Source organism: Microvirga pakistanensis (genome assembly GCF_004458765.1).
Taxonomy (GTDB): Bacteria; Pseudomonadota; Alphaproteobacteria; order Rhizobiales; family Beijerinckiaceae; genus Microvirga; species Microvirga pakistanensis.
On record NZ_SPJX01000187.1, the window covers coordinates 114588 to 229930 of the forward strand.

General features: G+C 59.6%; 96 protein-coding genes, 2 tRNA genes and 5 pseudogenes (2 of these 103 cut by a window edge). 51 read left to right on the plus strand and 52 right to left on the minus strand.

The annotated features are described in order from the left end of the window. The 3 genes from E4K09_RS30165 to E4K09_RS29020 all read right to left on the minus strand — a co-directional run. Positions 1 to 870: the 5' portion of an IS630 family transposase gene (locus E4K09_RS30165; RefSeq protein WP_244610470.1), read on the minus strand. It extends 798 nt beyond the left edge of the window; the window shows 870 of its 1668 coding nt (coding positions 1-870); its start codon is at positions 868 to 870; the stop codon falls past the left edge of the window. 227 nt (positions 871 to 1097) lie between these two features. After that, positions 1098 to 1886 carry a substrate-binding domain-containing protein gene (locus tag E4K09_RS12335; RefSeq protein WP_134497376.1) on the minus strand — a complete coding sequence of 263 codons (789 nt, stop codon included), beginning with the start codon at positions 1884 to 1886 and terminating at the stop codon, positions 1098 to 1100. 38 nt (positions 1887 to 1924) lie between these two features. Next, the gene (locus E4K09_RS29020; RefSeq protein WP_166802280.1) at positions 1925 to 2203 is read right to left on the minus strand and encodes a hypothetical protein; all 279 of its coding nucleotides are present in this window, start codon (positions 2201 to 2203) and stop codon (positions 1925 to 1927) included. A 107-nt stretch (positions 2204 to 2310) separates the two neighbouring features. Between E4K09_RS29020 and E4K09_RS12345 the strand changes: the two genes are divergently transcribed. Beyond that, positions 2311 to 3039 carry a gamma-glutamylcyclotransferase gene (locus E4K09_RS12345; protein ID WP_134497380.1) on the plus strand — a complete coding sequence of 243 codons (729 nt, stop codon included), beginning with the start codon at positions 2311 to 2313 and terminating at the stop codon, positions 3037 to 3039. 37 nt (positions 3040 to 3076) lie between these two features. On the opposite strand, the gene E4K09_RS12350 is transcribed toward E4K09_RS12345, so the two are convergent. Continuing rightward, positions 3077 to 3165 (minus strand) — tRNA-Tyr (locus tag E4K09_RS12350). A gap of 1495 nt (positions 3166 to 4660) precedes the next feature. Here E4K09_RS12350 and E4K09_RS29770 point away from each other — a divergent pair. From E4K09_RS29770 to E4K09_RS12375, 6 genes are all read left to right on the plus strand, one after another. Continuing rightward, positions 4661 to 4900, plus strand: a complete 240-nt coding sequence (locus E4K09_RS29770) for a hypothetical protein (RefSeq protein WP_166802281.1) — start codon at positions 4661 to 4663, stop codon at positions 4898 to 4900. Positions 4901 to 4911: 11 nt separating this feature from the next. Further along, a complete protein-coding gene (locus E4K09_RS12355; RefSeq protein ID WP_134497382.1) occupies positions 4912 to 5286 on the plus strand; it encodes a hypothetical protein in 375 nt (124 codons plus the stop codon). Positions 5287 to 5522: 236 nt separating this feature from the next. Continuing rightward, positions 5523 to 6197: a helix-turn-helix domain-containing protein gene (locus tag E4K09_RS12360; protein ID WP_134497384.1), complete on the plus strand. Its 675-nt coding sequence runs from the start codon at positions 5523 to 5525 to the stop codon at positions 6195 to 6197. Between the two features lie 784 nt (positions 6198 to 6981). Continuing rightward, entirely contained in the window at positions 6982 to 9198 is a 2217-nt protein-coding gene (locus E4K09_RS12365) for a CHASE2 domain-containing protein (RefSeq protein WP_166802282.1), read from the plus strand. 173 nt (positions 9199 to 9371) lie between these two features. Beyond that, a complete protein-coding gene (locus E4K09_RS12370) occupies positions 9372 to 10715 on the plus strand; it encodes a tetratricopeptide repeat protein (protein WP_134497388.1) in 1344 nt (447 codons plus the stop codon). 172 nt (positions 10716 to 10887) lie between these two features. Further along, positions 10888 to 13086 carry a FecR family protein gene (locus E4K09_RS12375; protein WP_244610471.1) on the plus strand — a complete coding sequence of 733 codons (2199 nt, stop codon included), beginning with the start codon at positions 10888 to 10890 and terminating at the stop codon, positions 13084 to 13086. 292 nt (positions 13087 to 13378) lie between these two features. Here the strand turns inward: E4K09_RS12375 and E4K09_RS12380 are convergent. Next, positions 13379 to 13467, minus strand: a tRNA-Tyr gene (locus E4K09_RS12380). A 1059-nt stretch (positions 13468 to 14526) separates the two neighbouring features. Here E4K09_RS12380 and E4K09_RS12385 point away from each other — a divergent pair. Next, on the plus strand, positions 14527 to 15738 hold the full coding sequence (locus E4K09_RS12385; RefSeq protein WP_134497392.1) for a DUF4199 domain-containing protein: 1212 nt from the start codon (positions 14527 to 14529) through the stop codon (positions 15736 to 15738). A gap of 54 nt (positions 15739 to 15792) precedes the next feature. Here E4K09_RS12385 and E4K09_RS12390 read toward each other — a convergent pair whose 3' ends face one another. Continuing rightward, entirely contained in the window at positions 15793 to 16176 is a 384-nt protein-coding gene (locus E4K09_RS12390) for a hypothetical protein (protein ID WP_134497394.1), read from the minus strand. A gap of 143 nt (positions 16177 to 16319) precedes the next feature. After that, positions 16320 to 17258, minus strand: a complete 939-nt coding sequence (locus E4K09_RS12395; RefSeq protein ID WP_134497396.1) for a hypothetical protein — start codon at positions 17256 to 17258, stop codon at positions 16320 to 16322. Between the two features lie 204 nt (positions 17259 to 17462). Between E4K09_RS12395 and E4K09_RS12400 the strand changes: the two genes are divergently transcribed. Next, positions 17463 to 18230 carry an IS5 family transposase gene (locus tag E4K09_RS12400; RefSeq protein WP_134497398.1) on the plus strand — a complete coding sequence of 256 codons (768 nt, stop codon included), beginning with the start codon at positions 17463 to 17465 and terminating at the stop codon, positions 18228 to 18230. A 70-nt stretch (positions 18231 to 18300) separates the two neighbouring features. After that, positions 18301 to 18444, plus strand: a pseudogene (locus E4K09_RS31045) (pentapeptide repeat-containing protein); the annotation flags it as partial. Positions 18445 to 18455: 11 nt separating this feature from the next. On the opposite strand, the gene E4K09_RS12410 reads toward E4K09_RS31045, so the two are convergent. Next, a complete protein-coding gene (locus E4K09_RS12410; protein WP_134497402.1) occupies positions 18456 to 19127 on the minus strand; it encodes an outer membrane beta-barrel protein in 672 nt (223 codons plus the stop codon). A gap of 867 nt (positions 19128 to 19994) precedes the next feature. Then, positions 19995 to 20138 (minus strand): annotated as a pseudogene (locus E4K09_RS12415) (transposase); the annotation flags it as partial. Between the two features lie 40 nt (positions 20139 to 20178). Between E4K09_RS12415 and E4K09_RS12420 the strand changes: the two are divergent. Then, positions 20179 to 20703 (plus strand): annotated as a pseudogene (locus E4K09_RS12420) (IS66 family transposase); the annotation flags it as partial. A gap of 141 nt (positions 20704 to 20844) precedes the next feature. On the opposite strand, the gene E4K09_RS12425 reads toward E4K09_RS12420, so the two are convergent. The 14 genes from E4K09_RS12425 to E4K09_RS12490 all read right to left on the minus strand — a co-directional run bounded on the left by E4K09_RS12425 (position 20845) and on the right by E4K09_RS12490 (position 36908). Then, the gene (locus E4K09_RS12425; protein ID WP_134497404.1) at positions 20845 to 21186 is read right to left on the minus strand and encodes a COG3415 family protein; all 342 of its coding nucleotides are present in this window, start codon (positions 21184 to 21186) and stop codon (positions 20845 to 20847) included. 115 nt (positions 21187 to 21301) lie between these two features. Beyond that, entirely contained in the window at positions 21302 to 22438 is a 1137-nt protein-coding gene (locus tag E4K09_RS12430) for a capsular polysaccharide export protein, LipB/KpsS family (RefSeq protein ID WP_244610473.1), read from the minus strand. Between the two features lie 314 nt (positions 22439 to 22752). Continuing rightward, positions 22753 to 24084 carry an FkbM family methyltransferase gene (locus tag E4K09_RS30660; protein ID WP_134497406.1) on the minus strand — a complete coding sequence of 444 codons (1332 nt, stop codon included), beginning with the start codon at positions 24082 to 24084 and terminating at the stop codon, positions 22753 to 22755. 4 nt (positions 24085 to 24088) lie between these two features. Further along, positions 24089 to 25027: a glycosyltransferase family 2 protein gene (locus E4K09_RS12440; RefSeq protein WP_166802283.1), complete on the minus strand. Its 939-nt coding sequence runs from the start codon at positions 25025 to 25027 to the stop codon at positions 24089 to 24091. Then, complete coding sequence (locus tag E4K09_RS12445; protein WP_166802284.1) at positions 25020 to 26228, minus strand: glycosyltransferase family 29 protein; 1209 nt, start codon at positions 26226 to 26228, stop codon at positions 25020 to 25022. The genes E4K09_RS12440 and E4K09_RS12445 overlap by 8 nt, the downstream gene beginning before the upstream one ends. A 520-nt stretch (positions 26229 to 26748) precedes the next feature. Next, positions 26749 to 27408 (minus strand): ABC transporter ATP-binding protein, encoded by a 660-nt coding sequence (locus E4K09_RS12450; protein ID WP_134497412.1) that lies wholly within the window; start codon positions 27406 to 27408, stop codon positions 26749 to 26751. Then, positions 27405 to 28178: an ABC transporter permease gene (locus E4K09_RS12455; RefSeq protein WP_134497414.1), complete on the minus strand. Its 774-nt coding sequence runs from the start codon at positions 28176 to 28178 to the stop codon at positions 27405 to 27407. The genes E4K09_RS12450 and E4K09_RS12455 overlap by 4 nt, the downstream gene beginning before the upstream one ends. A 6-nt stretch (positions 28179 to 28184) precedes the next feature. Continuing rightward, positions 28185 to 29381: a KpsE/RkpR family capsule polysaccharide export protein gene (locus E4K09_RS12460; RefSeq protein ID WP_134497416.1), complete on the minus strand. Its 1197-nt coding sequence runs from the start codon at positions 29379 to 29381 to the stop codon at positions 28185 to 28187. After that, positions 29368 to 31413 (minus strand): capsular polysaccharide biosynthesis protein, encoded by a 2046-nt coding sequence (locus E4K09_RS12465; protein ID WP_134497418.1) that lies wholly within the window; start codon positions 31411 to 31413, stop codon positions 29368 to 29370. The genes E4K09_RS12460 and E4K09_RS12465 overlap by 14 nt, the downstream gene beginning before the upstream one ends. 373 nt (positions 31414 to 31786) lie before the next feature. Beyond that, positions 31787 to 32971, minus strand: a complete 1185-nt coding sequence (locus E4K09_RS12470; RefSeq protein WP_134497420.1) for a polysaccharide biosynthesis/export family protein — start codon at positions 32969 to 32971, stop codon at positions 31787 to 31789. Further along, entirely contained in the window at positions 32965 to 34416 is a 1452-nt protein-coding gene (locus E4K09_RS12475) for a capsular polysaccharide export protein, LipB/KpsS family (protein WP_166802285.1), read from the minus strand. Before E4K09_RS12475 ends, E4K09_RS12470 begins: the two co-directional genes overlap by 7 nt. A gap of 219 nt (positions 34417 to 34635) precedes the next feature. Continuing rightward, positions 34636 to 35049: a helix-turn-helix domain-containing protein gene (locus E4K09_RS12480; protein ID WP_134497424.1), complete on the minus strand. Its 414-nt coding sequence runs from the start codon at positions 35047 to 35049 to the stop codon at positions 34636 to 34638. A 288-nt stretch (positions 35050 to 35337) separates the two neighbouring features. Beyond that, positions 35338 to 36027 carry a GntR family transcriptional regulator gene (locus E4K09_RS12485; RefSeq protein ID WP_134497426.1) on the minus strand — a complete coding sequence of 230 codons (690 nt, stop codon included), beginning with the start codon at positions 36025 to 36027 and terminating at the stop codon, positions 35338 to 35340. Next, positions 36024 to 36908 carry a dihydrodipicolinate synthase family protein gene (locus E4K09_RS12490; protein ID WP_166802313.1) on the minus strand — a complete coding sequence of 295 codons (885 nt, stop codon included), beginning with the start codon at positions 36906 to 36908 and terminating at the stop codon, positions 36024 to 36026. Before E4K09_RS12490 ends, E4K09_RS12485 begins: the two co-directional genes overlap by 4 nt. A gap of 517 nt (positions 36909 to 37425) precedes the next feature. On the opposite strand from E4K09_RS12490, the gene E4K09_RS12495 reads away from it, so the two are divergent. The 7 genes from E4K09_RS12495 to E4K09_RS12525 all read left to right on the plus strand — a co-directional run bounded on the left by E4K09_RS12495 (position 37426) and on the right by E4K09_RS12525 (position 46291). Further along, positions 37426 to 38484 (plus strand): sialidase family protein, encoded by a 1059-nt coding sequence (locus E4K09_RS12495; RefSeq protein ID WP_134497430.1) that lies wholly within the window; start codon positions 37426 to 37428, stop codon positions 38482 to 38484. Positions 38485 to 38564: 80 nt separating this feature from the next. After that, positions 38565 to 39533, plus strand: a complete 969-nt coding sequence (locus E4K09_RS12500; RefSeq protein WP_134497432.1) for a tripartite tricarboxylate transporter substrate binding protein — start codon at positions 38565 to 38567, stop codon at positions 39531 to 39533. An 81-nt stretch (positions 39534 to 39614) separates the two neighbouring features. Beyond that, positions 39615 to 40076: a tripartite tricarboxylate transporter TctB family protein gene (locus tag E4K09_RS12505; protein ID WP_134497434.1), complete on the plus strand. Its 462-nt coding sequence runs from the start codon at positions 39615 to 39617 to the stop codon at positions 40074 to 40076. A 22-nt stretch (positions 40077 to 40098) separates the two neighbouring features. Further along, complete coding sequence (locus E4K09_RS12510; protein ID WP_134497436.1) at positions 40099 to 41655, plus strand: tripartite tricarboxylate transporter permease; 1557 nt, start codon at positions 40099 to 40101, stop codon at positions 41653 to 41655. A gap of 182 nt (positions 41656 to 41837) precedes the next feature. Then, a complete protein-coding gene (locus E4K09_RS12515; protein WP_134497438.1) occupies positions 41838 to 42092 on the plus strand; it encodes a hypothetical protein in 255 nt (84 codons plus the stop codon). 167 nt (positions 42093 to 42259) lie between these two features. Beyond that, positions 42260 to 44263: an acyltransferase family protein gene (locus tag E4K09_RS12520; protein WP_134497440.1), complete on the plus strand. Its 2004-nt coding sequence runs from the start codon at positions 42260 to 42262 to the stop codon at positions 44261 to 44263. Positions 44264 to 44815: 552 nt separating this feature from the next. Further along, positions 44816 to 46291, plus strand: a complete 1476-nt coding sequence (locus tag E4K09_RS12525; protein ID WP_134497442.1) for a phosphomannomutase — start codon at positions 44816 to 44818, stop codon at positions 46289 to 46291. Between the two features lie 170 nt (positions 46292 to 46461). Here E4K09_RS12525 and E4K09_RS12530 read toward each other — a convergent pair whose 3' ends face one another. Both E4K09_RS12530 and E4K09_RS12535 read right to left on the minus strand, forming a co-directional pair. After that, entirely contained in the window at positions 46462 to 47433 is a 972-nt protein-coding gene (locus tag E4K09_RS12530; RefSeq protein ID WP_134497444.1) for a M10 family metallopeptidase C-terminal domain-containing protein, read from the minus strand. A 622-nt stretch (positions 47434 to 48055) separates the two neighbouring features. After that, the gene (locus E4K09_RS12535; RefSeq protein ID WP_134497446.1) at positions 48056 to 48952 is read right to left on the minus strand and encodes a glycosyltransferase family 2 protein; all 897 of its coding nucleotides are present in this window, start codon (positions 48950 to 48952) and stop codon (positions 48056 to 48058) included. A 298-nt stretch (positions 48953 to 49250) separates the two neighbouring features. Here E4K09_RS12535 and E4K09_RS12540 point away from each other — a divergent pair, with 298 nt between their 5' ends. The 10 genes from E4K09_RS12540 (at position 49251) to E4K09_RS12585 (ending at position 62730) form a co-directional block, all read left to right on the plus strand. Next, positions 49251 to 50243 (plus strand): glycosyltransferase domain-containing protein, encoded by a 993-nt coding sequence (locus E4K09_RS12540; protein WP_134497448.1) that lies wholly within the window; start codon positions 49251 to 49253, stop codon positions 50241 to 50243. A 391-nt stretch (positions 50244 to 50634) separates the two neighbouring features. Then, positions 50635 to 51942 carry a nucleotide sugar dehydrogenase gene (locus E4K09_RS12545; protein WP_134497450.1) on the plus strand — a complete coding sequence of 436 codons (1308 nt, stop codon included), beginning with the start codon at positions 50635 to 50637 and terminating at the stop codon, positions 51940 to 51942. A gap of 158 nt (positions 51943 to 52100) precedes the next feature. Further along, positions 52101 to 52904, plus strand: coding sequence for an ABC transporter permease (locus E4K09_RS12550; protein ID WP_134497452.1), 804 nt, complete (start codon positions 52101 to 52103; stop codon positions 52902 to 52904). Between the two features lie 9 nt (positions 52905 to 52913). After that, positions 52914 to 53669 carry an ABC transporter ATP-binding protein gene (locus E4K09_RS12555; RefSeq protein ID WP_134497454.1) on the plus strand — a complete coding sequence of 252 codons (756 nt, stop codon included), beginning with the start codon at positions 52914 to 52916 and terminating at the stop codon, positions 53667 to 53669. Positions 53670 to 53704: 35 nt separating this feature from the next. Beyond that, the gene (locus tag E4K09_RS12560) at positions 53705 to 56914 is read left to right on the plus strand and encodes a glycosyltransferase domain-containing protein (RefSeq protein ID WP_134497456.1); all 3210 of its coding nucleotides are present in this window, start codon (positions 53705 to 53707) and stop codon (positions 56912 to 56914) included. A 13-nt stretch (positions 56915 to 56927) separates the two neighbouring features. Beyond that, on the plus strand, positions 56928 to 57989 hold the full coding sequence (rfbB, locus tag E4K09_RS12565; protein WP_134497458.1) for a dTDP-glucose 4,6-dehydratase: 1062 nt from the start codon (positions 56928 to 56930) through the stop codon (positions 57987 to 57989). Positions 57990 to 58002: 13 nt separating this feature from the next. After that, positions 58003 to 58560, plus strand: a complete 558-nt coding sequence (gene rfbC / locus E4K09_RS12570) for a dTDP-4-dehydrorhamnose 3,5-epimerase (RefSeq protein WP_134497460.1) — start codon at positions 58003 to 58005, stop codon at positions 58558 to 58560. Positions 58561 to 58577: 17 nt separating this feature from the next. Continuing rightward, entirely contained in the window at positions 58578 to 59483 is a 906-nt protein-coding gene (rfbD, locus tag E4K09_RS12575) for a dTDP-4-dehydrorhamnose reductase (RefSeq protein ID WP_134497462.1), read from the plus strand. Between the two features lies 1 nt (position 59484). Next, entirely contained in the window at positions 59485 to 60357 is an 873-nt protein-coding gene (rfbA, locus tag E4K09_RS12580) for a glucose-1-phosphate thymidylyltransferase RfbA (protein ID WP_134497464.1), read from the plus strand. Positions 60358 to 61188: 831 nt separating this feature from the next. Beyond that, positions 61189 to 62730, plus strand: coding sequence for a glycosyltransferase family A protein (locus tag E4K09_RS12585; RefSeq protein ID WP_134497466.1), 1542 nt, complete (start codon positions 61189 to 61191; stop codon positions 62728 to 62730). An 88-nt stretch (positions 62731 to 62818) separates the two neighbouring features. Here the strand turns inward: E4K09_RS12585 and E4K09_RS12590 are convergent, their stop codons facing one another. The 4 genes from E4K09_RS12590 to E4K09_RS30665 form a co-directional block, all read right to left on the minus strand. Continuing rightward, positions 62819 to 63028, minus strand: coding sequence for a hypothetical protein (locus tag E4K09_RS12590; protein ID WP_134497468.1), 210 nt, complete (start codon positions 63026 to 63028; stop codon positions 62819 to 62821). Between the two features lie 72 nt (positions 63029 to 63100). After that, positions 63101 to 64978 (minus strand): glycosyltransferase, encoded by a 1878-nt coding sequence (locus E4K09_RS12595; protein ID WP_134497470.1) that lies wholly within the window; start codon positions 64976 to 64978, stop codon positions 63101 to 63103. Positions 64979 to 65158: 180 nt separating this feature from the next. Further along, on the minus strand, positions 65159 to 66139 hold the full coding sequence (locus tag E4K09_RS12600; protein ID WP_134497472.1) for a class I SAM-dependent methyltransferase: 981 nt from the start codon (positions 66137 to 66139) through the stop codon (positions 65159 to 65161). Positions 66140 to 67023: 884 nt separating this feature from the next. Beyond that, positions 67024 to 67146, minus strand: coding sequence for a hypothetical protein (locus E4K09_RS30665; RefSeq protein WP_280177457.1), 123 nt, complete (start codon positions 67144 to 67146; stop codon positions 67024 to 67026). Here E4K09_RS30665 and tauA point away from each other — a divergent pair. The 4 genes and pseudogenes from tauA to E4K09_RS12620 all read left to right on the plus strand — a co-directional run. Then, positions 67145 to 68107, plus strand: coding sequence for a taurine ABC transporter substrate-binding protein (tauA, locus tag E4K09_RS12605; protein ID WP_244610474.1), 963 nt, complete (start codon positions 67145 to 67147; stop codon positions 68105 to 68107). The two genes, E4K09_RS30665 and tauA, sit on opposite strands and share 2 nt — an antisense overlap. 49 nt (positions 68108 to 68156) lie before the next feature. Then, the gene (gene tauB, locus E4K09_RS12610) at positions 68157 to 68957 is read left to right on the plus strand and encodes a taurine ABC transporter ATP-binding subunit (RefSeq protein WP_134497990.1); all 801 of its coding nucleotides are present in this window, start codon (positions 68157 to 68159) and stop codon (positions 68955 to 68957) included. 1 nt (position 68958) lies between these two features. After that, positions 68959 to 69843, plus strand: coding sequence for an ABC transporter permease subunit (locus tag E4K09_RS12615; protein WP_134497476.1), 885 nt, complete (start codon positions 68959 to 68961; stop codon positions 69841 to 69843). Positions 69844 to 69976: 133 nt separating this feature from the next. Next, a pseudogene (locus E4K09_RS12620) lies at positions 69977 to 70264 on the plus strand (integrase core domain-containing protein); the annotation flags it as partial. Positions 70265 to 70360: 96 nt separating this feature from the next. On the opposite strand, the gene E4K09_RS12625 reads toward E4K09_RS12620, so the two are convergent. Further along, complete coding sequence (locus E4K09_RS12625) at positions 70361 to 71206, minus strand: ATP-grasp fold amidoligase family protein (RefSeq protein WP_134497480.1); 846 nt, start codon at positions 71204 to 71206, stop codon at positions 70361 to 70363. A 306-nt stretch (positions 71207 to 71512) separates the two neighbouring features. Between E4K09_RS12625 and E4K09_RS12630 the strand changes: the two genes are divergently transcribed. After that, positions 71513 to 73489: an acyltransferase family protein gene (locus E4K09_RS12630; RefSeq protein WP_134497482.1), complete on the plus strand. Its 1977-nt coding sequence runs from the start codon at positions 71513 to 71515 to the stop codon at positions 73487 to 73489. 143 nt (positions 73490 to 73632) lie between these two features. On the opposite strand, the gene E4K09_RS30180 is transcribed toward E4K09_RS12630, so the two are convergent. Continuing rightward, positions 73633 to 73839: a peptidoglycan-binding domain-containing protein gene (locus E4K09_RS30180; protein ID WP_244610485.1), complete on the minus strand. Its 207-nt coding sequence runs from the start codon at positions 73837 to 73839 to the stop codon at positions 73633 to 73635. 177 nt (positions 73840 to 74016) lie between these two features. Here E4K09_RS30180 and E4K09_RS30185 point away from each other — a divergent pair, with 177 nt between their 5' ends. Next, the gene (locus E4K09_RS30185) at positions 74017 to 74214 is read left to right on the plus strand and encodes a hypothetical protein (protein WP_244610491.1); all 198 of its coding nucleotides are present in this window, start codon (positions 74017 to 74019) and stop codon (positions 74212 to 74214) included. A 427-nt stretch (positions 74215 to 74641) separates the two neighbouring features. Next, positions 74642 to 75016, plus strand: a pseudogene (locus E4K09_RS12640) (cupin domain-containing protein); the annotation flags it as partial. Between the two features lie 152 nt (positions 75017 to 75168). On the opposite strand, the gene E4K09_RS12645 reads toward E4K09_RS12640, so the two are convergent. Continuing rightward, positions 75169 to 76047 carry an aldose 1-epimerase family protein gene (locus tag E4K09_RS12645; protein WP_134497488.1) on the minus strand — a complete coding sequence of 293 codons (879 nt, stop codon included), beginning with the start codon at positions 76045 to 76047 and terminating at the stop codon, positions 75169 to 75171. Positions 76048 to 76206: 159 nt separating this feature from the next. Between E4K09_RS12645 and E4K09_RS12650 the strand changes: the two genes are divergently transcribed. Then, a complete protein-coding gene (locus E4K09_RS12650) occupies positions 76207 to 77154 on the plus strand; it encodes an NAD(P)/FAD-dependent oxidoreductase (RefSeq protein WP_134497490.1) in 948 nt (315 codons plus the stop codon). Positions 77155 to 77205: 51 nt separating this feature from the next. Here the strand turns inward: E4K09_RS12650 and E4K09_RS12655 are convergent, their stop codons facing one another. Then, the gene (locus tag E4K09_RS12655; protein WP_134497492.1) at positions 77206 to 78225 is read right to left on the minus strand and encodes an alpha/beta hydrolase; all 1020 of its coding nucleotides are present in this window, start codon (positions 78223 to 78225) and stop codon (positions 77206 to 77208) included. 164 nt (positions 78226 to 78389) lie between these two features. Here E4K09_RS12655 and E4K09_RS12660 point away from each other — a divergent pair, with 164 nt between their 5' ends. Continuing rightward, positions 78390 to 79718: a solute carrier family 23 protein gene (locus E4K09_RS12660; protein WP_134497494.1), complete on the plus strand. Its 1329-nt coding sequence runs from the start codon at positions 78390 to 78392 to the stop codon at positions 79716 to 79718. Between the two features lie 109 nt (positions 79719 to 79827). Continuing rightward, positions 79828 to 80688, plus strand: a complete 861-nt coding sequence (locus E4K09_RS12665; RefSeq protein ID WP_134497496.1) for an SDR family oxidoreductase — start codon at positions 79828 to 79830, stop codon at positions 80686 to 80688. Between the two features lie 55 nt (positions 80689 to 80743). Here E4K09_RS12665 and E4K09_RS12670 read toward each other — a convergent pair whose 3' ends face one another. Further along, positions 80744 to 80947, minus strand: a complete 204-nt coding sequence (locus tag E4K09_RS12670) for a hypothetical protein (protein ID WP_134497498.1) — start codon at positions 80945 to 80947, stop codon at positions 80744 to 80746. 198 nt (positions 80948 to 81145) lie between these two features. Between E4K09_RS12670 and E4K09_RS12675 the strand changes: the two genes are divergently transcribed. Beyond that, entirely contained in the window at positions 81146 to 81319 is a 174-nt protein-coding gene (locus E4K09_RS12675; protein ID WP_009494036.1) for a DUF1328 domain-containing protein, read from the plus strand. A gap of 96 nt (positions 81320 to 81415) precedes the next feature. On the opposite strand, the gene E4K09_RS12680 is transcribed toward E4K09_RS12675, so the two are convergent. Together E4K09_RS12680 and E4K09_RS12685 are read right to left on the minus strand one after the other, a co-directional pair. Further along, complete coding sequence (locus E4K09_RS12680; RefSeq protein WP_134497500.1) at positions 81416 to 81955, minus strand: sigma-70 family RNA polymerase sigma factor; 540 nt, start codon at positions 81953 to 81955, stop codon at positions 81416 to 81418. After that, the gene (locus E4K09_RS12685; RefSeq protein ID WP_166802288.1) at positions 81952 to 82167 is read right to left on the minus strand and encodes a NepR family anti-sigma factor; all 216 of its coding nucleotides are present in this window, start codon (positions 82165 to 82167) and stop codon (positions 81952 to 81954) included. The genes E4K09_RS12680 and E4K09_RS12685 overlap by 4 nt, the downstream gene beginning before the upstream one ends. 186 nt (positions 82168 to 82353) lie before the next feature. On the opposite strand from E4K09_RS12685, the gene E4K09_RS12690 reads away from it, so the two are divergent. The 5 genes from E4K09_RS12690 (at position 82354) to E4K09_RS12710 (ending at position 86057) form a co-directional block, all read left to right on the plus strand. Further along, on the plus strand, positions 82354 to 83160 hold the full coding sequence (locus E4K09_RS12690; RefSeq protein ID WP_134497502.1) for a response regulator: 807 nt from the start codon (positions 82354 to 82356) through the stop codon (positions 83158 to 83160). A 290-nt stretch (positions 83161 to 83450) separates the two neighbouring features. Beyond that, positions 83451 to 83963: a hypothetical protein gene (locus tag E4K09_RS12695; RefSeq protein WP_134497504.1), complete on the plus strand. Its 513-nt coding sequence runs from the start codon at positions 83451 to 83453 to the stop codon at positions 83961 to 83963. A gap of 251 nt (positions 83964 to 84214) precedes the next feature. Further along, positions 84215 to 84964 (plus strand): PRC-barrel domain-containing protein, encoded by a 750-nt coding sequence (locus E4K09_RS12700; RefSeq protein WP_166802289.1) that lies wholly within the window; start codon positions 84215 to 84217, stop codon positions 84962 to 84964. 274 nt (positions 84965 to 85238) lie between these two features. Further along, positions 85239 to 85475, plus strand: a complete 237-nt coding sequence (locus E4K09_RS12705; protein ID WP_134497508.1) for a hypothetical protein — start codon at positions 85239 to 85241, stop codon at positions 85473 to 85475. A gap of 36 nt (positions 85476 to 85511) precedes the next feature. Next, complete coding sequence (locus E4K09_RS12710; RefSeq protein WP_134497510.1) at positions 85512 to 86057, plus strand: hypothetical protein; 546 nt, start codon at positions 85512 to 85514, stop codon at positions 86055 to 86057. 72 nt (positions 86058 to 86129) lie between these two features. Here the strand turns inward: E4K09_RS12710 and E4K09_RS12715 are convergent, their stop codons facing one another. Continuing rightward, the gene (locus E4K09_RS12715; RefSeq protein WP_091129372.1) at positions 86130 to 86324 is read right to left on the minus strand and encodes a con-10 family general stress protein; all 195 of its coding nucleotides are present in this window, start codon (positions 86322 to 86324) and stop codon (positions 86130 to 86132) included. Positions 86325 to 86894: 570 nt separating this feature from the next. Here E4K09_RS12715 and E4K09_RS12720 point away from each other — a divergent pair. After that, on the plus strand, positions 86895 to 87317 hold the full coding sequence (locus E4K09_RS12720) for an HIT family protein (RefSeq protein ID WP_134497512.1): 423 nt from the start codon (positions 86895 to 86897) through the stop codon (positions 87315 to 87317). A gap of 41 nt (positions 87318 to 87358) precedes the next feature. On the opposite strand, the gene glpK is transcribed toward E4K09_RS12720, so the two are convergent. The 3 genes from glpK to E4K09_RS12735 are packed head-to-tail and all read right to left on the minus strand — an operon-like array spanning position 87359 to position 91686. Beyond that, positions 87359 to 88855 carry a glycerol kinase GlpK gene (gene glpK / locus E4K09_RS12725; protein WP_134497514.1) on the minus strand — a complete coding sequence of 499 codons (1497 nt, stop codon included), beginning with the start codon at positions 88853 to 88855 and terminating at the stop codon, positions 87359 to 87361. Positions 88856 to 88876: 21 nt separating this feature from the next. Then, a complete protein-coding gene (locus E4K09_RS12730; protein WP_134497516.1) occupies positions 88877 to 90427 on the minus strand; it encodes a glycerol-3-phosphate dehydrogenase in 1551 nt (516 codons plus the stop codon). Between the two features lie 26 nt (positions 90428 to 90453). Next, positions 90454 to 91686 (minus strand): MFS transporter, encoded by a 1233-nt coding sequence (locus E4K09_RS12735; RefSeq protein ID WP_134497518.1) that lies wholly within the window; start codon positions 91684 to 91686, stop codon positions 90454 to 90456. A gap of 295 nt (positions 91687 to 91981) precedes the next feature. Here E4K09_RS12735 and E4K09_RS12740 point away from each other — a divergent pair, with 295 nt between their 5' ends. Next, complete coding sequence (locus E4K09_RS12740; RefSeq protein WP_134497520.1) at positions 91982 to 93451, plus strand: DEAD/DEAH box helicase; 1470 nt, start codon at positions 91982 to 91984, stop codon at positions 93449 to 93451. 190 nt (positions 93452 to 93641) lie between these two features. Here E4K09_RS12740 and E4K09_RS12745 read toward each other — a convergent pair whose 3' ends face one another. From E4K09_RS12745 to E4K09_RS12780, 8 genes are read right to left on the minus strand one after another with little or no spacing between them, the layout of a single operon-like run. Beyond that, a complete protein-coding gene (locus E4K09_RS12745) occupies positions 93642 to 94805 on the minus strand; it encodes an ABC transporter permease (RefSeq protein WP_134497522.1) in 1164 nt (387 codons plus the stop codon). Further along, complete coding sequence (locus E4K09_RS12750) at positions 94802 to 95821, minus strand: ABC transporter permease (protein ID WP_134497524.1); 1020 nt, start codon at positions 95819 to 95821, stop codon at positions 94802 to 94804. Before E4K09_RS12750 ends, E4K09_RS12745 begins: the two co-directional genes overlap by 4 nt. After that, a complete protein-coding gene (locus tag E4K09_RS12755) occupies positions 95818 to 97725 on the minus strand; it encodes an ABC transporter substrate-binding protein (RefSeq protein WP_134497526.1) in 1908 nt (635 codons plus the stop codon). Before E4K09_RS12755 ends, E4K09_RS12750 begins: the two co-directional genes overlap by 4 nt. After that, the gene (locus E4K09_RS12760) at positions 97725 to 99590 is read right to left on the minus strand and encodes an ABC transporter ATP-binding protein (RefSeq protein ID WP_134497994.1); all 1866 of its coding nucleotides are present in this window, start codon (positions 99588 to 99590) and stop codon (positions 97725 to 97727) included. The genes E4K09_RS12755 and E4K09_RS12760 overlap by 1 nt, the downstream gene beginning before the upstream one ends. Before the next feature lie 32 nt (positions 99591 to 99622). Continuing rightward, positions 99623 to 101548 (minus strand): glycosyltransferase, encoded by a 1926-nt coding sequence (locus E4K09_RS12765; protein ID WP_134497528.1) that lies wholly within the window; start codon positions 101546 to 101548, stop codon positions 99623 to 99625. Continuing rightward, a complete protein-coding gene (locus E4K09_RS12770) occupies positions 101536 to 102678 on the minus strand; it encodes a glycosyltransferase family 4 protein (protein WP_244610476.1) in 1143 nt (380 codons plus the stop codon). The genes E4K09_RS12765 and E4K09_RS12770 overlap by 13 nt, the downstream gene beginning before the upstream one ends. After that, complete coding sequence (locus tag E4K09_RS12775; protein WP_134497530.1) at positions 102675 to 103946, minus strand: glycosyltransferase family 4 protein; 1272 nt, start codon at positions 103944 to 103946, stop codon at positions 102675 to 102677. Before E4K09_RS12775 ends, E4K09_RS12770 begins: the two co-directional genes overlap by 4 nt. Before the next feature lie 9 nt (positions 103947 to 103955). Continuing rightward, complete coding sequence (locus tag E4K09_RS12780) at positions 103956 to 105275, minus strand: glycosyltransferase family protein (protein ID WP_244610477.1); 1320 nt, start codon at positions 105273 to 105275, stop codon at positions 103956 to 103958. Positions 105276 to 105500: 225 nt separating this feature from the next. On the opposite strand from E4K09_RS12780, the gene E4K09_RS12785 reads away from it, so the two are divergent. The 3 genes from E4K09_RS12785 to E4K09_RS12795 all read left to right on the plus strand — a co-directional run bounded on the left by E4K09_RS12785 (position 105501) and on the right by E4K09_RS12795 (position 109801). Next, complete coding sequence (locus E4K09_RS12785; RefSeq protein WP_244610478.1) at positions 105501 to 108101, plus strand: ABC transporter transmembrane domain-containing protein; 2601 nt, start codon at positions 105501 to 105503, stop codon at positions 108099 to 108101. Beyond that, a complete protein-coding gene (locus tag E4K09_RS12790) occupies positions 108098 to 108544 on the plus strand; it encodes a Crp/Fnr family transcriptional regulator (RefSeq protein ID WP_134497534.1) in 447 nt (148 codons plus the stop codon). Before E4K09_RS12785 ends, E4K09_RS12790 begins: the two co-directional genes overlap by 4 nt. 171 nt (positions 108545 to 108715) lie before the next feature. Next, positions 108716 to 109801: a transglycosylase SLT domain-containing protein gene (locus E4K09_RS12795; RefSeq protein ID WP_166802290.1), complete on the plus strand. Its 1086-nt coding sequence runs from the start codon at positions 108716 to 108718 to the stop codon at positions 109799 to 109801. Here the strand turns inward: E4K09_RS12795 and E4K09_RS12800 are convergent, their stop codons facing one another. Together E4K09_RS12800 and E4K09_RS12805 are read right to left on the minus strand one after the other, a co-directional pair. Continuing rightward, a complete protein-coding gene (locus E4K09_RS12800) occupies positions 109802 to 110038 on the minus strand; it encodes an Lrp/AsnC ligand binding domain-containing protein (protein WP_009494007.1) in 237 nt (78 codons plus the stop codon). 95 nt (positions 110039 to 110133) lie between these two features. Next, positions 110134 to 111438: a UDP-glucose dehydrogenase family protein gene (locus tag E4K09_RS12805; RefSeq protein ID WP_134497538.1), complete on the minus strand. Its 1305-nt coding sequence runs from the start codon at positions 111436 to 111438 to the stop codon at positions 110134 to 110136. A gap of 159 nt (positions 111439 to 111597) precedes the next feature. Between E4K09_RS12805 and E4K09_RS12810 the strand changes: the two genes are divergently transcribed. After that, entirely contained in the window at positions 111598 to 112605 is a 1008-nt protein-coding gene (locus E4K09_RS12810; protein ID WP_134497540.1) for an asparaginase, read from the plus strand. Positions 112606 to 112821: 216 nt separating this feature from the next. On the opposite strand, the gene meaB is transcribed toward E4K09_RS12810, so the two are convergent. Further along, positions 112822 to 113808, minus strand: a complete 987-nt coding sequence (meaB, locus tag E4K09_RS12815) for a methylmalonyl Co-A mutase-associated GTPase MeaB (RefSeq protein WP_134497542.1) — start codon at positions 113806 to 113808, stop codon at positions 112822 to 112824. Positions 113809 to 113840: 32 nt separating this feature from the next. After that, the gene (locus E4K09_RS12820; protein ID WP_134497544.1) at positions 113841 to 114596 is read right to left on the minus strand and encodes a DUF3750 domain-containing protein; all 756 of its coding nucleotides are present in this window, start codon (positions 114594 to 114596) and stop codon (positions 113841 to 113843) included. A gap of 177 nt (positions 114597 to 114773) precedes the next feature. On the opposite strand from E4K09_RS12820, the gene E4K09_RS12825 reads away from it, so the two are divergent. Then, positions 114774 to 115343: the 5' portion of an alpha/beta hydrolase gene (locus E4K09_RS12825; RefSeq protein WP_134497545.1), read on the plus strand. 408 nt of this gene lie beyond the right edge of the window; only the first 570 of its 978 coding nucleotides appear in the window; the start codon lies at positions 114774 to 114776; its stop codon lies off the right edge, out of view.

Here is a 115343-nt window from a genome sequence, read left to right on the forward strand (position 1 = left end):
CAGGGTCCAGGCCGTCCGATGGATGCCGTAGGTGAGCGGCGGCTCATGGAGGATGGTGAAGATCAGGCTCTTCAGGGCATCGCTGTTGATCTTCTTGCGGGTTGGGGCTCGGGGTGCAAACAGGGCTGCGGCTCCGCCCCTCTCATAGGCTTGGCAGTAGCCGCGATAGGTCTTCGTCTCGATGCCGAGAAAGGCGCAGATTGCCGTCGATGGCCAGCCGCGTAAGCTGCCGAGGATCACCAGCGACCGGTTGCGCGTGTGGCGGTTACCGTCATGAAGCCGCTCCAGCAGCCCGTCGAGGTCCGGTACCTCGCCCAGTTCGCACCGCAGGGCGGGGGCCGGCATCTTGTGTTGGAGAAGTTCACGCAGCCACGTGAAAACCGCTTGCCTCGTCAACTCCTTGGGAGTCTTGCAGCCTCTGGACGATATGAGGCTCTGCCGTTCGTTGTCTCGACACCGCTTGGCTACCCGCATCAAAAGGTCGACGGCGGACTTCCTATCCAAGGGTCCGATTTGATCGTAGGTGGCTTCCCACAGCATGCGATCCGTCGGCTTCAGTGACCTGATGTAGTTGCGGACGGTGTCGTACCCTCCCGTGAAGCCCTGCTGGCGAATAGACCTGTAGACCTCACGGCAGGATAGCATCGGTGGCTCTGCGCCCAACACCATATCCCGGACTGTCTGCAGGTAGGGTCCGAGTTTCGGAAAGACCTGTTCTCGTGGACCGTAGGCCACCGGCTGCTTCTCGCGCAGCATCTTCCGGACCATATTCATGCTGACGCCGGTCTCACGGGCGACCTGGCTCCGCGAGACTCCTTCGACCAGAACCCGGTATCGGATCCGTGCCCACTGCTCAGGATCGCTGAACATGAGGTGACCTCACGCGCGGCGGTGCTCTTCAGATCTCAACTGTAACAGGGTCCAAGCAGAATGTGAATCGTGGCTCGGCCGGGCGACTGCGCCCGTTCCGCCAGTACCAAGCTCACGCGGGATGATGAAAGGCTAGCCAAGAGCCAAGGGCGCCCAGTAATTCTGAGAATTACGCACGCTCGTGAAGTCCAGATTCAACCAAGACGGCGGGCTTCGGGCACCGCGTCTCATCCGCGACGCGTGATTGGATCCAGTCCGGTTGATTTCACGGTCTCAGCAGCGTCCGCCGATGACAGGAAGCGGATCAGCTCCGCGGCTGCCTCCGGCTGCTGCGCGCTCGCCAGCACCCCGGCCGAGAACACCGTCACCTGCTGCACTTCGGGCGGAAGCGGGCCGACCAGCTCGGCTCCGGGGATGCCGAGGATCTCACTGATCTGCTGGAAGCCGATCTCCGCCTCGCCTCGAGCAACCACCGCCGCCACGCGCTCGCTCAGGATGCGCCGGCTTTTCGGCGCCACCTCCGCCTCAATGCCGAGCCGCTTGTAGAGCTCGGTCGACACGTAAACCCCACTTGCGCTGGCCGAGTAGGCAATCGACGGCGCAGCCAAGAGGGTCCGGCGCAGGGCGTCCACTGTCGAAACGTCTGGTTTGGGAGCGCCAGCCCGCACTGCGAGCCCGATGCGGGACTCGGCCAGATCGACGCGGCTGTCCGGACGAACCACCCCACGGGCGGTGAACTCATCGAGCGCCGAACGCGCGAGGATGATGATGTCGGTTGGCTCGCTGCGAGCAAGGCGCTGGGGGATGGCATCCGGCGCGTTGCCCATTGATGCCCCGTAGGCGCTGACGACCTTCTTGCCGGTCATCTGCTCGAAGCGGGGAGCCAGTTTGTTGTAGGCAGCCGTGAAGCCGCCCGAGCAGATCACCCGGATTTCGGTGGCCTGCGCCCACGAGAGCCGGGGCGCCAGCGGCGCCAGCAGGCCTGTCAGAACGGCGCGACGGGTCAGCATCAGCATGACGTCCTCCCGAGTTCCCCGCGCCCTGGTTTCCGACCTTACACCCTCTTGCGCTGCGCCGCGAGAGAGTCTGACCGCCGGACGAACCGGACCTTCTGTACCATAACGCTGCTTCTGCGAATTACGTGGCTCGTGCGAGCAATCAGGCGCATGATCGGCAGACCATGCCAGGCGTACAGCAAGACCGCGAAGACCTTGCTCAGGCGGATCAGCATATCGCCGAGAGCGAGCACCGTTCGGCCAGCCAGATCCGTATCATCGAGGGGATGATCCAGAGTGGCCACAATATCGCCCTCGCCGAGGAGTGCCTTTGTCACCTACAGCAGGATCTCGAACAGTGGCGTACGCGTCGACAGCTCATCCTCGCGCGATGGGGTCAAGGATGACCTGCCTGCTTGTTCGGGTCCTTTGATGGAGCAGGGTCATGCCTTCAGCTAAGCGGCAGATGGCGCTTACGGCAGAGTTGGTCGCCAGCGTGAGGCGCGCGGTCGAGGACGCCGGACCCAGCCCCGGTGCGGTCTACCTGACGGATGCGGACTACGACGCCATCATTCGGGACCTGCTCGCCGAGGCTCCGGCGGGCGATCTCTGGCTGTTTGGCTACGGATCGCTCCTGTGGAAGCCCGGGTTTGAGTATGCCGAGCGCCGGATGGCCACTGTTCAGGGCTGGCATCGCTCCTTCTGCCTCAGGATTGCCCGCTTTCGCGCCACCCGCGACCAGAATGGGCTGATGATGGTGCTGGACCGGGGCGGACAGTGTCAGGGCATGATCTTCCGCGTCCCCGCGGATCAGGCGCCAACTGTCCTCAACGGGCTGTTTCGCCGTGAGCTGGTGGTGAACCCACCAGCCACCCCGCCGCGTTGGCTCACGGCGCAGACCGCGGATGGCCCCGTTCAGGCCCTGGGGTTTGTGATCGACCGCCGCAGCCCCTTCTATGCGGGTAGGCTCCCTCTGGAGGAGGTCGCAGATGTCCTTTCGAAGGCCGCAGGGCACTGGGGATCCTGCGCCGAGTATCTCCAGAATACGGTTGCGCATCTGGAGGAGTTGGGCATCCGGGACCGCAATCTCTGGCGCTTGCAAGCCTTGGTCGCCGAGCGGATCCAAGCCGCTACTTCCCCTCCCGAATCGACTACAACATCGCCCGTTGAATAAAGGCGCCTCCGCGAATTACACGGTCTGAAAGGGACGGTGGTGGGGAGGGTTAGGACTCGAACCTACGTAGGCTTGAAAAGCCAGCGGATTTACCATCCACCCCCTTTGCCGCTCGGGCACCTCCCCAATTGATCTCCACCGATCAAAGTCCAAGGCTCTGATCTTGAGCTACTGCATGATAGGCGAGATATGGCGACGATAGCTGGCTCTTTCGAAGTGCGACGTATCTCTTCCTGACTAGGAGCAGGGCTGACACGCAGAAGGCTTCAGGGACGCGTTGCCCAAGGCCCTCATTGGTGGAGTGAAGAATATCCACGGTGTTATCGGTGGTACGGTGAGAGCCGCAGCTGACTAGTCGCAATCGTCATAGTGCCAGCTAAAGTTTGGGCCGTAGTCCATCTGTTGGCCCATCCAGCCATTAGCCAAGAAGCTGCCGAACAGCCGCTTGACTGAAACCAGGGGGATACCTGCTAGCTTCGCACTTGATTGAAGCAAGTGGGTCATGGCGAGACCTCTGTAGATGGTGTCCCCAGCCGTTTCAGCCTCTGCCTAGAGGGCTAAACTTGCAAACTGGCCTTTGAGCTACTCCGGGCGGACGGCCCATTCAGAGTCTCCGAAGACGCTTTTGCCAGCCAGAGAGCGCCTTAGGTGGTTTCTCGACAGGTTGAGCGCCATCGGCTCCGCTGCTCTGAATACGCTCGGAACACTCCAAAACCTGTTCGGTAAACGGCGGTTCGCAAGTTTGCTCGTGACGGCAAGTAAAGGCGCCCTAACCGAGGGGTCGCTGCCGACCTCCGGCTAGGGCGCCCGGGCCTTGGATGAAGAGATTTGGGGGCTTTCAGCCAAGGCATCTGCAACCCGAGGAAACAGACGCCGCAGATGCAAGACTTGGCCGCTCAACCGTGGCTATTTTATGGACCAATTAATCGATGTTAGGCCCGGGCGTGCGAGACGGTTGCTGCGCTGAAACGCTAACAGCCCCAAAGCAGATCGAGGCGGTCCATCCGCGCCCGACTGCCTTGGGGAAGAGTGCTGATCCTCGCTGCTGCATCAGCGGATCAGCTCGGGCACGGTCGCCGAGGGATGTCATCGGAACGGTGCGATTCGCCCGATGCCCTCGCCGCACCGGCCGTGACGAAATTCGCGAAGGACGCGCTCATCAAGCCCGTGAGGAGGCTGCCCAGGCATGAGGCAGCTGAAACCGCTCATCGCGAGGATGAGGTGCTTGGCAACGAAAGAAAGCTCCGGAGTCCCGGATGTGGCCGTCGGCTCTCGTCCGGGCATCGAATGCCCTTTGATGAGGTGGAAGATAAATCCGCTTCTAGCATCGCAGTTCGTAAAGCTGAGCTCATGGATGAAAAATTGATTCTCTGAAATTTCATGTATTTGTTTCTAACAAATTGCGAATCGCAGCGTATTTAGGTAGAATTACTCTATTAGATGTCGAAGTAAAAACGCTTGTGCACTAGAATAAGTGGTCGTTGTGCGTAGAGAGCCTTTGGTGAAGTGCATGTTTGCGGAGTGCGATGTCGTTGCTGTTCGTTCCGGATGCTCCCTCATGCAGGAGGGGAGGGCCTTTCCTATGACAAACGCCTCTCACCAGAATGGCCCGAGACCAGTGATGGTGGTTGTATCGGGCTCAACGACCGGCAATGCGCCTTTGACCGTAGCCTCCCTCGGGATCCGGCTGCATGTGATCCCCACCGACGGGGATCTTTGGCGCAAATTCGTCCACGGCCTCAGAGCCTGCGAGGCCGTGCCGGCAGAATGTGAGCCCCTGTTGCGCCAGGTTCTCGATCAACTCGCCAAGACCCGCGATCCTGAGGATTGCCGGCGATCCCCTCGGCCCTCCGTCACGTGATCGGGGATGCCATGCCCTTCATCGCCACCAATGACGTGGGAACGACGATGCGCCGCAAGCTGACGCCCCACCAGCGGCTCAAAGTGTGGGAGAAGACCGGCGGTGTGTGCGTGCTGTGCGAGTGTGCGATTGATGCCGTGCGCGAGCGCTGGATTGTGGAGCACCTGAGGGCGCTGGAATTGGGCGGTGATGATGACTTTGGGAACATGGGCCCGGCGCATGAAATCTGCGCCCGTGACAAGACCCGGGACGATCATCGCCGCGCCGCGCATGCCAAGCGCCAGAAGATCCGGCATCTCGGCGCGGAAGCCTCAAAGAGGCCGTTGCCGTGTGGGCGAAACAGCCCTTGGAAGCGGACACTCTCAGGGCAAATTGTGCCACGGTAGGAGGGGCGGGGCACACGGAGATCGATCATGGGCCACGTGGCAGATCCCATGACAGGCAGCGATCGCTGCGCGCCACCAGGGGCGTGGGCGGCTCAATTTGAAAGCACCTCAAGCCCCGACGCCCGTTTTCCAACCTCAGCTGCCCGCCCAGAGATAAAAAAGGCCCTTCCGCACCACTCTCAAGGCCCGGTACATCAGGGTGCATGATGATGTGCGGATGGGACGGAAGGGTGGCTATGAGAAAGCTCACAGAAGAAACCTGGAACGAGATTGCGCAGCAATACGCAGACGGGATCGCCGTCCGTGCGATCGCCAGGACGTTTAACGTGTCATGGGCCGCGATTATGCGTCGGGCCCAGGCATCAGGCTGGGCGCGCGGCCGTGCGGGCGACCGACGCAGCCACGCGAGCCAGTCGGCGCAGGATCGGTTCTCAGGGTCACCGCAGACAGCAGGAGTGGACGAGGTGGAGACTGTCGATCCACGGACGGCCCTGCTCCAGCGGCACCGGGCTGCTTGGGCCCAGATTGACATACTGTGGGACGACGCCTTCCACATTCTCCGAGGAGAAAAACCCACCTTGCTGGAGGATATGGCGTTTGACAGCTTGGAGGATCGTGAGGCGACGGCGGCGAAATTGATGAACATCGCCAAAATGGCAACCAAAGGCCTGATGGTGGCGCAGGAAGGCGAGCGGCGAGCCTACGGGTTTGACTACAAACAGCAGCAAGAGGCCGCTGTCGAGGATGAAGCCACAGCCCGTCGTCGGAAGGAATTGGAAGACTCCCTCATGAGGATGGGCGACAAGTTGCGCAGCATAGTCGCGGCCTTTCAGGCGGCGGAGACACCTCTCCCGGAGGAGGCGCAACAATCAAAGGGCTGCCCCGAGTCGGGCACCGGCGGCGGAGGCTAGTACCGATTGATTGCGCTGCACGGAAGTGCCGGCCCGGTTTGCGATTCTGCCTCAGTGCTGGACTGTGACGTCTACCTGCACATGGCTCGTGCGCAACTGGCGCTTGGCCAAGAACTGTGAGGGGTTGCCGGCCACCATTGAGACGTGGATCTATCTCGTGATGTGCCGCCTCACAACGAAAAGATTGGCCCATGCAGCAGCTTAATTTCCAGATACCTTCCCGTCCGCTGTAGGAATTGGCATTGTGCTTTCTCCTATGATCGGGGCTGAGGGAGCTGCTGGTGGGTGCAGGCTCCGGAACCGCCCGTGCCGACGGCGCTGGTCCCGTGATCAGCGTCGGCCCCGCCGCCGGCGCTTGCCGTTCGAGACAACCGGCGTCGGTTGCGCCTTCCACCAGCGTGCCGCGTGACGTCAGTTGACGCTCCTGCCCTCCAGACTGCTCGTCCGCGGTTCCAGAAGTGGATTTCAACTCCTGAGAACTGAAGGCCGCCCGACAATCCTGCCGACTCAAACACGCAGAATGGGTCGAGAGACGGGACCGAGCCATCAGCGGTAGAACAGGTCATCCGTCTGGGCGTACGTGGTGAGTTTGAGTTCTCTTACAACCAGAGATAGTAAGAGTAAGTAATCCTAAGGAGACACAGTCAACCTGTTGACCCCTCGCATTGCGTAGCGGCAAAGTCGATGCCTGACGTTGCTGAGTCCTTCCACAACCTCGGTCAAAGCTATGGCGAGTGCCCCGGCTACCCTCTGCAAGACGGTGCTTGTCAGCGCATGTACCATCATGCTGATGATGACCTTGAAGATCGTTGACCTGGGTCCGGTTGCAGCGCTTCGGAATTTTACGTTCGACACCTTTCAGCGCCTTGAGCCTCGTCAATACAGAGACACGCCCGTTCGGGTGGTCGACATTGATGATCAGGCCTTGATGGAATTAGGCCAATGGCCATGGCCTCGCACGAAAGTTGCTGCCCTGCTGGAACGTTTAGCCGAGTTAGGGGCTGCGACCGTTGTGCTGGACATGATCTTCGCTGAGCCTGACCGAACCTCCCCGTCTCTGATTGCAGAGGTGCTCGAAGCCGGAAACCCGGAGGCCACGGGCCAAGTCCGAGACATGTTGATGCGTCTTCCGGATCACGATGAAGTCTTTGCCGAGGCTCTCCGGAAGATGCCTGTTGTTCTGGGTTTCGCAGCCCTCGAACAGACCCGCGTGGAGCGTCCTGCTGTAAAGTCAGGCTACGCGATCGCCGGTACTCATCCCAGGGAGATCCTCAAACCTTTCAGAGGTGCCGTTCGTAACCTGGATACCCTTGAACAGGCGGCCGGTGGCGTAGGGGGAATTAGTCTCGGTCAAGACAGCGCCTCTGAGATCGTGCGTCAGCTCCCCATGCTCTTTTCGGATGGGGACGGGCTTTACCCGGGGCTCACGCTTGAGGCTCTGCGGGTCGCTCAAGGAGCAGCATCAGTGGTCATCCGCAGTACCGGGGCAAGTCGGGAGCAGGGGGGAGGACAGCCGGCACTGGTGGATCTGCGGGTTGGTCAGTTCCCTGTCCCATTGACGCCTCAGGGTGAACTCTTCCTGTATTATGATCGCAATCGATCGGATCGCATTATCTCGGTGCGGGATCTTTTTAATAGGAGCCACGAGGAGACCACCCGGGCACGGGTCGAGGGCCATATCGTCTTCGTGGGGACGTCGGCCGCTGGACTTCTTGATCGGCGCATTACAGCCCTTGGGGAAACAGTCGCGGGCGTTACCATTCATGCGCAGGCAGCGGAGCAAATTCTAACGCAGGACTTTCTCTGGCGACCCGATTGGGCGTCAGGAGCGGAAACAGTCGCAACTCTTCTCTCGGGAGTCATTGTGGCGTTTCTGCTAACCAGGCTCGGGGCCCGCTATGCCGCTCTTGTGATCGCCGGCGTTGCCGCTTGTCTTCTGGCCGCAGCATGGCTTGTATTCTCCGAATTCCGGTTGCTGCTTGATCCAGTCTACCCGACGCTTAGTGCCCTCATCGTGTATTTCGCACTGACAGCCCTGTTCTATCTCACAACGGACCGTGACCGCCGATTCATTCGGCAGGCTTTTGGTCGTTATCTGGCGCCGGAACTTCTGCACAAGCTGGAAGCTGCGCCGGATACACTCCGGCTAGGTGGTGAGATCCGTCTGATGACAATCCTGTTTCTGGATATTCGGGGGTTCACGGCGATTTCCGAGCGGCTATCGCCCGAAGCCCTCGTTAACTTTTTGAATGCCCTGTTTTCCCCCCTAACCGATGCCATTCAGCGGGAGCAAGGCGTTGTTGATAAATACATCGGTGACTCGGTCATGGCATTCTGGAACGCGCCAGTCGACGTTCCGGATCACGCAGCGCGGGCCTGTGCCGCTGCCCTTAGGATGCGGGACATTGTCGACCAACTTAACAGGAATGATGCCTTTGGGTTGCAGGCTGCTGGGCTTAACGATTGGAGGGTCCAGGTTGGGATCGGCCTCAACACGGGGGCCGCGTGTGTTGGCAACATGGGTTCCGAGGCTCGGTTCAACTACTCGACGGTCGGAGACGCCGTGAACATTGCCGCGCGCATTGAGGGGGAGTGTAAGAGGGTAGGTGCCCCCATCTTAGTGTCAGAGGCAACCATTCAGGCTGCTCCGGGATTTGCGGTCTTGGAAGCGGGGGCCATGACCCTGAAGGGTAAATCGGAGCCGGTAAAGCTCTTTGCTCTTGTTGGTGATCGCCAGCATGCGTCAAGCGCAGACTTTCAGCACTTGACCCAGGATCACCGTCAGATGCTCGATGCGATTGCCGCAGGCGACGAGAAAAAAGCGCTTGAACATCTGCTGGCATGCCGGAGGCGCGGTGGTCCTGCACTCGTTGGCTTCTACAGCAGCTTCATTGACCGTCTCCGAACTTCATCTGTCACTGAGATGAATCCAGTTCTGATCTCCTCGAACCGAGGTGAAGACGACGGGTTGTCTGACACGGCTCTTGCGAGGATCGTTTGAGTTTTGAGGTTCTGCTCAAGACACGGATGCAGCTTCTGATGGCATCATACTTTATTGCCGCTGGCGCTGTCTCAACCCGGGCGCTTTGCGACTGAAGATTGACTTCTTGCAACTTGACCAAAGGGAATACTTTCAGGTTAAAGTAGCAAAATTGTGCGGGCAGGGGGGCACCCGTGGGACTGGCGACTCGTCTATTTGGATCTGGGGTTGCATTCGCGCTCGCGATCCTCAGTTTTATCTCTGCTGGACAAGCGCAGAGCGGGGTCGGTGTCCAACGCCACGACCGTGAGGCCCTGTTTCAGCGCATTCTTGCGAATCCCGCCGATCTCGATGCGAACTTTCGGTTTGCGGAGATGGCCACTGCGGCGGGTGACTATGAGGCTGCCATCGGCGCTCTTGAGCGCATGATTTTCTACAATCCCAATCTTCCTCGTGTTCGCCTCGAGCTTGGCATTCTCTACTTCCGTCTGGGCTCCTATGCGATGGCACGGTCCTACTTCGAGTCGGCTGTTGCCGGTCCCGATGTCCCATCGGAGGTGACGCTGCGGGTTGACGCGTTCCTGGCGGAGATCGACCGCAGGCTCAGGACGGTGCAATGGTCCGGGTTCGCGCAGGTCGGTCTGCGGCACCAAACCAACGCAAGCGCCGGACCCAGTAATCCGCTCGTTCGCGCGTTGGGCCAAGATGCCATTCTTGACCGACGTTTTGTTCAGCGCCCTGATTGGAATGCCTTTGCGCAGGGCGCCGTACGTCACATCTATGATTTCGAAAACCAACGTGGCGATGTGTGGGAAACGCTCTTCTCCACCTACCATGCCCGGCAGTTCACCATCGAGCGCCTCAATACCAATATTGTTGATCTCCAAACTGGGCCACGATTGGCCCTTGCGCCCGACAGCCTCCCTGGCGCTTATGTGCGTCCTTACCTGCTCGGCAGCTTCGTCTGGCTCGGTGACGCCCCCTATCTTGGCAGCATCGGAGCCGGGGTTGGTCTCGGCAGCACCATCGGCCTGGTGCAGGTTGAGCCCTTCGTCGAAGTCCGCCGGCGCGAGTTCCGCAACTCCCCCACCTACAGGACGGCCGATGAACAGAGCGGTACCGTCTGGTCCGCCGGTGCTGTGTTAGGGAGTCCGCTTTATGGCCCTCTGCGATGGCAGGGTCGCATTGCGGTCTCCTCGAATGACACCAGCGACAGGTACGGCTACTATGGCTACGGGCAGGTCGCGGCCGATGTCGCCTTCCCGGTTGATTTCGCGGGCCCGTGGGGCAACGGACCATGGACGTTCGTGCCATACATCGGCTTCTCGCAATTCCGGTATGATGAGCCCAACCAGATCATCGATCCGTCGGTGAAGAGGTACGACCGCGAATGGCGGGTCGGCGCCGGATTGGATATGCCCGTCTACCAGAACATCGGCTTGGGTGTGCAGGTTACTTACAGCACGGTGGCCTCCAATCTTCCCAACTTTCGCACGCGCAATTTTGCGATCTCGTTCGGACCGACCCTGCGGTTTTGAGGCTTTCATGGCACGCTCCCATACGCTTCTCCCGTTTTCTGTGGCCGCCGCACTCGCCCTTGGAGTGTCGCACGCGCAAGCGGAGACCGTCGGCACGGCCGGGGCCGTCAACCCGACATCGGTTGGGGTCGCCCCGGCCGGGCCAACCCGGGTCATCGAAATCGGCGCTCAGGTGGTGCACCGCGAGCGTATCCGCACGAGCGACAAGGGTTCTGTTCAGTTGGTGTTTGTCGATAAGACATCCCTCAACATTGGGCCGAACAGCGACCTGATCATCGATGAATTCGTCTATGATCCCAGATCCAGCACCGGGAGAATGGCCGCGACGCTCACGAAAGGGGCGCTGCGCTTTGTCGGCGGCGGAACCAGTCACACGGGGGGCGCCACGGTGGTGACGCCGGCCGCTACCATTGGTATTCGAGGCGGTGTTGCATCGATCGCGCACGGGAGGGAGACGGGGACGCTGGCCGTCAATCATTTTGGAACGACGACCGTTGCGACCTCTGCCGGAACGCAGGTGATCCGACGTCCCGATTTCGCGGTGACGGTGAAACCGAATGGCGAGGCGCTTGCGCCTGTCCGGGTGAAAGCGGGTGATCTTGCCGGTCTGACCCGTCAGCTCACGAGTGCGCCTGGACAATCCGGAGGGGCGCTCCAGCGGCCGACCGATGGTCAGGCTGTGCGGCTCGGTCTTGGCGCAACGACGGCCGCTCTCCAGCCTCCGTCAACGACGAGTGTTCAGGGGCAAACAACAGCGTCATCGGCTGTTCGGCCAAGTCCCGCCGCTCAGGTCGTCCAGCAGGCCCAGGTCAGCCAGATCGTGCAGCAAGGGTCGCAGGTCCAGGCGACGCAGACCTTGGTTCAGAGCCAGCCACCCCGGCCGCCGGTCCAGCCGGAGCCACCCCCGCCATCTCCTCCGGTGCCGCCCAGTCGGTTCTACGCTCTTGATATGTCCATTGATCCAAGCCTTGGATCAGGAGCGCCTTATCTCCCGGCAGGCTTTGCCGCACCCGGAACCTTCTATAATTCGCCCATTCTGGGCTATGGCCTGGGCGGCCGCAATGCGGATGGAACACCCAACCGATTTTCCCGCTTCATGCAGGCCGGCCTGAATATCACGGGTCAGGGTGCCTCACAGGTCTCGACGATTTATGTCATGACGGGCTCTGCTGACAGTACCAGCTTCGACCGCTTCGATGGTGGATTCACCGCGACCACCCGACGCGAATCCACTGTCTCGGCTGGCCGCGCGAATGGGAATGTCACCGGTCTTGGGTCAAACGTTACGTTTGATGCGGATTACACACCGATTGCCGTTCGAGCCAACCAGGATTCTTATGACGATGCGACAGGCCGTCCTGTTCCGCAGACCGCCTTCTACTTTCCGGGGGGCGGCGTTCCCGGTACCGAGTATACCTACCGCCAAACGGCTACCCATGCAGAGCTGCCAAGCGGGCTTGGCACCAATCACCCGGAGACCGCTCTGACTGGATATGGTGCAGGGCTGATGCGAACCTTCTCCCGCAATACCAATGCCTCGATCGGCCCATCGTTTCAGTTCCTGGGCGGGCTCGGCATCGTTCTCCGGCGTGATGATCGCTTCGGGGCCCAGATGGTCGGCGGGAATGTGGGACCGTCCGGTGAAGTCCCCGGTGCGGTCGACACAGCCCACTTGCAATTTGGCTACCAGGGTTCCGGAACCATCGGCAGCCGCGGGGTCTACATCGACTACGACAATTTTGCCGGGCGGGAGAGCCGCACAAGGGGACTTGTCCCGCTGTCGACGGTGAATGAGCAGGCCGTGAGTGGGCACAGGTCCTTGTTTGTCACGGCGCAAACGGTTAACGCACGGGCGTCATTTCCGGGGGTGAACTTCTGTCAATGCGAGTACACGCGGTGGGGCTTCTGGTCCTCAGAAACCAATCGTGGTGTCTCAGGCGATGTCCTCCAGGATATTCTCCACTTGGGCACATGGGTTGCCGGTCGGCCGACTGATGCGGTCAGCATGCCGGTGACCGGAAGTGCAACATACAACGGCCATGTCATCGCATCGATCAAGTCGGGCGGGAGTGAGTATGTGGCAGCCGGGAATATGGGCACCGCTGTGAATTTTGGCACCCGGACGGGGTCCGTCAGCATCTCCAATCTGGATGGTCGCAATTACAGCGGTGGCATCGCCCTCAACAGCAACGCGTTTGGCGGCACGCTCAATGGCACTGGCGCGGGGGGAGTGACGATGAACGTTGTGGGCCAGTTTTACAACGGGCCGCGAGGGCCGGCGCGTGAGATCGGCGGGAGCGTCTTGATCAACGGGGGCACGGCCTATCAGGGGATTGGGACCTTTGCGGGGGCCGGGACATTCGCCCGATAGGAGATTGTGCTGGACTTCTCACACTTCCCGGGTTCGGCAGCAAACGCCACCTGAACTGCGGCTACGGTCATGGCGCGTCGGTGCTGGAGGTCGTGGACGTGGTCAAACGGGTGTCCAGGGTCGATTTCAAGGTTGAATGCAAGGTAAACACTCCGTAGCGGACGCAGGGCGGTTTCGTACTGCGGGTTCTGGCGAATTACGCGGCTTTCTTTTCCGCGTGCCCAAAGAGCGGTCTGTTGGAATGGACGCTGATTGGTCCCGGTGCGCTGTAACAGACGTGCCGCCAGGATGATGGTGGGGAGGGTTAGGACTCGAACCTACGTAGGCTTGAAAAGCCAGCGGATTTACCATCCACCCCCTTTGCCGCTCGGGCACCTCCCCAAGATCGCACCTTGACTATAGACGAGGCGTGGCAACGGTGGCTGGATCTTTCGAAGTGCGACGTATCTCTTCCTGGCTAGGAGCAGGGCTGACACGCAGAAGCTTCAGGGACGCGTTGCCCAGGACCTTCATTGGTGGAGTAAAGAGTACCCGCGGTGTTATCGGTAGTAACGTGAGAGCCGCATCTGACTAGTCGCAATCGTCATAGTGCCAGCTAAAGCTCAGGGCATGGTCTATCTGTTGGCCCAGCCAGCCTCTTGCCAAGAAGCTGCCGAACAGCCGTTTGACTGAAACCAGGGGGATACCTGCTAGCTTCGCACTCGATTGAAGCAAGTGGGTCATGGCGAGACCTCTGTCGATGATATCCCCAGCCGTTTCAGCCTCTGCCGAGAGAGCTGAACTTGCAAACGAGCCTTTGAGCTACTCCGGATGACGACCCATTCAGAGTCGCCGAAGACGCTTGTGCCCGCCGGAGAGCGCCTTAGGTGGTTCTCGACAGGCGAGCATCATCGGTTTCGCTGCTCTGAATACGCTCCGAACACTTCAAAACCCGTTTAAACCGCGTTCCGCGAAATCTACTCGTGAAAGCAAGTAAAAACGCCCTAACCGAGGGGGCGCTGCCGACCTCCGGCTAGGGCCTGTTAGCACTTGAGGTCATTGCGCCCAACGGCAGCTAACGCCAAGTCTAAATATATCCGAGCTTGGTAAGGATATAGCCGTAGATCGGCACCATCGGCGCTAGATGGCCGGCGATGGCAATCACACCTTCTGTGAAGGTCTCGTATTTCAATCCCGAGCTGGAAGCGGCTTGAGGCGATTAGCTGCCCAAGAACTCAGGGACATGGCTCGGTCGACTGGTTGGGCCGCTCTGTCTGAGCGAGCATCCAAGCTCGAGGCGGAAGCTAATGAAATCGCCCCGCGGCGGACATTCTAGGATAGGCCGCACAAGAATCTGTCAGAACCGCCAAGAACGAAGGTTTAACCCAACATGCAAATAAAAGAGGTTTAGTTTCTATTCAGGATTGTGTGGGAACAGTAAGATATGTTTGGAGTCTAAACATGGCATCGAAGAACTACAAGAGGGAAAATCTCGTTATTCGAGATAACCCTGTCGATTTCGTCTCAATTCCTGGGATCGTAGGCAACGCGACCGATAAATCGTTCATCGAGACTTGGAACGAATACACCGGGATGACGTCGGACCATCGGATCACTTGTACGATCGACGGGAGACACCGCGTAAGCCAAACCACATACACGCACAACTTCGTACCACGGGCCAAGTTGGTAACACAGTTCCAGGTAGTCTTCACTTCGCCAGAAGGCATGAAGTCGATGATTTGCTTTGAGAACGGATTTCTTGCTGGTGACGAGGTCATGCTGACGTTTGCAAATCGTGATGCGACCGAAAATCCAATTGCGGTCTGTAACGTCACCCGTGGAATTATCTATGAAGCTAGCCGCTCACGGGAAAAGGTCCCCCATTACACCGGAATAAATTGGGCCGAGCGGATTGGTGAGCGTAATGCCGATCATTTGCCCGTCTTGTCTCTAGCTGGGATCGCCTTGGTATTCTGGGCCCTTCGATACTTTAGGCTGCTCAGCTTTGATGACGCTTTGGGCCTTGGGTTGATCTCAGGGGGTATCGTCCTCGCGATTTGGTGGCTGTTCATTGCATTCTACAGGCAAGGGGAGAGGAAGTTCGCTCAGTCGATCATTGCACATGCCATGACCTTCTCCGATACGGGGTATGTCCCTCAGGCGCCTGATCCCACCGGTAAGGAAGCCGAGAAGCCAAGAAAAAGCCTTGGCCTGACCGCTGCGGGTTCTCCACTCGACATGTACGTGAGCGATCCGAAACCCTTCTGGATGAAGGTCGCCGGTCTTTTAGGAGCCGAAGCAATCCCTCCTTACAAGTCCAGAGAATGGCAGATTGCCTATCGAGACGGGAAGATCAGGGTTGAGCCCTCCAAGACCTTCGATATGTCAAAGGTGATGTACTACGAGCAGCGGCTATTCACGCCGGACGAGATCAAGCAGATCAGCCTCGCCAATTCCAAGGCAGCAAACTCTCTTCCTCCTGAAGAGAAAAAGTGGCGTATCAGGTGGGGCAAGGCAAAGGATGACTATCACAACAAGTCGACTGCACCGGTGCTGCCTGAGGAACTACTCAAGCGGGTCCAAGCGGCGATCAAGCTGTCCGCCGAGCGGAAATCTCGCGAGGAAGAACATGCCCGCGGGCAAGCTGAAAGGAGCGGGACGGCCGCGTAAGGACGGATCCAAACTACTCCTGAGAACTGCCGATGCACGATTTCATGCTCCCTATCAGCCTTGGCCTCCTGTGACGCTCGCCGTCATGAATGACGGGGCTTCTCGGGCGTGCAGCATTATTAACCTCGTGTAATAGCGCAGCCACATGGTCGGGCCATTCCGTAACAGGAACCAGTCAAGGACGACCCATGCGATTATCAGCATGGTGATCGTAGCGACCACGGCACCCCAGCGCGGAAGGAACGCAAAAGCAGCCGAGATCGGGAACATCAGGACAAGCCCCATGATCGTGATTGTCAGACAGAAGTTGAAAACGGGATAGTCCCGATTTCCGATGGCGTGAAAGAGAAAGTGGATGCCTCCGAGGACAGCAGCAACGATCAGTAGGCGGAAGCCTACTTCGGGGGCGTTGTTCGGTGGCCGATAGATAACAAACACGATGGAGGTTCCTGAAGGCATAGGAGCCTTGCGATGCTCACGCGTTCTCCCGGACGCTCACGACACGATTGATGGAGTACCTGAAGACGCAAGTTGCACATAGGTTCTTTACGAGAAATAGCGTACTTCGTTCGTAAGGGATTTCAATAATCTCCTAGTGCTTCGAACCTGAGTACAGAGTGCCGGCTCGCACTCGTCACGTCCTGGACCTCACAGGAATTACGATCTCGCTTGGGCGCTGGTCCCTTCAGGGTGATCGTCCAAGTGTCGTAGGTTCCCTGAACATGATAGGAGGCGGGCTGGCACCCTTTCTTGAAGACATAGGCTGTTCCTTCCACGACACCGCGGACAGCCTCATTAGGCTTCGCCAGATTGCGGAAGGTGCCCTTGAAAAGAAGGGTGCCGGGCGTGACGGTGCCGGCGATCGACTTCTTCGGGTCTTCGTACCGGATCTCGCCAATCTCGTCGTTAACCCTAACCAGCGATCCGTTGTGGTCGTAGGTCATGCCGCCGAAGATTTCGGGATCAAAGCGCGCGGGACGTACCGCCCACGCAGATTTGCCTGGGTGGGCGTCCTCACCGCACAGAACCTTCCAGTTCTGGTCAAGGGCGTAGGCATTTGTCGCTCTCGCGACGGGCTCAATCTCGCCCTTGTCGTCTTGCCACTTGGTGATGTTTTTGTCACCGAAGGCTTCTGCTGGTGTGTAAAGGCCCGCGAATTTGTAGTTGCCGCCGATCGCGGGCCGCATCGTGCCGGCGATACAGTCGGCCGAGGCGCGAAAGGGCTGGCCGTACTGCTTCCTCATGTCGGTCATGCAGTCCTTCATGTATGAGTCAGTCACCTCATGGGCGAGGCCTTCGCACGAGGCTTGCATTTCGGATTCAGGCACAAAGCCTTCGGCGATTGCTTGGGCTGTCCCTTTCCCGGTCAGCTTTTCAATTTTCACCGTAGGGGCCATGGATGCGAGGAAGAATTCCTCGGCGTAGGCAGGAGCGACGAGCAATGCCGCCGCAATCAATGCGGGCCAGCGCAGGATCTTCACTTTGAGGCTCCGGATGATGGTGTTCAGCGATGTTGTCATGTCTCAATAGTGCCCGTTTGGCAACGCCATTGTTGGTGACATTTCCCCTAGCTGGGTGGGCACGGACAATCTCCGGACTTCGCCGTCATCCCGGTTTGAGAAATCCCTACTTATCGGACATTGCCACAGGAGACCTACGGCCTGTTATGCCTTGAACCCTTTGCACCTGGAGGCGTTTTGCTCGTCCTGATCTGAGGAGGAGCCATGCTGACGGACGCACAATGGGCGATGCTGAAGCCTTTGGTGGAACAGTGCCGTCCGAAGGGCAAGGCCCCACCGCGGGATCTGCGTCGGACAGTGGATGCCATTCTCTGGCGGCATGAGAATGGTGCTAAGTGGCGGGCGATCCCCGCTGAACTGGGTCCATGGTGGCGGGCCGCTCAGACCTTCATCCGCTGGGCTCGCCTGGGTGTCTGGGAGCGTCTGCTCAACCTGGTGCAGGAGCGCGGGATCCAGCTTGGAATGACCTGCCTCGACGGCACCAGCGTGCGCGCATCAGAAGGCCGCGGGAGCGCATCGAAAAGGGGCTCTCAAGCTCAACGAGACGATCGTGAAGCACTTGGTCGCTCTCGTGGCGGCTATGGCACCAAGGCTTGCGTGATCGCCGACGGTCTCGGACGCGCGATCGCGCTTCGCCTTGCACCAGGTCAGGCGCACGAGCTGCCTGACGCCATTCCGCTGCTCGACTCTCTGCCGGGTGTGCCCAGCTGGGTAGTAGCGGATCGCGGGTATTCCAGTCACAGCTTCCGCGAGCACATCTGGAGCCTCGGTGCGAGGCCGGCGATCCCGGCCAAGTCCAATGAGGCACCGGTCGCCTGTCCGGACTGGATCTATACCAACCGAAATGTTGTCGAGCGGCTCTGGGCCAGATTGAAAGAGTGGCGAGCTGTTGCAACGCGCTACGAGAAGACGGCCTCGTCCTTCATGGGCGTGCTCTGCCTCGCCGCAGCAATCGACTGGCTCAAGAACTAACAGGCCGTAGCACTCCTTATTAATCTACCGATGCTGATCTCACTGACGTGAGTCTCAGAAGGCAAACCTCCGCTTTAGCGATCTAAAGATGGCGGATCTCAGCGGAGCAAACCTCAGCAGCAAGCGACTCCCTGAAGCAGACCTTCGTGAAGCGGACCCTGATCTTTGCAAAACAAAAGGCCCGGGAGAACCCGGGCCTTTCACGTATCGCTGAAGCGAACGATCTTAGAACGTGTTGAACTTGAAGTTCAGACCAGCGCGGAGGACGTGGAAGTTGGTCTCGTCCTCGACGGTGTAGTCGAAGGCAGGGTTTGCCGGATCGACAGCGGTGTAGCTCTCCGAGCCAAGATCGACATACAGGTACTCAGCCTTCACGGTCAGGTTGTTGGTGATGGCGTACTCAGCGCCTGCACCAAGCGTCCAACCCCAGCGGGTATCGGAGTTCGAACCGGCGAAAGAAGCCAGTTCGGTCGGAATGTCGAACGTCGTGGCGCTCTCAACCTCACCGAACGCCAGACCGCCGGTCGCGTACACCAGCAGGCGTTCAGCCGGCGTGAAGCCGAGACGCGCACGCAGGGTGCCGAACCAGCGAACTTCCTGCGAAACCGTCAGCTCGTCGCCGGTCGCCACATCGAGAGCCGAGAAGGCATCGTCGAAGTCGATGTAGTTGATGTCAGCCTCAACACCGACAACAGCAGCGCCGAACTGGTAGTTGAAGCCGATCTGCGCGCCGCCCGTGAACACGGCGTCGTCCGAGCTGATGCCATCAACGTCGATCGCGCCGAAGAAAGCCGGCGTCTCGGAGCTGAGGGTCAGATCGCTGTCGTTCCAAGCCGCGCCAGCGTTCACACCGGCGTAGAAGCCGGCCCAGGTGAAGACCGGAACGGGAGCGATGATGACAGCCGATGCATGACAATCTCGCCGAGATCGCTGATCAAGCTCTGTGCTGGGAAGGGATGCTGCGCGAGAGGAACAGCCACCTCTAAGTGAGTTTAGGGGGCGCTTTCATTCCCTTCGTTGGGCTTTGGTGTGTCAAAACACTCGACCGAGGGCAGTTGTTTTCAGCCTAGCGTGTCGCGGTGATGAGGTAGGGCAAAATGATCCTCAGGCCGAAAGACATACCGATGCCAAGCAAGAGCGCCACAAGCATCACGAGCGGCAACTGAGCCCAATCGCGTCTGCTCAAAGGGCGATTGATTATCCTATTGATTCTCTCGTCTGCTTCCTAAGGCTGGCTGGCAGCCAAGTCGGCGCAAAGCGCCAGTGTTGCAGTTCTCAGTTCTAGCACACGGAGTGGATGTCATGTCAGCAAAACACCATGGATGAGCCGCCGGGCTTTTCGTAGAGACCGGTGCTTGCCTTCCTCACAGTCGCTCTCTGGCTTTTGCACGAGAGAGCGTCACAAAGGGCCTTAGAGAAGGCTGAACGTACAGGCCAGCGGAGCACGAAAGTCTTCAATCGATGTCGCTGATTGAGCGGCTTGCGCTCAGGATAAGATATACCTTGGTGCAAAATCCCGGCTCAGATGCTGGCCGCGCACGGCTACGGGAGGGGCGCAGCATGACCCTCGCTCAACAGGGTAGAGATGCGTTCTCACGGCTCCATGGAAGAAGGCATGGCTGAGAGATTGGAGCTATGCCGATAGCAGCTCGGCGCCGTCTCCTCGGTCGTCCGTCAGTTCAAGGAAACGGCCCGCGAGCCGGCGCGCCTCGGCAATGGCCTTCACTTTGCGGAACTGCCAACTTTCTCCGCGGGTGGTCTCAACTCTTTCCGCCAGCGATGATAGCTCTGCTCGGATATACCAGCCTCCTTGCAGACGAGCGCGATACTCTTGCCTTGGGCGAGTTGCACCTCGATCTGGCGCAACTTCGCGATGATCTGTTCCGAACTGAACCTCTTCTTCGGTATGGGTGGCTCCTTGTTCCAGGTCAATTCTCTCAATTAACCTGGTCCAATTCCACCCGGTCAGGTCACGTTTACGCGCATCGCGGAGCTCTACCGCATCGAGAGCGACATCCGCGGCATGAGTGCGGCGGAGCGATGCCGGATCCGGCAGACCAAGAGCCGTCCCATCCTGGACGCTCTAGAGCCGTGGCTGCGCGGCAAGCTTGGTCTGATCAGCCAGAAGAGCAAACTGGCTGAGGCGATCCGCTATGCGCTTGTGCGCTGGGAGGGGCTGACCCGCTTCGTGGACGACGGGCGGATCGAGATCGATACCAACGTGGTCGAGCGGACAATCCGGCCCTTGGCTCTGACGCGCAAGAATGCGCTGTTTGCCGGCTCGGATCGCGGGGGTGAGCACTGGGCGGTCATCGCCTCGCTGATTGAGACCTGCAGACTGTGCGGCGTGGATCCGCAGGTTTATCTCACCGACGTGTTGAGCCGCATCGTTACCGGCCATCTCAACACCCAGATCGATGATCTGCTGCCGTGGGCCTATGCCACCCCGCCAGACCTCAGGGCCGTGGCCTGAGAACAGCGCTTACGGTTGAGGTGCCGGTCTCGTCCAAGAACACAAAGCGGATCGGATCCATGTAGCGCTGCCACACGCGCCAGTGTCGGCGCTCGCGGGCCACGTCGGCGCGATCCTGCTCGGCGGCTCTCAGGCTCTATTTTATGCGTCAGGCCGGCTCGTCTGAGCCAGCGGCTGATGGTGGAGGTCGCCCCGACCACGATGCCGTGCTGGCTTCAACTTGGCTTGGATCTCCACCAGCGAGATGTCAGCCTTGGTGTCCAGGAGAGCGCGCACGAGCGCCCCATGCGGCTCGAAAATCGGACGGCGGTGACCGCCAAAGCGGGCCGGAGCCGGACTGCCGCTCTGACGAAAGCGCCGCATCAGCTTCACGGCAGCCGACGGGCTGACCTCAAAACGCAAAGCCGCCTGTCGGATGGAGGATCCGCCTGCCACCGCACGCACGATCCGCTCACGCAAGTCTCGCGACAGAGGAGTTGGCATGGGACGCCTCCCGGCCGATCACAACCAACCCGATGGAATCAGCTATCCCGATTCTACGCAACCGCTGCACGCTCTAACAGGATCTAGTAGTTAACGAAGTGTCTGAAGCCCTCATCTATTGTTGCAACATATAAAGATTTCCAGGTAGATCTTCCGATTGTGCAGTCGCTTTGGTCTTCATCCAAGCAAGGAGATCCAACGCCTCTTCAAAGGTGATTTCTTTGCGGAGGATGGTATCAAAATAGCGCGGATAGAGTATGTACGCCGCAGCAAAGATCTCTTCGACGCTACGCCGAGCCGTTCTTCTATTGCACTCTTGCCGATCGTCAGTTGCCCCCCAGCCAGCGTAGAAAGGCATTCCGATACATGTCACTCTTATGCCACGGATCAGCGCTTCGAAGCCTGAAAGCGACGTAATCGTGTAGACATGGTCGATCGTTTTGAAGGTGTCTGCAAGCGTAATGTCCTGTTCTAAAACGAGCGCAAGATGTCTTACGGCGCGCGGATCAGATTGGTTCTGTCGAGTGCCGTGCAGTACTTCCGGATGGGGTTTGTAGATAATCTGCGCATCGGGGTTCTCTCGCGCGGCAATCGTGACAAGTTCGTTGTTGTCGATTTGCCGGTTGCACCCTTTCCTAATCGATGCATCCCCTTCCACCTGTCCAACAACGAGAACTCGTTTTCTGTCTTTGGGTCCATAGATGGTTTCAATGTCGATATCGCTGGAGGTATTGTACTTTGAGAGTCTCGAATTGACTAGTTTGTCGATGCCTGCGCGGGCTCTCTGAAGCAGTTGCGAGTCTGCAGCGAAATCATACGTCTCAAGAAGACGCTCAAGATCCGACGCTTGCGTCGCATCGAAATAAATCGATGATCTGTCAAAACAGAGTGATATTGGCGGAGCCTTAGTAGCCCCTAACGCAACAGAGCGGAGAAACCCATCCTCGATCCTAATAAAAGGAATCTTGCGGGACCTGCAGAATCTCTCGACAAACGCTGGGTACTTGTAGCCCCACACGTAGACCTCAGGCGCCTTCTCTGCGAGCATCCAAGGCGCGAGTGACGTATAGAAGCTGAACCTGCTAATGGCCTTGTCTCTCCGGACAATCGGTCGATCCGGCAGCCAATAATTAATGAAGTCCTTCCAAGGGCTCAGCCCTAACACATAGTACCTGGAAGGAGCCTTGCTAAAGGGAATTCTTGCGTAGCGGTAGACTGACTTCGCCAGCTGCATGAGATTCTTCGAGATCATTCCACACTCGCGTGTTCAGATGGCATTTTGTTTGGCATGGCCAGCGGAGGTCCGGGTTGTGGGTACTGACTCTTCATTAACTGGACTCATCGAGACATCAGGGCATTCCGCCGGCGATCTCTGCACTGGCATGAGATGCTCGTTACGTGCCTAGAGTAATGAAAATCGTAGCCTTAATGTCGTTGAGTATTTCAGGTCCAAGAAGGGGTGGCGAGTGGTTGCAAGCCACTGCGAGAAGACTATCTTGTCCTCAAGCAGTGTCTCCGTCTCGCCGCCACCTTTGATCGGATGGAGTGCCAAATGGATTGCATATCTTAGTTTGGAAGCAACATCAGATTTCGGTTCGCTCGATACCGCTTGTATTCTTCTACTATACAGTAGTTATTACTCTCTATCCAGCTTACCATCCACGCCTCATTTGCTTCATCAACCTCAACGAATATCTTCGGGCGATATTTTGAGATAGTCTGAGAAAAACCGGTGAGAACCTGGGGCTCGTCTCCTTCGACGTCGATTTTCAGAAACGTTGGCCGATGGTCGCCGATGACCTGATCGCCAGCAAAAACAGGTATATCGCCAGCATCGTCACGGACAAACTTGGCGCCCCCAAGATTGTGAGACTCATACGTGAGGCTCCCTGTACCAGCGCCGTCACCTAACGCGAAACCTGAGTTGCAGGTGATATTCCTCGTGCCATTTAGGAGGTAGTTTATGTCGGCAATTCTCTGTGCGGCAGCGTTCATCTCGAATGTGATGATCTTCTGACACCCAAGGACCTTGGAAAAGTAAATAGAGTGATTTCCAACATTCGCGCCGATATCGGCGACAACATCATCGGCAGAAAGGTAGGGCGAGATGAGACGAAGCTCCTCTTGTTCATAGAACTGGCCGCGGATGAGATATTTGGATATCTCATCGTGCTCGTTCTCTATGAAGAACCTGAACTGCTGACCTCCAAATTCAAATGTGCGTATCAAGCCTCGGACCGTGTCGGCTATTTGTTGAGCGGCGCCAGGTCGAAGTGCTGGTGTCTCAGTAGATCGCAGACTGTCTCTCTCCCAGCGTATATTTGTTTTCACAACCTTCGCAGGAGCGCCGACAACGACTGAGTTTGGCGGCACATCATGGAGCACCACTGCACGCTCACCTATAACGCTTCCGCTTCCAACTCGTACGCCCTTACGAATAACCGCGCCATCACCGACCCAGACGTGATCCTCTATGACGATGCTCTTGCTTACATTGAGGCGTTCGTTGGTTAGGGCATCAAAAAGTGGGTGAAAATCATGAGTGATGACGCGACACCCGATTCCGAACATGCAATCTGAGCCTATCGTAATGCTTGTTCCTTCGGCAGCGGACAACTCTAGGTTCGCTGTGATGGTGTTGTGAGAACCAAGCACAATAGAGCAATCATGACCCAACGAAACTTTGCCGCTAAGTCGACTCGATGTACCGACATGGATCCTCGAATTCGAGCCAAAAAATATGATTGAAGCCTTATTGCATTTGGCGCTTTGCTCCAAAAGCAAGGCGTTGTTTAGACCTTTGAACTCGCAGGATGTATCGAGCCACTGCTCCTCCTGCGCAACAATGGAGTTGCCTTTTAGCTGAGCAGCTTGCTTCATCGAAATGATCTTCGTCATTCATTCACCCCTGCTGCGCCTGCTTGAAAAGCGCAGGGTCTTTCTTCTCCACAAACTTGGCCCGATCATTGTCCGCTGGGAACTGCCGCTTGAAGCGGCTCAACCCGTATTTCAACAACAAACGACTTCTAAACTTTGGGAGGAATCCTGTACTAGCGGAAATCTCACTCTTAAGTTGCACCCACTCCTTGAATGACTTCAGATAGAGCGCTTGTCGTAGTTTGACGTTATGAGGGCCTTGGAGCATCTTTATACGCATCCGCGTAATCGCAAAGTGATCATCGACCCGTCTTTTCGTGATATGCGCTTTCGTCAGGGAGCCGGGGCGGCGCCGCCAGTTGTATAAATACTGTGGAACCACAACGACTTTGCTGGCTTTACTGTATGCGTGGAGAGAGAATATATGGTCTTCTCCATTGAATATTCCATCCGGGAAGGCGATCCCGTGCTCCTTCAGGAAGGACGTTCGATAAACCTTCCCCCAACTTACCATGGATATCTTCGACTCTATAAGGGATTTGAGCCTATCCTCGTCAGTCAAGTGGTGGGACAATTTTGACTTCGACAGCACTGACCCATCTGGGTCGAGCTGCCGGAACAGGGTTTCTATGATATCTGGCTCTTCTCTATAGTAGTTAGCTACTAACATCGAAAACTGCGGCTCGATCGTGTCGTCAGAGTCGAGAAAGCAAACATATTCTGTCTGTGTCTCACGGACGCCGAGATTCCTGGCGGCACCAGGACCTCGCCTACGGCTTCGCAGTAACCGAACTTCAAACGGAAATGACTTTGAGCATCGTTCCACTCGTTTGATGGTGTCGTCGGCGGAATGATCATCCACGAAGATGACGGCTATGTCTTGCTGCTTGGCGAGACACTCGAACAGATCGCCGATGAATTGAGCAGAGTTGTGGGTAGGGATTACTACTGTCAGGTTAGCCATTCTTGCTCTCCAAAAGCTCTTGAAGAAAATCCTGCTCGGCGTTCCAGTCGTGGACAATCGGCATCTTTGTTGGAACAGGCTTCGAATAAGAGCTTGCATGCCCCAGTGGTTGATTGCCCATAGAGAAGCCAAGAACACGATCAGGATCAAGAGCGCCCACTACGCTGTAGATCCAATACAGCATTTTGAGGCCGCTGCTCGGAGATGCTCCAATCTTCTGTGTTACGTATCGGTCGATCTGAGGGGGTATAAAATGGATCAGGTATTGACTGGGAAAGTCATGCAACTTTGCGCCAATGTTCTTGGACGAGTATAGATCCCCGTTTGAGACGATAATGTGTTTGCAGGGTCTCCCGAAAAATCGCCTTGTTTGGGAGTAGTCTGGGTTTAATACGAGCGCGTCGGTCTTCGTGCCCACATCGATCGAATAGGGGAAACTAGTTTCAGCGGTGTTGAAACGGATGACGAGGTTAGACGCGTTGATCTGCTCGGCAGCGCGCGTTCCCAATAACGTCGGAGAGTTTCCGACTACAATCAGGTCGTCTCTGTTTTCGCTGATCTCTTCTGGGAATATGTGTGCTTGACTAACGATCCTATCGAAGAGGCTAGAATATGACAGCGCCCACGGCTCAGTGACGTGCCCTTCCTTCACTAGAAGATTGATTAGACCGAGATATCGGTTCTCGCTCCACGTCTCCTTACGCTTCTTCTTCGCTTCCAAGGCGGCCTTTATGCTCTTCGAGTACTCGCCAGCTTCGCAGAGATATGCCGCGGCGAACATCATGTCGCTCGACGTGATGCTGGAGCTAAACTTACTGAGCAGCTTGTTGAAATTATCAGTCAACCAGACAGTTGGGCCAAATACCCGCCACAGTTTCTTGAGGATTGTGACAGCGTCGCCACAGGTAGCGGCTCTTTCAAACGCCTCCTTATAATGCTCGATATCGGAGGGTTCATAAAATGATCCTTTCACACTCAGGTGCAGCGCCAAGCGTTCAAGAAACTCATGCGTGAAGGGTGGCTCATCTCGATCCAACAGAGCCGCCAATTGTGCTCGAGCTGGACGAACTGCGGTTTGAGCTTCCAAAAATGAGATGTTGAGAAAATCGATAACGCTGTTAGGGCCGTTACTCGCATCCGCCGCCCGGAAAACCCAGTAACCGTCGCAGTCATCGAGACCGACAGGAATCGCCGTCAGCATGCCTGCCTCTTCGACGAACAGCGAATTCCTCTCGGATTCCGATAAGTACCGAGAGGATACGAATTCCGCCGAGGAAGATGCGCTTTTCAGAGAGCTGTTGAGCTTCTTTATGTCGATGTAGGCTCGTGAGAAGTCAGGTAAGTAAAATTGCATTCGTCCTTCTCCGAAGGAGGCATTGAGGTCTGAAGCTGCAGGTGCTCCGAAATTTCCTAGTAACTCGATAAAGTCAAGGCCGCCTGCAAATTTGCTTCGCCTGATTTTATATGATCTATGACGCGCCCGCGCGATCTCATCTGTGGCAACGACACCTTCAACGTTTAATCTGTGAGAATGCACAGAAGCACACGTGCCCATGATACATCTACGCTATCAACGTGGACGTATCAAAGTGAATTTCCGATGCTATGTGTATCGTCGGTTGGGCGGAAACAGCGATTTCGCGCCAAGTCTTCAAGTTTGCAGGCACCGCTTCCTTTTCGATGGATCGTCTGCACTTATCAATCGGAGTAAAAATTCCGCTTCACGAGCGTCGCATTAGCTGCTGGTACGCATCAACCAGTTTCTCTATCTGGTCAAAGTACCACACGCCTTGTGGGGAGAGCAGGAGACCGCAATCGCAGAACTCTCGGATCTGATCCATCGCATGCGAGATCATGACGATGCGTGAGTGTGGCAACTTCTCACGGAACACGGCTTGTGACTTCTTCTTGAATTTCTCATCGCCGACGGCGGTGATCTCATCAATGAGGTAGCAATCGAATTTGGTCGCCATGCTCATGCCGAAGGCAAGTCGTGCCTTCATGCCGCTCGAGTAGGTCTTGATCGGCAAGTTGAGCGATTTGCCGAGCTCAGAAAACTCACGGACGTAGTCGACGATTGCTTCGGTGTCCTCACCGTAGACGCGCGCCACGAACCGGATGTTTTCGATCCCGGTCATCGAGCCGTTAAAGCCGCCTGAAAAGCCGAGGGGCCAGGATATCCGTCCATGACGGATGATCCGTCCGTTGTCCGGCTGCTCGGCACCGGCGATCAAGCGCATCAGCGTCGACTTCCCGGCGCCGTTGGGGCCAAGAAGCGCAACATTCTTGTCTCTAGGAAATGAGAAGGTGAGCCGGTCGAGAATGGTTTTTCGCACACCCTTGATCGAGTAAGCTTTGGAGATATCGACGAGGTCGATCACGAGCGCGTCCTCCTGCTGCGTGTCAGCCGTTCGCCGGCGAGACCGAAGAAGATCAAGCAGACGGCCACCGTTAGCAAATAGCCTCGGTGCAGGACATAGCTGTCGTAATTCGAGTAATAGCCGCTCCTCATCCATTCGATGCAGTGCAGAACCGGGTTCCATTCAATCCAGGCCACGACCTGTGGTGGCATGTAGCTCGGGACGTAGAACACGCCGGAGATGAACATGAGAGGGCGCGACAGGACTTTCTCGATATGCCGCCAGCTGTCGAAAACTGTAATGAGGATCGCGTTCGTGGCCCCATACCCGAGCCCCAGCAGCCCCGTGGCGGCGAAGGCCTCCATCACAGCTGCCGGAAAGGCGGGAGGCTCCGCCAGGTCGAGGATTGTGAGGCACGAGAAGAAGATACCCATGATCAGGGCGTAGGTCGCAGCAATCAGAGTGGCGCGGGCGAAAAGGACGTCGGGCTCTTTGATCGGCGGATAGGACAGCAGAGCCTTGTTGGCCTCGAAGACCACCATCAGCGAGTTGCCGAGCTTCGTGAAGAACTCGAGCGTGAATGTTCCCAGCGCGAAGAAAAGGGCGAGACTCGGTCCGAACGGCGGGTGGCGGCCTGCCACGGAGAAGATCGCCACGAGCACGGCCGTGCTGGCCGCAGGCGTGATGATGGCCCACAGATAGCCGATCTGGGACGTGCCGAACGTGGCGCGGGTCTCACGCAGGATCAGCGCGCCGATGACCCGGAACTGGGCAGTGAGGGCAGCTTGCATGGCGCCTTACGACATGTGGTCGCGCACGGAATAGCCGATCAATGCACCGATACCCCACACGATGATCGAACCGATCAGGATCAGGAAGACATTGAGCAGGCGCGTCGGATAGAGCGGGTATTGCGGAAGCGTCGGCGTCGTGTAGACGGCAAGGTAGCGTTGCTGCCGGTCGGCTTCGACGCGGGCCTTCTCCAGAGAGGCGAGAGAGGACGTGTAGGCCTGCTGGGCGAAGTTCCGCTCAACCTCAAGCGTCTCGTAGGTGGCAAGAAGGCCCGTGAGGCTCGCATCCTTGCCGTTGTTCCCCTCGCTCATATGGGTCTGCTTCTCGGCGATCTGCTTTTCCAGCGCTTCGGCCTGACGCCGGAGGCTACGTAGGGCGGGCGAGTTCGCGTCGACGGTGCCCCGCAGCGCCGAGATCCGGGCCTGCGTCTCGGCGAGTTGCTTTTCGAGCCCGCCGACGATCTCAAGCTGCATTTGCGCCGTGCGCGCCGGATCAAGGGCTTGTTCACTCGCTCGGAACTGGCGCAACTGCTCCAGCGCATTGCGGAGCCGCGCCTCTGCGCGTTCTACCTCTCCTTCGGCATACGACACGGCATCCTGGCGGGCCTGTCTCGACAATTCGTTGACCAGCGTCTTGGAATAGGACAGCACCAGACCAGCAATGCGTTCTGCGTCTTCGGGGCTGAACGCATTCACCTCGAAGGTGACGATCCCGGAGGTGCTGTCGAAGCTCGTGTGAATTCGATCCATCCAGTACTCCACCACATGCTCGATTTCGAGCGTAGGATCGAGTCTGGAGAGGAAATCAACATGCGAGCCGCCGAAAGCCTCCCGAATCGAAAAGTCCTTCTCGAGGCGTTCGACCATGTCTCGACTCTTCAAGAACTTGAGCAGGATATACGAGTCGGAGGTTGTGGAACCAGCGTTGGCAAGGCCGGTGAAAGCGCCGAGAAGGTCGGTCCCTCCGCCCCCATCCATTCCGCGAACAGCAAACCCGGCGCCGGCCACGTAGCGATCCGAAGCAATGAACGTGAAGTAGAGCGCGCCAAGGAATGTCGGCACGAGGACGCAGACCACAAAGGAGATTGCGAGAATGCGACGCCGTAGAGTCTGCGGCCGCAGGCCAGCGCTCGGGGCCAGCGACAGAGCCTCTCCTCCCTTGCCGGGCAGGGGGATGATCCTGCGAGGTTTATCGTCCGCCACGGCTTGCCTCCATGGAATCGATTGTAGTCATGACAGACTTCCTTGGCTGCGGCGAGCTGTGGGAGGAACGGCGCAGTTGCACGAAGAAGCGCAGGGCAGGGCGCAGTGTCCGCCGCCATAGCGGGAGAGGCTTGTTGCCGGCTACGCGCCATGTGACGAGTTCGTTCACCGCACGCTCGGGCGTCGTGAACTGCCCGGTCACCCGGCTCACATAGGACGGGTACAGGATCAGACAGCCTGCAATAAGCTCATCAAGGGAGAGGCGGCGAAGGCGCCGTTCGACTGGAACCATATCATTCGTGAGGCCCCACCCAGCGTAGAAGGGCTGCCCGTAGCATGTGACCGGCACCCCGCGGAGCAGGGCTTCGAAGCCGGTGAGAGACGTGAGGGTGTGGACCTCGTCCACCTGGTCCAGCATCTGCGCCATGTCGGCCCGGGTGACGATCTCATCGCACAGACTGGCTGCCTCGTCCTCGTCCTTTCCCTTCGCCCTCAGGCCAGCGATGACATCCGGATGCGGCTTATACACCAGGTAGGCGTCCGGGTGAGCAGCACGCACCGCGCGGAGCAAGTCAAGATTGGTCTTTGTCGCCGGCGCACCAAATCGGATCGAGGCGTCGGATTCAACTTGGCCCGGAACCAAAATGACGGGCTTGTCGATCTCCGGCCTCGTCCACGAAACAGCGCTGACATTGTATTTCGTGACCTTTGCCGCGACGACGCTGTCACGCAGGCTTCTCGCCCGGGCGAGAAGCTGCTGGCTGAAATCGGATTCGGTCAGAACGCGCTCGAGCCGCGAAGGGCGGGACGAATCATAATAGAGCCCTTCGTCGTCGCAGACCCATGAAAGCGGTTGGATGAGATCGGCACCGAGACCGACGGAACGCAGGAATCCGTCCTCGACCCGAATGAGCTTGGCGTCCAATGGCAACCCGGCTGGCGTGCTGCTTCCCCAGACGGCAACCGTCGCTCCACCCGGAATCTGCCCGGCCCGACGCTCGAAGCGGATCTCGGAACCAGCCATGAACCGTTGGAGGATGGGCTTCTTCCATCGTGAGAAACCGATTGCATGGATTTTGCGTGGGAACCGCGCCTGCATGCGCCGTTGTAAGGCGATATGCTCGATGATCCGCTCGACCTCGCAGCGATGGCCCGTTTCCGGATCAACATAGCGGGGATAGGCCACGAGCGCAGCGTGGACGAGCGCCTCGAGGGACACAGGTCGCCGGCGCGAAGGCGCATCCAGCTCATCATTCGTCAGCCCCCAGCCGGCATAAAACGGCATGCCGAAGCACCGAACAGGTTTGCCCCAGAGGATCGCTTCGAATCCCATTTGCGAGGTAACGGTATAGACGACCTCAGCCTCTTCGAGCAGACGCGCGGGGTGGCAGTCCTCAGCAACGACGGAAATGCGTTGGTTTCGTGAGACCTCAATGAAGTCGAAATACCCGCGCTTCTTCCGGGTGAAAACGTCTGGATGAGTTTTGACGACAACGGTGCAATCAGGGTTCTCGTTGAGCGCGGCCTTTAACATTCGCTCAAAGCTGCTGTCATCGGCCGATCCCTGCTGGACGGAACTGTCGCCGTAGGTTTGGTCTACAACGAGAACGAAACGCTGGGGTAATTTGCGGTCGTAGTCGCGCGCATAATTGTACTTGGAGACGCGACCTTGTCGCCATGCTGCCGCAAGAGTGCGAGCGCGCACCGCCTGCTCCTCGCCGAGGGGAGCGGCAATCAGTGCTTCAAGGCGGGAGGGTGATCCTGCCTTGTAATAGATACCCACATCATCAACCACCAGCGATAGCGGCGCGTCCCCGCGCCCGACCGAACGCAAAAAGCCATCCTCGAGCAGCAGGCAGGGCACCCCTGCGGTCGACGCCGCAGCCCGTGCACGCAGGCCCGATCGCTTCGCGCCCCATCCGGCGACGGCGGTAAAGCCAGCCGACCCGTTCCGCATGAGCGCGACCTCGTCTCCAAGGAAACTGGTGAGATGAGGCACTTTGGCGATACCGCGGGACGTCAGAGCAATCATGTTACGGTTCGGTGCCCATTCGGCGACAAGTGGAAGCTGATCAAAGGTCTGCACATTCTCTCGGAGAAGGCGCTGCTCCAAATCACGCTGCAGGATTCATCACGACCAATTCTCCTCAAGAGGGTCGCGGCGGTACGAGTGAGGAGAAGACAAGATTTGCCTTTCGCACTTGCCCCGATCCGGCACATGCCGATTCCTTGTGGCGCTTTTATCTTAGAGCAGGAAAAAACATACTGGTCTCTTAGTCGCAGCCAGATACCAGAACGTTGGTTGGACCCCTGCCAAGGCACTTCCCGGCAGAGGTCAAGGAGAGGCGACGTTGATTGAGAAGCCGCTCCATCGACCGCCGACGAAGGTCTCGGACAGAAAGGAATCAGTCCGACAGACCGGAGACATTCCGTGTGGTGCCCACCAGCGGAGACACGATCGTCGAGAGGAACTTGCTGAACTCCGCCGTCGGATGAGTCGCGACATAAAGAATATCCTTGTCGCGCATCTTGAACGAGCGGGCGAGGAAGAACGCCTGCGGATCCTTGAAGTCCAGCCTGTAGACCACGGGCACCATACTGAGCGTATGGCCCGAGTACGTTCCGATCCCATGGCCGGACTGCACCAGCCAGCGGGCAAGCTCCTCATTCTCGAAGCGGAACAGGAACACACCTCCGGCGTCCGCCGTCGCATCCCGCAGACCGCCGACCTGCGCAAGGGCCTCGGCAACCGTCAGGCTCTCCGTCTTGAACGGCACGAGGCCATTGGATTTCACGGCGCCGAACGCTGTGTAGGTTCGGGGCTTGTGAAGCAGCAGGACATTATCGCCGGGCGCGAGCCAGATGTTGTTCTGAGGTGACGTGACAACCTCGTCCAGACGGACGGTTCCGGTGCGCTTGCCACGGGTGACCGTTGCGACGGTTTCGAAGGTCGCTTCGCGCGTACCCCCGGCCTGAGCGACCGCCTCCATCAAGCGCATGCCCCGAACGAGCAGCGGGTATTGGCCAGGCTTGGCGACATCGCCGACTACGACGACACTGTTGCTCTTGTTGTCCGCGATCAGCACCTGCACCTGCGGCTCAGCCGCCTTGCCGGTGAGGCCTTCCTCGATGGAGCGGCGCAGGGACTCGGCGCTTTTGCCAGCGGCGCGGATGCGCCCGACGTAGGGAATGAAGATTTCGCCGGCTTCGTCGACGACGACCTGCAGTGACGTTTGCTTCTTTTCCGCTGTCGAGAACAGACCGTCGGGAGAGGCTTCCCAGACATTGACGACGAGCGCATCGCCGATGCCGATTGTCGTCGCGCGGGTACCGCCGAATCTCGCCTTGAACTCATTGGGAAGAGAGAGTGGCAGGAAGCTGTTGATCTTGTCGAGCGCGGTCGCGTCCAGGTTCACAAGCACGTACCGGTCGGGGGACGGCACGGAATCTGACTCGTTGAAGGAGACCTCGATGGCCGCGGGCCCTGCGCTCGGCATGCCGCCACAGCCGCTCAGAACGGGCAGCAGCGCAACGACTAACCCACGACAGTATCGTGTCAGGACGCCGGGCCGAAACTCAAACTTCAACATGCTATTCTTATTGCCTCAAGGTCGGCCAGGGCCTCGGATTTTTCCGTCTGGTGTGCGCGTATTACCTCCAGCACGCCGGCGCAAGCAGTTTTGATCCCATCGCGTGCGTAAAAATCGCCGGGCTTGAGGCACATGCGTCGGATCCAGGCGAGATAACGTTGTCGCAAAGTGGCGTCGGCCACGTGCTTGCATCTCCAAAATGCATCGAAGTCCGGTTTGCCACGTGCACAGGTGGCAAGGGCGTCGTTGCCATAGAGTGCGTGACCGACAACCAGAAGCGGAATGCCGTGGTAGATGGCCGAGAGACCCGATGTCGAGTTGATCGTGATCATGCCGGCGGCGTGGCGGGTTAGAAGGCCCAGGGAGCCTGCGTCGATTACGTCCACCCGGTCTGCAATTCCAAGGTTGTTCGCCGTCGTACGGATGAGTTCGTGATCGCGGCTGTGACCGCGTTCGAGCGGATGGATCTTGAAGACGAGCCGGTGCGTGACAGGCGCTGTCCGGGCAAAGGAAGCAAGCGCCTCCTTGATGAGTCTGACATTGCTCCAGCCCAGGGCTGCGCGGCCCATCTGCGTGTCAGAGGTTACCTGGAGCGGTACGATGAAGTAGCGCCTGTCATAGTGCTCAAGGAGCTTTTCGACTGTCGCGAAGTTGGCCAGCGAGTGGGCGGCACGACGGAACAGATTGCGCGACCAGGCGAACATTTCCCGCATAGGCTGGACGGGACGATGGAACAGCTCCCGCTGTGACAGGCCGGTCAGAAGCGTGCGGATGGAGTAATAAGCTGCTCCGTAAACGCACATGATTCGAAAGCTCTTAAAGGTGAGCTTTTGCCGCGACGCTTCGTCGTCGTCGTTGAAATCAGGCGGGGGCAGTTGTCCCGCGACCGGCGAAAGCCAGTTGTTTCCGCCATTCTCGACTGTGATGAAGCCGGGCCGGATATAGCCCTCTTCGAGCGAAATGACGTTGATTCCATGTGCTTCTGCCGCGGTCCGGGCCACCGTATGAATTGGCCTTTCTGCGCCGAACAAGATGAGATGGTCGATTTCAGACGTTGCAAGAAGCGACGTCAACCACGCCGCCCAGTCTGCCTTGCTTCCATTGAAATGAATGCGTTTTCCCTTGCCCATGTAGAGGCGGTCACCAGCATTGAAGGAAACTCGCCAAGCGTCGTAACCCTGACGTTCAAGGAATCGCTGCAGGCGCTTGAAGAATGGACCCACGGGGCCTTGCAGCAGCAGGACACGCGGCTGCTTCTTCGGAGGAAGCTTGCGACGGGGGCGGAAGAGAATGGGGCGGATCTTCCGCTGACGCGTGACTTGATCCATGCGAGTGGCTGCAGATGGCAGGAAAGCGACTGAACCACCTGAAAAATCGTTGCGCGCCATCAGCGGCTCGCGTGGCGCGGCGGTACCCTCATGAACAAGGATGTAGTCTTGAGCCACAGCCTGGCTCTCATTCCCTAGCCCCATCTTCGTGCGCCGCTATTGCATAGTTGTAGAATGTGACGAGAGAGTAATGTTGTTATAGTTATGTATGCGGTGGGTTCTTCCCGAGCAGAGAGCAAGCCTCCAGAGGCATGCTTTGCCGTTGCAACCCTTACGCAACGTCACGCTTCTTGGGAAGAGGGAGTTACCCCGAAGTGTCCATTTTGGACACTTTGCCTAACTTTTCTGGTGTGCCTTCTGAAGGTCGGATGCCGCCTCCAAGATAAGGTTTTTGATCTGGTCAGTTAGGCTGAGGATCAGAGGCGAGTTGAGGTGCTCGGAGCCGAGAAGATACTGACCATTCTCTGTCGACTCTATCCATCCTTCTTCGATGAGGTTGGACAGGCGCCGTAGCAGGGTAGGGCGTGGCATGCCGACATACTCAGCCAGTTTCGAGGCCCGGAACGGTTTGCCTTCGATCTGCCCCATGGCCACTGCGCCGATGATCAGGATACTGTCTGCACCCGAGGCCATCGGGGCGTTCTTGGCGGATGTGAGAAGTCGCATCAAGCTCATCAGGAAACGCAGTTCGATCCGGCGTTCATCGGCTCTCTCGATGACGGCTGATGTCTTCACACTCCCTTCGGTCATTCTGTTACCTAAAGTGGCCTTGCGCAGTAAGCACCGATGCCCATTCGGGACCGTTTGCTTGGATGTGTCTGGTGGGGTGATCCGCTGAAATCGTCACCGTCAGGATTAACTCAGCGACGGGAAACGTCTTACAGAAAAACTCGCAGGCGGTGTCAAGGGTACAGGAGCCTGCTCGGCAGGATGCTGTGCACAGAAGATGGCAGACCAGAAGTTAAATGATATGTTGTATCGCGTAGCGTCTTCTTGGCTGTGAAGGAGCTAGCGCGGGCTTAGCGCGAATCCGCGTGATCACTTCAGACCCAAGGCCCGGCCCGCCGCACTTGTGATGTGAGCACTCATGGCGGCGACGGCCAGCGTCGGTTCGCGTGTCTCGATGGCGGAGATGATAGACAGGTGTTCTTGCATGACGGGTACGACGATCGCTTCTGACAGGAGCGTCTGATCCTGGCGGATCAGACGAATCTTGATCGAATTGACCCGGTAGACATCGGCGATGATGCTGTTCTTCAGTGACGAAATAACGGTCCAGTGCAGGTTCCAGTCGACGGCCTGGGCCCGGGCCACGAGCTCGGCGGTGATCGGGCCCGCACGGGCCGCTGCCAGAACGCTCTCGTGCTCTTCGCGGAGTTGCGCCACGACCCCGCTGCTGACTTCGGCTGCGAAGATCGCGGTCGCCTCCCGCTCGAGGAACAGGCGAAGCTGGAAAGCTTCCCGGATCAGATTGAGATCGACATGCGCAACCTGCATGCCGCGCTGCGGGACGGTTTTGATCAGGCCTTCCGCTTCAAGGCGAGGAATGAGTTCGCGAATCGCCCCGAGCGTAAGGCCGGTCAGTGCAACAAGCTCACGCTGCGAAACAAACTGACCCGGACGGATGTCTCGGGCCAGCAGGCGTTCGGTAAAACTCTCGTAGGCCTTCTCCCGAAGGTTGGTCTTGGCGCGGGATGAGCCTATCTTGTCCACCGCCGTCTCCGTCATGCTGCCTGAGCCTCGAAGAGGCGGTCATACGCCAAGCTCAGGCGGGCCGCATCCCCTTCGGCCATTGTCATCAGGGGCGCGCGAACGTTGAGCCAGGCGCGATTGCCGGTGCGATGGGCCATGAGGGCCTTCACGGCCGGTGTAACAGGATATCGCAGAACCTCATCGACCAAGTCGTTGATGCGGCTGTCGTCTTGCCCATCCCGTACCAGAGGCAGCAGGGCCTGCGGGCAAACATTGGCGAGACCCGAGATCGCTCCCTGGCCTCCAAGACGCACACCCTCCGCAAGATAGCGCTCGTCGCCGATCAGGATGGCAAGATCCTTGTGGGCGGACAGGAGCTTTTGCGTGTAGGCCCAATCGCCCGAAGAGTCCTTCACGCCCGTGACCACACCGGGGAAAGCCTGTTTGAGGCGGCCGATCAGCTCGACGGAGAGAGCGACCTGCGTCACCGAAGGGATGTTGTACAGAATGACGCCGCGAGCAGCTGAGCCCAGTTTTTCCAGAACTTGGCTGAACCAAGCATAGAGGCCGTCGTCGCTCACACCCTTGAAGTAGAAGGGAGGCGGCAGGAGAATGTTTCGTGCGCTGAAATCGGCAGCCATGCGCGCCTGCACGAGCAGTTCGTGCACCGAGGAGGCGGTGACGCAAACCACCATGTCGCGCCCTGTCACGCCCGCGCCCGCAAGGGCGCCGAGGATCTGCTCGCGTCCCGACGTGCCGATCGAGGCGCCTTCGCCCGTTGTTCCGAAGACGGTGATGCTCGTGCACCCATTGGCGAGGCACCACTGAGCGTGACTGGCGCAGAGAGCGTGATCGATGGCTCCGGTCGGTCGAAAGGGCGTCGTCATTGCGGCGGAAAGACCAAACCGGTCGGAAATCGCATTCATAACATCGGTCCTCTGTCGACCCACTCTCGGGTCACGGTAGCAGGTCTGATAGATAGCACTGACATGTCAGAATGCAATTGCCGGTGCGCCATCATTCCGCGTGTCTCAGTATCTGGTGTGCGCTTCCTTCGGATCACCCCGAGGCAAGGAACCCTTCCGAAGGCAGGATCTCTGAGACTTCCATTTATTTCGTAAGGAAGATCAATGCGTTATCTCATTGCTTTCATGCATGCCGGGGCGTCGTTCTTTAGTATGAAATGCCTGCTTGATCCTGCATCGTGTGTTGACGGACAGCGACATACTAACATGTTAATTGGTTGTAGATGCTTACGAGCTCTCGCAAGCGATGCTGCATCCATCATTGAGTCGGACGATATTCCGACGCATTGGAACAGAGATGTCCTTGTGATCGGCGTGTCGGCGAAATTAGGGTTCTGATCGCGTGAGATCCCGGGTAAGCGATAACAAGAACCAGCCGATGTTGGAGTCTGGAAGAGCAGGCGGAGAGATGAGAAGAAAGCGTGTGCGGTCCTGGCAAAAGCACTTTGTGATGCCGCTGGATCATAACCTCTTTGGCAACTGCCATGCCTCGACTCTCGTGCTTCTGCCGAATGGCGAGCGCCTCGTTGCGTTCTTCGGTGGCCAGCGGGAGGGTGCGGGAGATGTGGCGATCTGGCTGGCGCGTGGTGACGGCTCGCAGTGGCAAATGCCTCGCCGTTTGATGGCCGAAGAGGGGCTTGCCCATTGGAACCCGGTGCTGATGGCTGACGGAGAGACCGTCTGGCTCTTCTATAAGGTCGGCTCCACCGTGCACAACTGGACGACGCGATGGAGTGTGTCGCGCGATGGCGGGCATCATTGGGATCCGCCTCGTCCGCTCGTTCCTGGCGACCATGCGCCGCGAGGTCCGGTCAAGAACAAGCCGATCGTGATGTCGAACGGGGAATGGCTCGCACCCGCGTCGGTCGAGACGGAGACGACCTGGGATGCGTTCGTGGATATTTCCGGAGATCAAGGTGCGACCTGGATGCGCGTCGATGTGCCGCTCGACCATGATGCGCGCCCGCAGAGCGTCGCGGGTGACGTATGGAAGGGGCTTGCTGCGGAGGCGCTTTGGGAAACCGATCCGGCAACCGTTTTCCAATGGGATGGTGTGATTCAGCCAACACTCTGGGAGAGTGCGCCGGGGCACGTGCATATGTTGATGCGTTCGACGCGCGGGCGCATCTATCGCTCCGATTCCAGTGATTTCGGCCGACATTGGACGCCTGCGCGGGCGACGGATATTCCCAACAACAACAGTGGTATCGATCTGACGGCCTGTGCCGATGGCACCTTGGCGCTCGCCTTCAACCCGATCAATGGAAACTGGGGGCGGCGCTATCCCCTGTCTCTGGCCCTGTCATATGACAACGGCGAGTCTTTCGAACCTGTGCTCGATCTCGAGACGGAAGAGGGTGAGTTTTCTTATCCTGCCGTCATCGCGCATGAAAACAGACTGCACGTCACATACACGTTCAATCGAACGACGATCGTCTATGGATGCATTGACCTCGGTGACGAATGACCGTATCGGGCGGAGCATTGGCCAATACGGTCACCGTTCAATAAAATCTTTAGGGTAGAACGCAGCGAGAGGAGCCACGAATGAAGAAAGTTCTGGGAGTTGTGATTGGCGGGCTGTTGGCGTTCAACAGCTTCGGTGCAACGGCGCAACAGATTACTTATCCGAACAAGAACATTACTGTCATTATTCCGAAGAACCCGGGCGGCGGTACCGACACCTCGACGCGCCTCACGATCGAGTACGCCAAGTCCTATCTGCCCTCCGGCGTTATCTTCGTGCCCGAGAACAAGCCTGCCGGTAACGGCGTGACCGGCCTGATCGAAGGGGCCCGCGCCAAGCCCGACGGCACGACGCTGGTGATGACCACCGTCGAACTCGCGATGTTCCCGCATCAGGGGAAGTCGCCGGTCACGTATCAGAACTTCACGCCCCTTTATGCTCCGATCGCTGATCCCTGCGCTATCGTCGTGAAGGCCGACAGCCCCTACAAGACGCTGGCCGATCTCGTCGCCGCCGCGAAGGAAAAACCCGGCACGATCCAGGTTGCGAATTCGGGAACCGGCGCGATCTATCACCTCGCCGCGCTCAACATGGAAAAGCAGCTCGGCATCAAGCTGAAGCACATCCCGTTCAGCGAAGGCGTCGGTCCTGCGATCGCCGCGCTCGCGGGCGGCCATGTCGATGCCGTGATCACGACACCCGGTGCCGCGAAGTCGCAGATCGATGCCGGTGCGCTGCGCGCTCTGGGCGTCATGGACGAGAAGCGCTTCGCGCTGCTCCCCGATGTTCCCACCTTCAAGGAGGCGCTCGGCAAGGAGGTCGATGTCAGGATGCGTGCCTGGGCGGCCCTTGCCGGCCCGGCGGATCTGCCGGCCAACGTGAAGGACCAGCTCGTCGCGGCTTTCAAGGCGGTCGCGGCCAATCCGGCCTATCAGGACGCGATGAAGAAGCAGGGCATCATGCCGAGCACTCTCGTCGGCGACGACGTTGCGAAGATGCTGAAGGACGATCATGACCTCTATAAAGAGCTGATCGCAGCCGCGAAGTAAGTCGCCAAGGCGCGATATCACATATCTTATAACCGGCGGCAGCCATCTCGCGCGTGCCGCCGGTTTCTCCTGGATGAGCCGATGAGAAAGTACAACTTCGTCGTTGCAGCCCTGTCCATCCTCATGGGATGCGCGATCTTCTGGTTCTCGCGCAATCTGACTCCGTTCGATGAGATGGGCATTCCGGGTGAGGCATTCTGGCCCCAAGCGATTGCTTGGCTCTTCATCTTTCTCGGCGGACTCCAAGCCATCCAGAGCCTGATTGCTTCTTCGTCCGGAGGCGAAGCCAGCGTGGATCTTCACTCTCCCGGAGTGCGGGTGGCCTATATCGGGGCACTGCTCGCCTTCGCATATGCTGTCCTCATGACCTATTTCGGGTTCAGCGTCGCCACGCTCGTATTCATCCCGCTTCTCATGCTGCTCATGGGGGAACGCAAACCCCTGATGATCGCGGTCACGGCGCTGGCCGTGGTCGCCGTCGTCTGGTTCTTCTTCGTTCAGGTGTTCAACACCACGCTTCCTCCCTCCATCTTCTTCGAATGAACGCGGCGGAAAGGCATCGATCATGACCGAAGTATTGGAAGCCGCAGGCATCGTTTTCAGTTATCAGACGCTGTTCCTGATCACCGTCGGCACACTGGCTGGAATCATCATCGGAGCTCTGCCGGGACTGACGGTCAATATGGGCATCGCGCTTCTGATGCCGTTGACCTTCACGTTCGAAGGGATGGCTGGCGTCCTGATGCTTCTCGGCGTCTATTGCGGCGCCATCTATGGCGGCTCGATCACCGCCATCCTGATCAACACGCCTGGGACACCGGCCTCGGCTGCGACCTGTCTCGACGGCTATCCGATGGCGCTCAAGGGGCAGGCGGGGCGTGCGCTTGGTCTTTCGACGGCGAGCTCGATGTTCGGCGGTCTATTCAGCACAGTCGCCCTCATCATCGTGGCGCCGCAGCTTGCCAAGGTGGCGACGGGACTGTCAGCGCCCGAATATTTTGCCTTGGCGGTGTTCGGCATCTCCATCATCACGTCGGTATCGTCCCATTCGCTGATCAAGGGACTCATCGGCGGCTGTATCGGTCTCGGGATTGCGACCGTGGGCCTCGATCCGATGACGGCCGGCATGCGTTTCACCTTCGACTCGCTCTACTTGATGGGCGGCATTTCGTTTGTGCCGGTGCTTGTGGGCCTGTTCGCCTTCTCGCAGGCGCTGTTCAGCATCGAGGAGAACTGGGGCGAGAACCTGCACGGCGTCTCCCGGAGCGTATCCGTGAAGATCACGCGCCTTCTCCCGACCTGGATCGATCTCAGGCGCGTGCTGCCGACCTATCTGCGCTCCTCGGTGATCGGCACGATCATCGGCGCCATTCCGGGAACGGGCGGCGATATCGCATCCTATGTTTCGTACACCGAGGCGAAGCGCTGGTCGAAGCATCCGGAGGAGTTCGGCCACGGCTCCATCGAGGGCGTCTCCGCGCCGGAAGCCGGCGCCAATGCCGTCGCCGGCGGCGCCATGGTGCCCCTGATGACGCTCGGCATTCCGGGAGACGGCGCCACGGCTATCATGATGGGTGCCTTCATGGTGCAGGGGCTGTCGCTCGGACCCCTTCTGTTCACGGAGCATCCCGTCGAGGTCAACACGATCTTCATCGGTCTTTTCGTTGCCAACGTGCTGATGGGAATCCTCGGCTTTGCGGGCATCCGCGCCTTCACCCGCATCATGGTGGTGCCGCGCAAGGTTCTCGTGCCGATCATTCTCGTCCTGTGTGCAATCGGGTCCTACTCGGTCAACCACACGATGACCGATGTCTTCGTCATGAGCATTGCGGGCTTCCTCGGCTATATCATGATCAAGCTCGGGTTCTCAATGTCGCCGATCGTGATCGGCATCATTCTCGGGCCGATGGCGGAAACCAATCTGCGCCGCGCGCTCACGATGTCCGACGGAGACTTCTCGATCTTCCTGACGCGTCCGATCTGCCTGACCTTCCTGATTATCGCTGCCGTGACGCTGTTCCTGCCCATCGTCGGACCGAAATTCTCCGCGTGGCGCCGGGCGAAGGCGGCAAGCGCCGGGCAGGGTGCGCCCGAGCCGAGCAGCGACAGCCGTTCCGCTTAACCTGAGACGCTCGCGACGGAAACGACAGGATGGTCCCCATGCGGCGGAGCGCTTCGACGTGTCGTCAAGGCTGGCTCAAGATGGAGGCCGGGATGTCGCCGGCGGAGCCTCCTCGGATTACCCCCCAAGGATCCAGCCTCCTCCCTGGACGCGATCGGCCTCAGGATCCTATTAATCTCCTGATGACAAAGGCAGATACGCACCAAGCCGAAGCACCGGGTGGAAATTCGCTCAAATTCGCCACCAGCGGCCTGCGAGGGCTCGTCACGGAACTCAATGGAGTTCCGGCTCATGCCTACACGCGTGCGTTCGCGGAGATGCTCAAGGAAGATGGCGCCGCGACCGGACCGGATGGGACGGTGCTGGTTGGACAAGACCTGAGCGGGAGCAGCCCCAGCATCGCGCGGTTGTGTTGCGCCGCATTGCGCGATGCGTAGCTTGCTCCGTAACGATACCCAGCTGGGAGCTGCTTCCGTTTCGAGGCCCTTCGGAAGTTCATCCCCCCGAAATTGACGTAAAGTACGCTCTCTTAGAGAGTGCAATTCATTGAGCTGGTGCGACAGAATCTAAGCAATCCCAAGCGCCTCGACACTAGATCGCTCTGATGCTAATCCGCGAACATACGTCGTTCTCGAAATCTTATCGATCTCTGTACCGGCCTGCCATGAAAATTAACTATCGCCCCGAGATCGACGGGCTTCGCGCCATTGCTGTGGTTCCCGTAATTCTATTTCATGCCGGTTTTTCATGGTTCAGCGGAGGGTTCGTCGGCGTCGATGTATTCTTCGTCATCAGCGGCTTTCTTATTACATCTATCGTGCTGGCTGACCTCGAAGCCAGTCGCTTCAGCATCCGGACTTTCTACGAACGTCGGGCAAGGCGTATCCTACCGGCGCTTTTCGTAGTTGTGGCAGCATGTGTTCCGGCAGCCTGGCTCCTGCTGCCTTACAGCCAGCTAGTCGAGTTCGGCCAGAGTGTCCTGAGTGTATCCGCATTCGTTTCCAACATTCATTTTTGGTTGAACACTGGGTACTTTGAAACAGAGTCTGAACTTAAACCGCTCCTCCACACGTGGAGCCTCGCAGTCGAAGAGCAATATTATATAATATCGCCTATTCTGCTCTGGTTCCTCTGGACACGTGCCAAGGGTGCCATCGTCCCGCTGCTGAGTATCCTAGCGGTCGCCAGCATCATACTCGCTGAGCATGGTTCACAAGTTGCTCCTGAAGCAGCGTTCTTCCTGCCTCATACCCGTATCTGGGAGTTGGCTCTCGGTACACTCGCCGCCGTCCTCGTGATGCAAAACGGCGGAGTTCGTCAAAATGGTGTGTTGAGCCTCATAGGCTTAGCGATGATTGCGACGGCAATCTTCCTTTACGATGAGGCAACTCCTTTCCCGGGCGTTTACGCGCTTTTGCCAACGGTGGGGGCCGTGCTGGTACTCACGTTTACAGGGCCAGGCACTGCTGCTCATCGCTTGCTTAGTATGAAGCCGTTAGTCGGTATTGGCCTCGTAAGCTATTCCGCATACCTCTGGCATCAGCCCCTCTTTGCATTTGCGAGACATCTCAGCATCTCTGAGCCTGCGCCTTATGTAATGTTCGCACTGTCCGGTATCACAATGATACTGGCATATCTCAGTTGGCGCTTCGTTGAACAACCTTTTCGGCGCTCGAACGCAATATCGCGTCACGCGATATTCAGCCTTTCGGGGGCGGGACTGGTTACGAGTGCAGCACTTGGCGTCTTCATCGCGCACTCCGAATTGTCGCGCACGCGAATTACCTTAGGTGGAGAAAGTTTCGTCGCGCTGAGCAAGGAAACTAGCCCCAATTTGGGTCTCAGCGGTGCCTGTAGGCAGTTCACTACCGTGGAAAAATGTGCATCAGGGCCGAACCCCATAGCGGTACTTTGGGGTGACAGTTATGCCATGCACCTTGCACAAGCACTGCGCGACAGCCCTACCACACTGCCTTTCGCGCAGATGACGAAGTCAGCCTGTGCGCCGATTCTTGGAGTCGCCTACAATGGGCCAAGATATAATACAAAATGGGGCATGGATTGCATCAAGCATAATGAACAGGTGCTTGAATGGCTCAAGGGGCAGCCGCACATCCGTTACGTCATTCTGTCATCGCCGTTCGGCCTCATAGGTGGGATGAGCCAACTGACTTTGGCGACTGGCGACGTGATTAAGTCAGGTGACCTGAGTGAAACCCATTTTATCGAAACGATAAAACGTATTAAGAATCTTCGTAAGTCGGTGGTTATCGTCTCGCCTACTCCAGCAGCAGAATTCAATGTAGGCCGGTGTCTGGTCATCCAGAGCATTCTCGGTCGTACGCCAGATAATTGCCACTTTCCGCTTGAAGGGCATGGCCGAGCCGGCCTTTATAAGAAGCTAGCCGATATATCCGCTCGTACCGGTGCGGGGCTTGTCCTGCTAAGTGACTTGATTTGCGAAGGAGGTCTTTGCCTAAGTTCTCAGAACGGGACGATGATCTTCCGCGACGGCGGACACCTTTCTCCCAAAGGATCGTCCCTATTAGGGCGTTCTAAGGATCTCTCTAAGAGGATAATAGCTGCAGCGGGTGCAGAGGGGATCTAAGTACCTTGGCAAAGCGTCCGGAGCACAGGCCTGGGCAGCTGCCCATCTACCGTCACTCTGCCCCCTCTATGAGATCAACTTCATCCAACTCTAATCTTGCCCCCGAAGAAGTTGATCAGCACCTCAATGCGGCCGCCTGACTGTACCTTCTGCACAACAGCCTGATGATCCGACATCGCGTCGCCGAGAAGGCTAGCCCGAGCACTAGGGCGGCATTTGGCCCTAAGGGTCTTCTTGCGGAACTGCTCCTCTTCGGCCCTTCGGACATGATCGATGTCATCCGCTAACTCGCACTCTTGTAGCCTAGAGAGCGGCTGCGGGAAGTTGGCTTGCCCCTCTTGCACCCTTGCCTGCTGCACCATCATGGGTGTGCCTTCGTTGCGCACGAGGCTATACAACGAAATCTCGGCTGTGATGGAAATGGCCCGCGTTTGACGGATTCCGCTGGTCCATCTCACGCAGGTGAGGATGACCAGACCTCCTCAGAGTACCCCGGAAGGAACCGGGCCTGTCCCTGGACGCAATTAGCCTCAGTACCCTATTAATCTGCTGATGATAAACGCAGATACACACCAAGCTGACGCAACGGGTGCAAGTTCACTGAAATTCGGCACGAGCGGCCTGCGAGGGCTTGTCACGGAGCTCAATGGAGTTCCGGCCTATGCCTACACGCGCGCGTTCGCGGAGATGCTCAAGGAGGACGGCGCCGCGGCCGGCATGAATAGGACGGTGCTGGTCGGACGAGACCTGCGTGGGAGCAGCCCCAGCATCGCGCGGCTGTGTTGCGCAGCATTGGACGATGCGGAGCTTGCTCCGGAAGATTGCGGTCCTCTGCCGACACCCGCATTGGCCTACCAGGCGATGAGGTGCGGTGTTCCTGCAGTCATGGTAACAGGCAGCCATATCCCGGAGGATCGTAACGGCTTGAAATTCTATCGAACCGAGGGTGAGATCGATAAGCAGGATGAAACTCGTATTCTCGCTCTTCATGCCAGACTAAATGTGCGAGGCATGCCTGATTCCGGTCAGGGGTTCCAAGGTGTGACGCCAGGCAAGGACCCGATTGCTGCATACAAAGCGCGCTATCTGGAGTACTTTGGCGCTTGGTCGCTCTCCGGCCTCACCATCGGTGTCTATCAGCATTCCTCTGTGGCTCGTGATCTCCTTGTCGAGGTCCTTGAAGCACTCGGTGCCCGAACAGTTCCGCTTGGGCGCGCAACAAGCTTCATTCCCGTCGATACCGAGGCCCTGCGGGAAGAGGATGAGCTTTTAATGCAGCAATGGGCCGGCGAGCAGGCCCTCGATGCCATTGTCTCGACAGACGGCGATGCGGATCGTCCCCTGATCGCAGATGGAACGGGTGCGTTCCTGCGCGGTGATCTCGTCGGAGCCATCACAGCGCGCTATCTCGGCGCCGACGCACTTGTGACACCCGTTACCTCGAATTCGGCTCTGGAGGAATCTGGGTTATTCAGGCGTGTTATTCGCACCAAGGTTGGATCGCCATATGTGATTGAAGGAATGTCTGAAGCGAAGCGATCCGGCGCACAGGTCGTCGTCGGCTTCGAGGCCAATGGCGGTGTCTTGCTCGGTTCGGACGTGGAGCGGGACGGGCGCTGTCTCACGGCGCTTCCCACCCGCGATGCCATGCTGCCCATCCTGTGCGTTCTGAGTGAGATGGCCGTCCGGGCGCAGCCTCTTGCCGACATCGCAGCTGACCTCTCTTTCAAGGTTGCGATGAGCAACCGCTTGAAGAATGTCGCCAGTGAACGGGCGGGCTTCCTTCTTTCCAGGCTCCAGCAGGACATCGCGTTCCGCAGAGATCTGTTCGCCCCCCTCGGCGGTGTCGCGGGCCTTGACGCGCGTGACGGGCTGCGCATCACCGCAAACAATGGGGAAGTCGTTCACTTCCGTGCGTCAGGCAACGCCCCCGAGCTGCGTGTTTACGTTGAGGCAAGTAGCTCATCGCGCGCGGAAAGCCTTCTCAATTGGGGGCTCTCTGTCGCGGCGCACCAGATCGGAAGCTGATTGTCTTAGTGATTAGTGGGCAATGCGAGACTCTAGGCGAAGCCGCTGTCCTCGCTCGGAGGTCGTAGCGGGCTACTTTGACGGCCAGAGTCCTCGCGACGACGAAGAGGGCACCTACCTTTAATGGCATTCTACAAGAATTTGTGAGCCTATTGCCCAGGTACCCTAGGTTAAAGCCAGAGGTCTGATCCATAAACACGGTCTGCGTTGATTCTCACCTCGATCGAGAAGTCCGCTACAGCATCACCGTCCACATCACCGCTGAGACGAATACCCTTGGTGCTCGGATCCCATTCGAGTTCGCCGGCAGTTCCCGTGAACTCCGCGACCCAGGCAAAGCTCTGATTGCCTGGCTGATTGGTGTTCGCGTCGATATCAACAAGATCAATGGTGTCTACGCCACGCTCGAAATCGAAAACGATGTCGCGAATGGCATACGCTACTCCACTATGTGAAAGGGCTGTGTAGGAGAATACGTCTTCGCCGTCACCCCCGGTTAGAAGATCCCGCCCGCGATCTCCCCGCAGGGAATCAACACCGTCTCCGCCTTGCAGTGCGTCATCGCCGGTTCCGCCATAGAGAAGGTCGCTGCCGCTTTCCCCATTAAGATTGTCGTTGCCGCTAAGCCCTCTCACAAGATCAGCTCCAGCGCCGCTATAGACGACATCACCATGGCTGTCGCCGAGAAGAGTATCATGGACCTCCATCCCACTCACATGCGTGTAGCCGGGCACTTCTGAGCGCTCGATTCCAAGTGGTAAATTCCGGTTGGGGCTAATCCCGACAGTATGGAGGGCTGAGGCAACCACCGTGTTGCTGTTCAGTTCGCCGTAGTCCACCTCCTGAATGCCAATATTGGTGGCGTGTTGAACCATCAAGCTCCACACGTCTTCGGGATCACGGCCACTGAGGTTCAGGATTGTATGTCGGCGCTCCTCCAGCGTATCAGATCCCCGGGCGTCCTCGGATAAAGCCAACGGGATACCCGCTTGAATCTCGAGTTCCAGGTCAGATCCCGGGCCGCCTCGGATGACCTCCTCCTCAAGGATCTCACCGTCGGATGTCATAACGGTCTTCACCAGGTAGAGGTGCCTGATGCCTCCCAAAAGATTCTTGGCTTCAATGGCGATGGTGGTAGGCATCGGAGCATCCCTCGTATCGCTGCAATGACTTCAACTCTGAAGCGCCAAGTTTGTTCAACGATGTTAAGAAAAAAATCCACTCGTCGAGAGCCTGCATCATAGGACGTGTCTCCAAAGGGCTTTGATCTTTCTAAAAGCGTCCCTGAAATTATTGAGTGCCGCTGTTTAGTTTCACTCCCCGGAGGTTGGTCATAGTCTTGTCACCTCGACAATGCTCACCGGAAATGGACACAAGCCTCCTCAGGCTTTCCCCTTTGCCCCGTCCAATCAAGCCACGTCTCATCCTTGGGCGCCACCAGTTCACGCAACATGCGGATTGTATCAGCTGCCTCAAGGAGAAGGGCAGACAGCTCCTCCGGCACCTCGTCAGCCGCTTGGTCCAATCGTTCAGGGATCTCTGGCGGGGTGCTCATCAGATCTCTGGCTCCAACAGCCACTCGACAGGCACATTATCCCGCAGGGTGCCTTTATCCCCAAGTGAGGAATTCTCGTTATCAAACGGCAACGGCGAACAATCGCCTCAGCTGCTTACCAGTCACTCGATGCTACAGAGGCGCCTGTTATGTTTCGGTCCCGGCGGCGTCAGGAGCAGAAGGATCACGCCTTTACGGTGCCTAGGATGTTACTCCTGATTCAGTGGTCCGAGACGGCCGCTGATGCTATGGACGACCCCTAGTCCCATTAGTTTGAGTCGCAAACCGCGGTGATCCGCAAAGATTGTATATATCGCGAGAAAGGTTAAGCTCCTGCGGATGAGATACAGTCTCCAGGCCAGCGGTGTATAATGTTGTCGTGCTAGCCAAAGGGCATTCCGCACCCAATAGTAATCCCGCACTGGTGCATGGACAGCAACCTGACGACGCCCAACATTAACTGTTCCACTTCCAAGCTGGTGATCAACTGCAGCTGTTGGAAGAACAAAGACTGGAAGTCCAATGGCTCGGGCCCTCAGGCACCAATCTACATCGACAAGGTCGATGAAAAGCCTTTCATTGAATTTCCCAACTGCCTCAAAGGCTGCGATCGGTATTAGTGACCCTGACGCTATGATGAAGTCACTCGGGATAGCTTGCATCTTTGCTTCTAAGGGGACTCGCGCAAGCTGAAGCCCGGCCGAGCGATAAGCCTGGGTGTGGCGCTTGCTGTGGATCTCGAAGTAAGCCGGGCCGATGGCCGCAATGGCACCGTGCTCTCTCTCCAAGCTTTGCAACTGATGCGACAAATTGTCGATCACCCCAGGTGATAGAATGGTATCTTGATCGAGCAAGAGCACATGGGAAAATTGGTCTCGCTGGGCCAAAGCAATGCCCTGGTTCTGGGCCGCTGCAATCCCAGCGTTCTGGTGGTTCGCAATGAAGGCGGCCCCTAACTTCGAAGCGATCTGATGGATGCTGTCTGCATTGGACGATCCGTTATCGACCACAAGAACTGCGTGAACTTGAGGGGCGACTGCCTGGAGCACGTCAAGCAGCAGAGCAGGGTCTGGATTGAAGGTAACCGCGATAGCTAGAACCCGCATTTGGATTGCTCCAAGTTCAAACAAAGCCTCCTAGATGGGTCACGAATCATGGGCAGGGGGCTCTTGTCAGGATACATTTATGAAATACTACAGCAATGCGCCGTTCAGCTCATGCAACCTAAATTTGTAAGGTCGTACCCATGCGATCTGTGGCAGAGGATGCCATCAGCCATTCATCAGGGGTTGGGGGATTCTCAATGTTCTACTATAGCATCTTAGATGTCGTTGTTTGGCCTCAGTTGGCGGGAATCGCGTGCTCTCGCTGAGACTTTGAAGGGACCAATCTTGGCAATTTCAGATGGGAAAGGTCGATGGACAGGCGGACGATAAGATGAGTGTCTTGCTTTCAGCCAGAGTACAGAAGCCTATGCAGTGCTTCTCCAGTTGGTTCTCACGCTTGGCCGATGCCAGCCGGCGTGTGCTTAGTACGGCTAAGGATACAACTATCATATGCATGCCAAGAACAGTCGTTCAAATCGTAGCAGGTAATCGATGGCAGGTGAGGGAAGATATTGAGGATCAGGTCGCTGCTTACCGACTTTCTTGCAGAAAAGGCAGGCGGAAGATGGTCTTATATACAGCAGCTTTTGGTGATGCTGATCCATTACTGCTTCCTGATATCATCGATCCAGATGTTGATTATATCTGTTATACAGACCGGCCTCGCAATGATTATGGAGTCTGGCAGCTGCGTTCAGCGCCTTATTCTCATTCCGATCGCACGCGGATTGCACGCTATGTAAAGATGCATCCTCATCAGTTGTTTCCGACCCACGAAGTCGCCGTCTGGATAGACGCCAATATCCTTCTGAAAGGCGACATCCAGAAATACATTGAGATGGTTAGAGGAGTCGGAGCGCAGATGGGCCTGATCGCTCATCCTGATCGAAACTGCTTTTATGAGGAGGTTGAGGCTTGCAAGCGGTTCGGTAAGGACAGGGCCGGAATAATCGATGCGCAAGCGAACAACTATCGAGCCAATGGCCTGCCTTATAAGCAGCCCTTATACGAAACAGGCTTCATGGTCGTGCAACTCCAGGATGCAAAATCTATCGCGGCCCTCCAACTTTGGTGGCAGCAAATTGAGCAATTCAGCCGCCGTGATCAACTCGGTCTAAGTTGGGTCACTCACCAAATGCCGGAGCTAAACATAATTTCGCTCCTACCCCGCGGTAGCTCCGTCAGAAATCACGAGGATTTTCGATATTACCGCCACAGCTACGCACGGGCATTGATAGTTCCCAAGGTTGTCGAGCGGCTTGGTTCTGTCTCACACCCAATAGATCAGTGAGTGTGCGAAACGTTGTTAAGACTGAAATACGTTCGCAACAGCACGGGATTCTTGACGCCGGTTTGAACTTGGAACTGCGAAGCCTCAGCGCACGCTCTAACCATCATGTTATAACAACAAAAGGCCATGCTGTCGCCATTGGCTTCAAGAGAGCAGACTGGATAGCATTTTTTCGCAGGCTTACGCGGTTTGTGCCTGCTTCCAGCGGGGTTGCTGCCTGGGCCATGAGAAGGTATAGCGGCATTCGAACGTTCCTGCCGGACGTCGGCTGGATGCCTTCCCTTTCTGATTAGGCGGGTGCAGAACATTGACGCTTTCCTAGCAAGTGTTGTCTCGCTTCGCGTCCTTTTGGAAGGGAATCAATCCAATGAGGTTAGATTCGAGCTTTCCGATGAACAAAGATCTGCTGCTGAAGAAGTTGAACGACAAGACGGCTGTTATCGGAATTGTCGGGCTCGGCTATGTCGGTTTGCCTCTGTCTCTTCGCTATTCAGAGGTTGGCTATAAGGTCATTGGCTTCGATATCGATCAGAAAAAAGTCGATATCTTAACTAATGGGCAGACTTACATTGAGCACATTGGGGCTGAGGGAGTTGCCAGAGCCGTCAGAAGTGGCTTTGAGCCAACGACTGATCTCTCACGGGCACGTGATGTGGACGCTCTGATCCTGTGTGTCCCCACGCCCCTGAACAAGTATCGCGAGCCGGACCTTAGCTATGTGTTGAATACGGTTGATGCGCTTGTGCCCTATCTCCGGAGCGGCCAGATCATCTCGCTCGAAAGCACGACTTATCCGGGCACCACTGAAGAAGAGTTGAAGCCGCGCATTGAGGGGACTGGCTTGACGGTCGGTGAGGATGTGTTCCTCGTGTTCTCGCCTGAGCGTGAGGATCCGGGTAACGCCAAATTCACCACCCATAGCATCCCGAAGGTGTGTGGCGGCACGACCCCGTCGTGTCTGCAGGTTGGCCTCGCTCTCTATGGCCATGTCATCGACACGGTTGTTCCTGTAAGTTCGACTAGGGCCGCCGAACTGACGAAGCTCCTCGAGAACATCCATCGTGCGGTCAATATCGGTCTCGTCAATGAGATGAAGATTATCGCCGACCGGATGGGGATTGACATCCATGAGGTCATCCGCGCGGCTGCAACCAAACCCTTTGGCTTCGTGCCGTATTATCCTGGGCCGGGCTTGGGAGGGCACTGCATTCCGATCGATCCGTTCTATCTAACATGGAAGGCGCGGGAATATGGGCTTCACACGCGCTTCATCGAGCTTGCCGGCGAGATCAACAGCACGATGCCCGAATGGGTGGTCGAGAAGATTACCGAGGCTTTGAATGACCGCGAGAAACCAATCCGCGGAAGCCGCATCCTCGTCCTTGGCATCGCCTACAAGAAGAATGTTGACGACATGCGGGAGTCGCCTTCCGTAGAGCTGATGAGCCTGCTGCAGGCTAAGGGCGCACGCATTGCGTACAGCGACCCACACGTGCCGAGCTTTCCGAAGATGCGGCGCTATTCCTTCGATCTCAAAAGCGTTGAGCTGACGCCAAAAACGCTGGCCAGCTTCGACGTTGTTTTGCTGGCAACAGACCACGACATCTTCGATTACGAGTCCATCGAAACGCATGCGAAGCTGATTGTTGATACTCGCGGACGGTACCTCGGGGCGCGCAGCAACGTAGTTAAGGCCTGAATGAATATGCAGATCGCAAGTAGGACTCGGTCGGCTTCCGATGGGTCAGAGCGTATTGCCCAATTCAAGCCGCTTCGTTTTGCTCTCGTTCACTTTAGAGCATATGAAGAGACACGCGCATTTGGAGGGTGGCAATTATCACCTGAAGGACAGAAGCATTGAAGCCCAAAGGGGGAGGACTGGTGGAGGCGTTACGCGACGTCAGCGCGGGCTTACGATGGTATGAGCTGTGGCTGACGCTTGGCTGGCGCGATGTTCTCTTGCGGCACCGTCGCTCCAAATTGGGGCCCCTTTGGATTTCAATTAGCATGGGGTTCGTGGCCGGCTGTATGGGAACGCTGTATAGCGCGATCATGCAGCGCTCGCCGCATGACTACATTCCATACCTTGTTGCAGGCTTTACGGTGTGGAATTTGCTGTCAGCAATTGTGAATGATGGCAAAGAAGTCTTCGTTGCCAATGCTGCGGCAATCAGAGAAATTCCAGTTCCGAACACGGTGTATGTGTACCGATTCCTGTGGAGAAATACCCTGATTCTTGGGTATAACATCCTTGTTTATCTTATTGTGCTTGTGATTTTCCAGGTTTCGCCCTTCCCAGCCTTGGCCCTTGCTATCCCTGCGCTGATACTAATCCTCCTGAACGGCGTTTGGGTGGGGCTGTTGCTTGGGTTGATCAATGTACGCTTCAGAGACTTTGGTCACATGATCCCCAGCGCGATGCGCTTGGCTTTTTTCGTAACCCCGATCATCTGGTATGCAAGCAGTGTGAGTGGGCTTCGAGCGGCCTTCGTCCATTTCAATCCGTTGTACTATTTCATTGAGATTTTTCGCGCGCCCCTCCTGGGCGAAGCACCGAGCGCCCTTGTCTGGGGTGTCACTCTCGGGATCACCATTTTGGGATGGGGTGTCACCTTGCCGATATATGCGCATTGGCGTCGGCAAATCGCCTATTGGGTCTAAGGTGACGGCATGCCGCTGATCAGACTCGAGAATGTGACATTGGACTTTCCGCTAGTGTCAACGAAATCCCGCAAAGCTGCGCTGCAGTCCCAGTCGCCAGGGACAGCCGTTGGTGGGCAGCTGGCTGCAGCGCAGTCAGGTCAGTTACGTGTGCGCGCACTTGAGGGTCTCTCTCTTTCTCTGAATCCGGGGGACCGTTTGGCGCTCATCGGTCACAACGGAGCCGGCAAGTCGACGCTGCTACGGGTGATGGCGGGACTTTATGCGCCCACGCAGGGACAAGCCGTTGTTGTGGGCCGAGTTGCGCCGCTTCTAAATCTAAGCTTCGGGTTAGATATGGAGGCAACAGGCCTGGATAATATCTTTGTGCGAGGGCTATTTCTTGGTATGAGCCGTGCTGAGATCAAGGAGAAGCTCAATAGTATAGCTGAATTCAGCGAGTTGGGTGAGTTTCTTGACCTTCCTATGCGGACCTACTCGTCCGGAATGCGTGCGCGCCTTGCTTTTGCCATCTCGACACACGTTGATGCTGACATCCTCCTTCTGGATGAGGTTGTCGCAACAGGAGATGCGGCCTTCTTCCGGAAAGCAAGTCAGCAATTGGAGAATGTCGCAAGCCAAGCGAAGATCCTTGTGCTGGCCTCGCACTCCAACAAGGTATTGCGGGGACTCTGCAACAAAGCTGTGCTGCTTGAGCACGGTAGGCTCAAGGCGATTGGAGCTGTCGACGAAGTTCTTGAGGCATACAAAAGCGCTTCTGTGTAAGGAATGCCCTCTTGGGAATTGGATCAGCCAAGAAAATGAAGATTGCTCAGTTTGGTGCCTTCCACCTCCGGAACTACGGCGACCACCTTCTCCCGCTCATTGCGGCGCACCAGTTGAGAAGTGTCCCTGGTCTTGAACTCCAGGCTGTATCCTCAACAGGATGCAAGTCCGCATTCGACGACGCCGTGTCCAGCATAGGGATCTATGAGCTATTCGATCAGACCGTTGTGCCGGATGCTGTACTGGTCGGCGGAGGTGATATTGTCCAAACAGTTCCCGTTCACAATCGAGACTACGGTCCTGGGGCACGCGATAAACTCACCTTCACAGATCTATGGATAGGGCCTAGTTTATTTTCCTCAGATCGCACATCAGTCCTTTGGAACGCACCAGAAGTCACTAGCTCTATTCCGAATGACTTCCATGCTCTCGCCCGAGAGGCTCTCATTCGGGCTAATTATCTCTCAGTGCGGGATGATCTGAGCCGGCAATATCTTCTCGATGTTTGGCCCGATGCGCAGATTGCAGTCGTTCCAGACACGATATGGGCAGTGGATAGCCTTTGGACCGCTGATCAGTTGTCCGGCGCGTACAATGACCTGTTCGCCGCATTCGGGATCATACCACCAGAACGGAGTGTGATTTTTCAACTCGACCGCCGCCATATCGGACAAGCTGGAGTTCGAGGTTTAGCTGAGAGGCTTGATGCCCTTGCGCACCAGCTTTCGGCGCATCCGGTCATCATCGCGACTGGCTCATTCCGAAGTGAGGATGTGCTCGCAAGAGAAGTGAGCCGGTCTATGTTGTCCGCGCCGGTTGTTCTCGATGCTCCGCGCAAATTGGTAGACATCATATCCTGCATTGCGCATGCATCGTTCTACGCTGGATCGTCTCGGCACGGGTTGATTGCGGCCAGTGTCTTTGGAGTTCCCGGCCTGTGCGTCGCCGGAAACGAAGTAGAGCCCTCGAGAGTATCCGAATTTCACAGGGCGGCTGATGTTCTTGTAGCTGAGTGGAATCAGGTGCCCGAGCTCCTGCCGACACTGTTGTCGGACGATTACAAGTCGAATCTCCGCGCGACGCGGGATCGAGCGAAGACCGAACTTCAGACTCATTGGCAACGGATCCGGCATGAGCTTGAAAAGTCGCTGGACAGTCGATCCGTTGACGAAAAGCAGAACAAACCGCACTGGCACCAACTTGCCGACTATCAATGTAGGTCTTTGGTTGCTCTGGCAGACACGCAAGTTCGTGCGCAACGTACCCTCAAGCAGATGGAGATTGATCGTCAACAGAAAGAAGTCAAAAAATTGCAGAAGGATGTGAGAGGTCTGCAGGCGGAAGTTCGACGAATGCGCAACTCGCTATCTTGGAGCGTGACTCTCCCCCTCCGGTCCATCGCTCGCCGTCTGCCGCGTGCTGCGACGCTTGTCCAGCGCGGGCTTGCTGCAACAAAAAAAGCAGTAATGCTGCGACTGTCAAGTGCTGCGACTGCTGCAGCTGGGGATAATCAATGGCAAGTCGACGAGAAGGTCTATGAGAAGATAGCTTCCTACCGCGAAGAGGCCAACGTCAACAAGCGAAAGATTGTAATCTATACGGCAATTTTTGGTGGTTATGACAAGCTTTTGCTTCCGGAGCACATAGATAGGGACGTCGATTACGTTTGCTTCACAGACCAGCCGCGCAACAACTATGGCGTTTGGCAGATGCGCTCAGCGCCTTATTATCATCCTGACCCGACGCGGATTGCCCGTTGGGTAAAAACACATCCCCACGAGCTATTTCCGGATCATGACGTCGCCGTCTGGCTCGACGCCAACATTGTTCTCAAGGGGAACCTCAACAAGTATATCGAGATGGTATTGCTTGAAGGTGCGCATCTAGGTTTCGTCCCGCATCCCCATCGAGAGTGCTTCTATGAGGAGGCTGAGGCATGCAAGCGGCTTGGGAAAGATAGTGAGTCGATCATCGACCAGCAGGTTGACCATTATCGCCGACATGGGCTCCCCCCTCATCAGCCATTGTTTGAAACTGGCTTCATGGTTGTTCGGCTTGGGAACCCCACTACGACTGCAGCACTCTATTCCTGGTGGCAGCAGCTCGAGCAATTCAGCCGCCGTGACCAGCTGGGGCTTGCTTGGGTAATCCACCACCTTCCAGGCCTGCGCATCGTTCCACTGTTGCCGCAGGGAGCCTCGGTACGCGATCACGACGACTTCAACTACTTCCGGCACACGTCATCCCGTGTTTTGAAGATCCCGAACAAACTTCTACAACTCGGGCAAGTTGTTGGTCCGGCTGACGATGTCGCTTTCTCTCATGTGAAGGATCAGCACCTCTCACAGCTCCGTGACACGCCCATTGATATCATCGTTTGTGTTTACAACGCACTAGAAGACGTTCGCCTCTGTCTCGAATCCGCGCGAAGCAATCTGCTGCCGCCCCACCGGATTATTATTGTCAATGACCGCTCCAATGAGGAGACGACTGGGTATCTTCGGGCGTTCGCCGCGGGCGATAAGCAGATCGAATTGATCGAGAACGAGGAGAATCTAGGATACACACGCTCGGCCAGTCGCGGACTGGCTGCTGGATCGGCTGGGTTCCGGATCCTTCTTAACAGTGACACTATCGTCAGCGCAAACTGGGCGCTGAAAATGCTTGATGTGGCAAACAGCAGCGAAAGGATCGGTATCGTCGGGCCACTTTCGAACGCTGCAGGTGCACAATCTATCCCGAACATCAAGAGTTCAGGTACAAACACTGCTATCAACATCCTACCGCACGGTCTCACACCCGCGGAGATTGATCTTGCGTGTGAGCAATGGAGCTTCGCCCATCTCTTCCCACGTGTCCCGCTGGTGCACGGCTTCTGCTTTGGTGTGAAAAAGGAGGTCATCGACAGTATCGGGCTGTTCGATGATGAGAATTTCAAACGTTACTATGGTGAGGAGAACGATTACTGCCTCCGAGCATCGGCTGCTGGGTTCGAGCTCGCACTCGCCACCAACACGTTCGTTTTTCACCGTAAGTCACGCAGCATCGAAGAGGAGAAGAGAATTGTTCACATGGCTGAGGCCGGACAACGCCTGCGCGAACTCTACGGTGCAGAGAAAATAACTGTGGCGTGTCGTCAAGTAGAGGAACATCCGCTTCTAGAGCGGATGCGCAGACGGGCTGCACCATATTTCGACGGTGGGTGGGCGAAACAGCAGGTCTCCAAGGATCGGGCGGTTGCCTAGAAGAGTGTCGCCTATGACAAAGAAGTTCTTAGTAACAGGTGGTGCTGGCTTTATCGGTTCGGCTGTCGTCCGCCGCCTCATCGGTGAGACCTCTCACCAAGTGCTTGTGGTCGACAAGCTGACCTACGCAGGCAATCTCGACTCTCTGGCGTCAGTCGCAAGCAATCCTCGCTATGCATTTGTTCAGGCTGACATTGCCAATGCGGCTCACTTGGAAGAGGTGATCCGGCGCTTCGAGCCGGATGTCATCATGCACCTTGCGGCCGAGAGCCATGTGGACCGCTCGATCGACGGTCCCGGCGAGTTCGTGCAAACCAATGTGGTTGGAACGTTTGCTCTCCTGCAGGAGAGCCTGCGCTACTGGCGGGCTCTAAGCGGTGAGCGCCGCGACAACTTCCGCTTCCACCATATCTCAACGGATGAAGTGTTCGGCTCTCTGGGTGAGGAGGGCTTTTTCCAGGAGAACACTCCGTATCAGCCAAACTCTCCCTACTCGGCTTCTAAGGCTGCGTCAGATCATTTCGTGCGGGCTTGGCACCATACTTATGGCCTGCCCACTGTTGTGACGAATTGCTCCAACAACTACGGGCCTTATCATTTCCCCGAGAAGCTGGTCCCGTTGATGATCCTCAATGCCCTCGAAGGCAAGCCGCTGCCCGTCTATGGCAGAGGCGAGAACGTGCGCGATTGGCTCTATGTCGACGATCACGCGGAAGCGCTCATTCTTGTGGCTGAAAAGGGCAGGGTGGGTGAGAGCTACAACATCGGCGGCTGGAACGAGCGTAAGAACATCGATGTTGTCCGCGCCATCTGCAGCCTCGTGGATGAGTTGGCGCCGAATGCTGACATCGGCTCCCGTGAAGGGTTGATCTCGTATGTGGCGGATCGGCCTGGACACGATTTGCGCTATGCCATTGACGCCAGCAAGATCGAGCGGGAGCTGGGCTGGCGGCCGGCTGAGACCTTCGAGACCGGTCTGCGCAAGACAGTCGAGTGGTATCTCGACAACCGCGCATGGTGGGAGCGTGTGCGGTCCGGTGTGTACCGTGGTGAACGGCTTGGTGTTGTGGCATAAGTGAAACCTGACGATGCTTGACATTCAGCCGACAGCAATCTCGGATGTGAAGATCGTGACGCCGAAGCGTTTCGGTGATCATCGCGGCTTCTTCAGCGAGACCTATAATCGACAGCGCTTTGGCCGGGGAGGCATTAGCACGGAGTTCGTGCAGGACAACCATTCCTTGTCGGTCGCGGTGGGCACGGTGCGGGGCTTGCATTTTCAGAGTGCGCCCTTCGCACAGGATAAACTGGTCCGGGTTGTGCGCGGCCGCATTCTCGATGTCGCAGTTGACCTTCGACGCTCCTCTCCAACCTACGGCCAGCACGTCGCCGTTGAGCTTTCCGCGGAGAACGGCCGCCAGCTTTTTGTGCCGATTGGGTTCGCTCACGGCTTCTGCACTCTCGAGCCGAATACCGAGATCGAGTACAAAGTCTCGGCCTATTATTCCGCAGCGAATGATCATGGTTTGGCTTGGAACGATCCGACCTTGGGCATCGAGTGGCCCGTTGATCCTGCCAACGCCGTCCTGTCCGACAAGGATCTCCAGCAACCCCTGTTGGCAGACCTGCCAGCCTACTTCCCCTAAGGATCGGAATTCCTGCAATGCGCATTCTTGTGATCGGGGTGAGAGGGCAGGTGGCCCAGGCGATGGCTGAGCGGGCTTCCTCTCACGGGGTGACGGTCCAGCTCGTCGGACGTCCAGAACTGGATTTGTTGCAGCCAGATAGCATCGAAGCCGTCGTCCGCAATTCTGAGGCTGACGCGATAGTCAATGCGGCCGCCTACACTGCTGTTGATCAGGCGGAGGCAGAGCCGGATCTTGCCATGGCCGTCAATGGAACTGCGGCAGGAGTTATCGCGGCAACGGCGGCCCGCCTCCGTATTCCAGTCGTGCACCTCTCCACGGATTACGTCTTTGACGGAACTCTGGACCGTTCCTACCGTGAGGTGGATCAAGTTCAACCCCTCGGAGTATATGGCCGCTCGAAACTGGCCGGAGAGCGCGCCGTCGCAGCCGCAACTCCGAACCATGTCATTTTGCGGACGTCGTGGGTTTACAGCCCGACCGGCAAAAATTTCGTCAAGACAATGCTGCGTCTCGCCACTGATCGGGATGAGGTCTCGGTCGTTGCCGATCAGTATGGAGCGCCGACAAGCGCTCTCGACATCGCGGATGGAGCAATCGCAATCTGCCGCAATCTTGTTGAGCGGCGAGATAAAGCGGGTCTTCGTGGTCTATTTCATATGACAGGCGCCGGTTCCACCAGCTGGGCTGAGTTTGCCTCTACGATCTTCGACCTGTCCTGTCGTTTCGAAGGTCCGAGCGCTCGTGTGCGTCCGATCACAACCGCTGAGTATCCCACGCCTGCACGGCGCCCGGCCAACTCCCGGCTCGATTGCACGAAACTCGCCGCGACATACGGCGTCACTCTCCCACCCTGGCAGCGGTCGCTCGAGCGCTGTGTTCGTCGTCTCGTTCGGCCTGCCTATGTAGATGAGATACAGTGAAATGAAGGGCATTATCCTAGCCGGCGGCAGCGGCACACGGCTGCACCCGATGACGTATGTGACATCCAAGCAGTTGTTGCCGATCTACGACAAGCCGATGATCTATTATCCCCTGACCACGCTGATGCTGGCCGGGGTCCGCGACATCCTGATCATCTCCACCCCTGATGATCTACCGCGCTTCCGGCAGCTTCTCGGATCCGGTGAGCAGTGGGGCATCCGCCTGTCCTATGCGGAACAGCCCAAGCCAGAGGGTTTGGCGCAGGCCTATGTAATCGGCGCTGATTTCGTGGCCGGCGGCCCGTCGGTGCTAATCCTAGGAGATAACGTCTATTACGGCCATGGCCTGACGGACCTACTGCAGTCCGCAGCAAGGCGCACCTCAGGCGCATCTGTATTTGCCTACCATGTGACTGACCCTGAGCGTTACGGAGTGGTCGAGTTCGATGCTGATGGGCGAGCTATCTCAATTGAGGAGAAGCCGCAGGCGCCGCGTTCCAGCTGGGCTGTAACGGGACTGTATTTCTATGACCACCAGGTGGTGGATATCGCAGCAAAGCTTAAGCCCTCTGCCCGAGGTGAGCTCGAGATCACGGATGTGAACCGGATCTACCTTGAGATGGATCAGCTTCAAGTAGAGCTTATGGGGCGCGGCTATGCTTGGCTCGACACTGGCACGCCGGACAGCCTTGTTGAGGCCTCGGAGTTCGTGCGCGCCCTCGAGAAGCGACAAGGCTTTCGGATCGCCTGCCCGGAAGAGGTTTCGTACAACTCTGGCTGGATCACCCGCGAGCAGCTAACTCAACTCGGAATGCAACTCGCCAAAAGTTCCTATGGACAGTACCTTCTAAAAATCGCTGACGGTATGAATTAAAAAGTGTTTTGGTGAGCGCCACTCAAGGGATCGGTAGAAACACTAGCGCCAGCCTCGCCCTTTCGTTTGCTATGTGAGGCGTGCGCCATGGCCTGATGCGTTCTGGCAAGTGGTTTCTCCCGGGAAGTTGGACCACTGAATGTAAGGGATTTCAATTAGATTCCTGATGCGACGGAGTGCTGACCGATGAAGAAGACCCGCTTCACAGACCAGCCGATCGCCTATGCCCTGCAGCAGACGGAGGCCGGCACGCGCACGCCGGAGGTCTGCCGCAAGATGGTGGGTCTGAACCCACCTTCAATCGAGGAAGGCAGAAGTACAGCGGCCTCATGCTCTCTGAGGTCAGAAAGCTGCGGCATCTGGGGGAGGAGAGCGCCCGCCTCAAAAAGCTCGTGGCGGACCTCACCTTCAACAAGGATATGCTCTCGGAGGTGATTCGGCGAAAACAATGACGCCTACTCGGGCCGGGAGATCGTCGACTTGGTGCGTACCGTCTTTTAGGTTTCGATCCGCCAGGCCTGCCGGGCCGTACCGTTCCCGCGGTCAACGTATCACTTCCGCTCCTGCCGCCCGAAAGTTGCGTTGGCCATGGATTAAATCTGAGGGCAGATCCAATTGCGAGCAAATTCCCTTGCGGGCTGGTCTAGGTTCCAGGGATCAGGTCAATGAAGGTTTTGCTTTCCCGAACGATGATCGATCTAAAATAACATACTATAGGTCGGGTGGGGCGTATTCCGCAGGACAATCATATCATTCGAAGGGGCTGCTTCCGATAAAATCAAACTACTTTAAGCTCCATACATCCCTTATAGGCAGAAAACTGGAGATGGCGTGCGTAATCCTCCGAATCTGAGCAACGAGCAAAACTTAGCATTAGAGCGCGCAGGGAAAATGATGGAGGCCGGTGATTTCAATACGGCGTCCACATACCTTGAAGGCGCCAAAGTAACAAAGGGTCGGGCATGGCGGATGCTCCTGCGATGCTATTTTCAGACTCATCGTTTTGAAGACCTCACCTCGACGTATGAAACAATGTCAGCGGAGCACAAGGGGGATTTAGTCAGTCGATATCTCTATGTTGCAGCCGCCGCCAACATGAACCGACCTGATGCTGTGAAGCAGGTCGTAGAAGAAGTCTTGGGCGAGCCAGATAGCCCAGCGGCAGCAGAGTTCCTGACTAAGGCATATCCCTTTTTGCGGGGGGTGAACGCTCAAGTACGGAAAGCGGTGATCCGGCGTATCGAAACCCACAGTACTGAACTCACAGCGGGGTATTTCGACCTGCTCTTGAAGTGCTCCCATGATCTTCAAGAGAGAGGCTGGCAAGCTGAGGCAGCCAAACTAGAGATTGCGTTAAAACTTGCAGCTACGAGCGGGTTACGCAGCGAAAAGCTTGAGATCTATAATGCGCAGCTTCATTTTTGGAACGGGCGGTATGACCTTCAGCTGGCGGGGGTGAATAATGTTCTTAACAGCCATAATCTAGATCTTGTCGGGCTGATCGATGAGAGCTCGCCGTTATCATGTGAGAACCTTGAGACGAACTCGAGTCTAAACAAATCGGTGAGTGGTCCTCTCGTATCAATATTGATGCCTGCCTATAACAGTTCTCAAACCATCGCATACGCAATGGAGTCAATACGTCGGCAAACATATCATGACTTGGAATTGATTGTCGTGAACGATGGAAGTAACGACGATACTGCTCAAATAATTGCGGATTTCTCTGCAGTTGATACCCGTTTCCGAGTGATTTCCCTCCAGAGGAATGAGGGAACATTTGTTGCCAGGAATATAGCTTTGGCAGCGGCACGTGGGGAATTCGTTACCAATCAGGATGCAGACGATTGGGCGCATCCCGAGAAGATTGAGACTGCTGTAACAGAACTACAGACTGACAAATCGATCATTGCTACTTGGGTACAGCATGTTCGCTGCTCAAGTCACAAAGGCTTCAGGGCACTAAGTGGCTACATCAGGCCAGATGCTTCGTCACTTATGTTTCGGCGGAGACCTGTGATGGAGAAAATCGGTTGGTATGACTCCGTTCGAGCTGCGGGAGATGGGGAATTTCACCTGCGGATGGAGCGCGCGTTTGGGAGTCAGAGTATTCGGCTGCTAAATAAGCTCCTCTCTTTCGTAAATTGGTCAGAGAACAGCTTATCGGGTGATGGGGTCTTCCGAATAGATAACGATTTAGGTATCTACAGCCCGGTGAGATCTTCATACCGTCATGCTTTCGGTGTGTGGCATGAAACGGCTGACCCTCTCTACATGCCATTTCCACTGGATCGGCGACCCTTTCCAGTTCCAGATAGCATTCTGCCATCTGAGGGATCCGAGTTTCGCCCCAAGATTCGTGGATTGGGATGACACGTGCAGCCATTCGGGTTTACTGAGAGTCTCCGGGGTTGGTGCTTGTCAAGATCTCAATGATGTTGGTTCGGTGTAAGCCACGTCTTCAGGCAGCGTCTTTGAGATTTCGCCTAGTGGCATAGGACCATGGCAGCAACTCATCGAGCAGTTCGCCAATGGTGGCCCAGAGAGCTTTTTTCGTCCGCGCCGCAGCCTTACGCAGCAGTGCTTTGAGCTTCGCAAACACCTGTTCGATCGGGTTGAGGTCGGCATGCTTTGACACACGCACACGCGCGACGGTCGCTTCGATGCGCAAGTTGCCCTCCATCAGGCGCACGGGCGATCAAAGAAGGGGCCCGGCGCAACGAAAGCTCGGGCTCACGTCATTTCAACTCGCACGCACTAGCCCTTCCATTGCAATCCTAAGGTAAGCTTCACCCTCGGTGATAGGACTACAACCAAAAAGGAGCTGTGATGCTTCTTCCTGCTCCCTTGAGTTCCCAGCTCCGGCGGGTAAGTACAGCCGGGAAGTACTTATGCTTGGGCGCGGGGTTGGAGGGCTAGTTAGATGTTCCATGTTCAGGAGTACCGTTGCTTTGCACGACACAACCTGACCAGGTACAATATTCTCAACGATACCTGCCGCAATTGTGCTTCGAACGGGCAGAACAATATCTTGTCCCTGGCTCGCATATAACGGCCAGTGAGTGATACCCAGCTTGAATCCTGCGCGCGCCAAGCTCTCCCACTGAGCAATGTCCTTGTCAAAGGATCTGCTCATGTCGGAAAAATCCCCAACTATGATCACATCAATGTCTCTGATTGGCTCCCTCTCGCCTAGTAGGATTCGTGGGGCAGGAAACCGTCGCACTGTGTTGATGGACAGGTCAGGTTCTGGCTTGGCGAGTTCCATAGCATGCCAATAACGATACGCTTCTTTGTACTGCCTGCGGGCGCCGTAGTGAATAGAGGAAATTCCAGTAGCTTTAGACTGCGTCAGGGACGTTGGGCTGTATAGGATGAGCGTCAAAGGTGTAGTTGGGTAAAGTTTATTCTTTGTTATTTTGTATTTACTTAATACTCTCTCATAAAGCTCTGAATCCGCCCCTACTTTTGTGAGATCCCACCCACCAAGATCTTTTATTATTTCCGTTCTCAACAATAGCGAAGAAGTATTCTCAATGAACATCCCGCCGGTATTGGCTTTTACGTCGAAACGTAAATCCCGCGATGTGCGCACACCAACTGTCGTATTTGTGCCATGTGGATTAGAGATTGCATCTAGCATTTGTACGGCGAATTTTTCTGGGTGCGACCAATCATCAGCATCATGGACGGTAACAAAATCTCCAGTCGCATGCGCTAATGCGGTGTTTCTGGCTGCATATGCACCGCCGTTTCGTTCGTGTCTGATTGCCACAACACGACGGTCAGCTTGAGCAAAGCGCTCTATCACGCGCCACGTTTCATCTTGACTTTGGTCATCCACAACTATGACTTCGATATTTGTCCAAGTCTGGTTCAAAATACTTTGAATGGCTATAGGAAGTGTATCTGCGCAATTGTATGCGGGAACCAGAACGCTTAACTTCGTTGTAACATCTACGTTGCGCGGTCTGTAAGCGGTAATATTATCCAGCGTTAAAGCGGCGGATTCGTCGACCTTTACAATTTTCGAGAAACCCTCTCGTTCATATATGCGATTGAGGCACGCCAGTCGTTCAGCATCAATATCGGGCGTGTTGTCAGAGCGGCCCAATCGTGCATGGTGAATGTTGGCCGCGGATAAGTAGATCTCTGAGGCGGCCTTTTCCCACTTCGACGCTCGCTGAAGCCATCGCTGAGCCTCGTCAACGCGGCCGAGCTTTAGTAAGCATTCCACCATCATAAGTTGAGTATTGGTGTTCTTATTTAGCTCAGGTTCTGCGGCTGTCATCAGCATCAGATTGTCGAGCGCGCTGCTATAGTTTCCATTGTATGCGTACCATTGGGTGAGAGACCAAGCAGCGGCAGTCAATGTATCGGGGATACCCTGTTTCGAAAGTTTTAGTTGTCCAGAAAGCTTTATCTCCTCAAGCTCTCTCGCCGCCCTGTCTCCAAATCCAGACCACATTTTCAAAGAGAGGGGATGAGTTCGAGGCCTGTTAAGTTTGAATTTCTTGGATTTCCGGCCAAAGCGCCAGAACTGGTCATCCCGTAAAATCTTCAGCGTTAAGGTTCGCATCTCCACCCGTAGGGCGTTCTTGATATAGCTCAGTGTGGTCATGTTTTATATCTGCTCAGAATTGATTGTTGCGGCTCTGCAGCTTGAGTAGTTTTAAGACTCAAACGAGCTCAAGGAAAGCTCGTTTGCTATAGGATATTCAGAGTTTAGCCTGCCTGATACGGCCAGTGTCTATTCGAGTAATTGTGATTTACGTTCTAGTTCCGATTCTTGCTGATCTACTCAAAATGCACGAAACTCGACGAGGCCCTTTTCGTAGTTGCGATGCTGTGTCACAGTCATTTGATAATCCTCTACCCAAGCCGAAGTAATTGCTTGTTCGTCGGGTCGTCTTGCATCATCCAAAACCACGAGGGCGCCTCGAGCAAGTTTTTGTCGTAGCTCCGGGATCGCAGGAAATCGCGCGAAGCGTCCTGTTGCTTGAGGTGGGCCATCAATGATGAGTACCTCGATTGAGTCGTGTTTGCTTAGGGCGCCTGCAGTGCGGTACCAACTCCATTGCTCGCCTAAGGGAGATGGCTTCTTCGGCGTCCATGGCTCTAACGGAGCGAACTCGACTTGAGCAAATTCGAGCAATTCCTCCGTCTCAAGCAATCGAGCTGTCGTCTCGGCATGTTGCTCATCACTTTCCAAAGTGAGGAGTTGTCCGGCGCCGTTCTCGCGCAGAGCGGCCGCCGCGACGAGAGTTGATACGCCGCTGCCCAACTCAACTACAGTCTTGGGTCTATTATTTCGGATGATAGTGTAGATATGCAACAGAAAGTCCGGTGATGCGGCCCATCCTCTGGTCCAAGGTAACGGGCGCTGTATATCTAAGAATCTTTGTAACCATAATATGCTTTCAATTTGACGAAATTGATTATCTTGACCGTCAATGATGCTCTTCTTGATAGCAATCTCGCTGTTCTTGCTGAGAGTGATAAGTCGTTCGTAGTGGCGCAGAAGGCTATCTAGATCAGAGCTCGCAAGCTTGTTTGAGGGGCCAGGTGTGGTAGAAAGCAGTTCAAGCCGACTGCTTAGTTCTAGAATGGACCTTGTCAATGTCGGGTCCGTATGGGATCTCTCTTCGAGAGAGGAAAGTGATCGATGGATCTTATCCAGATTTTGATTGATCAGTTTAAGCTCCTTGCGGAGGCTTTCCGATGCGCTTCTTCGCTCAAGCCCTAGTGCACCAAGTACATTCCTTATCATAGTTCGCAGCATGTTCCACTTTCGTTTGCATTGACCGGCACAGTCCCAGCGGCTGATTGCCTCCTGGCGGTGGATCAACACAGCCCCTGATTCAAAGAGCAAGGGACGATATCGCGGCCGATCGTCGTCTGGTCTCTGACGCGGATGTAGCCGAACATGCGCTGTGCGCCAACTAGGTGTGAGGTTCTGAAATGGGGTGTGATGGGCTGAAGATGAAAATGGTTACCCTCGGTGATATTCCCGTGATGGATCTGCTAGATTGGGCCACAGCAAGTCCTAGACAAATAATCGACTGCTGCAACGCGGACAAAGGCGTGATCTGGGTCGATTGATGCCGTGGAATCTAGAGGCCGAGGGCATTGTACCCAGATCATCGATCGAGGCGACGCAGCCGTGGTGCGGCCGTGAAGGCGGTTGGTTGGGGTCTGCGATGCGAGTGCATCAATCCTGTTCTGGCAGATGGACGATCAGCTTGTGGACACGGTTTCTCCTTGGCTCTGCAATGGGAATCAAGGGAGATGACTCTGTGATAGCCCCAATTGCCACGGTCCTTTAGTCCAAAGTGGAAGTTTTGTTAAGCATCACGCAGAGGGTTTCCAAGCCCTCACGTCTATGCAGGCAGAGCTGAGCTCGGCAAATATGAAACCAGCGGAGAGCCATCGACGTACTGAAGGGCCTGAACTAGACACCTGAACCTTGCGGATGCAAGGTGCTTTTCCGGGACAGAAATCCACACACCAGAATTTACATCTCGGCGAAATGCAAGAAACTACGGCACAAGCCTACTAAGAAGGCACCATGACAGTAGAGGCTTCCTCTCATTGACAGCTTTTATCCAGCTGAGAAGAATATGTGCTGAATCTTGTTTATCGTTAACACACTTGAGCAATCATAGGTTAGATCCGCCCGGAAGAAGCCGCCATTGAAGCAGCAGAAACAGGCTGGAAGGCTGAGGTGAAAGGACCTTGTGAACGCATGAAATGGGCAAAGACATTGGAGATCTCATTCATCTGCGCCATGGCAGCGCTCGTCTCGCTGGCGGGTTCTGCCGCAGCCGCCGATAAAGAGGTGACCTTCGCTTATCAGGACATGGTTACGCCGCTGCGGGTGCTCATGGACGAAGGCACTATTGAAGAGGAGACAGGCTATAAGATCACTTGGCGCAAATTCGGGGGGGGCGGCGACGTCGTGCGCGCTATGGCTTCAGGCGCCGTGCAGATCGGCGAAGCCGGCTCAAGCCCTATTGCAACAGCTGCGTCGCAGGGCATGGATATTCAGCTGTTCTGGATCTTGGATGACATTGCTGACGCTGAGCAATTGGTCGTGCGCAACGGCTCCGATATTAACTCTATCGCAGATCTCAAAGGCAAGACCGTCGCAACTCCGTTCGTGTCAACGGCTCATTTCCAGCTGATCTTCGCTTTAACCGATGCAGGGGTAAATCCGAAGGAAGTGACTATCCTCAATATGCGTCCGCCAGAAATCGCTGCAGCCTGGGATCGGGGAGACATCGACGCCACATTCATCTGGGATCCCGTCCTCGGCAAAGCTAAGCAGAACGGAAAGGTTCTCGTATCGGCGGGTGATCTCTCTAAGAAGGGCCGTGCAACCTTCGACGGCATCATGGTTGATCGAGCATGGGCTGAGGCCAACAAACCTTTTCTTGTCAAGCTTGTGAAGTTGATTGCGCAAAAAGACGCAGAATATAAGGCCAAGGCAAAGTCTTGGGACGCAGTATCCCCTGAGGCAAAGGCAATATCGAAACTCACAGGTGCGGCTCCTGCTGATGTTCCCGGCTCTCTCGCAGCCTATCGTTTCCTGTCGCTCGATGAGCAAGCATCCGCAGACTGGCTTGGTGGTGGGGCGGCGAAAGCCTTGGCCGAAACCGCACAGTTTTTAAAAGAGCAGGGCCGAATTTCTGCACTCGCCCCTGATTACGCCAAATTCGTAACAGATGAGTACGTCAAAGCTGCAAAGTGAGAGGCTTCAAAGCGGAAGGTTGCGCTCATAAGGTGCGACCTCTTTGCATATGGAGGGTGGTATACTCGAAATCAGTAATCTCAGTGTTCACTATGGAGAAGGCCAGTCGAGAACTGTTGCTCTATCGCACCTGGATCTGACGATTAGGTCTGGTGAGTTTGTTGTTGCTCTCGGCCCATCCGGCTGCGGGAAAACAACGCTTCTGTCGGTGATTGCAGGCTTTGTTACGCCAACGGACGGTGAAGTTCTGTTGGATGGGGCTGAGATCAGGGGGCCGGGCGCAGACCGTGGTGTCGTTTTCCAGCAACATGCACTCATGCCTTGGCTCGACGTGACTGACAATGTCGCCTTTGGTCTGAAGATGCGTGGCATCTCCAAGGTAGAGCGGCGACGCATCGCGGGCGAAATGCTCAGTCTTGTTGGGTTGTCGGAATTTGCAAGTCATAAAATTTACCAGTTGTCAGGTGGCATGCAGCAGCGGGTCGGGCTTGCTCGGGCGCTGGCGAACGATCCGCGCGTTCTGCTGATGGACGAGCCCTTCGGGGCCCTCGATGCGTTAACTCGCGAACAGGTGCAGGAGTTGACGCTTGACCTCTGGCATCGCACCAAAAAGATAGTGTTCTTCATCACCCACGACGTGGAGGAGGCGATCTTTCTGGCCACCAAACTTATAATCATGAGCCCGCGCCCTGGCAGAATTGTCGAGACTATTGATCTGGGGTTCTCTGAACGCTATATCGAGACTAGCGACACGCGGGCTGTGAAATCATCCCCTGATTTTATCGCTGTCCGTGAGCGCGTGCTGGACTCGATCCATAGCCGCAACCATCACTTCAACACTGAGGTCTGAAATGGATGACTTGTCCATCTCTGAGTGCGGTGCTGCTAAGAAAGTTTCCGTGCCCAAGATCTCCGGGCCTTCCCGACAGCAAAAGCTGACTCAGTGGCGAGAACTTCTGTCCCAAGTATCGAATGTGCCGAAACATCTGATCAGCATCTTTACGGTCGTTCTTTTGTTGGTCCTTTGGGCTATTACTACCCATCAGGGCTGGATCAAGCCGCTTTTCCTACCCACGCCGGGAGCCATCGGCACAGCAATTGAACAGGCGATCTATGGCGAACTTGATAGTGAGCCGCTCTGGGTTCATCTCGTTACCAGTCTACTTCGTGTTATGGGGGCCTTTGCATTAGCTGTCACATTAGGTGTTCCGCTGGGACTCATTATGGGCGTGAACCGGGTGGCCCGCGGCATCTTCGATCCGCTGATCGAGTTCTACCGTCCACTGCCGCCGCTGGCCTACTTGCCGTTAATGATTATCTGGTTCGGCATTGGCGAGACCTCAAAAGTTCTTCTCATCTTCCTTGCGTGCTTCGCGCCGGTTGCTGTTGCTGCGCGTTCCGGTGTCCTGTCCGCCTCGGAAGCGCAAATCAACGCGGCGCGCTCTATGGGTGCAGGCCGGATGCAGGTTTTGCTGCACGTCGTCCTACCGGCGGCTCTGCCCGAGATTTTCGTCGGACTACGGATCGGGATGGGAGTTGGATGGACTACTCTAGTGGCCGCAGAAATGATTGCGGCCAACGCAGGCGTTGGCCAAATGGTTCTCAATGCATCAAACTTCCTACGCACGGATGTTGTGATAATGGGGATTTTGCTCATCGGCTTGTTCGCCAGCCTGTTCGAGTTCGGCATACGCTGGCTTGAGCGCATACTGGTACCATGGAAGGGCAGGGGATGACTGCAGCTTTAAGCCATCTGGGGCTGTATAGACCAGCCTTCCCGACAGCTTGGTGAGCCTTACAAGATGAGTTGAGTTCCAGAGACGGGGAGGCATGGCTCTATGCCGCGGTGACCTGCCACGGAGGTTTCATTCCGAATTCGTCTCGCGCGCTCTCGATCTGTGGGCCTATCGGAATGGAGTTGTTCTGGACTTCTCGCGTCCCGGCAAGCCCACCGGCAACAGCTTCGTCGGGGCGTTTAACGGTAAGGTCCGGGCCGAATGCATCGATCAGAACTGGTTCTTGTCCCTGGCCGATGCCAGGCTAAAATGTGAGGCGTTCCGCCATGAGTACAATGGCGACAGACCGCACAGCTCGATCGGGCATAAAACCCCGGTGGAGTTCATGAAATCCATCGGCATCCCCAGCCTGCCGCCGTGATCGAGGCCGGAAAACTCTAGCCTCGGGTGGTCCAACAAAAGGGCTCAGCGCAAATCAACCAGCGGACCCCAGCTCTGAGCGGAAGAAACTCAGGGCTCACCTCACCTCGTAACCAAAGTCTCGATAATCAAGCGTAGATGCTCCTTCCACACCCTTCCAAAGGCTGCCCAGCCACTGGTCAGCCTCTTTGGTATATCCGCTTCCTCCGTGAGGTGTCGGCGTGAACTCCCCGAAGACTGCACCGCGCGTCGTCGCGTACATGTCGATGCGCATAAACATGTTGAGCATCCGGCCGACCGTTCTGACTGTGTCGATAAGTTCCTTGTAACATGCCGGCCGCGGAAGAGGCTCTTTCTGGAGCTCCTGTGTCGTCTGTATCTTAAACCCAAGATCGGACCAGTCGTCCTTCATGAACCAGTGTCTATTGGCCTTGATGTTGACGCCACTGTTTCTTTCAACGACATGGACAAAGGCTATCCTTTCGCCAAAGCAATAGAATTTATAATCAAGCGGAATTCCGTCCTTTTGATCCCAATTGATCAATAATTCTTCAATCAGAAATTTTCCCCTGAATTCACGGCCTGCATAAGACTGATTGACAGCATCTATCACAGAATTCCTGTTGTAAATTTTTCCATCGAGGAGATTTACGCCCTCCGAAATAACAAATACGTTTTTCGCCGAGTATCCGCTCGATGGCTTTAGAACGAATTTGTTTGGGAGATTCGAGAACTCTGGTATCTCTTCAATCCTTGGGTATAACCCAATCTCCTCTGGAACCTTAAAACCGTTGTCCTTCATGAAAGAACGGCCCTCAAGTTTCCCGGAAAGTCGACTATACTGCGGCAACTGTCTCTTAACCCACCATCGCTCTCGGCGTGCATGGAGGTGTTCACTAAAAGTCATTTGAGGACGAATAGTGCTATTTACTTCGCCAGTCATTTCCAAGCCACAAAAATATCTATGAACACGCACAGACTGTCCGCACGCAGTTCGTATTGCCCGCCCATTCGATATTTAGCAAGCCCTTGGAGGCGTGGCACGTGGAGGCAGTTTGAGGCAACTCCTCTAAGTTTCCCGTATTCTTCGCTGCCAATATTTAACAGCTTCCGTTTCAGTCCAGATCACTCGCGGGAGGCTTATTGCTAATGATGCGTGGCCCATGCAACTTGCCCTTAGATTTGATCCAGAGTATCAGCCGTGAGTGGTCGACAGCGATTTGGAGCTTTTTCGGAGCTTAAGTGCACGATGTACCATCCCAATCATTCCATCATAAGTGAGGTACAGGGGCTTCGTGCAATCGCAGTCTTGTTGGTCCTGATCTATCATATTTGGCCTGAGGTTCTTCCGGGCGGATATGTCGGTGTTGACGTCTTCTTCGTTATTTCAGGGTTTCTGATCACCGGTTCCCTTGTCAGGGAATTCGAGACCAAAGGACGTATTAGTATCCCCAGCTTCTATGCCAGGCGTATCCGGCGTTTGCTTCCTGCCGCGATGGTGGTGTCAGCTGCAATCGCGCTCAGCATTCCATTTTTTCCAAAAGGTCAGTGGCCTGACATCGTCAACGGGATCGTCGCAAGTGCTGCTTATGTCCAGAACTGGCTCCTAGCGGCCCAGGCGGTGGACTACCTGGCTGGCGACACCAAAGGTCCTACGAACCACTTCTGGTCGTTATCAGTGGAGGAGCAATACTATATTTTCTGGCCACTGATCCTCTTTCCCATACTTGTTCTAACGCGGAAAATAGGCCTTAGCGCCTATAACGGTTTCGCGGGGATGATCGCTGTCGTCGGGGCTGGGTCTCTGGCATGTTCTATCTTCCTTACCCCTTTCGATCCTGGAACGGCCTATTTCGCGACCACGACCCGAGCATGGGAGTTAGCGCTCGGCGGTGCCCTCGCCATTTATTTTGAACGGAGTAGCATCTCTCATTTTTTCCGAGCGCTTCTTGGATTGATCGGCATTCTTGGGATCATTATAGCGGGCCTTGCTTATGACAAGAGCACTCAATTTCCGGGATATGCAGCGCTGCTCCCAACCTTGGCCGCGACCGCCATTATTGCATCAAGCGGATCGCAGATGTCTTGGTCTCCTCGTGTCGTATTGAACGCGAGACTAATGCAGTATCTCGGTGATATCTCGTACTCACTCTATCTTTGGCACTGGCCTCTTGTCGTTGTTTACGCAGAGGTAGCAGACCGGGTCATAGGTCTTGTGGACGGAATGCTCATCCTCTTTGTTTCGTGCTGCTTGGCTCATACCAGCAAAGTCTTTGTTGAGGATCGATTTAGAACTTCTTCGTTCACCTTTGGTAGGACGATCGCTGTGGGTGCGGGATGTGCCGCGGCGACAATCCTGATAGGGTTGGGCTTTCTTGCATGGTTTAATCCGGTTCAGGGCCCTGGGGACCTGAATGGTCGCCTTGGGGCGGTGGCAATGGTTGATCCTCGGTACAAGTGGCGAGAGGAGGATATCGCTACCTTCATTCCGAGACCGGAGAATGTGAAGGCCGACGTGCCATCCATCTACGCCGCCAAGTGTCACCAGGGGCAGCGCGAGAGCGAGGTCTTGACATGTACTTATGGTAATCCAGCCGCCAAGACGAAAGTTGTTATGATCGGCGATTCTCATGCAGGGCACTTCTACCCCGCATTTGAGGAACTGGCGCGCAAGGGCTCGATCAACTTCCGCGGCTTATCCAAGTCCGCATGCCTGTTCTCGCTGGAAGCGGTTTACCACGCGCCGTTCAAACGCCTCTATACCGAGTGCCTTGAATGGTCCAAGAACGTAATTGCCTGGCTGGAGCGGGAGCGGCCAGATTTGGTTTTGATCTCGCAATCCCCAGCTTACCCTGAGACAGCTGTGAAGGGCATGGTTGCAGCGTGGTCCCGGTTGCTCAAAATGGGGCTTAATGTGCGCCCTGTTCGCTCGACTCCTTGGCTCGGATTCGATGCGGAGAAATGTCTGACTGGAAGCAAGAACTGGGATATTGAATGCGCTCCCAAGCGGAATGATTCCTTGCGAAGAGATCCTGCGCAGACAGCGGCCGAAGAGCTGGGACTGCGTATGTTGGATTTGACAAATTACCTGTGCGACGCTGAGCGGTGTCCGACCATAATCGGTGGCATTTTGGTCTATCGAGACCGACACCACTTGACCGCGACATTCGCTAAAACTCTAAACAAGGTCTTTGCAGTAGAATTATCGCTGCAATCTGAAAAATAGAAATCGAAGGCTGGGGATCAAAAAAGACACTCCGGGCGGCCGAGCAGGACCGGCCGGACTGGGCTCGTCACCCCTGATCTCGGGGCACACAGGATTCATGGCTTCCTGGTGACAAGCCTCTGGTTGGTCGCTGCAGGCCTGGATCAAGGATTAGCTTGCAGGGCTTGAAGAGTGCCCGCTCCCAGGCCCCCTGTGATGGGAAGCCCCTTGGCCCGTTCAAAGGCTTCAATGGCGCGACGCGTGCCAGGGCCCATCATCCCATCCGGCTTCAACTGTCCGAAGCCAAGGGCGGTGAGCGCCTCCTGGGCAGCCCGCACCTGGTCCTTCGACGGGGACGGCGCCACCGCCACGCTTGGTGTGGGATTTTCGCTCGGGGAGGCGGCTTGAGACGACGGCCTCAAGGACTGAGCTTCGCTCGAAGCAGCTTGTGGTCTGCCTCGTGCCGTGGTGGCTTGATCCGCTGGCGTCTCTGCCTGGGACCTTATGCCATCAATATCCCCGCTGAGCCGAGCCCGGAGATATTCGAGATGCTTCAGCTCTTGGCGGGTTGCCGCAATCTGCTTTTGAAGGTGCTGCAGATTTTCATTTTTCCGCTTGAGCTGCTCCAGCGTGTCAGCAAGCTGGTTGCGCTCGGTGGTGGTCTTCTCGACAACCTGGCGCAACCGGGCAACCTCAGCCTGCAGATCAAGCTGGGGAGAGCGCCCAGGGAGCATCAAGTACCCTGACAGAGCCCATCCAATGAGGGCTAGAGCGATGATCAACCGGTTCATAGAAGTACAACGGGGCCGTATTCCTGTGATTCGCCAGTCAAGGTGTATCGCAGATCCTCGGCTGTCCTGTCCACAACCGCAGGCGTTATAGGGCGGAGGCCGGAAGGAATCGGCATCTTCACTATCAGAGACGGAGCAGCCTCCCCGATGAAGGTCGACGCGGCCATATGTGGCAGCGTCGACAGCTGAAACGGATTTGCTCTGGCCTCAACGAGTTCGCCTCGATCCGCGAATAATTGGAAACTAGCTTCATGCCGACTGTCGGTCAGATCACCTCAATTGCTGATGATACAGCACTTTGCCGATTGAATAATTTTGCGAATGATCGCGAGATCCGTGCGGCTCGTCAGAAAACGAAGGCCGGTTTTGGCAGAACGAACCCAAGCAGCGCCCGGAGGCCAGCGGGCATCGGCGCATGCATCGTCCCTGGGGCTTGTATCAGCGTATCGACAGGGGAAGTGGCTTCCAGGTGAAGCGCATCATGGTAAAGCCGGGTGGATGCCTGTCGCTGCAGAAGCATCATCATCGCGCCGAGCACTGGGTGGTGGTGAAGGGCACCGCCGAGGTGACGGTGAACGGCAACGTGAGCCTCCTGCGCGAGAACGGGTCGATCTCCATTCCGGTCGGCTCCATCCATCGCCTCACCAATCCGGGCCGCATTCCGCTCGAGCTGATCGAGGTCCAGGTCGGCAGCTATACGGGCGAGGACGACATCATCCGCGTCGAGGATAGCGAGGGCCACGAAGGCATGGCATGAGGTCTGCCGATCGGCAGACCTCATGCCATGCCTTCGTGTTGATTGGTGCGGCGGTCTAAAGCATCGGACCCAAAAGTGGACTTGCACTTTTGGGTCCGATGCTTCTCCTTGAGTTAAGAGCACCGTACGGCCCTCTGGGTCCGCACGGTGCTCTAGGAAGCGTCCGGGGGATCGAGGGCGATCTCCATGGTGAAATGGCGGTTTTCTCCCGGCGGGATCATCACGATTCCCGGCTTGTCCCTCAGTTCGCCCTCGAACCCGACAGGATCGGCATAGCCCTGCCACGGCTCGATGCAGACATAGCCTGCGCCGGGCTTTGTCCAGATGCCGAGATGCGGCATGCCCGGGAACGACACCGTGATGGAGCGGCGGCCGGGAACGCCATAGCGCACCGTGCGGCTCGCGAGGGTGCTCCAGACCAGCGCGCCGTCCTCGAACAGTTCGTCCCGCAAGAGCAGACGGCCGCCCTGGAGCGGGGACGGGCGGGTGGCCTCTCCGATCAACCCGTCGGACAGCCTGTGCAAGGAAGCGGGCTCCTCTGTATCGAAGCGGATCTCGTGCGCCTCCCGCTCGCCGCCATAGGGCAGGGGCCAGCGCAGGGCGGGATGGAAGCCGAACGACACGGGGATGGCGCGGCTTTCCGGGTTCAGGATCGAGGCCGTGAACATCAGCCTTGCTCCCTGGAGCCGGTAGGTCATGTCGAACCTGAAATCGAACGGATAGCGCTCGCGGGTCGCGGGGCTCGCGGCCAGACGAAGCCGGCAGACCTCCGGGGAGGCGTCGACCATGTCGAACGTGGAAATCCGCGCGAAACCGTGCTGCTTCATGGCATAGGCGCGGCCATCGACGAGCGCCCGATCGTCGCGCAAGCGGCCGACGACGGGAAAGAGCAGGGGAGAGCGCCCGGTCCAGAACGCCGGATCGCCATCCCACAGCAGATCACGGCCCTCTTCATCGCATAGGTCGATCAGTTCCGCGCCCTGCAATGAGATTCGGGCCTTCAGATGGGCGTTCGACAGCGTGACCGTCATAGGGAGGCTCCTGACGTAGCGGCAATGTGATGCCACATCGTGTTCAACCGTTCACGGACACTCAACACAATTCAACAATCGTCCGGCGGCCGGCGGCGATCTTTTGCCGCTCTGGCGAGTTCTGTTTCCTCTGGGATCGACAGGAGGGACTGCGGCGGCATGGGAATCAACGGCGACATTCTCGATGGCCTGATCGTCGGCGGCGGGCCGGCGGGCCTGACCACCGGGCTCTACCTCGCGCGGTTCAAGCGCCGCTTCCTGATCGTCGACAGCGGCACGCCCCGAGCGGCCTGGATCCCGACGAGTCACAACATCCCGATGTTTGCGGACGGCATCTCCGGTCCCGACCTTCTGGCGCGGGCGCGCACAAACCTGGAGCAATACGGCAAGTGCATCCGGAGCGGACGGGTGACCGGCCTGCGCAAGCAGCCGGACCGCTTCATCGCTCTCGTCGAGGACGACAGCGGCGGCACCAGCCAGATCTCGGCCAAGCGCGTGGTCCTTGCCACGGGCGCCGTGGACATCGAGCCCGACCTGCCGGACGTGCCCAACGCCGTGCAGCGCGGCCTCGTGCGCTATTGTCCCATCTGCGACGGCTACGAGTCCCGCGACCAGAAGATCGCCGTGATCGCCTATGGCTCCCATGGCCTCGGCGAGGCGGTCTTCATCGCGCGCACCTATTCCCGCGACGTGACCCTGCTGACGCTCGGGCAGGCCCTCGAGCTGACGCCGGACGAGAGAGGGCGCCTCGACGAGCACGGCATCAAGGTGGTCGAGGCTCCCGTGGAGTCCCTCGATATGGAAGGCGACCGCATTTCCGCCCTTCACGTGGGCGGCAAGGAGCATCGCTTCGATGTGCTCTATTCGGCGCTGGGCCTCAAATACCGCTCCGACCTCGCCCTGTCCCTGGGAGCCGAGCAGGACCGGTCGGGAAGCCTTCTCGTCGACGAGCATTGCCAGACGACCGTGAAGGGCCTCTATGCGGCGGGCGATGTGGTCCGCGGCCTGGACCAGATCGTCGTGGGCATGGGCCATGCCGCCCATGCCGCCACGCATATCCACAACCATTGCGACCTGCCGACCGAAGACGAGCCGGGGGGAGCCTGAAGCCCGCCCGGCGGAAGTCGGTCAGGCAAGAGTCCTTCAAGCAAGAATCCTTCAAGCAAGAGCCTTGGCCAGGAGGGGCAGGCTCACGTCCATGCGGTAATCCACGGACGAGTGGTTGTCCGGGAACTCCTCGTACACATGGGCGATGCCGGCGGCCTCGAGCTTCCGGTGCAATTGGCGCGACCCATAGACCATGTTGTACTGATCCGCGTCCCCGCAATCGATGTAGAGGGCCTTCAGCCGGCGAAGGTTTTCCCGATAATCTTGGTTGTCGACCATGCGCAGCGGGTCCCAGCGCAGCCAGTTGGCCCAGCGCTCCTCGATCACCTCGCCGGTGTGCAGATCCACGGGGAGCCGGATGCCGCAGAACTGGCCAGGATCGGGGTCGAAGCTCGCCGCCTGCGCAAGCAGCATGAGCACGTGCCAATCCTGGTCCTTGGCCTTCGGCCCCTGCGCGAACTTGTTCAGGAAGGCTTCGATGGACATGCCGTGGCCGGCCAAGTGGCGCAGCGCGCCGGCGAACTCGCCGAGATGATAGAGATACTCGAAGCCCACATCGCCCGAATGGGAGGCCGCCGCAGCCCAGACCGAACCGCCATGGCGCAGAGCATGGACAAGGGAGCCGTAGCCGCCCGAGCTCTTGCCGAACACGCCTCTGCGGCCTTCGCCGCCGCATCCGAAACGCTTCTCCACGAAGGGCAGCATCTCATGGACAAGGAAGGTCTCCCACGGGCCCATCGCGGCGCTGTCGACATATTGATTGCCGCCCAGGCGCGTGAAGCAATCGGGGAACGCCACCACCACCGGCGGCATGGCGCCCGTTCCGATGAGGCGGTCGAGCCGCTCCGGAACGTTCTCGCCGTAATTCTTCCAGTTGGTGTGCGCAGGCCCGCCCGCCGTGTAGCCCACGAGGTCGACGAGGAGGGGCAGCCCTCGTCCGTCGTGGCCTGCCGGTACGTAAACGTCGATCCGTCGACGGGCGGGGTCGCCGAGAAGATTGCCCTTCAGGCACTCGCTGTCGATCCGGAGGGTATGCACCATGCCTTCCGGCACGTTCGGGTCCTTGCGCATCGCTGATCCTCATGGCTTTCCGGAAGAAGATGTGTCCGTCCGGCGGGCACTTGTCCAGAAATGGGGCTCTTGCAGCGGTTAATAAGTCACTTCGGCCGCTAGCTTTTCCTCCACCCCAGGCACTAGGGTGCCACCTCAAGCGTCATTGTCTGGGGGAATAGCATATGACCGATCGTTTCCTGCCTAAATGGACCTTGAAGACCGAAGGCGTCATCATGCCGGACGAAAGGCTGCCGACGGGCCAGATGGTCGTCGTGGGCCTGCAGCATGTGGTGGCCATGTTCGGCGCCACGGTGCTCGCTCCCATCCTGATGGGCTTCGACCCCAACGTCTCCATCCTGTTTTCCGGCCTCGCCACCCTGATCTTCTTTTTCGTGGTCGGCGGCCGCGTGCCGAGCTATCTCGGATCGAGCTTCGCCTTCATCGGGCCTGTGCTGGTGGCCACCGGCGCGTCGGTCGGCAGCCCGAACCCGAACATTCCCCTGGCTCTCGGCGGCATCATCGCCGCGGGCGCGCTCTATTTCGTCATCGGCCTGATCGTCCAGATGGCGGGCCATCGCTGGATCGAGCGCCTCATGCCGCCCGTGGTCACCGGCGCCATCGTGGCCGCCATCGGCCTCGTGCTGGCGCCGATCGCCATCAACAGCGCTTCGGGCGTGACGCCGGACAACGCCAACGGGTCCGATTTCGCCCGCTGGATCGCGCTCGCCACGGTGCTGTCGGTGGGCATCGTCGCGGTCTATGCGCCCGGCATGGGACGACGCCTGCCGGTGCTCATCGGCGGCGCGCTAGGCTACCTGATCTACTTCGTCTTCGCGAACCTCATGGGTTTTGGAACCCCCATCGACTTCGCGAAGATCGGTCAGGCGGCCTGGTTCGGCCTTCCGAGCTTCCAGAGCCCGGTCTTCGACATGCGGGCCATGAGCCTGATCGCTCCCGTGGCCATCATCCTGGTGGCCGAGAACCTCGGGCACATCAAGGCCATCGGCGCCATGACAGGCCGCAATCTCGATCCCTATCTCGGACGTGCCTTCATGGGCGACGGTCTGGCCACGATGCTGTCCGGTGCCGCCGGCGGCACGGGCATGACCACCTATGCCGAGAACATGGGCGTGATGGCCGTGACCCGCATCTACTCGACGCTCGTCTTCGTCATCGCGGCGGGCTTCGCGCTGCTGCTCGGCCTGTCGCCGAAATTCGGCGCCTTCATCGGCACCATTCCGGGGCCGGTGCTCGGCGGTCTCTCGATCGTGGTGTTCGGTCTGATCGCCGCGACGGCAGGCCGGATCTGGGTGGAGAACCGGGTCGACCTCTCGAACCCACGCAACCTCATCACGGTCGCGGTCGCCCTGATCCTGGGCGCGGGCAACTTCAAGCTGAACGTCGCGGGCTTCACCCTCGACGGCATCGGCACGGCGACCTTCGGGGCGATCATTCTCTATCACCTCCTGAACATGGGACCGGCACGCACCGCCGAGCCGCCGCACGTTTAGGCGGCGCGCAGGAACACGCCTTCAGAGCCCGCGTTGAGCCCTCAACGCGGGCTTCCTTTTTTCAAGAACCATGAGAGCCCGAATCGTTCTCTCCAGAAGGAAAGATGCCGTGAGCTCCGAACAACAGCAGACGCTTCCGCCGCAGGTGCAGGGCCATCAGCCCGGTCACGAGACCGAGATGAATCCGAGGCCCGATTATGAACCGCGCTATCCCGGGAGCCAGCGGCTCCAGGGCAGGGTGGCTCTCATCACGGGCGGCGACAGCGGCATCGGGCGCGCCGTCGCGGTTCTCTTCGCGCGGGAAGGGGCCGACATCGCCATCGTCTATCTCGACGAGACCGAGGATGCGCAGGCCACGAAGCAGCTCGTGGAGAGGGAGGGGCGCGCGTGCCTGACCATGGCCGGCGACGTGGGCGATCCCGGCTTCTGCCGGTCCGCCGTGGATCAGACGATCCAGCGCTTCGGCAAGCTCGACGTGCTCGTGAACAACGCGGCCGAGCAGCATCCGAAGGGCGAGATCGCCGAGATCACCCCCGAGCAGATCGACAAGACCTTCCGGACGAACATCTTCGGCTATTTCTACATGGTCCAGGCGGCGATGCCCCACCTGAAGCAGGGGGCTTCCATCATCAACACGACCTCGGTCACGGCCTATCGCGGCAGCTCCGAGCTCCTGGATTACAGCGCCACGAAAGGGGCCATCGTCGCCTTCACCCGCTCCCTGGCGCAGAAGCTCGCGGAGCAGGGAATCCGCGTGAACGGCGTCGCGCCCGGACCGATCTGGACGCCGCTGATCCCGGCGACGTTCCCGGCCGAGAAGGTGAAGAGTTTCGGGGCGAACACGCCGCTCAAGCGACCGGGCCAACCGAACGAGGTCGCGCCCTCGTATCTCTTCCTGGCCTGCGAGGATGCGTCGTACATCACCGGATCGGTCCTGCATCCGAACGGCGGCGATCCGACCGAGTCCTGACAGCAAAAAGGCGGCACACCAAGCCGCCTTTCTCTCTTCGGAAGGAACGGTGCGGTCAGCGGCGGCGGCGCACACGCACCGGGACCGGAGCGGGAGCCTGCACGGTGAGTGCAAAGAACAGCAGCACAGCGGACAACGACGCTCCAACCATGAAAACCACTTCTGCAATCTGGGTCTGCGACGCCAAGCCCGTGACGCCTGCAAGAACAGTAAGAATCATGAAAAGAATAAATGCGCGAAGGGCAACTGAACGGGTCATCGGCATATCTCCCAAGTGTTTTGAAAAACGTATCTGAGAGAGCTGGGTTCCATACTCATCTTCTGTCGCAGAAATACTTATGCCGAGCTTCGGGGATGTCTGATCTTGGGCTTTTTGCGGGGAACCTTACTGTCGCGCTTGGCGTTGGTTCAACGTCATCGGCTGAGCGCCGATCTTCAATCTTAGCGAGGTAACACCATGCTCGGTTGGGCTGTCACTTTTCTGATCATCGCGCTGGTCGCGGCTCTGTTCGGTTTCGGCGGGATCGCCGGCACCGCCGTCGAGATCGCAAAGCTGATTTTCTTTGTTGCGATCGTTCTGTTCGCCATTTCGGCCGTGATCGGCCTCCTGCGCGGACGAAGCCCCATGTAAGGCCCTGTGGAATGGGTCTTTCCCTATCGATGAAAGCGCTGCCTCCCGAGGCGGCGCTTTTTTCTTGTGAGGGTTCTTGCGGGCACGCGATTTCGATCAGCCCTGGAGGGCCGCGCGGGTCATGCTGTCGGGCCCGAGATCGTCCACGTCGTCCACGTTCAGGAGGGCGGCCAGGCGGAGACGGGCCCTGTTGACGCGGCTCTTGATGGTGCCGACGGCGCATCCGCAGATGCCGGCGGCCTCCTCATAGGAAAAGCCCGAAGCGCCGACCAGGAGCAGGGCTTCGCGCTGATCGGAGGGGAGCTGGGCGAGCGCCGTGCGGAAATCCTCGAAATCGAGGTGAGATCCCTGTTCCGGCTGGATCTTCAGCCTCCCGGCATAGGACCCGTTCGGGTCTTCGACCTCCCGCCGGCGCTTGCGGTATTCGGAATGGAAGAGATTGCGCAGGATCGTGAACAGCCAGGCATTCAGGTTGGTACCGCGCTCGAAACGATGAAGATTGGCGAGGGCTCGCAAAAGAGTGTCCTGAACGAGATCGTCCGCCTTGTCGACCTGACCCGAGAGAGAGATGGCAAAGGCCCGCAGGCTGGGTACCGCCGCGAGCAAGCCCTCCCGGAGGTCAGCCTCAAGGGTCATTGCGACCCGTCCTTCTTCTTGTCCAGCTGATCTAGCAATTCCTTGAAGCGGTCCGGGACGGGCTGCTGCATCAATTCGTCGTACATGGCCCGCAATTGATCGCCGATGCGCTTTTGGCTGCTACTGTCGAGTGTTGCGCTTGTCCCAAGCTCGTCGTTCAGAGGTGTTCTCGGGAGTGCCCGAGCCAGCTTGTTCCCCTTGTCGCTTGTCATCTGATTCCCCTTACCACCCCTCGCAATATTGAGGGATGGCCAACCTTGGCAGTAGCTCTATACTCGTTTTCGAGCAATAACGCTTGTTGTCGAATACAGTTCCAGAAATGGAACTTTTCCAGCTTTGCTACGTTGAAAGGACCATCGGTACAACGAGGCAAAAGCACTCAAATTAAGGGGAAGCGAATGTCGACAGCTCAGCTTGTCGTCCAGCATTTACCGTATCTTCGTCGTTATGCACGCGCACTCACGGGCAGCCAGATGGCGGGCGACGCCTATGTGGCCGCGACCCTTGAGACTCTGGTCAGCGAGCCCGAGACCATCGGCCCCTCCGGTAACGTCAAGGTTGAACTCTTTCAGGTCTTCACCCGCATCTGGAATTCGCTCTCCGTGAACGGACGCAGCGAGCAGATCCAGCGCGATCTGCCGGCGGAAGTGCGCCTGGGCCAGATCACTCCGCTTCCGCGACAGGCCTTTCTCCTGTCCTGCCTCGAGGGCTTCGGCGAGGAGGAGGTCGGCCAGATTCTCGATGTGGATACGAAGACGGTGCGCGAGCTCGTCGACGAGGCGGGCCGCGAGCTGGCCGCCGACATGGCCACCGACATCCTCATCATCGAGGACGAGCCGCTGATCGCCATGGATCTCGAGGCGCTGGTGGAGGGCCTCGGCCACAACGTCACGGGCGTCGCCCGGACACGCACCGAAGCCGTCAAGCTCGCTTCCACCAAGCAGCCCGGCCTGATCCTCGCCGATATCCAGCTGGCCGACGGCAGCTCGGGTCTCGATGCGGTCAACGACCTCCTGAAATCCTTCGAAGTGCCGGTGATCTTCATCACGGCCTATCCGGAGCGGTTCCTCACCGGTGAGCGGCCCGAGCCGGCCTTCCTCATCGCCAAGCCGTTCCAACCGGCGAACGTCTCGGCGGTGATCAGTCAGGCGCTGTTCTTCCAGCAGACCGCGAAGCGCCGCGAGCCCCGCGCCGCGACGGCCTGATCGGCTCCTGATATGGCCAAGTATTAGCCCGGCTTTCGAGCCGGGCTTTTCTGTTGTCACTCTGTAATCGAAACAAAAAAAGACGGGCATGGAAGCCCGTCTAAAAGGTGCCGGCCAATGCACAAGGGGAATGCGGGGAGGACCAGGAGGCCGGTGCTTTAAGAACGCTCCTTGGAAAATAAAAGTTCCCGCTTTTTTCTTTGATTGTCTTCTCGGAAATGGTCCGGAACATCAAAGATAAGGTTGCGTTGTTTTCTCGAATGGTTGAGCTGAACAGCAGGGAGACGGGAATGCTCCTCACCTCCACGAGATTGGGCGTTGTGGCCGGAGCGGTCGTGTTGGCTGGCGGAATCGCCTTCGCCGATACCGGAATCGAATCCCTCAGGTCGTCTCTGCTGAAGGCGGCGCTCAACGGGCACGCAGCGCCCAAAGGCGATCGTTTGACGGCTCCCCGCCCGGCGGATGACCGAACGGGCGTGTCCATCGTGGAGATCGTCGGGCTGACCCACGCCACGATCGTCCTGCGGGGCGACGACGGCGAGGTGCTCTTCCGGTCCGACCCGCGTTCGGGCATCACGACGGTTTCGAAGAACACCGAGATTCCCGTCATGGCAACCAGGGACGAATTGCAGGCCCCGGCGGTTCAGCAGGCGCCCGTCGCCCGGGAGGGCGAAAACGAACCTCGCAAGCAGAAGCGCAAGACCCCGGTGGGCTGCATGGGCGATGTGAGCCCCCTGGCGAGCGCCAGCGCCAACCGGATGCCGAGCCTTTGCCTTGCGCTCATGGATCGGTCCGTCCTCTGAAGCCTTCCTGGAGCGGGCTGTTCACGCGCACCCGAGTTTGAAGAACACATGAAGCAAGGCTCGTCCCTGTCCAAGCATGGAGCTTCGATGGATCGAGATGAATAAGTATTCATCTTCCTGTTTCTGAATAATATGCGTTCTTGAGAAATAGGAATACATCGATATTTGGAACGTGTGCCTGGGCATTGCGTTTTGTCATTGCGCAGTTTGGCGCATATCGCGACTCAATGAACATTCAGGAGAATTTCACGATGCTGAAGAAGCATATGGCAACTTGCCTCGTCGTGACGGCTTTCGCGGCTGCGCCCGCTCTCGCTCAGACCCAGCCTTCCGCCCCGACCGATCGTCCGACGGCATCGGGGTCTGGTGCGACCACCTCCGGATCGCCGGCCATGCAGCCCGGCGCAACCGGTTCCTCGCCCATGACGGCTCCCTCCGCCGGTTCGTCCGCGATGAACCAGAGCGGCTCGCAGGGGCAGTTCATGACACAGATCCAGCCGACCCAGGTCATGGCCTCCGACCTGATCGGAACCCGCGTCGTCAGCACCAACAACGAGTCGATCGGCGACATCAACGACGTGATCGTGGACCGTAACGGCCAGGTCATGGCCGTCGTGGTGGGCGTCGGCGGCTTCCTGGGCATCGGCGAAAAGGATGTGGCCGTTCCGTTCAAGTCTCTCGAGTTCGCCAACAGCCAGCAGGCGAACGCCATGGACAACAACAGCGCCGGCAGCGGCAATGTGGCCACCACCGGCTCGACCACCACGGGCAATCAGCCGGGTCAGGGCAATACCGGCGGCATGTCGAATTCGAACATGGCCACCAACAACGCTGCCGCCGGGAGCGGCAACGGGGCTTCGGCCAACGAGCCGGACCGTGTGATCCTGCGCATGACCAAGGCTGAACTCCAGGCTGCTCCGGCGTTCAAGGCCGAGGGCAACAACGGCGGCGGGTCGACCACGGGAACGACCGGCGCGGGCGGCGCCACGCCCCAGCAGTAACGTCTGTCGGCAAGTGCCGATCAGCGGCGCCTCGGACAACCGGGGCGTCGTTTTTCGTCGAGCGCGAGGGTGCCAAAACAAAAGGCGCAGTCATGAAATGACTGCGCCTTGAAAGGTGCCGGCTCAAGGGGGCATTCGAACCGGTTACTGGTACAACGCCGGGTCCGGACGATTGTTCCGAAGGACCTGAGCTGCCTTGAACCGAACTTTCTGCCGCAGGAGGAACCGGGGCGTTGCGGGTACGTTGCCCAGCCAAGACAATGCGGAGGCGACGATGACTGCGACCAACGAACTGGATGCGGCCCTGTGTCAGGAGGAGCTGCCCGACGAATTCTCCCGGCTCGCTTCGAGCTCCTCCCCTCGGGAGAAGCCGAATGTGGCCTGGATGCTGAGCGGGATCGTGCAGGATTGCCAGCAGGACGAGGTGACATGTCCCCTCATGCTGCGGCGGCACCTTGTCGTGCAAGCCCGGTCCCGGAGCCTGAATCCGGGCGTTCAGCGTCACCTCTGAGGGTTTAGCACCGTTGTTCCCGGGCTTGTTCGTTTCATGACCAAAGTATTCGCAAATCCCATCGGGCACGATCCTGTTGCCGTTCTTTTCCATCCCAGCGTCGTGCCGGTGATCGACATCTTTCGATCGATCGGCAGCCTGGACGATCAATATGACCTTGCCCTTCTCGACGAGCCCGAGCGCGGGCTTGCCGCCTATGTCGAAGCCAGTGCGGCCAAGGGGATCGTATCCGATGCCCTGTTGTTGGCCTTCGCCTTGACCCGCCAGCGGGGAGAGGCTTTCGAGCACCGTCCGCTGCGGTCGCGGTGCGGGACCCTCGATGAGTATTGTCTGATGACCTTGATCGGCGCATCGCGGCAGCCCGGTTCTGAGCTGGCCAGGGAGGCGTCGGCCTTGCTGGGCGTCTCGCCGCTCGAGCTCATGTCGGCGCTGGCGGGCGAGCTCTCGCGCCACATCGATCTCGGGAGCATCGTCTTCCCGGTGCCGAATCTGCAGGAATTCAGGGCCGTGACCGGGATCGAGGGCGCCCGGATGGAGGCGATCGTCGAGGCCGCCAGGCCCGGGCGGCACTTCGGCCTGTAACTTCTTTTTATTGGAGAGCGCAAAAATAAAGGGGCCGCCAAGCGGCCCCTTTTAGAATGAATTCTGTGATCGCTATTCCTGATTGCCGCGGGTGTTACCCGAAGCCTGACCACCCTTGCGGCCAGCCTCGGAGGCGAGTTCGCGATCTTGCGAGAAGGAGCGCTTCTCGGCAGGAACGCTTTTGCCGCCTTTGCTGGCAATTTCACGCTGACGGTCTGAATCCATGGACGCGAAACCGCGCTTCGAAGTCGAACCACTTGGCGCCATCTTAAGCCTCCTTGACCAATGATGTTCGTGGTTGAACAACCACTCGCTAATTCGATGGTTCCGGTGAGGAGGGCGGAACCTTTGCAAAAAATTTCTATGAAAAAAAGCAATGTAGATGAAGAACGTTTTCCGTTTCGATTGCCACGCTTAAATAATGGCGAGATTCTGTTGTTTGTGTCGCCCTCCGTGGGGGGTGCGACAAGTTGGGAACGCAGAGAATATCGATGATTATATTTAAGAAGTTAACACGATTACGATGTTAGTATTTGGGGATGATTGAGTCTAGGGCATAGGTTTGCAAGATTCCCAGATGTCGAGGCGCTCTCGAGATCAGGAGCGATTCAGGGCTAATATTTTAGGGACCGCCTGAAGTGACTATGCTCCCGTCCAGGTTAGACTCTGAGATTTCTCTCCCAGAAGGCTGATTGTCTCAAACCTGTGATCCCGCACGCAAAGCCCTTTCTTCTGTGGAGTCGGGGGCAGGGCGGGCTTGCAGGCTGCTCGTCGGGAGTGATCGGAGGGTTCGGGCGGTGTATGAGTGTCGACCGCCATGAACCGCGAGAGGGCAGGATGACCTACGACGACAACAACGTGTTTGCGAAGATCCTGAGAGGCGAGCTGCCGTGCCACAAGGTCTACGAGACCGAGCATGTGCTGTCCTTCATGGACATCATGCCTCGGGGCGAGGGACATGTGCTCGTCATCCCCAAGGCGAAGGCGCGCAACATTCTCGACGCGAGGCCCGACGATCTCGCGGAACTCGCCAAGGCGGTCCAGGTCGTCGCCCGCGCGGCGAAAGAAGCCTTCTCCGCCGACGGGCTGACGATCCAGCAGTTCAACGAGAGCGCGGGCGGACAGGTGGTGTTTCACCTGCATGTCCACATCATCCCGCGTTTCGATGGGGTCTCCCTGAAGCCGCATACGGGCCAGATGGAAGCCAACGACGTGCTGGCGGCTCATGCGGAAAAGATCCGCGCGGCGCTCAACGGCTGACGTGCACGAAGGAGGCGGCCTCCGGGCCGCCGTCTCCGGGCTCACTCGGCCCAGTCGAGGGAGCGGGCGACGGCCTTGTCCCACTCGGCGTTCAGGCGGGCGCGGCGGGGCGCCTCCATGGCGGGCGTCCAGCGCTTGTCGACCGCCCAGTTGCGCACGAGCTCGTCCTTGCCGGCCCAGAACCCGACCGCAAGCCCGGCCGCGTAGGCGGCGCCCAGCGCGGTGGTCTCGATCACCTTCGGGCGCACCACGGGAACGTCAAGAATATCGGCCTGGAACTGCATCAGCAGGTCGTTGACCACCATGCCGCCATCCGTGCGCAGTTCCTTCACGGCAATGCCGGTGTCCTTGGTCATGGCGTCCAGCACCTCCCGGGTCTGGAACGCCGTGGCCTCCAGCGCGGCGCGGGCGATATGCGCCCGGGTGGCGTAGCGCGTCAGCCCGCCGATCAGCCCGCGCGCATGGCTGTTCCAATGCGGCGCGTAGAGACCCGAGAAGGCCGGGACGATCGTGACCCCGCCATTGTCCTCCACGCTGCGCGCCAGAGTCTCGATTTCCTGGCTCGTGCGGATCAGTCCGAGATTGTCCCGCAGCCACTGCACGAGGGCGCCCGCGATCGCGATCGAGCCTTCGAGCGCGTACACCGGCTTACCCGTGCCGAACCGATAGCCCAGGGTCGTCAGGAGGCCGCATTGCGACGGGTAGGGCGTCTCGCCCGTGTTCATCAGCATGAAGCAGCCGGTGCCGTAGGTGTTCTTGGCTTCTCCCGACTGGAAGCAGGCCTGGCCGACGAGAGCCGCCTGCTGGTCGCCGAGAATGCCCGCGATCGGCACCCCCGCCAGATTGTCCTGGGCCAGTCCGTAGACCTCGCTCGAAGACCTGATCTGCGGCAGGCAGGCCCGTGGAATGTCGAAGAGCGACAGGATCTCCTCGTCCCAGTCGAGGCTGTGCAGGTTCATCAGCTGCGTGCGGCTGGCATTGGTCACGTCGGTGATGTGGCAGCCGCCGTCCACGCCGCCCGTCAGGTTCCAGACGAGCCACGTATCGACATTGCCGAACAGCACGTCTCCGGCTTCCGCCTTCTCCCGCGCGCCGGGAACGTTGTCGAGAAGCCAGCGCAGCTTGAGGCCGGAGAAGTAGCTGGCCAGGGGCAGCCCGGTCTTCGCCCGCAGGCGGTCGTGGCCGCCGTCCCGGGCGAATTCCTCGACGATCGCATCCACGCGCGTGTCCTGCCAGACGAGGGCGTTGTGCAGGGGCTGGCCGGTGCGCCGGTCCCAGATCAGCGTGGTCTCACGCTGATTGGTGATGCCGATCGCGGCGAGGTCCTGGGGCTTGAGCCCCTTCTTGGCCAGCGCCTCCTCGATCACGCCTTGCGTGTTGCGCCAGATCTCGAGCGGGTCGTGCTCCACATGGCCGGGCTTCGGGTAGATCTGCTCGTGCTCCTTCTGGCCGACCGACACGATGGCTCCGGCCTTGTCGAAGACGATGAAGCGAGAGCTGGTCGTGCCCTGATCGATTGCGCCGATATACTGGGCCATGGGCGTGCCTCCCGATGCTTGTCATTGAGCCGCGATGGATGCTGCTCTCTGCTTGGCAATATAGGCATCAATCTTGGCCGGAGCACCAGCGGGCACATGCAAACCGAGCTTGGAGCGGCGCCACAGGATGTCCTCGGCGCTGCGGGCCCATTCCCGGCGCATGAGGTAGTCGACTTCCGCCGCCGTCAGGCCTGCGCCGAAATCCTCGCCCAGATCGGCCATGGCCTTGGCTTCGCCCAGGATGTCCACGATGCGCGTGCCGTAGGCACGGGCGAGGCGGTGGGCGACTGTCTCGGGCAGGAAGGGCCAGCGCTGGCGTACGGTGGCGAAGAAGCGGTCGAAATCGGCGTCGATGATGTCGCCGCCCGGCATCTTCGCGTTCTCCGTCCAGGACGGCTTCATGTCAGGGAAGAAGGCCTTCAGCTCTTCGAGCGCATGTTCCGAGAGCTTGCGGAAGGTGGTGATCTTGCCGCCGAAGATCGACAGCACCGGCGCCTGTCCCTGCGGCGCGTCCATGTCGAACACGTAGTCGCGAGTCACGGCCGAGGCGTTGGACGAGCCGTCGTCGAAGAGCGGGCGCACGCCCGAATAGCTCCACGCCACGTCCGCCGGCGTGACCTGCTTCTTGAAGAAATGGTTCACCACGTTGCAGAGGTACTGCACCTCGTCCGGGCTGATCTCGACCTTCTTGTCGGGAACCGCCTCGACCGGGATGTCGGTGGTGCCGATGAGGGTGAACTTCTCCTGATAAGGGATCGCGAACACGATGCGCTTGTCCGTGTTCTGCAGGATGAAGGCCTGCTCCGTGTCGAAGAGACGGGGCACCACGATGTGGCTGCCCTTGACGAGGCGCACGCTCTTGGTGGTGTTGAGACCCAGCTTGGCGTTGAGCACGTCGGCCACGAACGGCCCGCCCGCATTGACGATCGCCTTGGCGCGGATCTCCTGCGTCTCGCCGGTCTCCACGTCCTGGAGGCTCGCCACCCAGGTCTGGCCGTCGCGGCGGGCGGAGACGAGCTTGGTGCGCACGCGGATGTCGGCGCCCTTTTCGAAGGCATCGAGAGCGTTGAGCGCCACCATGCGGCTGTCCTCGACCCAGCAGTCGGAATAGACGAAGGCGGTGTCGAAGCCGGGCTTGAGGCCCTGGCCGGCGGGGTGCCGGGTGAGCTTGATGGTGTCCGTGCCGGGCAGTTTCTTGCGCGGGGCGAGATGGTCGTAGAGGAAGAGGCCCAGGCGCACGAACCAGGCCGGCCGGATACCCTTCTCGTGCGGCAGGATGAACCGCAGGGGCCAAATGATGTGAGGGGCGGAATTGAGCAGGCGCTCGCGCTCGAACAGGGCTTCGCGCACGAGGCGGAACTCGTAATATTCGAGATAGCGCAGGCCGCCATGGATGAGCTTGGTGGAGGCGGACGAGGTGTAGCCTGCCAGATCGCCCTGCTCGCAGAGCACCACCGAGAGCCCCCGGCCCACCGCATCGCGGGCAATGCCCGCTCCGTTGATGCCGCCCCCAACAACCAGAAGATCCGTTACTGCCGTCACCGTACGCGTCTTTCTCTCAAACCAGGCCATTCTTAATCTGGCAGCAAATGAGTTCTTTAGCCGTCTAACGCAAGAGAATTTTCCGGCTTTTCACCTCCCTTCTGTAATACCAGGACAGCCAGGAACGAGCCGAGGGCGGCGACGGAAAGGCCCAGGCACAGGATCGTGACCGCCGTGTAGCTGCCCCACCAAGCCCACAAGGCCCCGAACAGGAAGGGGGCGCTGGCCGTGGTCAGGCGGACCGGCATGGCGATCATTCCCTGGATGACGCCGTAGTTCTCGCGGCCGAACAACTCCGGAGGCAGCAGGGCGCGCACGATGGTCATCATCCCGTTCGAGGCCCCGAAGAGCACCGCGAAGGCGCCCACCCACCAGGATCCCGGAGAGAGCAGCGGCAGGAGCGCGAAGGCAAGCACGCCGAGCCCCAGGGTCGCCACGCCGGTGCCCTTCATGCCGAAGGTCCGCTCCCCCAGGGCCATGATCATCCGTCCGGCGACCTGGGCGGGCCCGATGATCGAGAAGGCGAGGACGGCCATCTCCAGGCTGTAGCCGGTCTCGGTGAGCAGCGGGATCAGGTGAACAGGCATTGCTGCCGCGATGAGGCCCTGGAGAACGGAGCATGCTACGAAGCACCAGAACGAGGCTTTGAGCAGGACGGAGCGGGCGCTCGGCGGGAGAGGGCGCGGCGGCTCGCTCGACGGATGAGGGGGCCTCTTCAGCGCCGGGGGGATCGCAACGGCATGGATGGCGGCGCAGACGAGAAGGTTGAAGCCGGCCAGGACGAGAAGGGCGCTGCGCCAGCCCATATGCTCGATGAGCAGGTGGGTAAGCGGGATGAAGACGGTGCTCGCGAGGCCGCCCACGAGGGTCATGAAGGTGATGCCCCGGCGGGCGAGAAAGCCGAGCCTGCGGGCCAGAACCGCAAAGCCCGGCTCGTAGAACACGCTGCTCATGGAAAGCCCCATCGCCGCCCAGATCAGAAGGAAGGCCGGATAGCTCTCGACCCGCGACCAGAGCGCGAGGAGCACGGCCGCCAGGACGGAGCCGCCGGCCATGACCGCACGGCCATGGCCCAGATCGATAAAACGCCCGACCGGAACGGCGAAGAACGCGGAGGTGCCGAGGGCCAGGGAATAGCCGGCCATCAGCTCGGACTTGCTCCAGCCGAGCTCCCGTCCCATGGGTTCGACGAAGAGAGCGAAGGCGTAGAAGATCGTGCCGTAGGAGACGAGCTGGGTCAGCGACAGGGCGGAAACGAAGGCCCAGGGCATGCGGGCGGGGGAGGACATGATATGGTATCTTATGCTGCTGTAATCCTTTATGTCAGGCTGCGAGGTTGACGAACAGGCCCCGAACCCTCATATGAACAGCACGGCGTCAGCGCTCGACCACGAGCCGCTTGAGCGGGACTGCGTGACGGAAATTCGCCTCCTCGGTGAAAGCCCGGTCCCCTTCTTCAATCGCTTGACCCATACGACGGCCCCATCACGCGGGTTGTCGCCTTGAGAGCCCTGAAGCGCCTTTGCTTATCCAAGCCGAACCTGCTTTGCGGCTCACCGCATCCGTTCGAAAGACGATATCACCTTGACACTCTTCACTGATTTCGGATTGGCCCAGCCGATCCTGAAGGCCTTGGCCGCTGAGGGCTATGAGAAGCCCACGCCCATCCAGGCCCAGACCATCCCCTATGCCATGGAAGGCCGCGACGTCTGCGGCATCGCCCAGACCGGCACCGGCAAGACGGCGGCCTTCGCGCTCCCGATCCTGCATCGCCTTTCGCAGAACCCGAAGCCGCGCAAGCCCAAGAGCCCGCGCGTGCTCGTGCTCAGCCCGACCCGCGAGCTCTCCGGCCAGATCGCCGACAGCTTCAAGGCCTATGGCCGCAACCTGCGCCTGACCACCGAGGTGGTGTTCGGCGGCGTCACGATCTCCCGCCAGGAGAAGGCGCTGGCGAACGGCATCGACGTGCTCGTCGCCACGCCCGGCCGTCTGCTCGACCTCGTGGACCGCAGGTCGCTGTCCCTGCGTGACATCGAGATCCTGGTGCTCGACGAGGCGGACCAGATGCTCGATCTCGGCTTCATCCATGCGTTGAAGCGGATTGTGACCCTGCTGCCGAAGGAGCGCCAGAGCCTGTTCTTCTCGGCCACCATGCCGAAGACGATCTCGACTCTTGCGGATTCGTTCCTGCGCGATCCGGCCCATGTGGCGGTGACGCCCGTCGCCACCACCGCCGAGCGCGTGGACCAGAGCGTCATCTTCGTGCCGACGAACCGCAAGCAGGTTCTGCTCGAGACGCTCCTGCGCGATCCGTCCATCGACCGCGTGCTCGTCTTCACCCGCACCAAACACGGCGCGGACAAGGTCGTGCGCGGCCTCGACAAGGCCGGCATCGTGGGCGCCGCCATTCACGGCAACAAGTCCCAGCCGCAGCGCGAGCGCGCTCTCGCGGGCTTCCGGGACGGTTCCTGCCGGGTGCTTGTGGCCACCGACATCGCCGCCCGCGGCATCGACGTTGAAGGCGTGACGCACGTCATCAACTACGACCTGCCGAACGTGCCGGAATCCTATGTCCACCGCATCGGCCGCACTGCACGCGCCGGCGCTTCGGGCCTTGCGATCTCGTTCTGCAACGACGAGGAAAAGGCCTATCTGAAGGACATCGAGAAGCTGACGCGCCTGAAGGTGCCGGTCATGCCGCTGCCGGAAGGGCTGCCCGCCGCTCCGGCTCCGTCCGAGAGTTCGGAGCGCCGCGGCGAGCCGCAGCGCGGTCGTCCGGCTCCCCATTCCCGCGGGCATCAGGGCCACGGCCAGCCGCGGCAGGCGGATCCGAACGCCGACAAGGGACCCAAGCGTCGTCGCCGTGGCGGAAAGCCCGCAGGCGGCCAGCCGCAGGGCGGCCATCCGGCCGCGGGCCAGCAGCGTCCCGCGCAAGGCCAGAAGCCCGCTCAGGGTCAGCGTCCCCAGCAGGGCCGCCCCGCCGCCCGTTCGTCGGACGGAAGGCGTGACGGAGCCCAGGTGGCCTGGCTCGAAAAGAGCCCCCGTCGACGCTAAGATGGAAACGGGAAAGGCGCCGCAAGGCGCCTTTTTCATGCGTGACGTGCCCCCACGGTTGTCATGGCCGGACTTGTCCCGGCCATCCCGTTCGGAAGAGCGCCGCGTCCTTCATCATCGGGATCACCGGCACAAGGCCGGTGATGACGAGGAGAGGGGATCTGAGATTCTCATGCGCGTCGGTTCCCGCTCAATGATACGGGTCCGCCGCATCGCGCATGCCGTCGCCCATGAAGTTGAAGGCGAGCACCACGATGATCACCGGCACCATGGGAAAGAGCAGCCACGGGTGGAGCTGCACGGCGGCGAGGTTCTGCGCCTCGTTGAGCAGCACGCCCCAGCTCGTGACCGGCGGGCGAAGGCCTAGCCCCAGGAAGGAGAGGGCGGTCTCGCCTAGGATCATCGACGGGATCGAGAGCGTCGCGGACGCGATCAGGTGGCTCATGAAGTTCGGGATGAGATGGCGCGCGATGACACGCCCCTTGGACGCGCCCATCAGCTCGGCGGCCTTCACGAAGTCCTCTTCGCGCAAGGCGAGCAGCTTCGAGCGCACCGCCCGCGCCAGCCCCGGCCAGTCGAGGAGCCCTAAGATGATCGTGATGCCGAAGAAGACGAGGATCGGGCTCCAGTTCGGCGGCAGCGCCGCCGAGAGCGCGAGCCAGAGCGGCAGCTCGGGCAGGGAGCGCAGGATCTCGATCATGCGTTGGATCACGTGATCGACCCAGCCGCCCAGATAGCCCGCGAGCCCTCCGAAGAAGAGACCGAGGGTGAAGGACACCGCGATGCCGATGAGCCCGATGGTGAGCGAGATGCGCGCGCCGTAGACGATGCGGGAGAAGAGATCCCGTCCCAGCCGGTCCGTACCGAGGATGAACAGGGTGCCGTTCTCGGGCGGGCAGACGAGATGCACGTTCGTAGTCCAGACCCCCCAGAACTCGTAAGAATCGCCCCGGCAGAGGAACCGGAGCGGCTGCGGCTGGGACCGGTCGACCGTGTAGACGCGCCGGAAGGTCTCGAGATCGAAGCTGTACTTGTAGGGATAAACGAAGGGGCCGATGAAGCGCCCCTCGTGCATCAGGTGAATGCCCTGCGGCGGCGCATAGAGGAAATCGCCGTTGCGCTTGGTCTGATTGTAGGGGGCGATCACCTCGACGAAGGGCACGGCGAGATAGAAGGCCAGCAGCACGAAGGCGGCCGCCACGGCCACCTTGTGGCGGCGGAACTTCCACCACATGAGCTGCCAGGACGAGGCGCGGTAGAAGCTCTCGTTCTCGGTGCCGATGGGCTCGCTCGCGCCGGCATCGAACGGCGACGGATCGACGTAGTGGCGCGCGCGGGTGGGCAGCGTGTTCATCGCCCGCCTCCCATGCGAATGCGCGGATCGATCCAGGCCAGGAGAAGGTCGGAGACCAGCATGCCGACCACGGTGAGAACCGCCACGAACATCAGGATGAAGCCCGCCAGGAACTGATCCTGGTTCTTCAGCGCGCTGAGCAGGATGGGTCCCACGGTCGGAAGGCTGAGCACCAGCGACACCAGCACCGAACCCGACACCAAGTGCGGCAGCAGATTGCCGATATCCGCGATGAAGGGATTGAGCGACATGCGGAACGGATATTTCAGGAGCGCCTTTGTGGGGCCCAGTCCCTTGGCCTTCGCCGTCACGTAATATTGCTTGCCGAGTTCATCGAGCAGGTTCGCGCGCATGCGCCGGATCATCGAGGCCGTGCCCGCAAGCCCGATCACGATCGTGGGCACGATGAGATGCGACAGGAGCGACCGGATTTTCTCCCAGGTCCAGGGCTCGCCCGCGTATTTCGCATCGTAGAGCCCACCGATGGAGATGCCGAACCAGCGGTTCAGGTAGTAGAGCAGAATGAGGGCAAGCAGGAAACTCGGGGTGGCGAGCCCGAGATAGCCGATGAAGGTCGCCAGATAATCGCCTATCGAATATTGCCGCGTGGCCGAGTAGATGGCGATGGGGATCGCGACCAGGTGGATGAAGATCACCGCCGCGAGGTTCACGAGGAGCGTCAGCCACAGGGCATCGCCCACCACGTCCACGACGGGCTTGTCGTACTCGAAGGACCATCCCCAATCGCCCTGCAAAAGCCCCGAGAATCCATTGGGGCCCGGCATCGCGCCGATCCAGATCAGGTACTGCTCCCAGGCCGGGCGGTCGAGGCCGTATTGCTTGATCAGGAATTCGGCCTTGGCGATGGAGGCGTTGTCGTTCTGCGCCCGCAGCTCGTGGATCAGGTTGGAGAGGAAGTCTCCCGGCGGCAGCTTGATGATGAAGAACACGAGGGCCGAGATGATGAGGAGCGTGACCGCCATGGTGCCGAGGCGACGCAACAAAAAGCGGATCATCGGCGGGCCTCTTTGCCGGCGGCCTTGTTCCAGTAGATCTCGTCGACCCGATAGATGCCGAGCATGGCCGTCGGCTCCCAGGAGTAGAGCGCCTTCACGGGCAGGCCCTGCAGGCCGTTGCGGACGACGATGGGCTGCAAGGCGCCGGCCACCGTGCCGATCACCCATTGATTCTCCGCGTGGTTCAGGAGCATCTCGCGCCAGACCTGGGTCTGGACGGCCTCGTCGCCCGTCGACATCCAGGTGGCATAGAGATCGGACAGCCGCTTAGCCTCCGGCACGTCGATGGCTTCTCCGTTCATGCCTTTCGTCTCGACATGCTGCCCCCACTTCGGCCAGGCGTAATTGTCCTGCCGCATGGGCGCGAGTTCCGTCGGCGGCATGATAGGGGTGGGAACGGCGTTGTCGAAACCGGGGGCTGCCACCATCACCGTCAACCCCGCGAAGGAGCGGTTGCGCAGCACCGTGCGGTCCTGCGGCTTCACGAAGAGCCGCACGCCGATCTCGCGCCAGAACTCGCCGATGAGGGTGAGCCCGTCCACCACGAGGCTGCTCTCCCCGTCCGTCTCGACGATGATCTCCAGTTCGCGCCCGTCCGGCAGAAGACGAAAGCCCGCCCCGTTGCGCTTCGTCAGGCCAATCTCGTCGAGGAGCCGGGAGGCTTGAGCCGGATCGTACACGGCATTGAGCGTGCGCAGCTCCGGCGAGAAGAGGGGGCTCTCGGAAACCACCGTGTTGTTGCCCTCGGTCCCGAGGCCGAACAGCAGGGCATTGTTCAGGGTCTTCCGGTCGATGCCGAGGGAAAGGGCGCGGCGGAAGCGGACATCGCGGTTGAGCTGGCGCCAGACCGGATCGACGGTGTTGAGGTTGGGATAGAGCGCCAGCTCCGTGCCGCGCGCATAGGGCCAGATCAAGGTCTTGTAGCCCTGCATCTTCTCGCCTTCCTTGAGCACCGGAATGTCGCCCATGGAAAGGCCGCGGAACAGGAGATCCGTTTCGCCCGCATTGGCCTTGGCGGCGAAGAGCCCGCCCGCCGAGACGTCCATGACGACGCGGTCAACATAGGGAAGCTGATGCCCTTGGCGATCGACGCGATGGTAGTAGGGATTGCGCTCGAAGACGAAGCGGTTGGCTGGCGCCGCGTTCGTCACGCGCCAGGGCATGAGGGTCGGCAGGTCCGGGTTCGTCTGCTCCTTCATGTCGTCCACGCGGTTGTGAAGGGCGGCCCAGGATTTAAGCTTCTGCTGCTTGGCCTTCTCCTCGAGAGAGGTAGGGTCCGCATATTTGGCGTGGAACTGCTTGAGGTATTTCGAGGCCCTGTAGATCGCGGGGTCGAGCGGCCCCGCGAGCTGCGGCAGAAAGCGCGGATTGGGCTTGTCCCAGCTGTAGCGAATTGTGCGCTCGTCAAGCACTTCGAAGCGGGGAGGCTTTCCGTCCACCAGCATGAACTCGGGCGGTCCGGCCGGCGAGAGCTCCTTGTTGAGCGCGATGTCTTCCCAATAATAGCGGAAGTCCTCCGCCGTGAAAGGCGTGCCGTCCGACCAGCGGTGGCCGGCCCGAAGCCGGAAGGTGTAGACCCTGTCGTCCTGATTGTCGAAGGACTCGAGAAGATCGGGCTGAAGCTGCAGGTGGCGGTCGTAGCCGACGAGACGCGTGTAGGAATAGGTCGAGATATAGCGGATGTCGCGGGCCCGCGGCACCAGCGTCACGATCTCACCGCCGGGCTGTCCCGCGGCCTCGACCACGAGCGGCGTCGACGGAACGCGCTCGGCGACAGGCGGCAGCTTTCTCGCGCCATCCTTGAAGAAGGGCGTTTCCTTCACGTCCTGCGCTCCGGCCGGCAGCGCCAGGAGACCGCACGCAAGAGCAAGAACCAGACGCTTTCCCCGCAACCAAGTCATCATCAGGCGGCCTCCTGTGCCTTGGCGCGTCCCAGGCGAACCTTGTGGCCCGGCTCGATCTCTTCCATGACGCCGAACTCCCCGTCCGGGATGCGGAAGGGTTCCGGCCATTTGGCCGGGTTCGAGAAGCGGTCGGCGCGCAGCTGCGCGAAATCGAGGGGCCGGTCGAGATCCGGATCCGGCACCGCCGCGAGAAGCGCCTGCGTGTAGGGATGGACCGGGTTGCGGAAGAGAGAGGATTTCGGTGCCTCCTCGACGATGTAGCCCCGGCACATGACCGCGATGGTGTCGGCGATGTAGTCCACCACCGCGAGATTGTGGGACACGAAGAGATAGGAGAGTCCGAGGACAGATTGCAGGTCCTTCAACAGGTTCAGCACCTGCGCCTGCACCGAGACGTCGAGGGCGGAAACCGGCTCGTCGCACAAGAGCACGCGCGGCTCGAGCGCCAAGGCCCGCGCGATACCGAGGCGCTGACGCTGTCCGCCGGAGAAGGAATGCGGATAGCGGCGTAAGGAGCGCTGATCGAGGCCCACCATGTCGAGCAGCTGCTTCACGCGCTCGTAGCGCGCGTCGGAGGTGCCGATGTCGTGTATCCGCAGCGGCTCGGTCAGGATCTCGTAGACGGTCATGCGCGGATTGAGCGACGAGAACGGATCCTGAAAGATGAACTGCACGGAGCGGCGATAGGCGGTCAGCTCCTTGCCTTCGAGGCCGTGAACGTCCTTCGGGCCCGTGCCGTCGTCGAACAGGACGCACCCGGCATCGGGCGCGAGCGCGCGCATGATCATCTTGGACACGGTGGTCTTGCCGCAGCCGGACTCGCCGACGAGGCCGAGCGTCCTGCCGACGGGCAGCGCGAGATCGACCCCGTTCACGGCCCGGACCATGCGCGGCTTTCCAAAGAAGCGGCCGGAGCGGAGGGCGAAGCATTTGGTCAATCCCTCGGCCTTCAGGATCGGACCTTGCGGCTGCGGCCTTTCGGGCGCATGGGCGCGGGCGAGCGCCGTGCTCCTCACCTCGCGGATCGGAGTCAGGCGTTCGTTCTCCGCCATGGCGAAGCGCGGCACCGCGCGCATGAGCGCCTGGAGATAGGGATGCTGGGCCTGGCGGAAGATCTCCTCCCGGGAGCCGGCCTCCATGATCCGGCCGCGATACATGACGACCACCTCGTCGGCGATGTTCGCAACGACGCCGAGATCGTGCGTGATCAGCAGCACCGACATGCCCGTTTCGGCCTGGATCTCCTTGATGAGGTCGAGGATCTGGGCCTGGGTCGTCACGTCAAGGGCGGTCGTGGGCTCGTCGGCGATCAGGAGGGCCGGACGCGTGATCAGCGCCATGGCGATCATGGCGCGCTGGCGAAGGCCGCCGGACAGCTCGAAGGGATAGTTGCGCAAGGCCCGCTTCGGATCGGGAAAACCGACCCGCGCCAGCACCTCCATGGTGCGCTGCAGGGCCTTCGCCTTGCTCACGTCCGCATGGATCAGAAGCGCCTCGGAGATCTGATCGCCGATGGTGTGCAGCGGCGAGAGGGACGTCATCGGCTCCTGGAAGATCATGGCGATGCGCCCGCCGCGCAGCTGATGCACGGCCTCGCCCTCGGGCTTGAGGGCGGCGATGTCGACGGAAGTCGGAAGCGTGGGATCGTTGAAGATGATCGAGCCGCCGGAGATCCGGGCTTTCTTCGACAGGATCTGGAGAATGGACTGGGCCGTCACCGACTTGCCGGAGCCGGACTCACCCACGAGCGCCACGGTCCTGCCCTTCGGGACGTCGAAGGTCAGGCCGTCCACCGCCCGGAAATCCCCGGTATCGGTATGAAAATCGACCGTCAGCTGACGGATCGACAGGAGCGGCGGTTCCATAGGCTCCTCCAGCAGGCCTTCATCATAACGCATCAATCCGAGGCTGTGATCCTGTTTCTCATCGAAAACACCTCGTCCGGACGGAGGATAGGAACCTGCCTGGCGGCGAGGTGCATCATGAGCCTTTCGCAAAAGGTCCAGATGACATTGTCATGGATCAGATGATGCGTCAGCAGCCCGATCGGTTCCTCCCGGTCCGCCTCGCCCGCGACCCTGCGGTCGATGGCGGTCGCGAGACTTGCGATGATCCGCTCCGGATCGACGAGGCTTCGCGTGCCGTGCCAGTCGATGGGATCGACATGGGTGTTGACCTGCAGCAGCCCCGCGAAGGGGCCGGCTTTTGTGCGATCGTTGAAGGCCGAGAGACCCGTGAAACCTGCCCCCGGCAGGCGCTGCGCCAATTCCGGCGAAATCCGGTTCCACGGCGGCACGAAGACCGGCAGCAGCTTGCCGCCCAACGTTTTGCGGGCGGTCTGCAGGGCCTGCTCCGCCTCTGCCGCCATGGCGTCGACGGGTCGGTGAGCGCCGAACTCCGCCTTCTTCTCGCCGGCAGGGGCGTGGTTCGCATGCGACCAGCCATGAACCAGGGCGAAGGCTGCGTTCTCGGCCCGCAGGCATTCGCCGAGGGAGGGGTCGAGGCTGCGGGGAATGGCGGCCAGGGCAATGCCGGCCCTGACGCGACGACTCAAGGCGAGGAGGCGGTCCAGCTGGGGCGTGTCCGCCGCCGCATCGTCGTCGCGCCACCAGAACCGGATCGCGGCGCCGGAATCCCGGGCCTGGTCGAGCGCCTGATCGACCGGCGACCAGTCGATGCGGCCCTGAAGGGCAGGGCGGGCAAGCCCTAAGGCCTCCGCGATGGCAACGCTTTGGCGCGCCCCGTCGAGGGCGATCCGGGGCGGCGGCGATCCCTGGCCCGACAGGCCCTGCCGCACGGCGTCGGCCAGGCGTACGGGGGAGAGGTCGGCCTCCGGCACGATCTCGGCGAGGCCGTGCGCCTTCAGACGCTCCGCGCGCAGGCGCTGCTCGGTTTCGTGTCCGCCCTCGAAGGGGACGAGAACGGCCCTGGCCTGGCTGCGCAGAAGATCCACGACCGTGTTGTAGCCCGCCTGGCTGATGGACAATTCGGCTCGCGCCAGAAGCGCGCGGAAGTCGGGCCGCGCACGCTCGACCGTCACATGGGGCGGAGCGCCGCCGCGAAGCGCCAGGAATTCGGCTTCCGCGACGCCGCGCCCGATCAGGATGCGCCAGGGCCTGTCGGCGATCTCCCGGGCGGCCGCGATCGCCACGCGGTAGAGCGGCAGGCTCGCCGGGCTCGATCCGCCGGACACCACGATGCCCTCACGGCGTCCCGGCTCCAGGGGTTCCGGATTCTCGTCGACATAGCCGGTATAGCGGATCAGCGGGCGGATCCGTTCGTCCACGGGCCATGTCGCCTCCAGGGGCACGATCTGCGGATCGCCATGGACCAGAACGGCGTCGTAGTGCTCGAGAACGCGGGCATGCGCCTCATCGATGCGCTCGGGCTTCGAGGGGGAGGCCAGGATATCGCGGATCGAGCAGAGGACGAGCGGGCGCGGATCGAGGCCTCGCGCATCGTTCAGGAGGGTCATGAACTCCCCGGCGAGCACCCGGCGCCCGAAGGGGAAGAGCTCGGTGATGACGATATCGGGCCGGAACGTCCGGAGGGTTTCGAGAAGAAGGATTCGCCGCTCCGCGAGCCGGAAGGGGTGGACCGGTGCGCCGTTCTCGTCGAGCAGGGTCTTGAAGTCCGTGCCGGCGATGCGCACCGGCGGCAATTGAACGAAGGCGACGCCGTCGAGACCGGCCGGCTGCGCGGGCACTCCTCCGGATACCAGCGTGGTTTCATGGCCCGCCTGCGCGAAGGCGCGCGCGAGCGCCGCTGCCCGCGTGAGGTGGCCCGCTCCCAACAGATGGGTGACGACGATCAGGACCCGCATGCCTGTGCCCCTCCCGACGGCGCGAGCGACGACAGCGCCTCGCGCAGGCGCATGGCGGCCTGATCGAGGTTGCGTTCCTGGCCGACGAAGCGCCGCGCGCGGGCACCGAGCGCCCGCAGCCGCTCCGGATGGTCGAGCAGATCCTTCATGGCGTTGCAGAATGCAGCGCTGTCGCCCGGTGTCGTCAACACGCCCGTCTCGTCGTTCATCACCACGCTCGCGACGCCGCCGAAATCGCCCGCGACCACGGCGCAGCCGAAGAACTGCGCCTCCAGGAGAACCATGCCGTAAGCCTCGTTCACGGCGGGCCATACGAACAGGTCGGCCTGTCGATAGAGCGCCGCGAGATCGCTCCTGCTCTCGATCGGCCCATGAAAGCGCACACGGTCCGCGAACGGTCGGAAGAGTTCTTGGATCTCGGTGCGCGCCTCGCCGTCTCCGACGATGTCGAGGGACCAGGGACGATGGCCGATGCCGCCCAGGGCATCGGCGAGAATGCGGTAGGATTCGAGCTTGTCGCCCTTGCGCATCATGGCGACCGTCAGGAGCCGCGGCTCGCCCTGGCCCCGCGTGGAGGTGGGCGCGGGCCATTCCTCCACATCCATGAAAGGGGGCAGGTCGACCAGCGTCTGGTGCGGTGGGCGTGAGCGCTCCAGGGCGATGCGGTCCTTGGCGGTCATCACGAAAACGGCGTCGGCTTGGTCGAGGGCGGCCTCCGCACCCTCGTGCCCCGGGGCCCAGGGCCCCTGCGCGCGCTTGCCGGCGCGCGAGCCTTCCGCGATCACGTAAGGGATGCCGAGGGCTTGGCTGACCTGCGGTCCGATCCAGTCCGGCGCCTTGTAGTAGACGTGATAGGTGAACCACAGGCCCGGCCGGCGATCCTGCGGCAGCGCCCGGTAATGCGCGATGAGGCGGGAGGCCTCGGCTGCGGATTGCCGCTTCAGATCGTCCTGAGCCTGCCTGTCGCCGGCCTTGTCGAGGGTGCGCAGCTCGCTTGCGAGGTGGGGTGAAAAGCCTGCCCTGTCGAGCGCCTTCATCAAGAGACGCGCCATGGTGCGGTCGCCCGAGGGGAGGGGATGGTTCGGGCTTTTCAGCGGGGCATAGAACGCGACAGGCTGGACGGCGCTCACACGGGCTCCGCCTGCTTCAGGGGGCTGTCGACGGCCGCGCGGAAGCGCGTTTCCAGAACGTCGATCCCGCCTTCCATCGAGAAGTCCTGGCGAAGACGGCGGTAGGCCGCGTCGCCCAGAATCCTCCGCTGCTCCGGCTCCCGGGCGAGAAGGTTGAGCGCGTTCGACAGCGCCTCCCAGTCGCCGGGGGGCACGAGCTGGCCCTCCGTGCCATGGCGGATGAATTCAGGGATGCCCGCGAAGTCCGTCGCCACGATGGCGAGTCCTTGACTGGCCGCCTCCATGATCACGTTCGGCAATCCGTCGCGGTCGCCGGAGGCCGCTTTCTTGGAGGGCAGCACGAAGAGGTCGGCCTCGCGCAGCAGCGCGATGATGTCGGGCTGCGCCTTCGCGCCCAGAAAGGCGACCCTGTCGGCGATGCCCGCCTGCTGCGCCTGCTTCTTGAGGCTGGCCAACAATTCGCCGCCGCCCACATGCGCGAAGCGCCAATGCAGGTCGCCCGGCAGCGCCGCGAGCGCCTGGATGAGATCGCCGTAGCCTTTCTTGGCCACCGCGCGTCCGACCGACACGATCCTCACCGGGTCCCTGGGATCGGTGCCGTCGCGTGCGGGACGGTTTGCCGGAGGCGCCGGGAACCGCGACAGGTCGAGGCCGTGATAGACCAGGGAAACACGATCGGGCGCCGACAACGCCCGAAGGTTCTGTGCGCCCTGGGCGGTACAGGTCACGCCCCAGAGGGCTTCCTGCATCTTTTCACGCTTCTCCCAGTCGGGGATCGTCCAGATGTCCTTGGCATGGGCCGAGAAGGTCCAGCTGCGACCGGTGAGGAGCGCCGCGTAGCGCACGACGGAGGCCGGCGTGTGAAGATAGTGAACGTGGAGATGCCCCACATCGGCGGGCAGTTCCCGCGCCATGACGAAGGCTTGCCCCAGGCGGCGCACCCGGTTGGCCGTGAAGTCCCGTTTCAGATCGCGCCAGAAAGCCTTGAACGCCGCGCCGAACCCCTTCTGCCCGAAGCTCCAGGCCGCGCCCTTGAGAACGCGCAGCGGCTCCTCGTAGAGATATTCCGGCAGATAGGTCACCCGCGCCTTGATCGCCCGGTTCATGGGATGAACGGCCCGCTCCGTCGGGTGGCGCAAGGACCAGATCTCGAGAGCGATCCCACGCTCCTCGAGCGCCAGGATTTCCTGTGCGATGAAGGTTTCGGACAGGCGCGGATAACCTTTCACGGTGACGGCGATCCGCCGGGCCTCAGGGGAGGGCAGCATCGGAATGCCTTACTCGGCCGCCTGGTGGAAGGCTGGCCTGAACAGGGTTGTCGGCTCGAGGAGAGCCTTAAGCCGCTCCTGCACCCGGTCAAGCCCGTCGAGCAGCCCGGGGATGGTCACCTCGGAGGGACGCCGTTGCGAGGAGAGACCGCGCAGGGCCTCCGCCATGCGCTCGGGCGTGCGCGGCTCGTCGTGGTCGCTCAGCATGCGCACCAGACCCAGGCGCTCGGCTTCCACGGCCCGGATGTACTGCTCGAGTCGTGGCCTCGTGCGCGGCACGATGAGCGTGCGCTTGTCGAAGGACAATGCCTCGCAGAACGTGTTGTAGCCGCCCATCGCCACGATGGCGTCCGCCTTCTTCATCAGCCGCTCGATCTTGTTGTCGAAGGACATGACGTCGAGCTTCGGCTGCTTGGCGATGCGCTCCACGAAGGAGCGGCGCTTGTCCCGGTCGATGAAGGGGCCGAAGAGGATCAGGGCCGGCTGTTCGAGCGTCGCATCGGCCTCATAGGCCGAGATCACCCAATCGATGAGGTCGTCGCCGTCTCCGCCGCCGCCGGTGGTCACCAGGATGAAGGGCTGCTTGGTGATCTTCGGGTACTTGGTTAGAGAGGGAGTGGGCGGCTCCTCACGGCGCAGATAGCCCGTATAGGTGATGCGCCCGTTCACCGCGTCCGGCAGGCTGAGGGCCTCGAGCGGCTGGTAGACATCCTTCAGGCCATAGACCCAGATCTCGTCATAGTAGCGCGCGAGCGCTTCCCTGGCTCCTTTGCGCTCCCATTCGGGCACGAGCAGGGTCGGCTCGTCCATGACGTCGCGGATCCCGAGCACCAGCCGGCACCCGACCGCCCGGAGATAGTCGAGGGCGGGCACCACCTCGCCGCGAAAGCCCGTCGGCTCCTTGTCGACGATGAACACGTCCGGCCGGAAGGCCTGCGCCGTCTGGAGGATGAGGGCTTGGCGCAGGCCCACGGCCTCGTCGAGCTCCACATGGAGATTGAGGCTGCGATAGTCCCCATCGGGCAGCTTGGTGACACCGGGGATGCGGATGTAGTCGACCCCGCTGCCGAACTCGAAGTTGCCGATCACCGGGGAGCCCGAGATGATCACCACCGAGGCGCCCGGCCATGCCTCGACGATGGCGTTGGCAATCGCCCGCGACCGGCGCAGATGCCCGAGACCAAAGGTGTCGTGGCTGTAAATGAGAACCCGCGCGCCTCGGACAGCAGGATTTGCGAGGAGAGGCGATTGGGGGGTCTTGCCTAAACTGGTCACCAAATCGGCCATCCGAACGCCCCTCGGCACGAGGCGCGTCGGTTGACGACGCATCCTCCGTCTCTACCTCTTCTCAAGGCCCCACTGATCACATAAGGCGTGATCCTAGATCGGGAAGAGGTTCTCCTCAGTCGTGAAGGTTATAACTCTACGCCAATGGAAAAGAGCCTCTTTCGATATATCTGGACTCACTCCAAGCGCGAACAGCTTTTCATATGCTTTGTCGTGCTTCTGTCTCAACCTTTTTATTTCATTTCACTCGACCTGCCTCGCCGGATCGTGAATGAGGCAATCCAGGGGGAGGCCTTCAAGGACGGGAACGTTACGGCACCCTTCCTCCAATTGCATTTCGATTTGCCGCAATGGCTGGGTGGCGGGTCTCTTCGGCTCTTCGACGGCTTCGAGGTCGGCCGCGTCGGCCTCCTGCTCGGGCTCTCGTGCCTGTTCCTGTTCTTCGTGGTCGTGAACAACGGCTTCAAGTACTGGATCAACCTCGCGAAGGGCATTCTGGGAGAGCGGATGCTCCGGCGCATGCGCTTCGACCTTTTCGCCATGGTCCTGCGCTTCACGCCGGAGGCCCTGCGCACCGTCAAGTCCTCAGAGACCGCCACGATCATCAAGGACGAGGTCGAACCCATCGGCGGCTTCATCGGGGATGCCTTCATCACGCCGGTCCTGCTCGGCATGCAGGCTCTCACGGCGCTGTTCTTTATCATGGTGCAGAACGTGTGGCTCGGCCTCATGGCCCTCGCCGTGATCGCCGTGCAGTTCACGATCATTCCCCGCCTGCGGCGGGAACTGCTGCGGCTCGGCAAGCAGCGCCAGCTCGCCTCGCGCGAGCTTGCGGGCCGGATCGGCGAGGTGCTGGACGGCATCGAGGTGGTGCATGTCCACAACGCCTATGCCTGGGAAAGAGCCGAGATCGGCAGCCGTTTGTTCGCGCTCTTCTCGATTCGCCTGAAGATCTACAACAGGAAATTTGCGGTCAAATTCCTCAACAATTTCCTGTCCCAGGTCACGCCTTTCCTGTTCTACGCCGTCGGCGGCTATTTCGCGCTGCGCGGCACGCTGGACATCGGCCAGCTTGTGGCCGTCATCAGCGCCTATCGCGAATTGCCGCCGCCCTTGAAGGAGCTGATCGACTGGGATCAGCAGCGTCTCGACGTGCAGGTGAAATACGATCAGGTCACCCAGCATTTCGCGGAAGAGCGGCTGGGGCCGATGATCGATGCCGATGCCGAAGCCGAAGCCGAAGACCAGCCGCTGGCCGGACCACTCGTGGTGGAAGAGCTCAGCCTTTCGGGACCCCACGGCGACATGATCATCGAGAATGCGTCCTTCTCGCTCGCGCTTCCGACCACCGTGGCGATGATGTCCAACGGCAGTCCGGCGGCAAGCATGCTGGCCCGCGTTCTCGCCCGGCGCATCACGGGATTTGCCGGGCGCATCTCCATCGGCGACCGGGATCTGACGCAGATCCCCATGTCGCTCTCGGGACGAAGGGTCGCCTATGCGGGGGTCGATCCCATCATCTTTCCGGGAAGCATCCGGGACAATCTCGTCTACGGCCTGCGCTTCAAACCCACGAACCGGACGGAAGCGGACAGGCGCGAGGTGGCGCGTCGCGTCGCGGAGGCTGCAAGGTCCGGCAATCCGTTCGAGAGCATCTCCGATTGCTGGATCGATTACGCGCGGCTGGGGCTGAAGGACGAACTGGATCTGGACCGGGCGCTGGTCCGGCTGTTGGAGCGGATCGGGATGGGCGAATCGATCTACCTGTTCGGACTTGCCGGGCGGATCGATCCGGAACGGCATGTCGCCCTCGCGGAGCGCCTGGTCGAGGCCCGGAACCGCCTGCGGGAAACCTTCCGATCGAACGGCATGGCGGATCTCGTCGAACCCTTCGATGTGGATCGCTACAACGACCAGGCTTCCATCGCCGAGAATCTGCTGTTCGGCGTTCCCGTCTCCGGTGAGTTCATGGGGCGCAATCTCGCGGACAGTCCCCAGTTCCGCAGCGCCATCGACAGGGCGGGGCTCACGGACGGGCTCATCAAGATGGGCCTGCAGATCGCCGAAACCATGACCGAAATCTTCCAGGGACTGCCGCCGGGGCATTCGCTCTTCGCGCAGTTCTCCTTCATCGGCGCGGAAGAGCTGCCGGATTTCCAGGCCATCCTGCGCCGCCGGGCAAGGGGCGGGCACGATCTGAGGCGGGAGGAGCGGACCCGGCTCTTGGCCCTTCCGCTCGCCTATATCGAGGCCAGGCACCGCCTCGGCCTGCTCGACGACAGCCTGAAACGGCAGATCGTGGAGGCCCGCAGCTTCGTGCGGGGCACCCTCGAAAAGGCGGGGGCGACGGGGGTGGAATTCTACGATCCCGACAGGATCTGCATGGCGGCTCCCTTGCGGGACAATCTTCTGTTCGGCCGGGTCAACTATCAGGTGGCCGACGCCCGCCACCGGGTCGCGGAGGCCATCGCGGCGGTCATCCGGGAGCTCGATCTTCTGGAGGACGTGGAGCGCATCGGCCTCGACCACGAGGTGGGCGCGGCGGGCCGCCTTCTGTCTCCGCAGGAGCGTGCGAGCGTCAATCTGGTGCGCTGCCTCGTGAAGCGCCCGGACATTCTCATCATCGACGGCGCTCTGGCCCCCTTCGACGAGGAGCGTGCCGGAAAAATCCTTCACGCGCTTCTCGGCGATCTCGAGCAACAAAGCCTGTTCATGGTTCTGTCCAATGATCGACAGGCCGGGGCTTTCGATGTTCAGATGCGCTTCAATGGCGGGCGTATCGTCGCAGACCAGATCGCGGATTCGCAGGGGCGGGCGCAGCGTGCCGCGGCGGAGAATGCCCAGAACATAGCAGGAGAGGTGGCATGACCCTTGAGACCGAGGTTCAGTCCCTGAGGCAGGTTCCCATGTTCCGGGATATCGACCCGGCCCGGCTGAAGCTTCTCGCCTTCACCAGCGAGCGGGTTCAGTTCGCCGCCGGGCAGCGTTTCTTCGCGCAGGGCGATCCGTCCGATGCGGCCTATGTGCTCCTCGACGGGCGCGCCAGCGTCCTGCTCAACACCCCCAAGGGGGAAATCCAGGTTGCGGAGCTCTCCGGGAACGCCCTTCTCGGCGAGATGGGCATCCTGTCCGACACGCCCCGCTCCGCGACGATCGTGGCCTCGGAGCCGACCACGGCGCTTCGCATCGACAAGCGCGTTTTTCTCGAGTTGCTGGCCCAGTTCCCCCAGATGTCCCTGGCCGTGATGCGCGAATTGGCGCAGCGCCTCGAGCGTACCAACGCCCAGCTCGTCGCCCAATCCTCCTCGTGAACGTACCTCTTTTGGGGATGTTTTCCCGGGGAAAACACGCTTCCCTACCCCATAAGATTGGGGTCTTACGGTCAAGCTGACCGATTCTCGACACATCTACCCGTCAACTCTTGTCCCAGAATGACACAAGGGGTGGTTCGGATTGAGCCGAACCCTGCGGGAACAAGTGTGATGCCGAGTAATGCAAGAACACTGCTGTGCGCCGTGCCGCAACCTGTTGCGGCTCCGCGTCAAGGCGGCCTTGGCCGCCAGACGGCTCGTGTGGCCCTTGCTTTGGGCCTGATGGTGGGGTTCCAAGGGGTGACGGCGGGTCCTGCCGCCGTCGCCACCCTGCCCACCGCCATGGTGGACAACAACCGTTCTTCCCCGGTCAAGGCGCTGGCCGTGGCAACTCCCGTAACGGCTTCCATCGCCTATACGCCCGAGCTCGGCAAGCAGCCGGGTCTCTTCCAGGCGATCATCGAGGGCGCCTTCTCCCTGTCCAAGAAGCGCCAGCCGAAGCCCGAACACGAGGGGCTTCTCCCGGAAGCCGCCGGCAATCCGGACGAGATCATTCCCTTCAACGGGCGCAACATCCCGCGCTGGCTGGTTCACTCCATCCTCAAGGCCGCTCACGTCACGGGCGTGGACCCGGTCTACATGATGACGCTTGCCGACGTGGAATCGAGCCTCTCGCCCGAGGCGAAGGCCCCGACCTCCTCCGCCGAGGGCCTGTTCCAGTTCATCGATCGGACCTGGCTCGAGATCGTCGCCATGCACGCGGCCGATTACGGCTTCACCGCCGCCGCCGAGGCCGTCCGGATCGTCAATGGCGATCCCGTGGTGAGCGACAAGGACCGCGAGTGGATCATGGGCCTGCGCACCGATCCCTATTTCTCGGCGCTCATGGCGGGCGAGCTGATCAAGGATGTCGAGCGCGCCCTCATCTCTCAAGGCGAGCGCGAGCTCGCCGAGGCCGAACTCTACCTTGCCCATTTCCTCGGGGCGAGGAGCGCCGTACGCTTCCTGGAGGCGCTCGACCGGGATCCGAACATGAAGGCCTCCAAGCTCTTCCCGCAGGCCGCGAGAGCCAATGCGGGCCTCTTCACCGAGGGCAAGGGCCGCAAGCGCCGCTCGGTGACGGTCGCCGAACTCTACAACAAGATCGACTCGAAGATCGTGCGTCGTCTGGACCGCTACGAGGGCATCGGACCCTATCTCGCGGAGGTCACCCGCCCGACGGTGGAGGTGACGGAAACCAGCGCCGTCACCCGGTGATCAGAACGCCTTGAAGGTGATGATCGTGTGGGTGTCGGCAATCTCGGGGATCACCTGAACGTTCTCGGCGATGAAGTGGCCGATATCGACGCCGTCGTCCACGTGGAACTTGGCGAGGATGTCGTAATTGCCGGCGGTCGAGTAGATCTCCGATGCGATCTCCCGGTCCGCGAGGGCGTTGGCGACCGCGTAGGTCTTGCCGAGCTTGCATTTGATCTCGACGAAGAAGGTCTGCATGGGGCGCTCCAAAGGACGTGGGCTTCAGGCCGCGTGACGGAACCGCACGTATGGCACGGCAGGACGTTCGCGTGAATATCCTGCCCGCCGAAATGTCAGGGCCGTCCGATGCTCACATAGGTGAAGCCGTTCCGGCGCATCTCGTCGGGGCGGTAGACGTTGCGCAGGTCCACGACCACGGGCTCGGCGAGCGCCGCCTTCAGGCGCTTCAGGTCGAGCGCCCGGAACATGTCCCATTCGGTGACGATCACGAGGGCGTCCGCGCCGCGCGCGCAGTCGTAGGCGTCGCGGGCATATTCCACGTCCGTCAGCATGGCGCCCGCCGCCTGCATGCCTTCCGGATCATAGGCCCGAATGCGGGCGCCCGAATCCTGCAGGGCCGTGATGACGTCGATCGAGGGCGCCTCGCGCATGTCGTCGGTGTTGGGCTTGAAGGTGAGGCCCAGCATGGCGATCGTCTTGCCGCGCACCGAGCCGCCGCAGGCCGCGATCACCTTCCGGCCCATCGCGCGCTTGCGCTGGCTGTTGACGGCCGCCACCGTTTCCACCAGGCGCATGGGCGCCTCGAAATCCTGCGCGGTCTTGATCAGGGCCAGCGTATCCTTCGGGAAGCATGAGCCGCCGTAGCCGGGGCCCGCATGGAGGAACTTGGAGCCGATGCGGTTGTCGAGCCCGATGCCGCGGGCGACATCCTGCACGTTCGCGCCCACATGCTCGCAGAGATCCGCGATCTCGTTGATGAACGTGATCTTGGTGGCCAGGAACGCGTTGGCCGCGTACTTCGTCAGCTCCGCGGTGCGCCGGGACATGGCCAGGATCGGCGATTGGTTGAGATAGAGCGGGCGGTAGATCTCGTTCATCACGCCCTGGGCCCGGGGGTCGTCCGTGCCGATCACGATGCGGTCGGGGCGCTTGAAGTCGGCGATCGCCGCGCCTTCCCGCAGGAATTCCGGGTTGGACACGACGGCGAAGTCCGCGTCGGGCCGGGTTTCGCGGATGATGCGCTCCACCTCGTCGCCGGTGCCCACGGGCACGGTCGATTTGGTGACCACCACCGTGTAGCCGTCCATGGCTCCCGCGATGTCGCGGGCCGCCTGGTAGACGTAGGAGAGGTCCGCATGGCCGTCGCCGCGGCGGGAAGGGGTCCCCACCGCGATGAACACGCCTTCTGCGTGCTTGACGGCTTCGGGCAGGTTGGTGGTGAAGGTCAGGCGTCCTTCGCGCACGTTCTTGGCGACGAGTTCGGCGAGGCCCGGCTCGAAGATGGGGATCTCGCCGCGGTTGAGGGCCTCGATCTTGCGCGGATCCTTGTCCACGCAGCACACCTCGTGGCCGAAATCCGCGAAGCAGGCCCCGGACACCAGACCGACATAGCCCGACCCGATCATCGCAATGCGCATCAGGATCTCTCCTTTGTGATGAATGCCAGGGTTTAGGGCGCTGGAGACTTGGCCGCAAGGCAGCATAAGGGGGAGGGCGGAACCATTTTGCAACAAAACTCCCTTTGACATCCGGCCAAAGCACGCCCAAAAGACCGCCGTTTTCAAAACGGGGCATTTATGGATAACCCTTTCCTAGTCGAGGTCACACGTGGCCCGCTGGTCGAATCCCGTCATCGGGCCAGCGTTTCCGTGGTGGATGCGGACGGCGCGACCGTCCTGTCGATCGGAGACGTGGACCGGCGCGTTTTTCCGCGGTCCGCGGTCAAGGCCCTTCAGGCTCTGCCCCTTCTCGAGAGCGGGATCGCGGACAAGTACGGCCTGACCGACGAAGAGATCGCGCTTGCCTGCGCGTCCCATTCGGGCGAGCCGGAGCATGTGCGGGTGGCCCGGTCCATGCTGGAAAAGGCCGGGCAGGATGTGGGCTGCCTCGAATGCGGCACCCACTGGCCCATGGGCGAGGCGGCCAACCGCGCCCTGGCGGCGCAGGGAGGCACCCCGAGCGCCCTGCACAACAACTGCTCCGGAAAGCATGCGGGATTCATCTGCCTCGCCTGCGGGCTCGGGCACGACCCGAAGGGCTATGTGAGCCCGAACCATCCGGTCCAGCGCATGGTGCGCGAGGCCCTTGAGGATGCGACCGGGGCCTGCCACACGATGGAGAAGAGCGGAATCGACGGCTGTTCGATCCCCACCTATGCCATCCCGCTGCCGTCCCTGGCTTTCGGCTTCGCGAAATTCGGCACCGGCGCCGGCCTCTCGGGGGAGGGGAAGGCTGCCGCGGAGAGGATCCGCCGGGCCGTGGCCGCCCATCCCTTCATGGTGGCGGGCACGGGGCGCTTCGATACCAGGCTCATGGAACTCCTCAAGGAGCGAGCCTTCGTGAAGGTGGGGGCGGAGGGCGTCTACTGCGCCGCGCTCCCGGGGCTCGGCTACGGGATCGCCCTCAAGGCCGAGGACGGGAATGCCCGTGCGGCGGAGGCCATCATGGCCGGACTGATCCTGCGCTTCCTGCCCCTCGGCGACGAGGAGCGCGCGGCGGTCGGGAAAATGGCGCAGCCGGTCTTCAAGAACTGGAACGGCATCGAGGTCGGAAGCCTTCGCCTCTCTCCCGTGCTTCTGGGATGAGCCGCGTCCACAGGCTCCTCTTCGGTGCGGCCGTTCCCGACCTCGAGCGCTGCTCTCGTCATCCCCGGGTCAAGCCCCGGGGATGACGTGGAGAGAACTGGGACGGACCCTAAAGCATCGGACCCGAAGGTGGACTTGCACTTTTGGGATCAATCCAATGCTTCCTCTTAAGGTGGGAGCATCGTTGGGCGCGGCCCTCCGGGTTCGCACGATGCTCTAAAGCCCGAGCAGCTTGACGATCTCGCTCGCACCCGCATCGGGGGACACGCTGCCGTCCGCGATGCCCTTCTCGATGTCGGGCACGCGCCTTTTCAGCACGGGATCCCGGGTGAGCCGCTCGTGCAGGCGCTCATGGACCAGAGCCCACATCCACTTCGTGTCCTGCGTCCGCCTTTTGGCCGCGAGTTCGCCGCTCGCCTCGAGGCGCCTGCGGTGATCCAGCACCTTCGACCAGAGCTCGTCGAGCCCCTGTCCGGTGAGCCCCGAAATCGTCAGCACCGGCGGCGCCCAGGTGGAGGAGGCGGGGGCGAGGATGTGGAGGGCGGCCTGGTATTCGGCCGCCGCAGCCTTGGCCTTGGCGCCGGCATCGTCCGCCTTGTTGACGGCGATCAGGTCGGCCAGCTCCAGAATGCCCTTCTTGATTCCCTGCAGCTCGTCGCCGGCGCCGGGAAGCATGAGGACGAGAAAGAAATCGGTCAGGTCCGCCACGGCCGTTTCCGACTGGCCCACGCCCACCGTCTCCACCAGGATCACGTCGAAACCCGCGGCCTCGCACAGGAGCATGGTCTCCCGGGTCTTGGCGGCGACGCCGCCGAGCGTCCCGGAGGACGGGGAGGGGCGGATGAAGGCGTTCGGGTCGCCCGAGAGCCGCGCCATGCGGGTCTTGTCGCCGAGAATCGCGCCGCCGGTGCGGGTGGAGCTGGGATCGACCGCCAGCACGGCGACCTTGTGGCCCCTGTCCGTCAGCATGCTGCCGAGGGAATCGATGGCGGTGGATTTGCCGACCCCGGGCACGCCCGTGATGCCGATCCGCACGGCCTTGCCGGTGCGGGCCATCAGCTCCTGCAGCAGGGCGCGGGCGGTCTCCCGGTGGTCGGGGCGGCGGGATTCCATGAGCGTGATGGCGCGCGCCAGCGCCGCGCGCTCGCCCCGCGCCACGGCGTCGGCCGTCACATCCGCCTTCCTGTGGGAACCCCCGGTCATGGAAGTAGCCTTAGCGGATTCGGGAGCCGCTTTCACCACGTGATCGGATCCATGCCGAACCTTCCCCAGGCGGGGATCTTGAGGGCGGGGCGCCGGATGTCGATCCCGGCGACGAGGCCCATGAAGTCGATCTCGATGCCCTCGACCCAGCCCAGCGCCAGGCCCGCATAGCCGGCGAGCGAGATCTGGATGCCGGTGCGGCTCGGAGTGAGGCCGACGATGTCCTGCAGCGGCCGCCAATCCTTGCCGAGCGCCGTCGGCGGCAGGGCGGCATCGAGTTCGGGCACGGAGCGCAGCACATGAGCCACGAAGGTGTTGGAGTTGGGGCCGGGCCAGGCGTTGTAGGCGCCATAGGCGTTGTAGGGATACCGCTCGACGGCCTTGCGGATCTGCGGGATGAGGCGCTGCGCGGCCTCTCCCTCGATCAGCGCCACCGGATGGGGCGCATTGCCGAACCAGCGCCCGTCCGGCGCCCATCCGTTGGTGCGCACGGGGCTGCCCCAGCCGACCTTGTCGTAGCGCGTGTACTGGCTCGCACCCGCCTCCTTCACGACGATCCAGGTGTGGTGGGCGAAGATGCCGCGCCAGCGGCCCACCCGCGCCGCATAGACCGCGACGATGGCCTGCGGCGCCTCGGACGGCGCCGGCAGCAGCTTCGCGCTCGACCAATCGGCCGCGCGCCAGTTCGGCGCGACATCTTCGCGCATCGTCCACCAGAGTGCGTGGGCGCCGACAGGAAAGATGAAGAGTCCGATGAGGAGGAGGAAAGTACGGAAGAGAAGAGCCATGGGGCCAACGTAACAAGGCACACCGGGCGCCTTCAAGGCAGCGCATCGTCACTCCCGTTCACCAATGGTTTACCGGGATTGGTAAGGAATGGGTGCAACGTGTGGCGTTGCCTTGTGCATGCCATGATCGGGGGCAACACAGCACCGACCCTTCCTTAGGTTTGATCGTCCGGCCTCATGCAGCTTTCCATCTCCCGCCTCGCCGCAATCTGCCTTGCCGCCGTTGCCCTGTCCGGGTGCATCGGCGACGACAACGTCCTGACGAGCCCGTTGTCCGCACCCCTTCCGGGGTTGTCGAAGGATCCGAAGCTCCTGGTCGCGACGACCCGCCTGCCGGTGGGCGATCCGCCGAAGGCACCCTGGTTCAGCAGCGAGCGCGCCCCCGAGCTCATCTACGCGGAAGCGCGCCTGAGCCCGCCGTCGGGCTCCCTGATCGGCAGCTCGAAATGGTCTATCGCGAAGGTCGATTCCGTCGAGCGCGCCCGTGGGGCGCAGGCTTTCGCGCAGGCCGCCTTCGGGCGCGACCTGCTGCTCTATATCCATGGCTATCGCGAGAGCTTCGAGACGGCGGCGGCGTCCACGATCGATCTGTCGGAAGGCATTCAGTTTCCGGGAGCCACCGGTCTCTTCACCTGGCCCTCCGCCGCTTCCACCTTCAGCTATGTGGCGGACCGCGAGAGCGCGATGTGGTCGCGGGATGCGCTGGAGGACGTGCTCGCGGCCATCGCCAAGACTCCGAGCGGCGGG

Bases quoted from the DNA above. Each gene is read 5' to 3' on its own strand.
- E4K09_RS12335 (WP_134497376.1), bottom strand. From the start codon at position 1,886: ATGCTGATGCTGACCCGTCGCGCCGTTCTGACAGGCCTGCTGGCGCCG.
- E4K09_RS12345 (WP_134497380.1), top strand. From the start codon at position 2,311: ATGCCTTCAGCTAAGCGGCAGATGGCGCTTACGGCAGAGTTGGTCGCC.
- E4K09_RS29770 (WP_166802281.1), top strand. From the start codon at position 4,661: ATGGTGGTTGTATCGGGCTCAACGACCGGCAATGCGCCTTTGACCGTA.
- E4K09_RS12355 (WP_134497382.1), top strand. From the start codon at position 4,912: ATGCCCTTCATCGCCACCAATGACGTGGGAACGACGATGCGCCGCAAG.
- E4K09_RS12360 (WP_134497384.1), top strand. From the start codon at position 5,523: ATGAGAAAGCTCACAGAAGAAACCTGGAACGAGATTGCGCAGCAATAC.
- E4K09_RS12365 (WP_166802282.1), top strand. From the start codon at position 6,982: ATGCTGATGATGACCTTGAAGATCGTTGACCTGGGTCCGGTTGCAGCG.
- E4K09_RS12385 (WP_134497392.1), top strand. From the start codon at position 14,527: ATGGCATCGAAGAACTACAAGAGGGAAAATCTCGTTATTCGAGATAAC.
- E4K09_RS12395 (WP_134497396.1), bottom strand. From the start codon at position 17,258: ATGACAACATCGCTGAACACCATCATCCGGAGCCTCAAAGTGAAGATC.
- E4K09_RS12400 (WP_134497398.1), top strand. From the start codon at position 17,463: ATGCTGACGGACGCACAATGGGCGATGCTGAAGCCTTTGGTGGAACAG.
- E4K09_RS12425 (WP_134497404.1), bottom strand. From the start codon at position 21,186: ATGCCAACTCCTCTGTCGCGAGACTTGCGTGAGCGGATCGTGCGTGCG.
- E4K09_RS12430 (WP_244610473.1), bottom strand. From the start codon at position 22,438: ATGATCTCGAAGAATCTCATGCAGCTGGCGAAGTCAGTCTACCGCTAC.
- E4K09_RS30660 (WP_134497406.1), bottom strand. From the start codon at position 24,084: ATGACGAAGATCATTTCGATGAAGCAAGCTGCTCAGCTAAAAGGCAAC.
- E4K09_RS12440 (WP_166802283.1), bottom strand. From the start codon at position 25,027: ATGGCTAACCTGACAGTAGTAATCCCTACCCACAACTCTGCTCAATTC.
- E4K09_RS12445 (WP_166802284.1), bottom strand. From the start codon at position 26,228: ATGCTGACGGCGATTCCTGTCGGTCTCGATGACTGCGACGGTTACTGG.
- E4K09_RS12455 (WP_134497414.1), bottom strand. From the start codon at position 28,178: ATGCAAGCTGCCCTCACTGCCCAGTTCCGGGTCATCGGCGCGCTGATC.
- E4K09_RS12465 (WP_134497418.1), bottom strand. From the start codon at position 31,413: ATGATTGCTCTGACGTCCCGCGGTATCGCCAAAGTGCCTCATCTCACC.
- E4K09_RS12470 (WP_134497420.1), bottom strand. From the start codon at position 32,971: ATGTTGAAGTTTGAGTTTCGGCCCGGCGTCCTGACACGATACTGTCGT.
- E4K09_RS12480 (WP_134497424.1), bottom strand. From the start codon at position 35,049: ATGACCGAAGGGAGTGTGAAGACATCAGCCGTCATCGAGAGAGCCGAT.
- E4K09_RS12485 (WP_134497426.1), bottom strand. From the start codon at position 36,027: ATGACGGAGACGGCGGTGGACAAGATAGGCTCATCCCGCGCCAAGACC.
- E4K09_RS12495 (WP_134497430.1), top strand. From the start codon at position 37,426: ATGAGAAGAAAGCGTGTGCGGTCCTGGCAAAAGCACTTTGTGATGCCG.
- E4K09_RS12500 (WP_134497432.1), top strand. From the start codon at position 38,565: ATGAAGAAAGTTCTGGGAGTTGTGATTGGCGGGCTGTTGGCGTTCAAC.
- E4K09_RS12505 (WP_134497434.1), top strand. From the start codon at position 39,615: ATGAGAAAGTACAACTTCGTCGTTGCAGCCCTGTCCATCCTCATGGGA.
- E4K09_RS12510 (WP_134497436.1), top strand. From the start codon at position 40,099: ATGACCGAAGTATTGGAAGCCGCAGGCATCGTTTTCAGTTATCAGACG.
- E4K09_RS12515 (WP_134497438.1), top strand. From the start codon at position 41,838: ATGACAAAGGCAGATACGCACCAAGCCGAAGCACCGGGTGGAAATTCG.
- E4K09_RS12520 (WP_134497440.1), top strand. From the start codon at position 42,260: ATGCTAATCCGCGAACATACGTCGTTCTCGAAATCTTATCGATCTCTG.
- E4K09_RS12525 (WP_134497442.1), top strand. From the start codon at position 44,816: ATGATAAACGCAGATACACACCAAGCTGACGCAACGGGTGCAAGTTCA.
- E4K09_RS12530 (WP_134497444.1), bottom strand. From the start codon at position 47,433: ATGCCTACCACCATCGCCATTGAAGCCAAGAATCTTTTGGGAGGCATC.
- E4K09_RS12535 (WP_134497446.1), bottom strand. From the start codon at position 48,952: ATGCGGGTTCTAGCTATCGCGGTTACCTTCAATCCAGACCCTGCTCTG.
- E4K09_RS12540 (WP_134497448.1), top strand. From the start codon at position 49,251: ATGGGAAAGGTCGATGGACAGGCGGACGATAAGATGAGTGTCTTGCTT.
- E4K09_RS12545 (WP_134497450.1), top strand. From the start codon at position 50,635: ATGAACAAAGATCTGCTGCTGAAGAAGTTGAACGACAAGACGGCTGTT.
- E4K09_RS12555 (WP_134497454.1), top strand. From the start codon at position 52,914: ATGCCGCTGATCAGACTCGAGAATGTGACATTGGACTTTCCGCTAGTG.
- E4K09_RS12560 (WP_134497456.1), top strand. From the start codon at position 53,705: ATGAAGATTGCTCAGTTTGGTGCCTTCCACCTCCGGAACTACGGCGAC.
- rfbB (WP_134497458.1), top strand. From the start codon at position 56,928: ATGACAAAGAAGTTCTTAGTAACAGGTGGTGCTGGCTTTATCGGTTCG.
- rfbC (WP_134497460.1), top strand. From the start codon at position 58,003: ATGCTTGACATTCAGCCGACAGCAATCTCGGATGTGAAGATCGTGACG.
- rfbD (WP_134497462.1), top strand. From the start codon at position 58,578: ATGCGCATTCTTGTGATCGGGGTGAGAGGGCAGGTGGCCCAGGCGATG.
- rfbA (WP_134497464.1), top strand. From the start codon at position 59,485: ATGAAGGGCATTATCCTAGCCGGCGGCAGCGGCACACGGCTGCACCCG.
- E4K09_RS12595 (WP_134497470.1), bottom strand. From the start codon at position 64,978: ATGACCACACTGAGCTATATCAAGAACGCCCTACGGGTGGAGATGCGA.
- E4K09_RS12600 (WP_134497472.1), bottom strand. From the start codon at position 66,139: ATGCTGCGAACTATGATAAGGAATGTACTTGGTGCACTAGGGCTTGAG.
- tauA (WP_244610474.1), top strand. From the start codon at position 67,145: ATGGCAGCGCTCGTCTCGCTGGCGGGTTCTGCCGCAGCCGCCGATAAA.
- E4K09_RS30665 (WP_280177457.1), bottom strand. From the start codon at position 67,146: ATGGCGCAGATGAATGAGATCTCCAATGTCTTTGCCCATTTCATGCGT.
- tauB (WP_134497990.1), top strand. From the start codon at position 68,157: ATGGAGGGTGGTATACTCGAAATCAGTAATCTCAGTGTTCACTATGGA.
- E4K09_RS12615 (WP_134497476.1), top strand. From the start codon at position 68,959: ATGGATGACTTGTCCATCTCTGAGTGCGGTGCTGCTAAGAAAGTTTCC.
- E4K09_RS12625 (WP_134497480.1), bottom strand. From the start codon at position 71,206: ATGACTGGCGAAGTAAATAGCACTATTCGTCCTCAAATGACTTTTAGT.
- E4K09_RS12630 (WP_134497482.1), top strand. From the start codon at position 71,513: ATGTACCATCCCAATCATTCCATCATAAGTGAGGTACAGGGGCTTCGT.
- E4K09_RS30185 (WP_244610491.1), top strand. From the start codon at position 74,017: ATGCTTCAGCTCTTGGCGGGTTGCCGCAATCTGCTTTTGAAGGTGCTG.
- E4K09_RS12645 (WP_134497488.1), bottom strand. From the start codon at position 76,047: ATGACGGTCACGCTGTCGAACGCCCATCTGAAGGCCCGAATCTCATTG.
- E4K09_RS12650 (WP_134497490.1), top strand. From the start codon at position 76,207: ATGGGAATCAACGGCGACATTCTCGATGGCCTGATCGTCGGCGGCGGG.
- E4K09_RS12655 (WP_134497492.1), bottom strand. From the start codon at position 78,225: ATGCGCAAGGACCCGAACGTGCCGGAAGGCATGGTGCATACCCTCCGG.
- E4K09_RS12660 (WP_134497494.1), top strand. From the start codon at position 78,390: ATGACCGATCGTTTCCTGCCTAAATGGACCTTGAAGACCGAAGGCGTC.
- E4K09_RS12670 (WP_134497498.1), bottom strand. From the start codon at position 80,947: ATGACCCGTTCAGTTGCCCTTCGCGCATTTATTCTTTTCATGATTCTT.
- E4K09_RS12675 (WP_009494036.1), top strand. From the start codon at position 81,146: ATGCTCGGTTGGGCTGTCACTTTTCTGATCATCGCGCTGGTCGCGGCT.
- E4K09_RS12680 (WP_134497500.1), bottom strand. From the start codon at position 81,955: ATGACCCTTGAGGCTGACCTCCGGGAGGGCTTGCTCGCGGCGGTACCC.
- E4K09_RS12685 (WP_166802288.1), bottom strand. From the start codon at position 82,167: ATGACAAGCGACAAGGGGAACAAGCTGGCTCGGGCACTCCCGAGAACA.
- E4K09_RS12690 (WP_134497502.1), top strand. From the start codon at position 82,354: ATGTCGACAGCTCAGCTTGTCGTCCAGCATTTACCGTATCTTCGTCGT.
- E4K09_RS12695 (WP_134497504.1), top strand. From the start codon at position 83,451: ATGCTCCTCACCTCCACGAGATTGGGCGTTGTGGCCGGAGCGGTCGTG.
- E4K09_RS12700 (WP_166802289.1), top strand. From the start codon at position 84,215: ATGCTGAAGAAGCATATGGCAACTTGCCTCGTCGTGACGGCTTTCGCG.
- E4K09_RS12705 (WP_134497508.1), top strand. From the start codon at position 85,239: ATGACTGCGACCAACGAACTGGATGCGGCCCTGTGTCAGGAGGAGCTG.
- E4K09_RS12710 (WP_134497510.1), top strand. From the start codon at position 85,512: ATGACCAAAGTATTCGCAAATCCCATCGGGCACGATCCTGTTGCCGTT.
- E4K09_RS12715 (WP_091129372.1), bottom strand. From the start codon at position 86,324: ATGGCGCCAAGTGGTTCGACTTCGAAGCGCGGTTTCGCGTCCATGGAT.
- E4K09_RS12720 (WP_134497512.1), top strand. From the start codon at position 86,895: ATGACCTACGACGACAACAACGTGTTTGCGAAGATCCTGAGAGGCGAG.
- glpK (WP_134497514.1), bottom strand. From the start codon at position 88,855: ATGGCCCAGTATATCGGCGCAATCGATCAGGGCACGACCAGCTCTCGC.
- E4K09_RS12730 (WP_134497516.1), bottom strand. From the start codon at position 90,427: ATGGCCTGGTTTGAGAGAAAGACGCGTACGGTGACGGCAGTAACGGAT.
- E4K09_RS12735 (WP_134497518.1), bottom strand. From the start codon at position 91,686: ATGTCCTCCCCCGCCCGCATGCCCTGGGCCTTCGTTTCCGCCCTGTCG.
- E4K09_RS12745 (WP_134497522.1), bottom strand. From the start codon at position 94,805: ATGAACACGCTGCCCACCCGCGCGCGCCACTACGTCGATCCGTCGCCG.
- E4K09_RS12750 (WP_134497524.1), bottom strand. From the start codon at position 95,821: ATGATCCGCTTTTTGTTGCGTCGCCTCGGCACCATGGCGGTCACGCTC.
- E4K09_RS12755 (WP_134497526.1), bottom strand. From the start codon at position 97,725: ATGATGACTTGGTTGCGGGGAAAGCGTCTGGTTCTTGCTCTTGCGTGC.
- E4K09_RS12760 (WP_134497994.1), bottom strand. From the start codon at position 99,590: ATGGAACCGCCGCTCCTGTCGATCCGTCAGCTGACGGTCGATTTTCAT.
- E4K09_RS12765 (WP_134497528.1), bottom strand. From the start codon at position 101,548: ATGCGGGTCCTGATCGTCGTCACCCATCTGTTGGGAGCGGGCCACCTC.
- E4K09_RS12775 (WP_134497530.1), bottom strand. From the start codon at position 103,946: ATGCTGCCCTCCCCTGAGGCCCGGCGGATCGCCGTCACCGTGAAAGGT.
- E4K09_RS12780 (WP_244610477.1), bottom strand. From the start codon at position 105,275: ATGCGTCGTCAACCGACGCGCCTCGTGCCGAGGGGCGTTCGGATGGCC.
- E4K09_RS12790 (WP_134497534.1), top strand. From the start codon at position 108,098: ATGACCCTTGAGACCGAGGTTCAGTCCCTGAGGCAGGTTCCCATGTTC.
- E4K09_RS12795 (WP_166802290.1), top strand. From the start codon at position 108,716: ATGCCGAGTAATGCAAGAACACTGCTGTGCGCCGTGCCGCAACCTGTT.
- E4K09_RS12800 (WP_009494007.1), bottom strand. From the start codon at position 110,038: ATGCAGACCTTCTTCGTCGAGATCAAATGCAAGCTCGGCAAGACCTAC.
- E4K09_RS12805 (WP_134497538.1), bottom strand. From the start codon at position 111,438: ATGCGCATTGCGATGATCGGGTCGGGCTATGTCGGTCTGGTGTCCGGG.
- E4K09_RS12810 (WP_134497540.1), top strand. From the start codon at position 111,598: ATGGATAACCCTTTCCTAGTCGAGGTCACACGTGGCCCGCTGGTCGAA.
- meaB (WP_134497542.1), bottom strand. From the start codon at position 113,808: ATGACCGGGGGTTCCCACAGGAAGGCGGATGTGACGGCCGACGCCGTG.
- E4K09_RS12820 (WP_134497544.1), bottom strand. From the start codon at position 114,596: ATGGCTCTTCTCTTCCGTACTTTCCTCCTCCTCATCGGACTCTTCATC.